General features: G+C 71.4%; 87 protein-coding genes, 9 tRNA genes, 3 rRNA genes, 2 pseudogenes and 1 riboswitch (2 of these 102 cut by a window edge). Of the genes and pseudogenes, 49 read left to right on the top strand and 52 right to left on the bottom strand.

Features of this window, described 5'->3' with window-relative positions; all coding sequences use genetic code 11:
• From AB6L24_RS23745 to AB6L24_RS23735, 3 genes are all read left to right on the top strand, one after another.
• Positions 1–1,236, top strand: partial view of a hypothetical protein gene (locus AB6L24_RS23745; RefSeq protein WP_405663284.1) — the 3' portion only. 720 nt of this gene lie to the left of the window's left edge; 1,236 of the gene's 1,956 nt are visible here — the last part of the coding sequence; its start codon lies off the left edge, out of view; the stop codon is at positions 1,234–1,236.
• Between the two features lie 758 nt (positions 1,237–1,994).
• The gene (locus tag AB6L24_RS23740; RefSeq protein WP_405658181.1) at positions 1,995–3,503 is read left to right on the top strand and encodes a N,N-dimethylformamidase beta subunit family domain-containing protein; all 1,509 of its coding nucleotides are present in this window, start codon (positions 1,995–1,997) and stop codon (positions 3,501–3,503) included.
• 155 nt (positions 3,504–3,658) lie between these two features.
• On the top strand, positions 3,659–4,573 hold the full coding sequence (locus tag AB6L24_RS23735) for a phosphoribosylaminoimidazolesuccinocarboxamide synthase (RefSeq protein ID WP_405658178.1): 915 nt from the start codon (positions 3,659–3,661) through the stop codon (positions 4,571–4,573).
• A gap of 45 nt (positions 4,574–4,618) precedes the next feature.
• Here AB6L24_RS23735 and AB6L24_RS23730 read toward each other — a convergent pair.
• The 8 genes from AB6L24_RS23730 to AB6L24_RS23695 form a co-directional block, all read right to left on the bottom strand.
• Positions 4,619–4,691, bottom strand: a tRNA-Gly gene (locus tag AB6L24_RS23730).
• A 23-nt stretch (positions 4,692–4,714) separates the two neighbouring features.
• The gene (locus AB6L24_RS23725) at positions 4,715–5,326 is read right to left on the bottom strand and encodes a response regulator transcription factor (RefSeq protein ID WP_030362778.1); all 612 of its coding nucleotides are present in this window, start codon (positions 5,324–5,326) and stop codon (positions 4,715–4,717) included.
• Complete coding sequence (locus tag AB6L24_RS23720; RefSeq protein ID WP_405658174.1) at positions 5,323–6,618, bottom strand: sensor histidine kinase; 1,296 nt, start codon at positions 6,616–6,618, stop codon at positions 5,323–5,325. The genes AB6L24_RS23725 and AB6L24_RS23720 overlap by 4 nt, the downstream gene beginning before the upstream one ends.
• Before the next feature lie 46 nt (positions 6,619–6,664).
• A complete protein-coding gene (locus AB6L24_RS23715) occupies positions 6,665–7,486 on the bottom strand; it encodes an ABC transporter permease (RefSeq protein ID WP_405658172.1) in 822 nt (273 codons plus the stop codon).
• Positions 7,483–8,478: an ABC transporter ATP-binding protein gene (locus tag AB6L24_RS23710; protein ID WP_405658169.1), complete on the bottom strand. Its 996-nt coding sequence runs from the start codon at positions 8,476–8,478 to the stop codon at positions 7,483–7,485. The genes AB6L24_RS23715 and AB6L24_RS23710 overlap by 4 nt, the downstream gene beginning before the upstream one ends.
• Before the next feature lie 153 nt (positions 8,479–8,631).
• Positions 8,632–8,707: transfer RNA gene (locus AB6L24_RS23705), tRNA-Gly, on the bottom strand.
• 79 nt (positions 8,708–8,786) lie between these two features.
• Positions 8,787–8,858 (bottom strand) — tRNA-Gly (locus tag AB6L24_RS23700).
• Positions 8,859–9,002: 144 nt separating this feature from the next.
• Positions 9,003–9,320, bottom strand: coding sequence for an Lsr2 family protein (locus AB6L24_RS23695; RefSeq protein WP_289948810.1), 318 nt, complete (start codon positions 9,318–9,320; stop codon positions 9,003–9,005).
• A gap of 457 nt (positions 9,321–9,777) precedes the next feature.
• Here AB6L24_RS23695 and purS point away from each other — a divergent pair, with 457 nt between their 5' ends.
• The 8 genes from purS to AB6L24_RS23655 all read left to right on the top strand — a co-directional run bounded on the left by purS (position 9,778) and on the right by AB6L24_RS23655 (position 17,109).
• Positions 9,778–10,041 (top strand): phosphoribosylformylglycinamidine synthase subunit PurS, encoded by a 264-nt coding sequence (purS, locus tag AB6L24_RS23690; protein WP_030362773.1) that lies wholly within the window; start codon positions 9,778–9,780, stop codon positions 10,039–10,041.
• The gene (purQ, locus tag AB6L24_RS23685; RefSeq protein ID WP_030362772.1) at positions 10,038–10,721 is read left to right on the top strand and encodes a phosphoribosylformylglycinamidine synthase subunit PurQ; all 684 of its coding nucleotides are present in this window, start codon (positions 10,038–10,040) and stop codon (positions 10,719–10,721) included. Before purS ends, purQ begins: the two co-directional genes overlap by 4 nt.
• Positions 10,718–12,967: a phosphoribosylformylglycinamidine synthase subunit PurL gene (gene purL / locus AB6L24_RS23680; RefSeq protein WP_405658166.1), complete on the top strand. Its 2,250-nt coding sequence runs from the start codon at positions 10,718–10,720 to the stop codon at positions 12,965–12,967. The genes purQ and purL overlap by 4 nt, the downstream gene beginning before the upstream one ends.
• A 106-nt stretch (positions 12,968–13,073) precedes the next feature.
• Positions 13,074–13,574: an ArsR/SmtB family transcription factor gene (locus AB6L24_RS23675; RefSeq protein WP_405658163.1), complete on the top strand. Its 501-nt coding sequence runs from the start codon at positions 13,074–13,076 to the stop codon at positions 13,572–13,574.
• A 41-nt stretch (positions 13,575–13,615) separates the two neighbouring features.
• Positions 13,616–14,539 carry a M23 family metallopeptidase gene (locus AB6L24_RS23670; RefSeq protein WP_405658160.1) on the top strand — a complete coding sequence of 308 codons (924 nt, stop codon included), beginning with the start codon at positions 13,616–13,618 and terminating at the stop codon, positions 14,537–14,539.
• Positions 14,540–14,580: 41 nt separating this feature from the next.
• Positions 14,581–15,270 (top strand): TetR/AcrR family transcriptional regulator, encoded by a 690-nt coding sequence (locus AB6L24_RS23665; RefSeq protein ID WP_405658157.1) that lies wholly within the window; start codon positions 14,581–14,583, stop codon positions 15,268–15,270.
• A gap of 9 nt (positions 15,271–15,279) precedes the next feature.
• Entirely contained in the window at positions 15,280–16,077 is a 798-nt protein-coding gene (locus AB6L24_RS23660) for a sterol carrier family protein (protein WP_405658154.1), read from the top strand.
• 210 nt (positions 16,078–16,287) lie between these two features.
• Complete coding sequence (locus AB6L24_RS23655; RefSeq protein WP_405658152.1) at positions 16,288–17,109, top strand: META domain-containing protein; 822 nt, start codon at positions 16,288–16,290, stop codon at positions 17,107–17,109.
• 43 nt (positions 17,110–17,152) lie between these two features.
• Here the strand turns inward: AB6L24_RS23655 and AB6L24_RS23650 are convergent, their stop codons facing one another.
• Entirely contained in the window at positions 17,153–18,613 is a 1,461-nt protein-coding gene (locus AB6L24_RS23650; RefSeq protein WP_405658150.1) for a sulfatase, read from the bottom strand.
• Positions 18,614–18,660: 47 nt separating this feature from the next.
• On the bottom strand, positions 18,661–18,735 hold the full coding sequence (locus AB6L24_RS23645) for a putative leader peptide (protein WP_380843595.1): 75 nt from the start codon (positions 18,733–18,735) through the stop codon (positions 18,661–18,663).
• 186 nt (positions 18,736–18,921) lie between these two features.
• Between AB6L24_RS23645 and purF the strand changes: the two genes are divergently transcribed.
• Positions 18,922–20,448 carry an amidophosphoribosyltransferase gene (purF, locus tag AB6L24_RS23640; protein WP_405658148.1) on the top strand — a complete coding sequence of 509 codons (1,527 nt, stop codon included), beginning with the start codon at positions 18,922–18,924 and terminating at the stop codon, positions 20,446–20,448.
• 31 nt (positions 20,449–20,479) lie between these two features.
• Positions 20,480–21,553, top strand: a complete 1,074-nt coding sequence (gene purM, locus AB6L24_RS23635) for a phosphoribosylformylglycinamidine cyclo-ligase (protein WP_405658145.1) — start codon at positions 20,480–20,482, stop codon at positions 21,551–21,553.
• A gap of 171 nt (positions 21,554–21,724) precedes the next feature.
• Here purM and AB6L24_RS23630 read toward each other — a convergent pair whose 3' ends face one another.
• Both AB6L24_RS23630 and AB6L24_RS23625 read right to left on the bottom strand, forming a co-directional pair.
• Positions 21,725–21,979: a DUF3073 domain-containing protein gene (locus AB6L24_RS23630; protein WP_190120242.1), complete on the bottom strand. Its 255-nt coding sequence runs from the start codon at positions 21,977–21,979 to the stop codon at positions 21,725–21,727.
• A gap of 330 nt (positions 21,980–22,309) precedes the next feature.
• Positions 22,310–23,392 (bottom strand): Leu/Phe/Val dehydrogenase, encoded by a 1,083-nt coding sequence (locus AB6L24_RS23625; RefSeq protein WP_380843448.1) that lies wholly within the window; start codon positions 23,390–23,392, stop codon positions 22,310–22,312.
• Between the two features lie 236 nt (positions 23,393–23,628).
• Between AB6L24_RS23625 and AB6L24_RS23620 the strand changes: the two genes are divergently transcribed.
• Both AB6L24_RS23620 and bldC read left to right on the top strand, forming a co-directional pair.
• Entirely contained in the window at positions 23,629–24,531 is a 903-nt protein-coding gene (locus AB6L24_RS23620; RefSeq protein ID WP_405658142.1) for a hypothetical protein, read from the top strand.
• Positions 24,532–25,089: 558 nt separating this feature from the next.
• Positions 25,090–25,296: a developmental transcriptional regulator BldC gene (gene bldC / locus AB6L24_RS23615; protein WP_003949541.1), complete on the top strand. Its 207-nt coding sequence runs from the start codon at positions 25,090–25,092 to the stop codon at positions 25,294–25,296.
• A gap of 527 nt (positions 25,297–25,823) precedes the next feature.
• Here bldC and AB6L24_RS23610 read toward each other — a convergent pair.
• The 3 genes from AB6L24_RS23610 to hrpA form a co-directional block, all read right to left on the bottom strand.
• Entirely contained in the window at positions 25,824–26,060 is a 237-nt protein-coding gene (locus tag AB6L24_RS23610; protein ID WP_405658138.1) for a DUF6274 family protein, read from the bottom strand.
• A 136-nt stretch (positions 26,061–26,196) separates the two neighbouring features.
• Positions 26,197–26,271, bottom strand: a tRNA-Asp gene (locus tag AB6L24_RS23605).
• Positions 26,272–26,379: 108 nt separating this feature from the next.
• A complete protein-coding gene (gene hrpA / locus AB6L24_RS23600; protein ID WP_405658136.1) occupies positions 26,380–30,345 on the bottom strand; it encodes an ATP-dependent RNA helicase HrpA in 3,966 nt (1,321 codons plus the stop codon).
• Between the two features lie 287 nt (positions 30,346–30,632).
• Between hrpA and AB6L24_RS23595 the strand changes: the two genes are divergently transcribed.
• From AB6L24_RS23595 to AB6L24_RS23585, 3 genes are all read left to right on the top strand, one after another.
• Positions 30,633–30,878, top strand: coding sequence for a hypothetical protein (locus AB6L24_RS23595; protein WP_405658133.1), 246 nt, complete (start codon positions 30,633–30,635; stop codon positions 30,876–30,878).
• A gap of 78 nt (positions 30,879–30,956) precedes the next feature.
• Positions 30,957–31,790 carry a DsbA family protein gene (locus AB6L24_RS23590; RefSeq protein WP_405658131.1) on the top strand — a complete coding sequence of 278 codons (834 nt, stop codon included), beginning with the start codon at positions 30,957–30,959 and terminating at the stop codon, positions 31,788–31,790.
• A complete protein-coding gene (locus tag AB6L24_RS23585; protein WP_405658128.1) occupies positions 31,787–32,614 on the top strand; it encodes a cytochrome c biogenesis CcdA family protein in 828 nt (275 codons plus the stop codon). Before AB6L24_RS23590 ends, AB6L24_RS23585 begins: the two co-directional genes overlap by 4 nt.
• Positions 32,615–33,009: 395 nt before the next feature.
• On the opposite strand, the gene AB6L24_RS23580 is transcribed toward AB6L24_RS23585, so the two are convergent.
• From AB6L24_RS23580 to AB6L24_RS23565, 4 genes are all read right to left on the bottom strand, one after another.
• Positions 33,010–33,083, bottom strand: a tRNA-Phe gene (locus AB6L24_RS23580).
• A 27-nt stretch (positions 33,084–33,110) separates the two neighbouring features.
• Positions 33,111–33,185: transfer RNA gene (locus AB6L24_RS23575), tRNA-Asp, on the bottom strand.
• Positions 33,186–33,223: 38 nt separating this feature from the next.
• Positions 33,224–33,296, bottom strand: a tRNA-Glu gene (locus tag AB6L24_RS23570).
• A gap of 82 nt (positions 33,297–33,378) precedes the next feature.
• Entirely contained in the window at positions 33,379–34,938 is a 1,560-nt protein-coding gene (locus tag AB6L24_RS23565; protein ID WP_405658126.1) for a metallophosphoesterase, read from the bottom strand.
• Between the two features lie 82 nt (positions 34,939–35,020).
• On the opposite strand from AB6L24_RS23565, the gene AB6L24_RS23560 reads away from it, so the two are divergent.
• The 4 genes from AB6L24_RS23560 (at position 35,021) to AB6L24_RS23545 (ending at position 38,987) form a co-directional block, all read left to right on the top strand.
• Entirely contained in the window at positions 35,021–35,371 is a 351-nt protein-coding gene (locus tag AB6L24_RS23560) for a metallopeptidase family protein (protein WP_189177750.1), read from the top strand.
• A 219-nt stretch (positions 35,372–35,590) separates the two neighbouring features.
• Positions 35,591–36,091: a hypothetical protein gene (locus AB6L24_RS23555; RefSeq protein WP_405658124.1), complete on the top strand. Its 501-nt coding sequence runs from the start codon at positions 35,591–35,593 to the stop codon at positions 36,089–36,091.
• Positions 36,092–36,429: 338 nt separating this feature from the next.
• The gene (locus AB6L24_RS23550) at positions 36,430–38,742 is read left to right on the top strand and encodes a DEAD/DEAH box helicase (protein ID WP_405658122.1); all 2,313 of its coding nucleotides are present in this window, start codon (positions 36,430–36,432) and stop codon (positions 38,740–38,742) included.
• A 172-nt stretch (positions 38,743–38,914) separates the two neighbouring features.
• A tRNA-Lys gene (locus AB6L24_RS23545) sits at positions 38,915–38,987 on the top strand.
• Between the two features lie 89 nt (positions 38,988–39,076).
• Here the strand turns inward: AB6L24_RS23545 and AB6L24_RS23540 are convergent.
• Positions 39,077–40,369 carry an NAD(P)-binding domain-containing protein gene (locus tag AB6L24_RS23540; RefSeq protein WP_405658120.1) on the bottom strand — a complete coding sequence of 431 codons (1,293 nt, stop codon included), beginning with the start codon at positions 40,367–40,369 and terminating at the stop codon, positions 39,077–39,079.
• 112 nt (positions 40,370–40,481) lie between these two features.
• Here AB6L24_RS23540 and AB6L24_RS23535 point away from each other — a divergent pair, with 112 nt between their 5' ends.
• Positions 40,482–40,841 (top strand): ArsR/SmtB family transcription factor, encoded by a 360-nt coding sequence (locus AB6L24_RS23535; RefSeq protein WP_405658118.1) that lies wholly within the window; start codon positions 40,482–40,484, stop codon positions 40,839–40,841.
• A 98-nt stretch (positions 40,842–40,939) separates the two neighbouring features.
• Here the strand turns inward: AB6L24_RS23535 and arsB are convergent, their stop codons facing one another.
• Both arsB and AB6L24_RS23525 read right to left on the bottom strand, forming a co-directional pair.
• The gene (gene arsB, locus AB6L24_RS23530) at positions 40,940–42,046 is read right to left on the bottom strand and encodes an ACR3 family arsenite efflux transporter (protein ID WP_405658115.1); all 1,107 of its coding nucleotides are present in this window, start codon (positions 42,044–42,046) and stop codon (positions 40,940–40,942) included.
• Positions 42,046–42,357 (bottom strand): ArsR/SmtB family transcription factor, encoded by a 312-nt coding sequence (locus AB6L24_RS23525; protein WP_405658113.1) that lies wholly within the window; start codon positions 42,355–42,357, stop codon positions 42,046–42,048. The genes arsB and AB6L24_RS23525 overlap by 1 nt, the downstream gene beginning before the upstream one ends.
• 74 nt (positions 42,358–42,431) lie before the next feature.
• On the opposite strand from AB6L24_RS23525, the gene AB6L24_RS23520 reads away from it, so the two are divergent.
• Both AB6L24_RS23520 and AB6L24_RS23515 read left to right on the top strand, forming a co-directional pair.
• Complete coding sequence (locus AB6L24_RS23520) at positions 42,432–43,067, top strand: three-helix bundle dimerization domain-containing protein (protein WP_405663282.1); 636 nt, start codon at positions 42,432–42,434, stop codon at positions 43,065–43,067.
• A 55-nt stretch (positions 43,068–43,122) separates the two neighbouring features.
• Positions 43,123–43,533 carry an arsenate reductase ArsC gene (locus tag AB6L24_RS23515; protein ID WP_405658111.1) on the top strand — a complete coding sequence of 137 codons (411 nt, stop codon included), beginning with the start codon at positions 43,123–43,125 and terminating at the stop codon, positions 43,531–43,533.
• Between the two features lie 69 nt (positions 43,534–43,602).
• On the opposite strand, the gene AB6L24_RS23510 is transcribed toward AB6L24_RS23515, so the two are convergent.
• The gene (locus AB6L24_RS23510) at positions 43,603–43,788 is read right to left on the bottom strand and encodes an RICIN domain-containing protein (RefSeq protein WP_405658109.1); all 186 of its coding nucleotides are present in this window, start codon (positions 43,786–43,788) and stop codon (positions 43,603–43,605) included.
• A gap of 223 nt (positions 43,789–44,011) precedes the next feature.
• On the opposite strand from AB6L24_RS23510, the gene AB6L24_RS23505 reads away from it, so the two are divergent.
• The gene (locus tag AB6L24_RS23505; RefSeq protein WP_405658107.1) at positions 44,012–47,446 is read left to right on the top strand and encodes an AfsR/SARP family transcriptional regulator; all 3,435 of its coding nucleotides are present in this window, start codon (positions 44,012–44,014) and stop codon (positions 47,444–47,446) included.
• Here the strand turns inward: AB6L24_RS23505 and AB6L24_RS23500 are convergent.
• Both AB6L24_RS23500 and AB6L24_RS23495 read right to left on the bottom strand, forming a co-directional pair.
• Positions 47,430–48,170: an ABC transporter permease gene (locus tag AB6L24_RS23500; RefSeq protein WP_405663280.1), complete on the bottom strand. Its 741-nt coding sequence runs from the start codon at positions 48,168–48,170 to the stop codon at positions 47,430–47,432. The genes AB6L24_RS23505 and AB6L24_RS23500 overlap by 17 nt on opposite strands.
• 17 nt (positions 48,171–48,187) lie before the next feature.
• Positions 48,188–49,162 (bottom strand): ATP-binding cassette domain-containing protein, encoded by a 975-nt coding sequence (locus tag AB6L24_RS23495; RefSeq protein ID WP_405658105.1) that lies wholly within the window; start codon positions 49,160–49,162, stop codon positions 48,188–48,190.
• 218 nt (positions 49,163–49,380) lie between these two features.
• On the opposite strand from AB6L24_RS23495, the gene AB6L24_RS23490 reads away from it, so the two are divergent.
• The 8 genes from AB6L24_RS23490 (at position 49,381) to AB6L24_RS23455 (ending at position 57,803) form a co-directional block, all read left to right on the top strand.
• Positions 49,381–50,610 (top strand): alginate lyase family protein, encoded by a 1,230-nt coding sequence (locus tag AB6L24_RS23490; RefSeq protein ID WP_405658102.1) that lies wholly within the window; start codon positions 49,381–49,383, stop codon positions 50,608–50,610.
• A gap of 98 nt (positions 50,611–50,708) precedes the next feature.
• A tRNA-Met gene (locus AB6L24_RS23485) sits at positions 50,709–50,782 on the top strand.
• A 166-nt stretch (positions 50,783–50,948) separates the two neighbouring features.
• On the top strand, positions 50,949–51,335 hold the full coding sequence (locus AB6L24_RS23480) for a hypothetical protein (protein ID WP_405658100.1): 387 nt from the start codon (positions 50,949–50,951) through the stop codon (positions 51,333–51,335).
• Positions 51,336–51,411: 76 nt separating this feature from the next.
• On the top strand, positions 51,412–52,566 hold the full coding sequence (locus AB6L24_RS23475; protein ID WP_405658097.1) for a PLP-dependent cysteine synthase family protein: 1,155 nt from the start codon (positions 51,412–51,414) through the stop codon (positions 52,564–52,566).
• Positions 52,563–53,828, top strand: a complete 1,266-nt coding sequence (locus AB6L24_RS23470; RefSeq protein WP_405658094.1) for an MFS transporter — start codon at positions 52,563–52,565, stop codon at positions 53,826–53,828. The genes AB6L24_RS23475 and AB6L24_RS23470 overlap by 4 nt, the downstream gene beginning before the upstream one ends.
• Before the next feature lie 182 nt (positions 53,829–54,010).
• Positions 54,011–55,216 (top strand): PP2C family protein-serine/threonine phosphatase, encoded by a 1,206-nt coding sequence (locus AB6L24_RS23465; RefSeq protein ID WP_405663278.1) that lies wholly within the window; start codon positions 54,011–54,013, stop codon positions 55,214–55,216.
• A gap of 230 nt (positions 55,217–55,446) precedes the next feature.
• Positions 55,447–55,582: riboswitch (cyclic di-AMP (ydaO/yuaA leader) on the top strand.
• An 11-nt stretch (positions 55,583–55,593) separates the two neighbouring features.
• Entirely contained in the window at positions 55,594–56,706 is a 1,113-nt protein-coding gene (locus AB6L24_RS23460) for a M23 family metallopeptidase (protein ID WP_405658091.1), read from the top strand.
• 152 nt (positions 56,707–56,858) lie between these two features.
• Complete coding sequence (locus AB6L24_RS23455; RefSeq protein WP_405658088.1) at positions 56,859–57,803, top strand: aldo/keto reductase; 945 nt, start codon at positions 56,859–56,861, stop codon at positions 57,801–57,803.
• A 28-nt stretch (positions 57,804–57,831) separates the two neighbouring features.
• Here AB6L24_RS23455 and AB6L24_RS23450 read toward each other — a convergent pair whose 3' ends face one another.
• From AB6L24_RS23450 to AB6L24_RS23435, 4 genes are all read right to left on the bottom strand, one after another.
• Positions 57,832–59,199: a PrsW family intramembrane metalloprotease gene (locus AB6L24_RS23450; protein WP_405658085.1), complete on the bottom strand. Its 1,368-nt coding sequence runs from the start codon at positions 59,197–59,199 to the stop codon at positions 57,832–57,834.
• A 59-nt stretch (positions 59,200–59,258) separates the two neighbouring features.
• A complete protein-coding gene (trmB, locus tag AB6L24_RS23445) occupies positions 59,259–60,203 on the bottom strand; it encodes a tRNA (guanosine(46)-N7)-methyltransferase TrmB (protein WP_405663276.1) in 945 nt (314 codons plus the stop codon).
• 285 nt (positions 60,204–60,488) lie between these two features.
• Positions 60,489–61,694: an L-2-hydroxyglutarate oxidase gene (gene lhgO, locus AB6L24_RS23440; protein WP_405658082.1), complete on the bottom strand. Its 1,206-nt coding sequence runs from the start codon at positions 61,692–61,694 to the stop codon at positions 60,489–60,491.
• A 121-nt stretch (positions 61,695–61,815) separates the two neighbouring features.
• Positions 61,816–63,270: an MFS transporter gene (locus tag AB6L24_RS23435; RefSeq protein WP_405658079.1), complete on the bottom strand. Its 1,455-nt coding sequence runs from the start codon at positions 63,268–63,270 to the stop codon at positions 61,816–61,818.
• 836 nt (positions 63,271–64,106) lie between these two features.
• Between AB6L24_RS23435 and AB6L24_RS23430 the strand changes: the two genes are divergently transcribed.
• Together AB6L24_RS23430 and AB6L24_RS23425 are read left to right on the top strand one after the other, a co-directional pair.
• A complete protein-coding gene (locus tag AB6L24_RS23430) occupies positions 64,107–66,206 on the top strand; it encodes an asparagine synthase-related protein (RefSeq protein WP_405658076.1) in 2,100 nt (699 codons plus the stop codon).
• 492 nt (positions 66,207–66,698) lie between these two features.
• Entirely contained in the window at positions 66,699–70,109 is a 3,411-nt protein-coding gene (locus AB6L24_RS23425) for an AfsR/SARP family transcriptional regulator (protein WP_405658073.1), read from the top strand.
• Positions 70,110–70,267: 158 nt separating this feature from the next.
• On the opposite strand, the pseudogene AB6L24_RS23420 reads toward AB6L24_RS23425, so the two are convergent.
• Both AB6L24_RS23420 and AB6L24_RS23415 read right to left on the bottom strand, forming a co-directional pair.
• Positions 70,268–72,345 (bottom strand): annotated as a pseudogene (locus AB6L24_RS23420) (sigma-70 family RNA polymerase sigma factor).
• Between the two features lie 220 nt (positions 72,346–72,565).
• A complete protein-coding gene (locus AB6L24_RS23415; protein WP_405658070.1) occupies positions 72,566–73,375 on the bottom strand; it encodes a TetR/AcrR family transcriptional regulator in 810 nt (269 codons plus the stop codon).
• Between the two features lie 372 nt (positions 73,376–73,747).
• Here AB6L24_RS23415 and AB6L24_RS23410 point away from each other — a divergent pair, with 372 nt between their 5' ends.
• Positions 73,748–75,106 carry an NAD(P)/FAD-dependent oxidoreductase gene (locus tag AB6L24_RS23410; RefSeq protein WP_405658067.1) on the top strand — a complete coding sequence of 453 codons (1,359 nt, stop codon included), beginning with the start codon at positions 73,748–73,750 and terminating at the stop codon, positions 75,104–75,106.
• A gap of 251 nt (positions 75,107–75,357) precedes the next feature.
• Positions 75,358–77,028, top strand: a complete 1,671-nt coding sequence (locus AB6L24_RS23405; protein WP_405658064.1) for a SpoIIE family protein phosphatase — start codon at positions 75,358–75,360, stop codon at positions 77,026–77,028.
• 48 nt (positions 77,029–77,076) lie between these two features.
• Here AB6L24_RS23405 and AB6L24_RS23400 read toward each other — a convergent pair whose 3' ends face one another.
• A complete protein-coding gene (locus AB6L24_RS23400) occupies positions 77,077–78,351 on the bottom strand; it encodes an MFS transporter (RefSeq protein ID WP_405658061.1) in 1,275 nt (424 codons plus the stop codon).
• 115 nt (positions 78,352–78,466) lie between these two features.
• Here AB6L24_RS23400 and AB6L24_RS23395 point away from each other — a divergent pair, with 115 nt between their 5' ends.
• From AB6L24_RS23395 to rrf, 4 genes are all read left to right on the top strand, one after another.
• Entirely contained in the window at positions 78,467–79,015 is a 549-nt protein-coding gene (locus tag AB6L24_RS23395) for a MarR family winged helix-turn-helix transcriptional regulator (RefSeq protein ID WP_030362703.1), read from the top strand.
• Between the two features lie 697 nt (positions 79,016–79,712).
• Positions 79,713–81,238, top strand: a 16S ribosomal RNA gene (locus AB6L24_RS23390).
• Between the two features lie 312 nt (positions 81,239–81,550).
• Positions 81,551–84,673: ribosomal RNA gene (locus AB6L24_RS23385) — 23S ribosomal RNA — on the top strand.
• Between the two features lie 89 nt (positions 84,674–84,762).
• Positions 84,763–84,879, top strand: a 5S ribosomal RNA gene (gene rrf, locus AB6L24_RS23380).
• Together the 16S, 23S and 5S rRNA genes form the textbook arrangement of a ribosomal RNA operon.
• 67 nt (positions 84,880–84,946) lie before the next feature.
• On the opposite strand, the gene AB6L24_RS23375 is transcribed toward rrf, so the two are convergent.
• From AB6L24_RS23375 to AB6L24_RS23360, 4 genes are read right to left on the bottom strand one after another with little or no spacing between them, the layout of a single operon-like run.
• Positions 84,947–85,633, bottom strand: a complete 687-nt coding sequence (locus AB6L24_RS23375) for a response regulator (protein WP_405658058.1) — start codon at positions 85,631–85,633, stop codon at positions 84,947–84,949.
• Positions 85,630–86,916: a sensor histidine kinase gene (locus AB6L24_RS23370; protein WP_405658055.1), complete on the bottom strand. Its 1,287-nt coding sequence runs from the start codon at positions 86,914–86,916 to the stop codon at positions 85,630–85,632. The genes AB6L24_RS23375 and AB6L24_RS23370 overlap by 4 nt, the downstream gene beginning before the upstream one ends.
• Positions 86,917–86,927: 11 nt before the next feature.
• Positions 86,928–87,734: an ABC transporter permease gene (locus AB6L24_RS23365; RefSeq protein WP_405658052.1), complete on the bottom strand. Its 807-nt coding sequence runs from the start codon at positions 87,732–87,734 to the stop codon at positions 86,928–86,930.
• Entirely contained in the window at positions 87,731–88,660 is a 930-nt protein-coding gene (locus tag AB6L24_RS23360; protein ID WP_405658049.1) for an ATP-binding cassette domain-containing protein, read from the bottom strand. The genes AB6L24_RS23365 and AB6L24_RS23360 overlap by 4 nt, the downstream gene beginning before the upstream one ends.
• 157 nt (positions 88,661–88,817) lie before the next feature.
• On the opposite strand from AB6L24_RS23360, the gene AB6L24_RS23355 reads away from it, so the two are divergent.
• The gene (locus AB6L24_RS23355) at positions 88,818–89,384 is read left to right on the top strand and encodes a GNAT family N-acetyltransferase (RefSeq protein ID WP_405658046.1); all 567 of its coding nucleotides are present in this window, start codon (positions 88,818–88,820) and stop codon (positions 89,382–89,384) included.
• A 90-nt stretch (positions 89,385–89,474) separates the two neighbouring features.
• On the opposite strand, the gene AB6L24_RS23350 is transcribed toward AB6L24_RS23355, so the two are convergent.
• The 7 genes from AB6L24_RS23350 to AB6L24_RS23320 form a co-directional block, all read right to left on the bottom strand.
• Positions 89,475–91,076 (bottom strand): type IV secretory system conjugative DNA transfer family protein, encoded by a 1,602-nt coding sequence (locus tag AB6L24_RS23350; protein WP_405658043.1) that lies wholly within the window; start codon positions 91,074–91,076, stop codon positions 89,475–89,477.
• Between the two features lies 1 nt (position 91,077).
• On the bottom strand, positions 91,078–92,508 hold the full coding sequence (locus AB6L24_RS23345) for an ATP-binding protein (protein WP_030363591.1): 1,431 nt from the start codon (positions 92,506–92,508) through the stop codon (positions 91,078–91,080).
• A 28-nt stretch (positions 92,509–92,536) separates the two neighbouring features.
• Complete coding sequence (locus tag AB6L24_RS23340) at positions 92,537–94,096, bottom strand: SCO6880 family protein (protein WP_405658040.1); 1,560 nt, start codon at positions 94,094–94,096, stop codon at positions 92,537–92,539.
• Positions 94,093–95,421 (bottom strand): hypothetical protein, encoded by a 1,329-nt coding sequence (locus AB6L24_RS23335; RefSeq protein WP_405658037.1) that lies wholly within the window; start codon positions 95,419–95,421, stop codon positions 94,093–94,095. Before AB6L24_RS23335 ends, AB6L24_RS23340 begins: the two co-directional genes overlap by 4 nt.
• Complete coding sequence (locus AB6L24_RS23330) at positions 95,411–96,253, bottom strand: hypothetical protein (RefSeq protein ID WP_405658034.1); 843 nt, start codon at positions 96,251–96,253, stop codon at positions 95,411–95,413. Before AB6L24_RS23330 ends, AB6L24_RS23335 begins: the two co-directional genes overlap by 11 nt.
• A gap of 181 nt (positions 96,254–96,434) precedes the next feature.
• The gene (locus AB6L24_RS23325; RefSeq protein WP_030363595.1) at positions 96,435–96,743 is read right to left on the bottom strand and encodes a hypothetical protein; all 309 of its coding nucleotides are present in this window, start codon (positions 96,741–96,743) and stop codon (positions 96,435–96,437) included.
• A gap of 310 nt (positions 96,744–97,053) precedes the next feature.
• Positions 97,054–99,240 carry a hypothetical protein gene (locus tag AB6L24_RS23320; RefSeq protein WP_405658031.1) on the bottom strand — a complete coding sequence of 729 codons (2,187 nt, stop codon included), beginning with the start codon at positions 99,238–99,240 and terminating at the stop codon, positions 97,054–97,056.
• A gap of 276 nt (positions 99,241–99,516) precedes the next feature.
• Here AB6L24_RS23320 and AB6L24_RS23315 point away from each other — a divergent pair.
• A pseudogene (locus AB6L24_RS23315) lies at positions 99,517–100,518 on the top strand (NlpC/P60 family protein); the annotation flags it as partial.
• A gap of 571 nt (positions 100,519–101,089) precedes the next feature.
• The gene (locus AB6L24_RS23310) at positions 101,090–101,794 is read left to right on the top strand and encodes a phosphatase PAP2 family protein (RefSeq protein ID WP_405658028.1); all 705 of its coding nucleotides are present in this window, start codon (positions 101,090–101,092) and stop codon (positions 101,792–101,794) included.
• Positions 101,795–101,873: 79 nt separating this feature from the next.
• On the opposite strand, the gene AB6L24_RS23305 is transcribed toward AB6L24_RS23310, so the two are convergent.
• Positions 101,874–103,451 carry an FAD-binding oxidoreductase gene (locus tag AB6L24_RS23305; protein WP_405658025.1) on the bottom strand — a complete coding sequence of 526 codons (1,578 nt, stop codon included), beginning with the start codon at positions 103,449–103,451 and terminating at the stop codon, positions 101,874–101,876.
• Between the two features lie 432 nt (positions 103,452–103,883).
• Between AB6L24_RS23305 and AB6L24_RS23300 the strand changes: the two genes are divergently transcribed.
• A complete protein-coding gene (locus tag AB6L24_RS23300) occupies positions 103,884–104,708 on the top strand; it encodes a hypothetical protein (protein WP_405658022.1) in 825 nt (274 codons plus the stop codon).
• Positions 104,709–104,820: 112 nt separating this feature from the next.
• Positions 104,821–105,012, top strand: coding sequence for a hypothetical protein (locus AB6L24_RS23295; protein WP_405658019.1), 192 nt, complete (start codon positions 104,821–104,823; stop codon positions 105,010–105,012).
• Positions 105,013–105,104: 92 nt separating this feature from the next.
• Here AB6L24_RS23295 and AB6L24_RS23290 read toward each other — a convergent pair whose 3' ends face one another.
• A complete protein-coding gene (locus AB6L24_RS23290; RefSeq protein ID WP_289948997.1) occupies positions 105,105–105,473 on the bottom strand; it encodes a metal-sensitive transcriptional regulator in 369 nt (122 codons plus the stop codon).
• A 167-nt stretch (positions 105,474–105,640) separates the two neighbouring features.
• Between AB6L24_RS23290 and AB6L24_RS23285 the strand changes: the two genes are divergently transcribed.
• Entirely contained in the window at positions 105,641–106,261 is a 621-nt protein-coding gene (locus AB6L24_RS23285; protein WP_016644813.1) for a DUF47 domain-containing protein, read from the top strand.
• A gap of 9 nt (positions 106,262–106,270) precedes the next feature.
• Positions 106,271–107,269, top strand: a complete 999-nt coding sequence (locus AB6L24_RS23280; protein WP_380846628.1) for an anion permease — start codon at positions 106,271–106,273, stop codon at positions 107,267–107,269.
• 91 nt (positions 107,270–107,360) lie between these two features.
• Here AB6L24_RS23280 and AB6L24_RS23275 read toward each other — a convergent pair whose 3' ends face one another.
• The 7 genes from AB6L24_RS23275 to AB6L24_RS23245 all read right to left on the bottom strand — a co-directional run.
• A complete protein-coding gene (locus tag AB6L24_RS23275) occupies positions 107,361–108,797 on the bottom strand; it encodes an integrin alpha pat-2 (RefSeq protein ID WP_405658014.1) in 1,437 nt (478 codons plus the stop codon).
• Positions 108,798–109,061: 264 nt separating this feature from the next.
• Positions 109,062–109,838, bottom strand: a complete 777-nt coding sequence (gene pstB / locus AB6L24_RS23270) for a phosphate ABC transporter ATP-binding protein PstB (protein WP_030362251.1) — start codon at positions 109,836–109,838, stop codon at positions 109,062–109,064.
• A 98-nt stretch (positions 109,839–109,936) separates the two neighbouring features.
• A complete protein-coding gene (gene pstA, locus AB6L24_RS23265) occupies positions 109,937–111,016 on the bottom strand; it encodes a phosphate ABC transporter permease PstA (RefSeq protein ID WP_405658010.1) in 1,080 nt (359 codons plus the stop codon).
• The gene (pstC, locus tag AB6L24_RS23260; RefSeq protein ID WP_030362249.1) at positions 111,013–112,038 is read right to left on the bottom strand and encodes a phosphate ABC transporter permease subunit PstC; all 1,026 of its coding nucleotides are present in this window, start codon (positions 112,036–112,038) and stop codon (positions 111,013–111,015) included. The genes pstA and pstC overlap by 4 nt, the downstream gene beginning before the upstream one ends.
• 105 nt (positions 112,039–112,143) lie before the next feature.
• Complete coding sequence (gene pstS / locus AB6L24_RS23255; RefSeq protein WP_405658006.1) at positions 112,144–113,265, bottom strand: phosphate ABC transporter substrate-binding protein PstS; 1,122 nt, start codon at positions 113,263–113,265, stop codon at positions 112,144–112,146.
• Positions 113,266–113,615: 350 nt separating this feature from the next.
• On the bottom strand, positions 113,616–114,044 hold the full coding sequence (locus AB6L24_RS23250; protein WP_380846616.1) for an NUDIX hydrolase: 429 nt from the start codon (positions 114,042–114,044) through the stop codon (positions 113,616–113,618).
• Positions 114,041–115,343, bottom strand: the 3' portion of a protein-coding gene (locus tag AB6L24_RS23245) for a CHAD domain-containing protein (protein WP_405658003.1). 65 nt of this gene lie beyond the right edge of the window; 1,303 of the gene's 1,368 nt are visible here — the last part of the coding sequence; its start codon lies beyond the right edge, outside the window; its stop codon occupies positions 114,041–114,043. The genes AB6L24_RS23250 and AB6L24_RS23245 overlap by 4 nt, the downstream gene beginning before the upstream one ends.

Genomic DNA, 115,343 nt, shown 5'->3' with positions numbered 1-115,343 from the left:
CTCGCGCGCACCGTCCTCGGCGGTGTCGGGAAGGTGGCGCGGCTGCTCCTGCGCAGCTGCCGGGTGCACGCCGCGGAGATGGAGCGCGGCGTCGCGGCGGCCGCGGCCGAGCGGGCCCAGAGCGTGGACTACGGCGTGCGGATCGTCGCCCAGGAGCAGGTCGGCCTCGCGTACGCCGGGTGGGACCGGCTCCTGACCCGGGTCGCGCTGCCCGCCTGGCGCATGGGGCGGTGGCCCTCGCGGCTCGACGCGGGCGTCGTCTCCGCCCTCACCGAACTCTCCCGGCGTGACCGCCTCGCCGAAGGGTTCGCCTCCCGGCTCGGCGAGCGGCCCGCGTGCGACCTCCTGGAGGAGCCCGGCGCGGTGGACGAGGCCGCCTCGCTGCTCGCCGCCCGGCTGTTCCACGGCGGGCCCGCCGAGCCCGGGCCCGGCTGGGCGCCGGTGGCCTGGCAGGAGTATCCGGACGAGGTCGTCGACCGGAAGTGGCGGATGGACGCGGCGCGGCTCCATCGGGTCCTGGACGCGCTCGGCGTCAGCCGCTCCAGCGATCCGACGGTGGGTGATCCCAAGGGGCCGACGCTCGGGCGGGTGCTTGAGCATCTGACGGATCCGGAGGCGATGGCGCGGCGGGCTGCGGCCGAGGTCGGGGCGGGTTCTGCCGGGGGCGGCCGCACCCGGTCCGGCCTCACCGAGTCCGATGCCGACGGGGCCGACGGGGCCGCCGGTGCCGACGAGGCCGCCGGTGCCGACGGGGCCGAAGCGGGGCTCACGGACGCCGAGTTGGCACAGGCCGGATTTGCCGCCGCCGTCGATCCGGCCGACGTCGTCGACGTCCCGGAGGGGCCGGGCGGGGAGTTGGCCGCGCGGCTCAGCGCCGAGGTGGCCCGGGAGGAGGCCGCGGCGCCGCCTCGGCCCGCGCCGGCGGGGCAGGGGCCGGACGAGGCCCTGTGGGACGACGGGGTGCTGCCGTTGTTCCCGCTGCAACCGCCGCGGTCCGGGCGGGAGTTGCTGGCCGATCACGTCACGGCGATGGTGTGTTGTGCGGCTGTGGACACGGCGGGGGCGTCGCCGGGGCTCGACTGGTTGGACGGGCCGTCGCTCCTGATGCGGGGTGAGCGGGCCGCCGACCTCACGCCGCGGGTCCGCACCCTCGTCGAGGACGGCGACCCCGAACCTCTCCGCCGCTGGCTCACCGAGCTGGGCGTCCGCCCCGAAAAACCAGTCCGCCTGGTCTGACCCCACGCCCGCGCCGGGGGCACCCCCGAATCGGCGCTCCGCGCCTCGTCCTCAAACGCCGGACGGGCTCTCTCCCACCCACCCGCCCCAACTCGCACCGTCCTGCTCACCAGCCCGGCACCCCCAGCCCCACCGGCGTCACCCCCGCCATCGGCGCTCCGCGCCTCGTCCTCAAACGCCGGACAGGCTCTCTCCCACCCACCCGCCCCAACTCGCACCGGCCCACCCGACAGCCCGGCACCCCCAGCCCCGGACCGGCTTTCTCCCACCCGCCCGCCCCCACCATTGCTTCGGCCGAGCAGCAGCCCGGCACCCTCAGCCCCGAAACGGCCCACGCCGCAGCACCTCCCCGGCCCACCCCGCAGCACCTCTCCAGCCCACCCCGCGCCACTTTTCAGACCCGCCCCGGCTGTATTTCAGCCCGTCCGGCGTTTGAGGACGAGGCGCGGAGCGCCGATCGGGGGCGTGCTGTCTCACGGCAAGGGGACACCCACCCCCGGGGTCCGGGGCGGAGCCACGGTTTCGGGAAGGGGCGGGACTGGGGAGCCCCCGGCAAGGCACCCCACCCCCACCAATTCACGACGAACGGTAACGACACACGTGCGTAATGTGATGTGCTGGGTCCGGCAGCCGACACGGCCACGTGGGACAGTGCAGAGCCGGAACAGCACAGAGCCGGAACAGCGCAGAGCCAAGGGCGTACCCCCGCCGCACCACCCGTGTCGCCCAGGCCGGGGGAGCGAGGGAGGGGACAACGCATGGGACCGGAGCCGATCCGCCGCTGGGAGTCGGGCGCCCTCGCCCACGCCGTGACCGACCCGTTCGGCCAGGGCCCCCTGCCCTGGCTCCGCGGCGCCGAGCACTACTTCGACGACACGGGCCAGGTCGTCCCCTGGTACGTGGACCACACCCCCGGCGCCACAGGCCCGGTCCCCTCCCCCCGCACCGGCAGCCCCCGCACAGCCGACGACATACACCGCCAGATCAAGGGTTTCACCAGCACCGGAGCCGCCGCCCCCGGCGAGGCGATCGACTTCCACATCACCGTGGACCCGCCCCAGCAGTTCAGCGTGGACATCTACCGCATCGGCCACTACAGCGGCGACGGCGCCCGCAAGATCACGACGAGCCCCCGCCTCTCCGGCATCGTCCAGCCCGCCCCCCTGGCAGCCGACCGCACGGTCTCCTGCCACCACTGGTGGCTGTCCTGGCGCCTGCAGATCCCGTCGTACTGGAACATCGGGGCGTACGTGGCGGTCCTCACCACCACCGACGGCTACCGCTCGCACGTCCCCTTCACGGTCCGCGACAGCGTCCTCCCGGGCCCCGGCGAGCCGGTCGCCCCCTCGGCCGACCTGCTCGTCCTGCTGCCCGACATCACCTGGCAGGCGTACAACCTCTACCCGGAGGACGGCCACACCGGCGCCAGCCTCTACCACGCCTGGGACGACTACGGCCGGCTCCTCGGCGAGAGCGAGGCCGCGACGACGGTCTCCTTCGACCGGCCGTACGCAGGCGCGGGCCTGCCCCTGCACGTGGGCCACGCCTACGACTTCATCCGCTGGGCCGAGCGCTACGGCTACGACCTCGCGTACGCAGACACCCGCGACCTGCACGCGGGCCGCATCGACCCGACGCGCTACCGGGGCCTGGTCTTCCCCGGCCACGACGAGTACTGGTCGGCGGCGATGCGCCGTACCACGGAGCTGGCCCGCGAGGCGGGCACGTCCCTGGTCTTCCTCTCCGCCAACACCATGTACTGGCAGGTGGAGTTGGGTCCTTCGCCGTCCGGCGTTCCGGACCGCCTGCTGACCTGCCGAAAACGTCGCGGCCCCGGCAAGGCCGCGCTGTGGCGCGAAGTCGACGTCCCCGAGCAGCAGTTGATGGGCATCCAGTACGCGGGCCGGGTCCCCGAACCGCACCCGCTCGTCGTCCGCAACGCCGACCACTGGCTGTGGGAGGCGACCGGCGCGCACGAGAGCGACGAGATCGACGGCCTGGTCGCGGGCGAGGCCGACCGCTACTTCCCGCGCACCGCGCTCCCCGAGCACCAGGGCCGCATCCTGCTCGCCCACTCCCCGTACGAGGACAGCGAGGGCGCCGTGCGCCACCAGGAGACCTCGCTGTACCGCGCCCCCTCCGGCGCCCTCGTCTTCGCGTCGGGCACCTTCGCCTGGTCCCCGGCCCTGGACCGCCCCGGCCATGTGGACCCACGCGTCCAGCGCGCCACGGCCAACCTCCTGGACCGCATCTGCAAACGCGACTGAGGCACGGCGCTCGCGGACACCGCCGGCGCCCGCTCCCAAGGACACCGCCGAGGCCCGTTCGCGTTCACCACGCCCCATCCGGGCAACCCGTGGCCAAGACCAGTTCCCCGATACGGGAGAATCGAGCCACTTAGACAGAACCACGGGGAGGAACCGTGTCCGGATTCGTCGAAAAGCCCGAGCCGATTCAGGTTCCGGGTCTGGTGCATCTGCACACCGGCAAGGTGCGCGAGCTGTACCAGAACGAGGCGGGCGACCTCGTGATGGTCGCCAGCGACCGCTTGTCCGCCTACGACTGGGTGCTGCCCACCGAGATCCCCGACAAGGGGCGGGTCCTGACCCGGCTCTCCCTGTGGTGGTTCGACCAGCTCGCCGACCTGGCCCCCAACCACGTCATCTCCACCGACGTGCCGCCCGGCGCCCCCGCCGACTGGGAGGGCCGCACGCTCATCTGCAAGTCCCTGACGATGGTCCCGGTCGAGTGCGTGGCCCGCGGCTATCTGGCGGGCTCGGGGCTCGTCGAGTACGAGGAGTCCCGCACCGTCTGCGGCCTGGCCCTGCCCGAGGGCCTGGAGAACGGCTCCGAGCTGCCCGCGCCGATCTTCACGCCCGCCACGAAGGCCGCGGTCGGCGAGCACGACGAGAACGTGTCGTACGAGGAAGTGGCCCGCCAGGTCGGCGCCGACACCGCGGCCCAGCTGCGGCAGGCGACCCTCGCCGTGTACAGCCGCGCCCGCGACATCGCCCGTGAGCGCGGTCTGATCCTCGCGGACACGAAGTTCGAGTTCGGCTTCGAGTCCCGCGACGGCGAGCCCGGGACGCTCGTCCTCGCCGACGAGGTCCTCACCCCCGACTCGTCCCGCTTCTGGCCCGCCGACGAGTGGCAGCCGGGCCGCGCCCAGCCGTCCTTCGACAAGCAGTACGTGCGCGACTGGCTCACCTCGGCCGCGTCCGGCTGGGACCGCAAGAGCGAGCAGCCGCCCCCGCCGCTGCCCGAGGATGTGGTGGCGGCGACCCGCGCCAAGTACATCGAGGCGTACGAGCGGCTCACGGGAACGTCCTGGGCGTAGCCACGACAAAGCCCCCCGGTTCCGGGAACCGGGGGGCTTTCGCTGAGCGGACGACCAGGTTCGAACTGGCGACCTCAACCTTGGCAAGGTTGCGCTCTACCAACTGAGCTACGTCCGCGCTGCGCCGAAGCGCGAGAGCCACTATACCCAACCTCGCTCCCGCGCGAGACGCACCGCCGCGTGCCGGTTCTCCGCACCGATCTTGGTGACGGCCGAGGAGAGGTAGTTGCGGACCGTTCCCGGCGAGAGCGCGGCCCGCTCGGCGATCTCCGACACGGGCGCGCCGTCGGCGGCGAGTTCGAGCACCTCGGCCTCGCGGACGGTCAGCGGGGAGTCCCCGGCGGAGATCGCGTCGGCGGCCAACTCCTGGTCCACGTAGCGGTTTCCCGCGTGCACGGAACGGATGATCTCCGCAAGCCGTTGCGCACTGACCGTCTTCGGGACGAACCCGCGCACACCGGCTTCGAGCGCCCGCTTGAGGTGCCCCGGGCGGCCGTGGCTGGTGACGATCATGGTGCGGCAGTCGGGGAGTTCCTCCCGCAGCGTTGTGGCGACACTCACACCGTCGGCGCCCGGCATCTGCAGATCGAGCACGGCGACGTCCGGCCGGTGCGCCCGCGCCATGGCGAGCGCCTCGGGCCCGGTCGCGGCCTCGGCGACGACGACGAGGTCGTCCTCCAGGGCGAGCAGGGCGGCGAGCGCGCCGCGGATCAGATGCTCGTCGTCGGCGAGCAGCACGCGTACGGCGGTCATGAGGCCTTGGCCTCCGGGGCGAGCGGGACGGCGTCCGCCGGGTCCGGTGTCCGGTCCGGGCGGCCGGGCCCCGGCAGCGGCACCCGTGCCGTGAGCCGGAAGGTTCCGCCGGCCGCCGTGTGCTCCAGCGTGCCGCCCACGGTGGCGAGCCGTTCCCCGAGTCCCCTGAGCCCGGACCCGCCGCTGCCGACGGGGGCCTCGGGCGCCCCGTCGTTCTCGATGGTCAACTCCGTACGTCCTTCCGTCACCGACACCGTGATGGTGCACGTCTCCGCGTCGCCGTGCCGCAGCACGTTGGTGGTGCCCTCGCGCACGACCCACCCGAGCGCCGCTTGCACGGCCGGGGGCAGTCGGCGCTCGGACGGGTCGGGCGCCCCGCTCACCCGGCAGACGATCCCGGCGGCCTCCAGGACGCCCTGCGCCCCGGCGAGTTCGGCACCCAGCTCGGCCTCGCGGTAGCCGCGGACGACGTCCCGTATCTCCCGCTGGGTCTCCTGCGCGATCCGCTGCACCTCGACCATCTGGTCCACCGCCTCCGGCCGTCCGCGCCGGGCGAGCTGGACGGCGAGCTCGCTCTTGAGGGCGATGACGGCGAGGTTGCGGCCCATGACGTCGTGCAGGTCGCGGCCGAAGCGCAGGCGTTCCTCGGCGACGGCGAGGCGGCCCTCGGTCTCGCGGGCCCGCTCGGCCTCCCACATCACCGCGAGCGTCCAGGCCCCGCAGCGCGAGGTGAGCAGCGAGACCAGGCCGCCGACGGTGATGAGCACGGCCAGGGCGGCCAGCAGTCCGCCGCGCGTCCCCACGGCGGCGAAGGCGGCCAGCAGGACGACGAGGATGCCCGCGAGATGGCGGAAGAAGCTCCGGATCGACAGGGCGAAGCCCAGCGCCTCCGCGTACGGGGTGATCAGGAACAGCATGCCGAGGCCGATCACGCCGCCCTTGACGCCGTCGACGTGCTGGAGCGCGAGGGCGAGGCCGAAGCCGGCGACGGTGAGGCCGAACATGACGGCCAGGTCGCGGCGCGGGAACGGGGCGCGGCCCAGGTAGTGGTCGAGTGCGCGGCGCAGCGTGCGGTTGACCTGCACGCACTGGAGCGCGGCCACCACGATCAGCGACCAGCCGAGGAGCTGCGCGGTGGTCTCGTGCCGCAGGTTCAGGCCCACCGGCACCGCGCACCAACTGAGGAAGAAGATCCACGGCACGGTGTGCCACATGACCATGCTCTGCAGCTCGACCTGTTCGATCTTCCTCAGACCGCGCCAGCGTCGTTGCCAACCCCGGATCCTGCCCACAGCTCCCTGTCCCTTCACCCGCCCGACAGCCCCCTGACCGGCGCCGCTAGCGCCGCGGCTCCCAGCGGAACCACCTGCGTACAGCAAACACGCCGACCACGATCCAGGCCACCGCGATGACGAGGGCGCGCAGCGCCTCACCGGCGTCGAGCTCACCGGTCCAGCCGCCGCGGATCAGCGCGATCACGGGGGACAGCGGAAGCAGCTCGCAGATCCTGGCCAGCTTGTCCGGCATGACTTCGAGGGGCACGGTCGCGCCGGAGCCGATCAGGGAGGCGATCAGCAGCGGCATGACCATGACCTGGGCGCTCTCCACGCTCTGGCTGACGATCGAGGTGACCGCGGCGAGCAGCGGGAACATCACGAGTCCGAGGACAAGGCCGAGGGCCACGTAGTGCACGGCACCGGGGGCGCCCACGTCGAGCAGGGCGGCGCACATGCCCATGAGCACCAGGGACTGGACGAGCCCGATGGCGACGGACGGCAGCGCCGCGCCCGCGAGGATCTCGGTGTCCCGCACCTCGCCGGTGCGCAGCCGCTTGAGCACGAGTTCCTCGCGCCGGGCCGCGTACACGCTGACCAGCGCCGAGTACACGGCGAAGAGCAGGGAGAAGGCGATCGCGGACGGCAGCAGGACCGAGCCGACGGAGAGGCCGGTGCCCTTGAGGTCCATCTCCTGGGCCGCGGACTTCATGGTGAAGGGCACGACCAGGGGCACGAAGAGCGCCGCGAACAGCGTGCCCTTGGCGCGGCCGAGCAGGGTGAGTTCGGCTCGGGCCAGGGCCAGGAGGCGGCCGGCCGGGGTGGTCGTGGTGGCGCCGCGGGCGGGCCGGGCGGCCGGTGGGGCGACGGTGTGGGTGGGGCTCATCGGACGGTCTCCTTCTGCTGGTTCGTCCGGCGGGAGCCGCCGACCTGGCGGATGTCGCCGGTCTCCTCGGCGGTCCGGGTCGCCTCCTGCGCGATCTGCAGGAACGCCTCTTCCAGGGAGGCGGCGCGCACGTCGAGCCTGCCGAGCTCGACCCGGGTCGCCTGGGCCCAGGTGAGCAGGGCCGTGGCGACCCGCTGGAGCTGGTCGGTGCGGAGCCGGACGGTGCGGCCCTCCACTTCGTGTCCGGTGACGCCGATCTCGGCGAGCGGCGGCAGGTCGCCGGGGAAGTACCCCTCGGGCAGTTGGAAGGAGATGCGGGCGGGCTGGGAGGCGACGACCTCGGCGACGGTGCCCGTGGCGGCGATCCGGCCCTCGTGCAGGATCGCGAGGCGGTCGGCGAGGTTCTCGGCCTCTTCCAGGTAGTGGGTGGTGAGGAGCACGGTGGTGCCCCGTTCGCGCAGTGCGCGCACCAACTTCCAGGTCTCGCGGCGGCCTTCGGCGTCGAGTCCGGTGGTGGGTTCGTCGAGGAACAGCACTTCGGGGTCGCCGAGCAGCGCGGTCGCGAGGTCGAGGCGTCGCTTCTCGCCGCCGGAGAGCTGCTTGACGCGGACCTTGCCGCGGCCGCTGAGGCCGACGGATTCGAGGACCTCGGCGGCGGGGCGGGCGCCGCTGGTGCAGCCGGCCCACATGCGCAGCGTCTCGTCGACGGTCAGCTCGGAGGGGAAGCCGCCTTCCTGGAGCATCACGCCGATCCGGGGGCGGACCGTGTCCCGCTCGCGGTACGGGTCGTGCCCGAGGACCCGGACGGTCCCGGAGGCGGGTGCGGCGAGGCCTTCGAGGACTTCGACGGTGGAGGTCTTGCCCGCGCCGTTGGTGCCGAGCAGAGCGAACAGCTCCCCGCGACCGGCGGTGAACGAGATCCCCCGGACCGCTTCGAAGCCTCCCGTGTAGCGGCGCCGCAGGTCGGTCACTTCGATCACTTGGTCTGTCATGACTCAAGGCTCGCCCGCCGTCGAAGCCGCAGGCAGTGCGCGTTGTCATCGACTCGCATGACAAATGTCAGACGCGGCGGAGCGGGTGCGCACGGGCGGCCCGGCCTCGAACACGACGAAGGCCCGGTGTCTGGGACACCGGGCCTTCGTGACTGGAGCGAACGACGAGGTTCGAACTCGCGACCTCAACCTTGGCAAGGTTGCGCTCTACCAACTGAGCTACGTTCGCATTGCCTCCGACCAGCTCTCACTGATCGGCGCGAGCACCAGCTTACCGCACCCGAATGGGTGGTCGGTGAGCGGTGCGGAGCGGGTGACAGGAATTGCACACTGCGCCTTCCCCCTGGAAGGGGGATGTTCTACTACTGAACTACACCCGCACGACTCCTCGGGGTTCGGCCTTTTCGGCCTTGCCCTTCGGCGTGCTCCAGACTCTAGCTGACCAGCGGGGGTGCTGCGCAAGTCGGTTGCGCGAGCACCCCCGTCGCGAGGTCCCCGTGGGGTCCCGACGCCGGCGGCCGGAGTCAGTTGGCGGCCTCGAACGCCTCGTACACCTTCTTCGGGATCCGGCCGCGCGGCGGTACGTCGAGTCGGTGCGAGCGGGCCCAGGCGCGCACGGCGGCCGGGTCGGGGGTCACCGCCGTGTGCCGGTAGACCTTGCCGGACTTCGACTGCTTGCGGGCCGCGTCCAGGTAGGGGGCGAGGACCTTGCGGAGTTTCTCGGCATTGGTTTGGTTGAGGTCGATCTCGTACGACTTCCCGTCCAGACCGAAGGCGACCGTTTCCGCCGCTTCTGAGCCGTCGATGTCGTCAAAGAGAGTGACCACGACACGCTGCGCCACGAATATCGGTCCTTTCGTGCGGCGCCACCGCATTGACGTGCAACGATGTGCGGTGATGCCGACTGTCCGGCAGTTTTGGGACAAAGTATCGGCTATTGCCAATTCCTTTGTACAGTGCCTGGCATTGAATAGTGAAGCCAAGGAAAACCAACCGCGTGTTCCGGCGGCGTGTCCGGGAGAATACGGGCAGGCCGGGCGCTTCCCCAGCAGGGTGGGTGCGGTGGGGCGGTGGACGCAATGGCGAACTGTGATCTTTTCCAGGATTTTTCGCGGACGTGTCCTGCTCGACGCCGTGCCGACCCCTGTGAAGTGACTGCGGTCACGTATGTTGCTACGAATCTACGCGGGTAGAAATTTTGTGCGGGTAGTCTGAAGGAACCTGCTCGGCGGCCCGCTCGGCGCCAGGTGAGCAGTACCCCGCAAGCAGCAGCGCAAGCACCACACACCGGGAGTGCCAGTGGCACGCGTCGTAGTCGACGTCATGCTCAAGCCGGAGATCCTCGACCCTCAGGGACAGGCGGTGCAGCGTGCACTGCCGCGCCTCGGTTTCCAGGGGATCTCCGACGTACGTCAAGGAAAGCGCTTCGAACTCGAGGTGGACGGGCCCGTCGACGACGCGGCCCTCGCCCGTATCCACGAGATGGCGGAAACCTTCCTCGCCAACACCGTGATCGAGGACTTCGTCGTAAAGGTCGAAGAGCCGGCGGTGGAGGCGAAGTGACTGCTCGAATCGGAGTCGTCACTTTTCCTGGAACGCTCGACGACCGCGACACCCAGCGCGCCGTGCGCGTCGCCGGTGCCGAGGCCGTGCCGCTGTGGCACCGCGACAAGGACCTGAAGCAGGTCGACGCCGTGGTCCTTCCGGGCGGTTTCAGTTACGGCGACTATCTGCGGGCCGGCGCCATCTCGCGTTTCTCGCCCGTCATGGAGTCGGTCATCGAGCAGGCGAAGGCCGGAATGCCGGTCCTCGGGATCTGCAACGGCTTCCAGGTCCTCACCGAGACCCACCTGCTGCCCGGCGCGATGCTGCGCAACAACCACCTGCACTTCATCTGCCGCGACCAGAAGCTGCGCGTGGAGACCAACTCGACTGCCTGGACCGCCGATTACGAGGTCGGCCAGGAGATCTCGATCCCGCTGAAGAACATCGACGGACGCTACGTCGCCGACGAGCGCACCCTCGACATGCTGGAGGCCGAGGGCCGCGTCGCCTTCCGGTACCTGGACATGAACCCGAACGGCTCGCTGCGCGACATCGCGGGCATCACGAACGAGGCGGGCAACGTCGTCGGCCTCATGCCGCACCCCGAGCACGCGGTCGAGCCGCTGATCGGGACCGGCCGCACGGACGGCCTGGGATTCTTCACCTCGATCCTGAAGAAGCTGGTGGACGCCCGATGACCCTGGACACCGTCAAGCACGCGGCGGAGACCCCCGAGTCCGCGCAGCCCTGGAAGGAGCTCGGCCTCAAGGAGGACGAGTACACCCGGATCCGGGAGATCCTCGGCCGCCGCCCGACCGGCGCCGAGCTCGCCATGTACTCGGTCATGTGGTCCGAGCACTGCTCGTACAAGAGCAGCAAGGTGCACCTGAAGCAGTTCGGCGAGAAGGTCCCCGAGAACGACGCCATGCTCGTCGGCATCGGCGAGAACGCGGGCGTCGTCGACGTCGGCCAGGGCTACGCGGTCACCTTCAAGGTCGAGTCGCACAACCACCCGTCGTACATCGAGCCCTACCAGGGCGCGGCCACCGGCGTCGGCGGCATCGTGCGCGACATCCTCGCGATGGGCGCGCGCCCGGTCGCCGTCGTGGACCCGCTGCGCTTCGGCGCCGCCGACCACCCCGACACCAAGCGCGTCCTGCCGGGCGTCGTCGCGGGCATCGGCGGCTACGGCAACTGCCTGGGCCTGCCCAACATCGGCGGCGAGGTCGTCTTCGACTCCTGCTACCAGGGCAACCCGCTGGTCAACGCGGGCTGCATCGGCGTCATGAAGCACGAGGACATCCACCTCGCGAAGGCGTCGGGCACCGGCAACAAGGTCATCCTGTACGGGGCCCGCACGGGCGGCGACGGCATCGGCGGCGTGTCCGTCCTGGCGTCGGAGACCTTCGAGTCGACCGGCCCCGCGAAGCGTCCCGCCGTCCAGGTCGGCGACCCCTTCCAGGAGAAGCTCCTCATCGAGTGCACCCTGGAGATCTTCGGCGAGAAGCTGGTCGCGGGCATCCAGGACCTCGGCGGCGCGGGCCTGTCCTGCGCCACCAGCGAGCTGGCCTCGGCCGGTTCGGGCGGTATGCGCGTGGAGCTGGACACGGTTCCGCTGCGCGACTCCTCGCTCTCGCCCGAGGAGATCCTCATGAGCGAGTCGCAGGAGCGCATGTGCGCGGTCGTCGAGCCGGACAAGGTCGACCGCTTCATGGAGATCTGCGAGAAGTGGGACGTCATCGCGACGGTCATCGGTGAGGTGACCGAGGGCGAGCGCCTGGAGATCTTCTGGCACGGCGAGCAGATCGTCGACGTACCGCCGCGCACGGTCGCGCACGAGGGCCCGGTCTACCACCGGCCGTTCGCGCGCCCCTCCTGGCAGGACGCCCTGCAGGCCGACGACGCCAACAAGCTGGCGCGGCCCGCGAACGCGGCCGAGCTGAAGGACCAGATCCTCAAGCTGGTCGCCTCCCCGAACCAGGCCTCCAAGGCGTGGATCACCGACCAGTACGACCGCTTCGTCCAGGGCAACACGATCCTCGCGCAGCCCGAGGACGCGGGCATGGTCCGCGTCGACGAGGAGTCCAACCTGGGCGTCGCGATGGCGACGGACGGCAACGGCCGGTACGCGAAGCTCGACCCGTACGCGGGCGCCCAGCTCGCGCTCGCCGAGTCGTACCGCAACGTCGCCGCCTCCGGCGCCAAGCCGCTCGCCATCTCCAACTGCCTGAACTTCGGCTCCCCCGAGGACCCGGACGTGATGTGGCAGTTCGCGGAGGCCACGCGCGGTCTGGCGGACGGCTGCCTGGAGTTGGGCACGCCCGTCACCGGCGGCAACGTCTCCCTCTACAACCAGACCGGCGAGAGCGCGATCCACCCGACGCCCGTCGTGGCCGTGCTCGGCGTCATCGACGACGTCACGCGCCGCACGCCGATCGCCTTCAAGGAAGAGGGCCAGCTCCTCTACCTGCTCGGCGAGACCCACGAGGAGTTCGGCGGCTCGGCCTGGTCCCAGGTCGTGCACGACCACCTCGGCGGTCTGCCGCCCAAGGTCGACCTGGAGCGGGAGCGGCTGCTCGGCGAGATCCTGATCTCCGCCTCGCGCGACGGCATGATCGACGCCGCGCACGACCTGTCCGACGGCGGCCTGGTCCAGGCGGTCGTGGAGTCCTGCCTGCGCGGCGGGGTCGGCGCGCGCCTGGTGGTGCCGGACGGGCTCGACGCGTTCACGTTCCTGCTGAGCGAGTCCGCGGGGCGTGCCGTGGTGTCCGTGCCGCGGAGCGAGGAGCTGCGGTTCACCGACATGTGCGGGGCGCGCGGTCTGCCCGTCACGCGGATCGGTGTGGTCGACGGGGACGCCGTCGAGGTGCAGGGCGAGTTCACGCTGCCGCTGGACGAGCTGCGCACGGCGCACGCGGAGACGATTCCGGGGTTGTTCGCCTGACACGGAGGCAGCGAGAGCTGCGGGAGCCCCCGTTCGGACCTGGTCCGGGCGGGGGCTTCGGCGTTCCGGGGTTGATTGAGATTACGTAATTACGTAACTTAGTAGCGTGGATCTTGAAGAGCGCGTCGCCGCACTGGAGCGACGCATGGCCGCCCTCGAGGGCGAGGACCGGCCGGCGCCCGCCGTCGGCCGCGATGACTTCTGGGCGCTCGAAGGCCTGAAGGCGCAGCTCGCCGAGCTCGGCGCGGCGGACGGCGGGGTGCTGTACACCGGCGCCGTGCGGCTGCCGACCGGCCAGCGGTACGAGTGGCAGACCGGGAGCCTCACCGACCAGCTGCTCGACGAGGACTGGACGGCGGCCGCCGACTCGTTCGCCGCGCTCGGGCATCCCGTGCGCCTGCGGCTGCTCCGCGAGGTCCTCGGCGGCCGCCGCACCGCCGCCGACCTCGCCGCGCTCGACGACATCGGCACGACCGGCCAGATCTACCACCACCTGCGCCAACTCACCGCCGCCGGCTGGCTGGAGACGACCGGGCGCGGGCGGCACGAGGTGCCCGCGGGGCGGGTGGTGCCGCTGCTCGTGGCGCTGTCCGTCGCCCGGCCGTGACACCGGCACGTACGCAACCGCACACACCAGGGGGAACGACCATGTCCATACGTCAGCGCAAACTCCTCTTCGTCCTCAGCCGCGTCCTGTGGCTGGCCTTCTTCGTCCAGGCGATCGCGGGCACCTTCGTCGACCTGCCCTACAACTACTGGCTCGGCTGGCTGCCCGCGCTCGGCGCGATCGCGCTCGACGTCCTGCGCCGCCGCACCGCCGCGAGCCAGATCCAGGCGGAGGCCCGGCCGCCCGTCGAGGTCGAGCCCCCCGTCACCGGCCGCTGGTCCGCCCTCAACAGCCCCGCCGACAAGGTCCCGAGCCACGGCACGCACAACCTCGGCCAGACCTACGCCATCGACATCACGGCCGAGCCCGACGACCCGGACCGCGCCCGCCCCGGCTTTGCCTGGCTCTGGCCGGTCGCCCGCCGCAACCGGGCCTTCCCCGCCTTCGGGGCGCCGCTGCACGCGGTCGCCGACGCCACCGTCGTGCACGCCGAGGACGACCAGCGCGACCACCTCAGCCGCAACTCGCTGCCCGCCCTGGCGTACTTCCTGCTGATCGAGGGCGTCGGCCGGATCCTCGGCGGCACCCGCCGCATCGTCGGCAACCACGTCGTCCTCGACCTCGGCGAGGGGACGTACGCCATGTACGCGCACGTCCAGCAGGGCTCACTCGTGGTCCGCGCCGGGGACAAGGTCGTCGCCGGACAGCGGCTCGGCAACTGCGGGAACTCCGGCAACTCCACCGAGCCGCACGTCCACTTCCAGCTGATGGACGGCCCGGACCTGCACACGGCCAGGGGCGTGCCCTTCCGCTGGCGGGGCATCGGGGTGCCCGCGAACCGGGAGGTGTTCACGGCGGAACAGGCACCGGAGCAGGCACTGGAGCAGGCACTGGAACAGGCACCGGAGCAGGCACTGGAACAGGCCCCGGAACAGGCACTCGCCAAGAATTTGATCCAGGGCTAAATTTAGCCTGATCGCAAAATTCATCCTGGTATCGTCCGGCCATGGCAGCACGAGAAGCCGCACCAGCCGGCCAGCCCGCAGCCTCTGACCAGGGCAGACGCGCGCCCGGTCTGCGGGAGCGCAAGAAGCAGCAGACCGCCGCGCGCATCTGGCAGGCCGCGGTGGAGCTGTTCGTCGAGCGCGGCTTCGACAAGGTGTCCGTCGCCGAGATCGCGGCCGCCGCCGACGTCTCGAAGATGACCGTCTTCAACTACTTCGGTACGAAGGAGGACGTGCTCCTCGGCCCCATGGAGGAGCACGTCGGGGACGCCGCCGACGCCGTGCGCGCCCGCGCCCCCGGCGAGTCCGCCGCCGAGGCCCTGCGCCGTCAGCTGCTCGACCTGATCGAGGCCAGGGACCCGTCCGTCGGCCTGAGCGACAGCGCCCGCACGCTCCAGGTGCTTCGCCTGATCACCGAGACCCCCGTCCTGCTGCACCGCGCGCACGCCTTCCACCTGCGCCGCCAGGAGCTCCTCGCCGAGGTCCTCGCGGCCGAGACCGGTGACGCGGTCCTCGCGGAGGTCGCCGCGGCCCAACTGATCGGCGTGCGCAACGCGGTGTTCGCCGAGGTGCACCGCCGCCGCGTCGCCGACGTCCCCCTCGACCAGGTCGCCGCCGACGCCGCGCGCCTGGCGCGGGACGCCTTCGCCCTGGTGGAAAAAGGACTCAGCGGCTACGCGGTCAAGGCTTAGGCTCCCCCCATGCCACCGGCCAAGAAGCGCACCCGCAGCTACGACCCGACCAAGATCCGCACCGCTGTGCTCGCCCAGTTCGCCGCGGTGCGCACGGCCGTCGCGGGCCTGACCCCGGAGCAACTGGCCGCGCCGACCCGGCTCGGCGACTGGACCGTGCGCGAACTGGCCGCCCATCTGACGATGGTGCTCGGCTCCGTCGCCCGCTATCTGGACGCGCCCGAGCCGGACAAGCACGAAGTGCCGCTCCAGGACTGGCCGTTCCGCACGTCGTCGGCGTCCGCCCAGGTCGACGAGGATGTGCACGGCATCGTCGACGCGGGCACCGACCTCGACGCACTCTTCGCGCACGCCTCCGACCGGCTCGCGGAGACCCTCCCCGGCGCCGCCGACACCCGCCTCGTGCCCTCCCGCTTCGGCGGCATGACCCTCGCCGACTTCATGGTCACCCGCACCGTCGAACTGATCGTCCACACCGACGACTTGAACGACGCGCTGCCCGGCCTCGACGTGCCGTACGACCGCCAGGCCCTGGCCGCCTGCACCCGCCTCCTCACCGACGCCCTGGCCACCAAGGCCCCCGGCGGCTCGGTCGAGGTCCGCGTCCCGCCGTTCGCCGTGGTCCAGTGCGTCGAGGGCCCCCGGCACACCCGCGGCACCCCGCCGAACGTCGTCGAGACCGACCCGCTGACCTGGATCAGGCTCGCCACGGGGCGGACGACCTGGGCGGCGGCCCGCGAGGCGGCACAGGTCAGCGCGAGCGGCGAACGGGCCGATCTGGGCGGGCTGCTGCCGATCATGTCGTGACGGGTGGGACCCGCAGGCCGTGACGGGTGGGACCCGCAGGTCGTGACGGGTGGGGGACCCACAGGTCGTGACGGGTGGGGGACCCACAGGTCGTGACGGGTGGGGCCGGAGTGCCGTGACCTCCGGCGGGACCCTGGTGCCGGCCGCCGGCGCGCGCGGAGGGAACCGGACCCGGAGCCGCCCCGTCACAATGACATGTACAAGCAGCGTGTGACCCAGACCCTCACCGTCCTCGCCGCCGCCGGGCTGCTCGCGGCCTGCGGCTCTGAGTCCGGCTCCGGCGACGGCGGCTCCGACAAGGCCGGACCGGGCAACTCCGGCTCCGGCAAGGGCGGCTCGGACTCGTCCCTGACCGGAGTCCGCTGGAACGTCGACAGCCTCACGGTCGACGGCAAGAAGAAGGCCGCCCCGGACGGCGCCTATGTGAAGTTCGGCGGCAAGGGCACCGCCGCGGGCAACTTCGGCTGCAACGGCTACGGCGCCAAGGCGTCCGTCAAGGGCGACACCGTCCACTTCGAACCGGGCCCGCACACCGAGATCGCCTGCGACGCGCTCGACTTCGAGAAGAGCCTCGCCCGCGCCATGGACGGCAAGCTCAAGGCCCAGGTCGACGACGAGAACCTGACGCTCACCACCGCCGGGGGCGACCGCATCGCCCTCAGTGCCGAGGCCGGGGCGCCGCTGAAGGGCACCGAGTGGACGGTGACCTCCGTCGGCACCGGCGACACCACGACCTCCCTGCCCAAGGGCCTCGACGACAAGATCAAGCTGACCTTCACCAAGGACGGCGCGGTCCGCGGCAACCTCGGCTGCAACGACGTCACCGCGAACGCGGCCGCCGCCGACGGCAAGATCACCCTGGGTGCGCCCCGGGCCACCCGCAAGATGTGCCCCGGCGACGTCATGCCCACCGAACGCGCCCTCCTGAAGCTCTTCGGCGGCAAGGCCTCCTACAAGCTGGACCACCGCACCCTCACCCTCACCGCACCCGACGGCAAGACGACGGCGAAGGCCCAGGCCCCGGCGGCCTGACCGGGCGGCGTCCCCGGGGCCCCGCGGCGGGGCCCCGGCCGCGTCAGACGGCCGGATAGGGCAGCAGCTCCGCCTCCGTCCGCTCCCACGCCGCCCGCAGCTCCTTCAGGAGCGCCGGCTCCCGCCCACTGAGATCGGCCTGTTCGCGCTGGTCACGGCCCAGGTGGAAGAGCTGGTCGCGGCCGCTCTTGCCGCGGTGGTACTTCCAGTCGCCGCGCCGCAGCGCCCGCTCGCCGCGCACCCGCCAGAACAGGTCGCGCTCGGGCACCTCGCGCCCGCGCAGGAGGTGCCCGGCGAGGCTCGTGCCGTCGAGCGGGTACGCCGGATCGGGCCGGGCCCCGGCCAGTTCGAGGAGCGTCGCGGTCCAGTCCGGCGTGTACACCGGCTCGTCACTGACCTGCCCGCCGTCCAGGCGTGCGGGCCAGCGCAGAATCGTCGGCACCCGGATGCCGCCCTCGAGGAGCGACCCCTTGTTGCCCGACAGCGGCCAGTTGTACGAGAAGCGCTCACCGCCGTTGTCGGAGGCGAAGAACACCAGTGTGTCCCGCTCCTGCCCGGACCTCCGCAGCGCCCGCAGCACCTCGCCGACCGACCGGTCCAGGTCCTGCACCATCTCGGTGTACTTGGCGATCGACCCGCCGTCCTGGTGCCACAGCGCGCCCTTCTCCCCGGCCTTGATCCGCCGCACGATCTCGGCGCTCGCCGCCACGTCCCCGTCGGCGATCCAGGGCCAGTGCGGGGTGGTGAAGTTCAGATTGAGCAGCCACGGCCGGTCGTGCTCCCGCGCCACGTAGGCGCTCGCGCGCTCGGTCAGGATCCGCGTGTAGTAGCGCAGGTCCTTGTACGTGGCGTCGCCCTCCCGCACCGCGCCCTCGTACAGGTCGTACTCGCCCCCGCCGCCGAGCTTCGAGTAGTACTCCAGGGCCCCGCCGAAGTTGCCGAAGAACTCGTCCCAGCCCGACTTGGTGGGGGAGTAGTCCGGCAGGAAGCCGCAGTGCCACTTGCCGATGAGGGCGGTCGCGTACCCGGCGTCGCGCAGGAGCGAGGCCAGCGTGGGGTGGGTCGGCTCCAGACCGGCCGACTTGTCGGCTATGGGCTCGGCGAGGCCGCCCTTCGTGCGGCCGGGGAAGCGCCCGGTGTAGAGGCTGAAGCGGGTCGGGGAGCAGGTCGCGGAGCCGGAGTAGGCGTTGGTGAAGCGGACGCCCTGGCGGGCGAGGCGGTCCAGGTGCGGGGTCTTGATGTGCGGCGACCCGTAGGACGACAGGTCGGCCCAGCCGAGGTCGTCGCCGAGGACGAAGAGGATGTTGGGCCGCTTGGCGTGCCGCCCGGGGGTGGCGGCGAAGGGTCGCTCGGCCGTCGCGGGGGCGTCGGCGCGGGCCGGACCGGCGCCGACGCCGACGGCGGCCGCGGCCCCCGCGACGCCACCGGCGAAGGCCCGCCGGGACAGCCGCGAAGCCGCGGCGGAACCCGACGAAGGGGATGATTCGGACTCGTACGAAGACACGAAGCGCTCCTGAACAGGACAGGCGGAGAAGACAGGGGGAAGGGCGTTCAGGCGGTGCGCGGACAGAGGGCGCTTGCTACCCGGACCAGGTCGACGTGGCGGCGCTCCACAAGGAACTGCATGGATCAGGAGCCTCGGGCAGGGGGCGAAATCCCGTCAATGCCTTGTCGTCGCTGTTCACGAGGCCTTCGTACGATCGCAGCAATGGGCACTCCGGAGACCGTCCGCGCCAGGAGCGCGCTTACGTTCCGTACAGGCTCCGTATCCCCAATTCGGACCAGTGGTCGATCTCGCCTACACTCGGTGGCGTGCCACGTGGTGACGGTCGACTCAATCACGATCTGCTCCCCGGCGAGAAAGGCCCCCAGGACGCTTGTGGCGTCTTCGGTGTCTGGGCTCCGGGTGAAGAGGTCGCAAAGCTCACGTACTTCGGGCTCTACGCCCTCCAGCATCGGGGCCAGGAATCCGCGGGAATCGCGGTCAGCAACGGCTCCCAGATCCTCGTCTTCAAGGACATGGGGCTCGTTTCCCAGGTCTTCGACGAGACCTCTCTCAGTTCTCTCCAGGGACACATCGCGGTCGGTCACGCCCGCTACTCCACTACGGGAGCGTCCGTCTGGGAGAACGCCCAGCCCACCTTCCGCGCCACGGCCCACGGCTCCATCGCCCTCGGCCACAACGGCAACCTGGTCAACACGGCGCAGCTCGCCGAGATGGTCGCCGACCTGCCCAAGCAGGAGGGCCGCACCACGCGCGTGGCGGCTACCAACGACACCGACCTGCTCACGGCCCTGCTCGCCGCCCAGACGGACGCCGACGGCAAGCCGCTGACCATAGAGGAAGCCGCCGCCGTGGTGCTTCCCCAGGTCCAGGGCGCCTTCAGCCTCGTCTTCATGGACGAGCACACGCTGTACGCGGGCCGCGACCCGCAGGGCATCCGCCCGCTCGTCCTCGGCCGCCTGGAGCGCGGCTGGGTGGTCGCATCCGAGAGCGCCGCCCTCGACATCTGCGGCGCCGCCTACGTCCGCGAGATCGAGCCGGGCGAGTTCATCGCCATCGACGAGAACGGCCTGCGAACGTCCCGATTCGCTGAAGCGAAGCCCAAGGGCTGTGTCTTCGAGTACGTCTATCTGGCGCGCCCCGACACCGACATCGCGGGCCGCAACGTCTATCTCTCGCGCGTCGAGATGGGCCGCAAGCTAGCCGAGGAAGCCCCGGTCGACGCCGACCTGGTGATAGCGACCCCGGAGTCCGGCACGCCCGCCGCCATCGGCTACGCGGAAGCCTCGGGGATCCCCTTCGGCGCCGGACTCGTCAAGAACGCCTACGTCGGCCGGACGTTCATCCAGCCCTCGCAGACCATCCGCCAGCTCGGCATCCGCCTGAAGCTGAACCCCCTCAAGGAAGTCATCAAGGGCAAGAAGCTGGTGGTCGTCGACGACTCGATCGTCCGCGGCAACACCCAGCGCGCCCTGGTCAAGATGCTCCGCGAGGCCGGCGCCGCCGAGGTCCACATCCGGATCTCCTCGCCGCCCGTGAAGTGGCCGTGCTTCTTCGGCATCGACTTCGCCACCCGCGCCGAGCTGATCGCCAACGGCATGAGCATCGAGGAGATCGGGACGTCGCTCGGCGCCGACTCGCTCTCCTACATCTCCATCGACGGCATGATCGAGGCCACCACCATCGACAAGCCGAACCTCTGCCGCGCCTGCTTCGACGGCGAGTACCCGATGGACCTGCCCGACCCGGAACTCCTCGGCAAGCAGCTCCTGGAGACGGAGCTCGCCGCGGGCCCTGCGGCCACGGCCGCGGCCGACGCGATCCGTCGCCCCTGAGCCCATTCATCAACCCGAAAGATCCCAGGCAATGTCTGAGACAACTGGTGCCTCCTACGCCTCGGCCGGCGTCGACATCGAAGCGGGCGACCGCGCCGTCGAGCTGATGAAGGAGTGGGTGAAGAAGACGCAGCGCCCCGAGGTCGCGGGCCTCGGCGGACTCGGCGGCTTCGCCGGCCTCTTCGACGCCTCCGCGCTGAAGCGCTTCGACCGCCCGCTGCTCGCCTCCGCCACGGACGGCGTGGGCACCAAGGTCGACCTCGCGCGCAAGCTCGGTGTGTACGACACGATCGGCCACGACCTCGTCGGCATGGTCGTCGACGACCTCGTCGTGTGCGGCGCCGAGCCGCTGTTCATGACCGACTACATCTGCGTCGGCAAGGTCCACCCGGAGCGCGTCGCCGCGATCGTCAAGGGCATCGCCGAGGGCTGTGTCCTCGCCGGCTGCTCCCTCGTCGGCGGCGAGACCGCGGAGCACCCGGGCCTGCTCGGGGCGGACGACTTCGACGTGGCGGGCGCGGGCACGGGCGTCGTGGAGGCGGACCAGGTGCTCGGCGCCGATCGCATCCGTAAGGGTGACGCGGTCATCGCCATGGAGTCGTCGGGTCTTCACTCCAACGGGTACTCGCTGGTGCGGCACGTGCTCCTGGACCGCGCCAAGATGAGCCTGGACGCGCAGGTCGAGGAGTTCGGCCGCACGCTCGGCGAGGAGCTCCTGGAGCCCACGAAGATCTACTCCCTGGACTGCCTCGCGCTGATCCGCACCGCCGAGGTGCACGCCTTCAGCCACGTCACCGGCGGCGGCCTCGCGGCGAACCTGGCCCGGGTGATCCCGGACGGCCTGCACGCCACCGTGGACCGCTCCACGTGGACGCCGGGCGCGGTCTTCGACCTGGTCGGCAAGGCGGGTCAGGTCGAGCGCCTGGAGCTGGAGAAGACCCTGAACATGGGCGTCGGCATGATCGCCGTCGTGCCCGAGGAGTCGGTCGACGTGGCCCTCACGACCCTCGCCGACCGCGGCGTGGACGCCTGGGTCGCGGGCGAGATCACCGACCGCTGCGACCACACGTCGGGCGCCGAACTCACCGGCGACTACGCGAAGTAGCCCCAGACCGGCCCAGGCAGGCCCGGGACCGGTCCAGGACCGGTCCCGGACAGCCCCGTGGACAGCACAAAACCCGGTCCGGCGGTGTTACCACCCCGGGCCGGGTGAAGTGCGGTCGCTGTCAGAACGGCGCGATGGGCGCGAACTCAGCGATGTGCGGCTGCCGCGAGGTCAAGCGCCGCGGCGCTGCGACGAGGGACCGGACTGGTCGTCCTCGTCGTCCTCGTCGTCGTTGTACAGATCCGCGTACTGCGCGTACGGGTCGTCTTCCTCGTCCTCGTCCTCGAACGGCTCGCCATTCGGCGGCTGCTGCGAAGTCGAAGCGCCCAGCTCATTGGCCAGACGCGACAGGTCAGTCCCGCCGCTGTTGTACTTCAGCTGGCGGGCGACCTTTGTCTGCTTGGCCTTGGCCCGGCCGCGCCCCATGGCTCGACCCCCTCGGTATCGGGGCTTCATGGCCCCAGAGTCTTGACACGCGTTCATGATCTGGAACGGACTCTCCATGGAGAGACCGGTCCGTAGGGCTTCCACGGTACCTGCTCCTGCGGCCATACGGTACGTCGCCCGCAGGACGCGCCTAGGCGCACGACTGGCAAGGCGCCCTTTCCTCGCTGGTCAGCTGCGATTTTAACCTCTTCTTGGCAGGCGACCCGCCGACGGGGGTGAGTCTTGTCTCCCGAGGGCGTCGGCGGGCCGTGATCCGGCGTCGAATCGGGCTTCCGCGCACACGTTCCGTCGGTGCGCGTCAGCGGTGCGTCACGGGCGGCGGGCCTCCGCGATGCGCTGCTCGGCGATCCTGTCGGCCGCCGCGGCGGGCGGAATCCCGTCCTGCTTCGCACGTGCGAATATGGCGAGCGTGGTGTCGAAGATCTTCGAGGCCTTCGCCTTGCACCGGTCGAAGTCGAAGCCGTGCAGCTCGTCGGCGACCTGGATGACACCGCCCGCGTTCACCACGTAGTCGGGCGCGTAGAGGATCCCGCGGTCGGCGAGGTCCTTCTCGACGCCGGGGTGTTCGAGCTGGTTGTTGGCCGCGCCGCACACCACCTTCGCGGTGAGCTGCGGCACGGACGCGTCGTTCAGGGCGCCGCCGAGGGCGCACGGGGCGTACACGTCCAGGCCCTCGGTGCGGATCAGGGTCTCGGTGTCGGCGACCGCGGTGACCCCGGGGTGCTTGCTGGTGATGCGCAGCAGCGAGTCCTCGCGCACATCGGTGATCACGACCTCGGCGCCGTCCGCGACGAGGTGCTCCACGAGGATGTGGCCGACCTTGCCGACGCCCGCGACGCCGACCTTGCGGCCGCGCAGCGAGGGGTCGCCCCACAGGTGCTGCGCGGAGGCCCGCATGCCCTGGAAGACACCGAAGGCGGTGAGGACCGAGGAGTCGCCGGCGCCGCCGTGCTCCGGGGAGCGCCCGGTGGTCCAGCGGCACTCGCGCGCGACGACGTCCATGTCCGCGACGTACGTGCCGACGTCGCAGGCCGTCACGTAGCGGCCGCCGAGCGAGGCCACGAAGCGGCCGTAGGCGAGGAGCAGTTCCTCGCTCTTGATCCGGTCCGGGTCACCGATGATGACCGCCTTGCCGCCGCCGTGGTCGAGCCCGGCCATGGCGTTCTTGTACGACATCCCGCGCGCGAGGTTCAGGGCGTCGGCGACGGCCGCTTCCTCGGTGGCGTAGGGGTAGAAGCGCGTGCCGCCGAGGGCGGGGCCCAGGGCGGTGGAGTGGATGGCGATGACGGCCTTGAGACCGCTTGCGCGGTCCTGGCAGAGCACGACCTGCTCGTGGCCCCCCTGTTCCGAGTGGAACAGGGTGTGCAGGACGCCGTCGGTTACATCGGTCACGGTGGTGACTCCCGGTTGCGTAGCGGCGGTTGGGCGGGGTTCCCGTGCGGGTGGCGGGCCCCGTTTGCCAAGAGAGTAGAGCCTCGTGGTGCCCGGCCGCCGCACGGTGGTCGGCATGACTCTGTCCGGTCCCCGCGCGGGTCACTCTCCCGGGCCGCAGGACGGAGAACGGCACTGTTCGGCCATGGCACGATTTGCAGTGTTTTCCAGTCGCCCGGCGGGGGAGGGGAGGAGCCGTGCCCAAGGTGTCCTCGGTGATCGTCCCGTACGCGTCGTACTTGCGTGTGTATGAGCCCCTGGCGGCCTTCCCCGAGCCCGAACGGGGCCACTGGGCGCGCTACGCCCGCCGCCGGGAGCGCCCCTCGTACCAGGACGAACTCCGTCGTTCCCTGGCCGATCTGGTGCCCACGCCGCCCGTTCCGGTGCCGGTGCACGAGAGCGGCGAGGCGTTCGTGGTGGAGACGGACGGCGTGGTGTGCGTCTGCCCCTGGCGGACCCGGCTGCGCGGCTGGCAGGCCCTCGGCGATCTCGGCGGGCAGCTGCCCGCGCCGGTCCTCGACGCCGTCCTGCCACCGGTGGTGCGCCGCCAGGCCGCCGCGGACTACGAGCAGTGGCTGGCCCGCAACCCCGACGCACGCCCCTGGATCCGCACGGCGACCTGGCACGTGCCGCTGAACTGGTTCGTGCTCGTCGCGGACGAGGAGCGGCTGTACGAGCCCGGATACGAGACCGGGGGCGCCGGGAGCGCGGCCGAGGCGGGTGCCGATGCCGAGGAGTCGTCCGCGGCGGCCGGGGTGCCGGTGCTGCGGTACCGCACGCCCATGGTGCAGGCGCGGCGCCGGGTGGCGCGGGGCCTGAAGGCGCTGCGGGACGCGATGGACGAGGGGGCGCTCATCGACGGCCTGGTGGACGTCGGGCGGTGGCTGGAGGAGTTCCACCCGCGCTCCCTGGTGGAGCTGGACTACGGCGGCCTGGTGCACGCGCTGCCGGACGAGCTGCTCGACGAGGACCACTCGGCGGCGGACGTGGCGGCCGGGATCGAGGCGCTGCGGGCCGGTGACGGGGTGGGGGCCGGCGAGGCGTATGCGAGGCTCGTGGAGCGCTGGCGGGCGGTGCGGGAGCGGCAGTTCTCGAACTGACCGCCGCCGGGTTCTCGAACTGACCGCTGTTTGGTTCTCGAACTGGTCGACGCTCGGTTCTCGGGCCGGGCGGCGCTCGGGCCTGCTCTCATGGAGAGCGCTTGTCCCGGTGGCGGGACGTAGGTCCCGATCCGGGCCTTTGCCTCAAGCGTGATGGACCGCACTTAACTGACCCTTGCGCCGATCGGCCTTCCTCATGCCAAAATAGGACAAGGAGTCCGGAGAGGGCTCCTTCCGTTCAACTATGGGCGGAATGCTCTGCATTGCACGCTATGGGGGGTCTGTTGACTCCTGATCGCTCTGTGACTGATCGTCACTGTGGCGTGACTGTCCGCTATGGCATGGTCCATCGGCTTCCGTCGCTGATGGACACCTGGGAGGGCAATTCCATCGGTTTGGCCGACGCGGCTGGACGGATGGTGTAGTTGTAGTGCCGAGGACAAGCCGTTCGTCCTATAACCGACTCGACTCGCGTCCGCCATTTCGGGCAACGCGGGTCAAGGTGCAGAATTTAGAGGAATGAACCGAGAAGGTTCGGTTCTCCCGAGGAGGCCGCTCATGACCGCTCGCACCCCTGATGCCGAGCCGCTGCTGACCCCGGCTGAGGTCGCCACGATGTTCCGCGTCGACCCCAAGACGGTCACGCGCTGGGCCAAGGCTGGCAAGCTCACGTCGATTCGCACGCTCGGCGGGCACCGCCGTTACCGCGAGGCTGAGGTCCGCGCTCTGCTGGCGGGTATCCCCCAGCAGCGCAGCGAGGCCTGAGCACGGCGTTTGTGAACTAAACAGCAGTTAGCAGTACACATCGGACGATGAGCACGACCGCTGCCGGGTCCCCCAACCTGGCCGTAACGTCCGACATATAGCTACACACGACACGGGACCCGCCCCAACGGGCCCCACGCCTGATCGTTCTGGGTGCGTCGTAGATCGCGCTGGACTCCGCCGGGTCCAGCGCGATTTTTCATGCCCCGGTGAGCCGTCTTGTTGATCCCTGGGGGAGCCTGTCGGGGCCTGTCGGATGGGCTGTGCGCGGGCTGTGCGGGCCCGGGGCGCGCGGAGTCAAGGCGGCGCGTCAGGTGGTGCAATTGCACATATTAGATTGACCCGTTGTAGGGCAGGGGTAAGTTCCGGGGTTCTTGAAACTTGTTCGGTGACTACCGTCACATGAGCCGCAGCTTGTTGCCCCGATGCCCGTGCGCTAGAGGAGACGAAGCGCTTCGGTGCCGGGAGAACGCTCCCGCTCACCGTTCAGCTTCCCACCGGGTGGGTGCCTCGCGCCTCGGCTTTGGTCATGCCTTGGGGGGACTTTCGTCCTCGCGTTGCTCTGGGGCCGCGTCGGCCGCCTCGGCCGCCTCCTGGCCCTCTGTGTCCTCACGGGTGTCGCCGGAGGGCTCCATGGCGAGGCGCAGGAGTTGGTGACAGATGGGACAGTGCCGGGTCAGGTGGCGGTAGCTGGTGGCCGCGGCGAGATGGGCGCGCAGCAGCGCGCGGGTCTCGTGCCGTGCGGACGCGGGGTATGCGGGCATGCGCCACCTCCTCGGGAGCGTGCGGCTCGCTCCCTTTTCTGGGGTACCGGCGGAATGTGACGCCGTCAACCCCGCTGCGCACGGGCACAACGCAGTGAGGCCCGCACCCTGACGGGTGCGGGCCTCACATCTACTGCGGTCCTGACGGGATTTGAACCCGCGGCCTCCACCTTGACAGGGTGGCGAGCACTCCAAACTGCTCCACAGGACCAGGTTTCGCAGCTCCGATTGTTGCTCTGGGCTGCGAGAAAAGACTGTACAGGAGGTCGGCTCCCTGGTCGAACTCGCTCTGTGTGAGCGGTCGGTCACAGCCGTACGGCTAGGGGGCCGCGGCGTCGATGGCCTTCACGATGCGCTTGTCCGAGACGGGGTACGCCGTGCCCAGGGCGTGCGCGAAGTAGCTGACGCGCAGCTCCTCGATCATCCAGCGGATGTCCAGGACCTCGCGCGGCACGGGCCGCCCCTGCGGCAACTGCTCCAGGAGCCACGCGTACTCGTCGCGCATCTCGCGGACCTTCTCCATGCGCGTGGTGTCCCGCTGGACGCTCGTCGGCATCTGCTGGAGCCGGCGGTCGGCGGCGACCATGTACCGCATCAGGTCGGGCAGCCTGCGCAGCCCCGTCTCCGTGACGAAGCCGGGCTTGATGAGGGCGTCGAGCTGCTCCCGCACGTCCGCGAGGTTCGCGAGCAGCGCCGGGCTCCTGGTGGACTTCAGGCGCCGCTCACAGGCCTGCCAGGCCGCGAGGACCTGCTGGACCTGCGCGACGGCGTGCACGGTCGTGTCGACGATCTCGGCGCGCACCTTCTCGTACAGCTTGCGGTACGACTCCTCGTCCCACGCCGGCCCGCCGAAGTCCGCGATGAGCTTGTCCGCGGCGGCCCGCGCGCAGTCGTCGAAGAGGGCCTGCATGGAGCCGTGCGGGTTCGCCGACAGGGCGAGCTTCTGGGCGTTGGTGAGCTTGTCCTGGGCGAACTTGGCCGGATTGACCGGGATGTTGCGCAGGATCAGGCGGCGGGTGCCGCGCCACATCGCGCCGGTCTGCTCTGCCTCGGTGTCGTAGAGGCGTACGGAGACGGTGTCGCCGTCGTCGACGAGGGCGGGGTAGGCCTTCACGGGCTGGCCCGCGCGGCGGGTCTCGAAGACGCGGGAGAGCGAGCCGATCGTCCAGTCCGCGAGCCCGGTCCGCTCCACGGACTCGCCGCCGGAGCGCTCGGCCGTCGCCGCGGCGGCCTGCGACAGGGCCTTGCGGGCCTTCGGCTTGAGCCGGAGCTTCAGGGCCTGGAGGTCCTTGTCCTCGGCCAGCTTGCGGCGCCGCTCGTCGGTCACGCGGAACGTGATCTTCAAGTGGTCCGGTACGCGGGTCAGGTCGAAGTCGTCGCCGTGCAGGGGCACGCCGACCATCTTCTGCAGCTCGCGCCCGAGCGTGACGTGCAGCGGCTCCTGGAGGGGCGTGGCCCGCTTCAGGAACTCCTTGGCGTAGTTGGGCGCGGGGACGTAGTGGCGGCGGATCGGCTTCGGCAGGGAGCGGATCAGCTCGGTCACGACCTCTTCGCGCAGGCCCGGGATCTGCCAGTCGAAGCCGTCGGGCGAGACCTGGTTGAGCACCTGGAGCGGGATGTGGACGGTCACGCCGTCCGCGTCCGCGCCCGGCTCGAACTGGTACGTCACCTTGAACTTCAGCGGGCCCTGGCGCCAGCTGTCCGGGTAGTCGTTCTTCGACACGTCGCCCGCGCGCTCGTTGATGAGCATCGACCGCTCGAAGTCGAGCAGCTCGGGCTCCTCATGGCGCTTCTTCTTCCACCAGGAGTCGAAGTGCGCCCCCGACACCACGTCCTCGGGCACCCGCTGGTCGTAGAAGTCGAACAGCGTCTCGTCGTCGACGAGGATGTCGCGGCGCCGGGCGCGGTGCTCCAGCTCCTCGACCTCGGTGAGCAGCCGGCGGTTGTCGGCGAAGAACTTGTGGTGGGTGCGCCAGTCACCCTCCACCAGGGCGTTGCGAATGAAAAGGTCCCGGGAGACCTCGGGGTCGATCCGGCCGTAGTTCACCTTGCGGTCGGTGACGATCGGGACGCCGTACAGCGTCACCTTCTCGTACGCCATGACGGCCGCCTGGTCCTTCTCCCAGTGCGGCTCGCTGTACGTGCGCTTGATCAGGTGCTGGGCCAGCGGCTCGATCCACTCGGGCTCGATCCGCGCGTTGACGCGGGCCCAGAGGCGGGACGTCTCGACCAGCTCGGCCGACATGATGAAGCGCGGGGGCTTCTTGAAGAGGGCCGAGCCGGGGAAGACCGCGAACTTGGCGCTCCGCGCGCCCAGGTACTCGTTCTTCCCTGTGTTCCTCCCGCCCTCACCCCCTGCGTCCTTCACGTCCTTCATGCCGATGTGGGAGAGAAGCCCGGCGAGCAGCGAGAGGTGGACCTGCTTGTCGCCCGCGTCGTCCTCGTTCAGATGGACGTCGAGCTGCTTGGCCACCGTGCGCAGCTGGGTGTAGATGTCCTGCCACTCGCGGATCCGCAGGAAGTTCAGATACTCGCGTTTGCACATGCGGCGGAACGCGGAGGAGCCGAGCTCCTTCTGCTGCTCGCGCACGTACCGCCACAGGTTCAGATACGCGAGGAAGTCGGACGTCTCGTCCTTGAAGCGGGCGTGCTGCTGGTCGGCCTGCGTCTGCTTGTCGGCGGGGCGCTCGCGCGGGTCCTGGATGGAGAGCGCGGCCGCGATCACCATGACCTCGCGCACACAGCCGTTCTTGTCGGCCTCCAGGACCATCCGGGCGAGCCGCGGGTCCACGGGGAGCTGGGCGAGCTTGCGGCCCTGCTGCGTGAGGCGCTTCTTCGGGTCCTTCTGGGTGGGGTCGAGGGCGCCGAGCTCCTGGAGGAGCTGCACGCCGTCCCGGATGTTGCGGTGGTCCGGCGGGTCGATGAAGGGGAACTTCTCGATGTCGCCGAGCCCGGCCGCGGTCATCTGGAGGATGACGGAGGCGAGGTTCGTACGGAGGATCTCCGCGTCCGTGAACTCGGGGCGGGCGAGGAAGTCGTCCTCGCTGTACAGCCGGATGCAGACGCCGTCCGACGTACGGCCGCAGCGGCCCTTGCGCTGGTTGGCGCTGGCCTGGCTGACCGCCTCGATCGGCAGGCGCTGCACCTTCGTGCGGTGGCTGTAGCGGGAGATGCGGGCGGTGCCCGGGTCGATCACGTACTTGATGCCCGGGACCGTCAGGGACGTCTCGGCGACGTTGGTCGCCAGGACGATTCTTCGTCCCGTGTGCGGCTGGAACACGCGGTGCTGCTCGGCGTGCGAAAGGCGGGCGTAGAGGGGCAGGACCTCCGTGAACCGGTAGTTCTTCTTGTTCAGCGCGTCCGCCGTGTCCCGGATCTCGCGCTCGCCCGACAGGAAGACAAGGATGTCGCCCTTGCCCTCGCCCTGGAGCTCCTCGACGGCGTCCGTGATCGCGGTGATCTGGTCGCGGTCGGGGTCGTCGTTGTCCTCCTCCAGGAGCGGGCGGTACCGCACCTCCACCGGATACGTCCGGCCGCTGACCTCGACGATCGGGGCGTCCCCGAAGTGCCGCGAGAAGCGCTCCGGGTCGATGGTCGCGGAGGTGATGACCACCTTCAGGTCCGGGCGCTTCGGAAGGAGCTGGGCCAGGTAGCCGAGCAGGAAGTCGATGTTCAGGGACCGCTCGTGGGCCTCGTCGATGATGATCGTGTCGTACGCGCGCAGCTCGCGGTCCGTCTGGATCTCGGCGAGCAGGATGCCGTCCGTCATCAGCTTCACATACGTGCCGCCGCTCACCTGGTCCGTGAACCGGACCTTCCAGCCGACCGCCTCGCCGAGCGGCGTGTTCAGCTCGTCCGCCACCCGCTCCGCGACCGTGCGGGCCGCGATCCGGCGCGGCTGCGTGTGCCCGATCAGGCCGCGCACGCCCCGGCCGAGCTCCAGACAGATCTTCGGGATCTGGGTCGTCTTGCCCGAGCCCGTCTCACCCGCGACGATCACGACCTGGTGGTCGCGGATCGCCGCCAGGATGTCGTCCTTCTTCTGGCTGACCGGCAGTTGCTCCGGATACGTGATCGCGGGCACGCCGGTGGCGCGGCCCGCCATGCGGGCCGCCGCCTTCTCGACGTCGTCCGCGATCTCCGCGAGAACGGCGGCGCGGGCCTCGGGCTTGCGGATCCGGCGCGCACCTTCGAGCCGCCTGCCGATGCGGTGCTCGTCGCGCAGCGAGAGCTCCGTCAGGCGGGGGGCGAGGGCGTCGAGGGTGAGGGCTGGCTGCGTAGACATACGCGGTCCAGGATCTCACCCGGTGCTCGGGAACGGCCAACCGATTTCCCGTGGGGCACGGGGGAACACGTACGATTCCGGGCATGTGGTCCCGGGCCCGGCTTGCGTGGTGCCCCCTGGTGGGGGTGCTGGTCGTCGTGCTCGGGCTCGGGGTGCTCTGTGGCTCCGCGGGGGCTGCCGGGGATGCCGGGGGTGTCGGGGTGGCTGTGTCGTCCGGGGGGCCTGTGCCGTCCGGGGGGCCTGTGTCGTCCGGGGTGGCTGTGTCGTCCGGGGTCACCGAAGCGCCGGTGTTCGTCGCCGAAGGCCAGGGTGTGCCCGGGTGCGGGCAGGGTGGCGACAAGGGTGACGTGCAGCGGCCCGCCGCGCCGCCGCGTTCCCCCAGCTCCTACGAGCTGCTTCCCGCCCTCTACGACACCCGGCCCGCCGCCGGGTCGTGGATCGCCGACCAGGCCGTCCGCACCGTCTCGCCGGGCCGCGCGCCGCCCCCTCTCGTGCCGCCCTCGCCGATAGACCTCTCCGTCCTGCGCGTGTAGGAGCCCCCTGTCCCAGGGGTCCCTCAGCTACGTACGCGTACACGTACGCACCACACGCATCAGGAGCAGTGCATCACCATGTCGTCACCCACCGGCAAGTCCTCCTCGTCCACCAGCAAGGCCGCCGCCCGCGCTCAGCAGGCCGCCCGCGAGAAGGCCGCCGCCCGCAAGAAGAAGAACATCGCCGTCGTCGCGGGTGTCGTCGCCGTCGCCGCGATCCTCGGTGTCGCCTCGTACACCGCCTCCAAGCCCGGGAAGCCCTCCACCGCCACCGCCGAGAAGTCCTCCGGCTCCGGATCCGGCTCCGGTGACTCCGCCGGATCGCCGCGCGAGGGCGTCTACCCCGAGCTCGCCGCCCTCGCCCGCCGCGACGCCAAGGACCCGCTCGCCCAGGGCAAGGCCGACGCGCCCGTCGTCATGATCGAGTACGCCGACTTCAAGTGCGGGTTCTGCGGGAAGTTCGCCCGGGACACCGAGCCCGACCTCGTCAAGAAGTACGTCGAGGACGGCACCCTGCGCATCGAGTGGCGCAACTTCCCGATCTTCGGCGAGGACTCCGAGCGGGCAGCCCGCGGGGCCTGGGCGGCCGGCCGGCAGGGGAAGTTCTGGCAGTTCCACGAGGCCGCGTACGCGGACGGGGCCAAGGAGAAGGGCTTCGGGGACGGGCGGCTCAAGGAGCTGGCCCGGGAGGCCGGGGTCGGGGACGTCGAGCGGTTCGCCAGGGACGCCGGGAGCGATGCCGCTCGGGCCGCCGTGAAGAAGGACCAGGAGGAGGGGTACAAGCTCGGCGCCACCTCCACGCCGTCCTTCATCGTCAACGGGCAGCCGATCGCCGGGGCGCAGCCTGACGCCGTGTTCGAGCAGGCCATCGACGCGGCGAAGGCCGAGGCCGGCAAGGGCAAGAAGAAGTGAGCGCCGACGTCGGGTACTTCGCTGCTTTTCTGGCGGGGTTGCTGGCTCTGGTCAGTCCGTGCAGCGCCTTGTTGCTTCCCGCCTTCTTCGCCTACTCCATCGACTCCACCTCGCGGCTCCTCGCGCGTACCGGGATCTTCTACGCCGGGCTCGCCACGACGTTGGTGCCGCTCGGGGCCGCCGGGTCCGTGGCCGGGCGGTTCTTCTTCGGGCACCGGGAGCAGTTGGTCTTCTGGGCCGGGTGGCTGATCATCGCGCTCGGTGTCGCGCAGGTGGTGGGCCTGGGGTTCGCCTCGCGGCGCATGGCCGAGCTGTCCGGGCGGATCCGGCCCACCACGGCTGTGTCGGTGTACGCGCTGGGGGCTGTCTACGGGCTCGCCGGGTTCTGCGCCGGGCCGATCCTCGGGAGTGTGCTGACCGTGGCTGCCGTGAGCGGGAGTCCCGTGTACGGGGGCGCTCTGCTTGCCGTGTACGCCCTGGGGATGGCTGTGCCGCTGTTCGTTCTCGCCGTGTTGTGGGAGCGGTTCGAGTTGGGGCGGCGGCGGTGGCTGCGGGGGCGGGTGTTCCGGGTGGGGCGCTTCGAGCTGCATACGACGTCGGTGCTGTCCGGGTTGTTCTTCGTGCTGCTCGGGGGGTTGTTCCTGGCGTACGACGGGGCTGCGGCGCTGCCCGGGCTGCTGGATGTGGACGACTCGTTCGCCGTGCAGGAGTGGGCGGGGCGGCTCGGGGACGCCGTGCCGGACTGGGTGATGCTGGTGGGGGTCGTGGTGGTGGCGGGCGCGGTGTTCCTCTTCCGTCGCCTCAGGTCCACCGCTTCGGATTAGCCGGGGTCCGTCCGTGGGGGTTGCGGTCCCTCGCCCTCGCTCCGGTGCGTGGGTGCGGGGCCGCGCCGGTATGTCCGTGCTCGCGTGTGCGTCATCCCCTACGTCCCGTGGATGCTCGTCGTGGTGAGCCGAGCTGCGCGCGGACATACCGGCACGTCCCCTCCGGTTCGGATGGCGGCGATCGGTCCGGTGGGGGTTCCTCGTCCGGCTGCCGTTCTGCCCTGTGGGCAGCTGGGCCGCCCAGAGGGCGGAACGGGTGGGCACAGCCCGGTTCGGCGGTCACTTTGATGTGGAGGGAGGGGCACGGCCCCAGGCCGACGGTGACTGTGATCTGGGGGAGGGGGAGGGGGAGGGGAACGGCGAAGGCCCCGTCCGGGGACGGGGCCTTCTGGAGGTGGCTGGGGCCGGGATCGAACCGGCGACCTATCGCTTTTCAGGCGATCGCTCGTACCAACTGAGCTACCCAGCCACGCAGCTCACCGAGGTGATCTGCAAGCGGTCCTGACGGGATTTGAACCCGCGGCCTCCACCTTGACAGGGTGGCGAGCACTCCAAACTGCTCCACAGGACCAAGCGTTGTGCGAGCACAAGTCTCGCACAGGTGTTGCGTGCCCCCAACGGGATTCGAACCCGTGCTACCGCCTTGAAAGGGCGGCGTCCTGGGCCACTAGACGATGAGGGCTAAGAGGCCCGCCGTGGGCGCTTCGCAGCGCGTCGGGGACGTGAGAAGCATATGGGATGGGGGGAGGGATCGCCAAAACGGTTTACTGGGGCGGGACCGGGGGCGGCGTCGAGGGGTCGGCCCCGGGCTGGTTCTCCTTGGGCAGATGGCGGCTGACCTCGGCCTTCGTGAGGCCGAGCCCGCCCAGTTTGATCTCGTCCCAGGCCTGCAGGCGCTTGGTGTCGCGGTCCAGGTAGAGCACGGACGTCTCCACCGGGTCGGGGTGGTCCCCCTCGACCGCGCGCAGCCCGCTGCCGCCGGTGGAGCCCTCGATGCGCAGCCGCGTGCCCTCGTCCATGACCTCCATCTCCTGGCGGTGCACATGTCCCGCGAGGACCAGCGGCACCGTGCCGTCCGTTCGGCGTGCGGCCGTGGGGTTGTGCGCGACCGCGATGTCGACCGGCGTGCCCCTGGCGGCCTGCTCGCGCAGCGAGGCGGCGAGCGTGACGCCCGCCATCTCCTCCACCGCGTCGCCCTCCTGTTTGACCGAGCGGTCCGGCGTGAACTGGGGGTCCCCGATGCCCGCGAAGCGCAGGCCCGCGACGTCGGCCGGTTTGCCGCCGTCGAGGACGTGGGTGTTCTTGAGCTTCTTCAGGTAGCGCTGCGTCGCGAACGAGTCGTGGTTGCCGCGCACCCACACATAGGGCGCGCCAAGGTCCTCGATCGGGTCCAGGAAGGCGTTCTCGGCGGCGGTGCCGTGGTCCATGGTGTCGCCGGAGTCGACGATGACGTCGATCTCGTACTGCTCCACGAGGGAAGAGATGATCTTCCAGCTGGCCGGGTTCAGGTGGATGTCCGACACGTGCAGGAGCCGGATCGTGGACGGGTCCGGTTCGTACGCGGGGAGGGTCGACGTCACGTCGTACAGCTTCGTCACATTGGTGACCAGGCGGGCCAACTCCCTTTGGTACACGTCGAATTCGCTGACGATGTTGCGGGCGTTGCCGACGACCGAGGGGGCGCTGCTCAGCAGGCCCGAGAACTTCGGCTCCAGGACCGATTTGGGGTTCCAGGTCGCGTACGCCGCCGTGCCGGAGGCTGCCAGGAGCGCGAGTGCGAGGCCGCCTGCCGCGAGTGCCCTGCGCGGTCTGCGGTACACCGCGAGCCCCAGCGCCGTGGCGCCCGCGACCACGGCCGCGCAGGAGCGCACCGCCAGGTTGAACGTGCCCGTCACGACGTCCTCCGCCACCTCCTCCTGCATCCCCGAGATCCGCTCCGGATGGTCCACGAGGGCCTCCGAGCGCACCGGGTCCAGGCGGTCCACCTCCACGTCCAGGCGGATCGGCGCCACGTGCGAGTTCAGCTCCAGGGCGCCCAGCGGCGACACGTCGATCTTCGTGCCGCCGGTCAGGGACGGGCGCAGCTGCATGCGCGTGTCCATCGGCCCCACGGACGTACGTACGCTCCCGACGATCAGCAGCCCCAGCCACGCCCCGAGCAGCACCACCGCCACCATGCCCACCGCACGGCCGAACGGGTGCGGGGTGCTGGTGAGGTTCGTGGTGGGGGGCCGGTGTGCCGCGCGGTAGCGGCGGACGAGAGCCGTCGTCGCCCCGCGCAGGCCGCGCAGGTTGCGCAGAACGACCGTCACGTCGCGCCCCATTGGGCCCGTATGCCCATGCGCGGTGGTGGCTATGCCCGTGCCGGGCGGGCGGCCGGTGCGGGGCGTGGCGGACAATGGGCGTGTGCTGGAGATGACGCGCGAGGAGTTCGAGGAACTGGTGGCCGAGGCGCTCGACCGGATCCCTCCCGAGCTGACGCGGCTCATGGACAACGTCGCGGTGTTCGTCGAGGACGAGCCGGCGAGCGATGACCCCGAGCTGCTCGGGCTCTACGAAGGGACCCCGCTCACCGATCGCGGTGAGTGGTACGCGGGTGTGCTGCCCGACCGCATCACCATCTACCGGGGTCCCACCCTGCGGATGTGCGAGTCGCGCGAGGACGTCGTCGCCGAGACCGAGATCACCGTGGTGCACGAGGTCGCGCATCACTTCGGGATCGACGACGAGCGGTTGCACGCCCTGGGGTACGGCTGAGGTTCCGGGGCCTCGCACCCCGGTCCGGTGCGGTCGCGTCGAGGCTTCGGTCACAGGTCGGGTGCGGGCGCGGGGTTTCCGTGTCCTCTTGCGGGGCGCGGGAGTTGGGCAGGTCGTTCCTTCCCCCAGCGCCTTCGGAGGTGCTCGGCCGTGCGCCATGTGTACGTTTCCGTTCGGTGGGCCGCGGCCGTGATGGCCGTCGCGGCCACCGCGGGCTGTATGAGCATCGGCGACGACGGGAGCGGCGCGCCCGCCCCCGCACGGTCCGCCGGTGAGCGGAGCGGGGCCGCCGCCCCCGACGGGGGGAGCGTCACACCCGGCGGCTCCCGCGGCGACGGGCGCGCCGAGGGCGGCCGGGGCGGGGAGAAGGACGGCAAGGGCGGCAAGGACGCCGGGGGCGGCGAGAAGGACGGCGGCAAGGACGGCAAGAAGCCGGCCGCCGGGCGCGGCAAGGACGCCGCACCGGACGACAAGCCCTCGAAGGGCGGCTCCGGCGGCGGCTCGACCGTCGAACCCACCAGCGACGGCGGCAAGCCCTCGCCGACCCGTACGCGGCCGGGGCCCCGGCCGACCCGCAGCACCCCCGCCCCCGACCCGACGTCCGCGACCCCCACGCCCACGCAGGAGCCGACGTCCCCGGAGCCGTCGTCGTCCGCCCACGGAGGGGTGGGGGAGCCCGCCGGGCGGGGAGAGCCTTCGCCTCAGGCGGGGCCTGCGTAGGGGGAGGCGGGTGGCGGGAGGCGGGTAGGAGGCCGCGTCCGGGAGCCCGGGGCCGGGGTGGGGCGCCGCGTACGGGAGCGCCGGCGGGCCGTACGTACGGGGGTGTCGAGCCGTCGCCGACGCCCCGGGAAAGCCCCGATATGGTGGGCGTTTGCCAATTGGGGTGGGGGGTGCGTATGGTGGTAGATCGTTTGATCCCATTTGCCCGGCGCCGACACAGAAGAGCGCCGCGTGGCGCGTACTCTCCCTTGCCGTGGCTGACCGCATAGAGGCGGTCCATTGCGAAATCACGGAGTTGACGGGCGCGTGCCGAGACTCCGGAAGGTTTCGCATTTCGCATGTCCATTTTCAGTTCTGACCACGCCGTCCTGCCCGAGAACGAGTCGGTCGAGGCCGTCGAGAGCGACGCCGTAGTGGCTGTTGCCGAGGCCGCCGAGACCGTCGAGGCCGCGGACGTCACCGAGGTCGCCACCGACGCCGTCGCCGAGGCCGTCGAGGCCGACGCCGACGCCGAGCCCGAGATCACCTTCGGTGACCTGGGCCTGCCCGACGGCGTCGTCCGCAAGCTCGCCCGCAACGGCGTGCACACCCCGTTCCCGATCCAGGCCGCGACCATCCCGGACGCCCTGGCCGGCAAGGACATCCTCGGCCGCGGCCGCACCGGCTCCGGCAAGACCCTCTCCTTCGGTCTGCCGACCCTGGCGCGCCTCGCCGACGGCTACACCGAGAAGAAGAAGCCCCGCGCGGTCATCCTGACCCCGACCCGCGAGCTGGCGATGCAGGTCGCCGACGCCCTCCAGCCCTACGGCGACGTCCTCGGCCTGAAGATGAAGGTCGTCTGCGGCGGTACGTCCATGGGCAACCAGATCTACGCCCTGGAGCGCGGCGTCGACATCCTCGTCGCCACCCCGGGCCGCCTGCGCGACATCATCAACCGCGGCGCCTGCTCCCTGGAGAACGTCGAGGTCGCCGTCCTCGACGAGGCCGACCAGATGTCCGACCTGGGCTTCCTGCCCGAGGTCACCGAGCTGCTCGACCAGGTCCCGGCCGGCGGCCAGCGCATGCTGTTCTCCGCCACGATGGAGAACGAGATCTCCACGCTGGTCAAGCGCTACCTGACCAACCCGGTGACGCACGAGGTCGACAGCGCCCAGGGGAACGTCACGACCATGACGCACCACATCCTGATCGTGAAGCCCCGCGACAAGGCGCCGGTCACCGCCGCCATCGCCGCGCGCAAGGGCCGCACCATCATCTTCGTCCGCACCCAGCTGGGCGCCGACCGCATCGCCGAGCAGCTGCGCGACGCCGGTGTGAAGGCCGACGCACTGCACGGCGGCATGACGCAGGGCGCCCGTACGCGCACCCTCGCGGACTTCAAGGACGGCTACGTCAACGCGCTCGTCGCCACCGACGTCGCCGCCCGCGGCATCCACGTCGACGGCATCGACCTGGTCCTGAACGTGGACCCGGCCGGTGACCACAAGGACTACCTGCACCGCTCCGGCCGTACCGCCCGCGCGGGCCGCAGCGGCACCGTCGTCTCGCTCTCCCTCCCGCACCAGCGCCGCCAGATCTTCCGCCTGATGGAGGACGCGGGCGTCGACGCCTCGCGCCACATCATCAACGGCGGCGGCGCCTTCGACCCGGAGGTCGCCGAGATCACCGGCGCCCGCTCCATGACCGAGGTCCAGGCCGAGTCCGCGGGCAACGCGGCCACCCAGGCCGAGCGCGAGGTCCGCGACCTCACCAAGGACCTGGAGCGCGCCCAGCGCCGCGCCGCCGAGCTGCGCGACGAGGCCGACCGCCTCACCGCCCGCGCCGCCCGCGAGCGCGGCGAGGACCCGACGGCCGCGGTCGCCGCCGTCGCCGAGGCCGCCGACGCCCCCGCCGAGACCGAGGGCGGGACCGCCGCGGTGTCCGTGCCGGAGCAGCCGGTCGCCGAGCGCGACGCCGAGCGTCCCGTCCGCGAGGACCGTCCCTCGTACGAGCAGCGTCGTCCGGCCCGTGACGAGCGCGGCAACTACGAGAAGGAGCGCCGTTCCTTCGACCGCCGTGACGACCGTGGCGGCGACCGCGGTGGCTTCAACCGTGACCGTGGCGGCGACCGCCGTGACGACCGCGGTGGCCGTTCCTTCGAGCGCCGTGACGACCGTGGCGGCTTCAACCGCGACCGTCGTGACGACCGCGGCGGCTTCAACCGCGACGACCGTGGCGGCTTCCGCCGCGACTTCAACCGCGATGACCGCGGCGGCCGTTCCTTCGACCGCCGTGACGACCGCGGCGGCGACCGTGGCGGCTTCAACCGTGACCGTCGTGACGACCGTGGCGGCGACCGCGGTGGCCGTTCCTTCGAGCGCCGTGACGACCGCGGTGGCTTCAACCGTGACCGTCGTGACGACCGCGGCGGCGACCGTGGCGGCCGTCCCTTCGAGCGCCGTGACGAGCGGGGCGGCTTCCGCCGCGACGACCGCCCGTCCGGCCACCGGGGCAGCGACCGCCCGTTCAACCGCGACCGCCGCGACGACCGCCCCTCCGGCGGCCACCGCGCCGGCGGCCACGACCGCCCGTCGTACAACCGCGGCTCCGGCTCCGGCACCGGCTCCTTCGGCCGTCGCGACGACAAGCCGCGCTGGAAGCGCAACGGCTGACGCCTGAGCGCCCACCCGCACCACGGCAACGGGCCCGCCCCCACTCGGGGGCGGGCCCGTTCCGCTCCCCCCTCACCTCGACCTCACCCCGACGCCCCTCAAGAGCGATACCCGATCGGAAGCCGGGGCCGGGCGGGCTATGCTCATGGGTGCGCCGACACCTTGTCGGCGAGGACCGTTAGCTCAATTGGCAGAGCAGTGGACTTTTAATCCATTGGTTGTGGGTTCGAGTCCCACACGGTCTACGAGGAGCGGGAGAGGGCAACCCCCTCTGACCTGCTGAGCGGCGTCCGGGTCGGCCATGGCCGACCCGGACGCCGCTTTTTCGTGTGGTTCAGCAGCAGCCCGCCTGGGCCGTGGGCTCGTCGAAGAGGCCGGCGCCGCCGCACACGCCGGTCTCGGGGAGGGTCAGTTCGACGCGTTCGGCCGCCTTCCGGTCGCCGGCGAGAGCTGCGGCGATGGAGCGGACCTGCTCGTATCCGGTCATGGCGAGGAAGGTCGGGGCGCGGCCGTAGCTCTTCATGCCGACCAGGTAGGCGCCCTGCTCGGGGTGGGAGAGCTCGCGTACGCCGTGGGGGTAGACGGTGCCGCAGGAGTGGACGTTGGGGTCGATCAGGGGGGCGAGCGCGGTCGGGGCCTGGAGGCGTTCGTCCAGGCCGAGGCGGAGTTCGTCGAGGAAGGACAGGTCGGGGCGGAAGCCGGTGAGGCCGATGACCTCGTCCACCGGGTCGAGGCGGCGGCCGTCCTCGCCGAGCAGGACCAGTCGGTCGCCGGACTTCTCGACGGCGGTGGTGCGGAAGCCCGTCACGACGTCCGCGTGGCCCTCGTCCACGGCGGCCTTGGCGGCGAGGCCCAGTGCGCCGCGGGCGGGGAGCTGGTCGGATGCTCCGCCGCCGAAGGTGGAGCCGGTGATGCCGCGTCGCAGGAACCACACGGCGTGCGTGCCCGGTGCTTCCTTCGCGAGGTCGGCAAGGAGGGCGAGGGCGGTGAAGGCGGAGGCGCCGGAGCCGATGATCGCGGTGCGCCTGCCCGCGTGACGCGCGCGGACGGTGGGGTCCTTGAGGTCCGGGACGCGGTACGAGACGCGGTCGGCCGCCGCGCGTTCGCCGAGTGCGGGCAGGCCGTCGCCGCCGAGCGGGCCGGGGGTGGCCCAGGTGCCGGAGGCGTCGATGACGGCGCGGGCGAGGACGCGCTCCTCTCGGCCGTCCGCGTACCGGATGTGGAGGGTGAAGGGCTGCTGGTCGCGGTCGGCGTCGACGACGCGGTCGCGGCCGGTGCGGGAGACGCCGGTGACGCGGGCGCCGAAGCGGACCCGCTCGCCGAGGACGTCGGCGAGCGGCTGGAGGTACCGCTCGGCCCAGTCGCCGCCGGTGGGGTACGCGGCGCCGTCGGGCCTGACCCAGCCGGTGGGGGCCAGGAGCTTCTCGGCGGCCGGGTCGGTGACCTCGGCCCAGGGGGAGAAGAGGCGGACGTGCGCCCACTCCCGTACGGCGGCGCCTGCCGTCTCGCCGGCCTCCAGGACCAGCGGTTCGAGGCCGCGGTCGAGCAGTTGGGCGGCGGCGGCGAGGCCGACGGGGCCGGCGCCGACGACCGCGATCGGCAGGGCGGCGGAGGTGTTCTCGCTCATGACGTGCTCCAGGAGGAGGGTGACGCCGATCTTCTTTTTGATTCGACGTTCGTCGATATGGCTGATGTCCCGGAGCTTGCCCCATCAGTTCGATGGATGTCAATATTGATGCATGTCGAAGTCGAGCGTGGTGGAGCCGCAGGTCGTGGACGAGGCGATGGCGCCGTGCTGCCCGCCGCTGACGGAGCGGCCGCTGACGGCCGAGGAGTCCGAGCGCACCGCGAAGATGTTCAAGGCGCTCGGAGATCCGGTCAGGCTGCGGCTCTTCTCGCTGGTCGCCTCGCACGAGGGCGGCGAGGCGTGCGTGTGCGACATCTCCGACGTCGGGGTGTCCCAGCCGACCGTCTCCCACCACCTGAAGAAGCTGAAGGAGGCCGGGCTGCTCGCCTCGGAGCGGCGCGGGACGTGGGTGTACTACCGGGTCGAGCCGAGCGTGCTCGCCGCGATGGGCAAGCTGTTGACGGCCTTCTGAGCGGGACGCTCGCGGCGCGTGCGGACTCCGCCCGGGCCTGGACGTGCTGCCCGGCGGCGTTCGGCCCGCCTCCACCGGCGGGCCGACGCTTGCGCGGCTCAGGTGACGGGCGTGAACTTCCGGCGCCACGCCAGGGATACGTACACGAGCGCGACCAGGACCGGCACCTCGATCAGTGGGCCGACGACGCCGGAGAGCGCCTGGCCGCTGGTGACGCCGAAGGTGCCGATGGCGACCGCGATGGCCAGCTCGAAGTTGTTGCCGGCGGCCGTGAAGGCGAGGGTCGCGGTGCGGTCGTAGGCCAGGCCGATCGCCTTGCCGAGGGCGAAGGTGCCGAAGAACATGAGCGCGAAGTACACAAGGAGCGGCAGCGCGATCCGGACCACGTCCAGCGGCTGCGAGGTGATCGTCTTTCCTTGCAGGGCGAAGAGGATGACGATCGTGAAGAGCAGGCCGTACAGGGCCCACGGGCCGATCTTCGGCAGGAAGTCGGCCTCGTACTTCTCACGGCCCAGCTTCTGCTCGCCGAGGCGGCGGGTCAGGAAGCCGGCCAGGAGTGGGACGCCGAGGAAGACGACGACGTTCAGGGCGATCTTCCACAGGGAGATGTCGAGGTGCTCGCCGTCGCCCAGGCCGAGCCAGCCGGGCAGCAGGTCGAGGTAGAACCAGCCGAGCAGGCCGAACGCCAGGACCTGGAAGACGGAGTTGAGGGCGACCAGGACGGCGGCGGCCTCGCGGTCGCCGCAGGCGAGGTCGTTCCAGATGATGACCATCGCGATGCAGCGGGCCAGGCCGACGATGATCAGGCCCGTGCGGTACTCGGGGAGGTCGGCCAGGAAGGTCCAGGCGAGAGCGAACATCACGGCCGGACCGACGATCCAGTTGATGACCAGTGAGGAGGTCATCAGCTTGCGGTCGCCGGTGACGGCGTCGAGCTTGTCGTAGCGGACCTTGGCCAGGACCGGGTACATCATGACCAGCAGGCCGAGCGCGATCGGCAGGGAGATCCCGCCGAGTTCGACCTTGGCGAGCGCGTCGTCCAGGCCGGGGATCATCCGGCCCAGACCCAGACCGACGGCCATCGCGGCCAGGATCCACACTGCCAGGTAGCGGTCGAGCGTGGAGAGTTCGGCTACGACACCGGGATCGGCCGCCGGGGCCGGCGTCGCGGGCGCCCCTGCGCCCGTCTGTTCCGTGCTGGTCATCAGCAGGCCCGCTTCCGGCCGCTCTCGATCGTCTCGCGCGCGGTGGTCGCCAGGCCCGCGAAGGAGGTGGCCAGGGCGTCGAGGACTTCGGGCTTCAGCTTGTAGTAGACGAACCGCCCACACGGTTCGGTGTCCACGACTCCCGCCTCGCGCAGCACCTTCATGTGGTTGGAGAGATTGGTCTGCTTCGCGCCGGTCTCGGCGACCAGGTGCGTGGTGCACAGGGTCTCGTGGGCGAGCAGGGTCACGATCTTCAGCCTGAGCGGGTCGGCGAGCACCCGCAACAGTTCAGTGTCGACTGACGTCAGCATGGGCTGATACTGTCACATCATTCAATACTGATACCAGTCCAGGATGAATCGTGGAGCCCGCCGGAGGGGTCCTGATGACCGCGCCCACACCACCCGTCCTGCCCGACGCCCGCCTCGCCGCCGGTGCCGCACGCCTGGCCGCCCAGCACACCGGCCGCTTCTCCACCGAGACCGTCCAGGCCCTGATCGTCGACTCCTACATGCAGCTCGCCGCCACCGCGCGCATCTCCACCCACTTGGTCGTGCTGGCCGAGCGCTGGACGGCCGAGCGCCTCGACTCTTTGGAGCACCTGCGCAAGAGGCCGGGTGGCCGGAAGCCGCGGGTGCTGTTCGTGTGCAGCCACAACGCCGGACGCTCCCAGCTCGCCGCAGCCCTGCTCGCCCACCGCGCCGCGGGCCGAGTGCGGGTCTCCTCCGCGGGAACGACGCCGGCCGTCGCTGTCGAGCCCTTCGTGGCCCAGGTATTGACCGAGGCCGGAGTCGACCCCAGCGGCGCGTTCCCCAAACCGCTGACCGACGAAGCCGTCCGGGCCGCCGACATCGTCGTCACCATGGGCTGCGGCGACGCCTGCCCCGTCGTGCCCGGCCCCCGCTATTTGGATTGGCCCGTCCCCGACCCGAGGGACGCCCCGATCGCCGTCGTCCGACAGATCCGCGACGAGATCGACGCCCACATCACCGAGTTGCTCGACTCCCTGCCGACCACCTGAACTCCCAGGCCCGGCACCCATCCGGGCCCCGCTCCGCACCGCTAAGGAAGAACCGATGGCCTCCACCCCGCTCACCTCCGTCCTGTTCGTCTGCGTCCACAACGCCGGGCGCTCCCAGATGGCCGCCGGCTTCCTCACCCACCTCGCGGGCGACCGCGTCGAGGTCCGCTCCGCCGGGTCCGTCCCCGGAGACCGGGTCAACGCCGCTGCCGTAGAGGCGATGAAGGAAGTCGGCGTCGACATCTCCGCCGCCCGCCCCAAGGTCCTCACCACCGAAGCGGTCCAGGCATCCGACTACGTCATCACCATGGGCTGCGGCGACGCGTGCCCGGTCTTCCCCGGCAAGACCTACCTCGACTGGGCCCTGGAGGACCCGGCGGGCAAGGGAGTCGAGGCGGTACGTCCGATCCGCGACGAGATCAAGAGCCGCGTCGAGGGGCTGATCGCCGAGATCGACGGCCGCTGAGGATTCCCGCGAGCCGTTCGGGGAGCCGACGGAAAAGGCCTGCGGCGAGGACCAGCCCGGTGGTCCGGGCTACCAGTCGGCGTCGGGGACGGCCTCGATCCGGAAGAGCTGGTTGTCGACGTCCTTGCGGGGCCACTGGACGATGCGGGCGCCGTTGCCCTCGGAGCCGCTCGCCACGTCCAGGTACTGGCCGCTGTGTTTGGCGATGATCCGGGCCCGGGACGGGATCTCGACGGACTGTGCATCACTGGACATGCGAACGCACTCTCCTTCACGACGAAGCACGACGAAGCACGACGAAGCACGACGAAGCACGACGAAGCACGACGACTCACGACGAGTCGCGGCACTCGACGGCGAAGCGCTCACCGAAGCGCGCCGCCCCTCACTCCGCCCAGGACGCTAGGACCCCCCGGCCGCACCGGCCAGAGCATCCCTTCGCCCATGGCCGATTCCGCGCGCATGGCAAACTCGGCTGGTGCAGATCCGGATGCTGGGGCCGTTCGAAGTGCGTACCGACGGCGGTGGGTTGGTCGACGTGCCGGGGGTGCGGCTGCGGGGGCTGTTGGCCGCGCTCGCGCTTCGGCCGGGGCAGGACGTGTCGAAGGCCGCGCTGGTCGACTGGATCTGGGGGGAGTCCCCGCCCGCCGACGCCACGAACGCCTTGCAGCGGCTGGTGTCGCGGTTGCGGAAGCTGCTGCCGTACGGGGTGATCGAGGCCCGGACCGATGGATATCGCCTCGCCGTCCCGGCCGACGCCGACGCCGTCGACGTTCCGCGGTTCGAGCGCCTTGTCGCCGCCGGGCAGGCGGTCACCGGGGACCGCGCTGAGCGGGTGCGGCTGCTCCGCGCAGGCCTCGACCTGTGGCGCGGTGCGGCCCTGCAGGACGTGGGCGTACGCGACAGCGCCGCCTTCGACGCCGCCGTCGCCCGGCTCGACGCGCTGTGGCTGACCGCCACGGAGGACCGCGTCGAGGCGGAGGTCGCCCTCGGGCGCGGTGCGGAGATCGTCACCGAGCTGACCGGTCTGGTCGCCGCGCATCCGGTACGGGAACGGCTCGTCGCCGCCCTGATGCGCGCCCTCGCCGCCGGCGGGCGCAGCGGTGAGGCGCTGGCGGTGTACGAGGGTGCTCGGGTAGCCCTCGCCGACGCGCTGGGCATCGATCCCTCGGCCGAGTTGGCCGCGTTGCATGTGGCGTTGTTGCGGGGGGAGTTGGGTGGGGAGGGGCAGGCTGGTGCGGTCGAGGGGGCTATAGGGGGCTCTGGGGCTGATGGGGTCGCCGGGACCCATGTAGCCGACAGGGGCAACGGGACCCACAGGGCCGGGCGTGACGGGGCCGGCCCCGGGGAAGCCCGGCGGCGGACCAATCTGCGCGCCGAGCTCACCAGCTTCGTCGGCAAGGACACCGACATCGCCGCCGTCCGCGAACGCGTCCGCGCGCACCGCCTCACCACCCTCGTCGGGCCCGGCGGCTCCGGCAAGACCAGGCTGGCCACAGAGACCGCGCGCACGCTCCTCGGTGAACTGCCCGACGGGGCCTGGCTGGTGGAGCTCGCCGCCATCGGCCCCGACGGCGACGTGGCGCAGGCGGCGCTCGCCGGGCTCGACCTGCGGGACGCCCTGTTCGGCGGCGCCCCGAACGCCGACCCGACGGACCGGCTCGTCGCCGCCTGCCGGGACCGGGACACGCTGCTTGTCCTGGACAACTGCGAGCACGTGATCGAGTCCGCGGCCGTGTTCGCCCACCGGCTGCTCGGCGAGTGCAGGCGGCTGCGGATCCTCGCGACCAGCCGGGAGCCGCTCGGCATCACCGGCGAGGCGCTGTGGCAGGTCGAGCCGCTGGCCCTGCCGGACGGCGGCGCGGGCCCGGCCGCCATCGGGTCCTCGCCCGCCGTCCAGCTCCTGCGCGACCGGGCGGGGGCGGTGCGCCGGGGCCTCGCGGCCGACCCGGGCACCCTGGCGACGATGGCGCGGGTGTGCCGCGCCCTCGACGGGATGCCGCTGGCGATCGAGCTGGCCGCGGCCCGGCTGCGCACGATGTCCGTCGACCAGCTCGCCCACCGGCTCGACGACCGGTTCCGCCTGCTGACCAGCGGGAGCCGGACCGCCCTGCCGCGCCACAGGACGCTGCGCGCGGTGGTCGACTGGAGCTGGGAGCTGCTCACCGACGCCGAGCGGGCGGTGTTGCGCAGGCTCTCGGTGTTCTCCGGCGGGGCGAGTCTGGAGGGGGCGGAGCGGGTCTGTGCGGGGTACGCCGATGACGTGGCTCCCGGGGACGACGGCGACGCAGCCCACGCGAACGCCGCCGCCCTCGCCCCTGAGCACGTGCTCGAACTCCTCACCACCCTCACCGAGAAGTCCCTGCTCCGCGCCGAGGGCGGCAGCGCGCCCCGCTACCGGATGCTCGGCACCATCAAGGAGTACGCCGGGCAGCGCCTCGCGGAGGCGGGCGAGGCGGACCTGGCGCGGCGCGCTCACCTCGCGTACGTCTCCGAGCTCGCCGAGACCGCCGAGCCGCACCTGCGCCGGGCCGAGCAACTGGAGTGGCTCGCCGTGCTCGGCGCCGAGCACGACAACATCGGCGCGGCCATGCGCGGCGCGCTCGCCGCGGGCGAGGCGCAGGCGGCGATGCGGCTCGCGGCGGGCGCGGGCTGGTACTGGTGGCTCAGCGGGCACAGGACCGAGGGCTACGAGCTGATCACCGCGGCCGTCCGGACGCCCGGCGAGGTGACGGACGACGTACGGGCCACGGTGTACGCGCTGGTCGTGCTGTTCGTGACGTCCGGGCCCGGGGACGAGCACCAGGCCGCGGAGTGGATCCACAAGGCGTACGAGTTCGGCCGGCGCGGTCGGCGAAGTCTGCGCAACCACCCGCTGATCGGCCTCGTCGGCCCGCTGGAACGCATGCTGCGGGATCCGGGCGCGGGGGTGCCGGCGTTCGAGGAGCTGCTCGCCCACGAGGATCCGTGGGCGCGGGCGCTGGCGCGGCTGCACATGGGGAAGATGCGGATCATGCTCGGGCCGGACAGGGCGGACGGGCCGGACAGGGCGGACAGGGCGGACGGACCGGGTGGGCCGGACGGTCAGGGCGGCCACAGCGGCCAGGACGGCCAAGACGGCCAAGACGGCAAAGAAGTGGACGCCCACCTCGCCCAGGCCGTCGCCGAATTCCAGTCCCTGGGCGAGCGCTTCGGCATCTCCTTCGCGCAGACCGAGCTAGCGGCCCGCATCGCCGTGCGCGGTGAGTTCGCCGCCGCGTGCGAGCACTACGAGCAGGCGATCGCGGCCATCGCGGAGGTCGGCGCCACCGAGGACGTCATCCCGATCCGGTCGGCGCAGGCGCAGTTGTACTGGCTCCTCGGCGACAAGGCCGCGAGCGCGGCCGCGCTGGCCGATGCCGAACGGTGCGCGGAGCGGGTCACCTGGCCGGGCTCCCTGGCCGTCCTGGCCTTCGCGAAGGCGGGACTCGCCCGGTGGGACGGCGACGTCCAGGAGGCGCGGGCGCAACTCGACGTGGCGAGGGGCCTGTTGGGCGCGGAGGCGGAGCGGGCCAACATCCGCTCCATGACGTACGACCTGCTCGGATATCTCGCCGACGACCTCGACGAGGCCCGCGCGCACCGGGCGGCGGCCTGCGCGGCGGCGGCCGAGGCGGGGCACGCGCCGGTGATCGCGCGGGTGCTCGTCGGGGTCGCGGACCTGGCGCTGCGCCGGGGTGAGGACGAGCAGGCCGTACGGCTGCTCGCGGCGGGCGAGGGCGTGCTCGGGCTCACGGACCGCTCGCACCCGGACGCGGCCCGGATCGAGCGGACGGCGCGGAGCCGCCTCGGCGACACGCGGTTCGCCGAGGCGGCTCTGGAGGGGAGGCGGACCGGCTGGTCCGAGCTGGCCGGGGTCACGCTCGCTTCTTGAACGAGGAGACCGCCCACAGGTACCCGATGACGGCGAAGCCGACGCTCCAGGAGACCGCCGCGATGGTGTCGCCGCTCGACGGGTCGCCCGCGAGGAGGCCGCGCAGGGTCTCGATGATCGGGGTGAAGGGCTGGTACTCCACGAACTGCCTGATGCCTGTGCCCATGGTGTCCGAGGGGACGAACGCGCTGCTCAGGAAGGGCAGCATGATCAGCGGAACGGTGGCCATGCCCGCCGACTCCGGCGACTTGGCGGCGAGGCCGAGGGCGACGGTGAGCCAGCTGGCGGCGAAGCTGACCAGGACGATCAGACCGAACACGCCGAGCCACTGGGCGGCGCTCGCGCCCGGGTCGAAGCCCATCAGGAAGGCCACCCCGATGATCGCGGAGCAGGCCACCAGGCAGCGGACCGTCGTGACGACGACGTGGCCCGTGAGCATGGCGCCGCGGGAGACGTCCATGGTCTTGAACCGGTTGATGATGCCCTTGGTCATGTCGTCGTTCACGGCCGTGGAGGTGGCTCCGAGGCCGTAGCTGATGGTCATCACGAGCAGGCCGGGGGTCGCGTAGTCGATGTAGTCGACGCCGACGTCGAAGCCGCCGCCGAGGACCTTCACGAACAGCAGCATCATGACGATGGGGAACAGGATCGCGTTGAACACCGTGACGGGGTTCCGCATGGTGTGCTTCAGATTGCGGCGAAGCATGATCGCCGAGTCGGCCATGGCCGTGGAGACAGTGCTCACTGGGAGATCGCCGCCTTGTTCGTGTAGTCGGTGCCGGTGGTGAGGCCCGTGTCGGTGCGCTCGGTCAGGGCGAGGAAGACGTCGTCGAGGTCGGGCGTGTGCACGGTCAGCTCGTCGGCCTCGATGTCGACCGAGTCCAGCCAGTCGAGGATGGAGCGGAGCTCGCGCTGGGTGCCGTCGCTGGGGATCTGCAGGGACTGCGCCTCGTCGTCCTTGGTGGCCTCCTCGCGCAGGGCGGAGGCGGCGTGCCGGTACGCGGCCGGGTCGGTGAAGCGGAGGAGGACGTGGCCGCCGGGGATGAGGCGCTTCAGCTCGTCGGCGGTGCCCTCGGCGGCGATCTTCCCGCCGCTGAGCACCGCGATGCGGTCGGCGAGCTCGTCGGCCTCTTCCAGGTACTGGGTGGTGAGGAAGATGGTGGTGCCGTCGGCGACCAGCTCCCGGACGATCTGCCACATCGTGCGCCTGCTGCGCGGGTCGAGGCCGGTCGTCGGCTCGTCCAGGAAGATGATCTCCGGGCTGCCCACGAGGGTCATCGCCAGGTCCAGCTTCCTGCGCATGCCGCCGGAGTACGTCGACACGAGCTTCTGCGCCGACTCCACGAGGTCGAACCGCTCGAGAAGCCCCGAGACGAGCTTCTCCTTGTTGCGCACCCGCTTCAGCTCGGCCATCAGGAGCAGGTTCTCCCGCCCCGACAGCAACTCGTCCACGGCCGCGAACTGCCCCGTCACACCGATGGCCGCCCGCACCCCCTTGGTCCCGCTCACCACGTCGTGCCCGGCCACCTGCACGACCCCGGCGTCCGCCGTCATCAACGTCGTCAGGATGTTGACCGTCGTCGTCTTGCCCGCCCCGTTCGGCCCGAGCAGCGAGTAGACCGACCCCGCCGGCACCTCGAACCCGATGCCGTCGAGCACGACCTTGTCCCCGAATGTCTTGCGCAGTCCCGAAACCGCGATCGCTGAAGTTCTCATGTCCCCAAGCTCACGGCCCCACCTGTCATGGGGCTGTCACGCCCCTGACACGGGTCCTGACAGCGGAGACGCCGACCGTGACAGGGGCCGGCCCTCGCCCCGGGCAAGCCCTGAACGACCGATCGGGTGACCCGTCCCTCACATGGCCCACCACCCCCTGCGCCCCCACCCGCCCCACGGCACGCTGCCAGGGGCGCGACCCGATACGGAGGTGCGGGATGGCGGCAGCGGAGCGGAAGGGCCGTGGCGGGCGGGTGGGGCTTGTGGTGGTGCTGGTCCTGGCCCTGGGGATCGGTGCCGCGGGGTGTGGCGGTGATGGCGGCGAGGACGAGGGTGTGCGGCGGGCGCGGGCCGCTGATCTGCCGTTCGCTCACCCCGGGGTCCTCGTCAGCAAGAAGCAGTTGGACCGGGTGCGCGCGCATGTCGCCGCGCGGCAGGAGCCCTGGTTCACGGCGTACGAGCAGATGCGGGCCAGCAAGTACGCGGCGGACGACTACACCGCCAAGCCGTACGCGGTGGTGGCCTGTCCGCCCGACCTGCGCCCCGGGCAGGGGTGCGTCGAGGAGCGGGAGGACGCGCTCGCCGCGTACACGCACGCGCTGCTCTACAACATCACCGGTGACCGCGCCCACGCCGCGAAGGCCGTGCAGATCATGGACGCCTGGTCGCGGGTCCTCACCCGGCACACGGAGGCGAACGCCGGGCTCCAGACCGCCTGGGCCGCCACCTCCTGGGCGCGCGCCGCCGAGGCCGTGCGCTACACCTACGACGGCTGGACCGACGGCGAGCTGCTCCGCTTCGAGCGGATGCTCCGCAACGCCTACCTGCCCCAAGTCCGCGACGGCTCCGCCGAGTCCAACGGCAACTGGGACCTCGTCATGGCCGACGCCACCATCGGCATGGCCGTCTTCCTCGACGACCACGAGTCGTTCGAGCGGGCCGTCCAGCACTTCCGCACCCGCGTGCCCGCCTACTTCTACCTGGAGTCCGACGGGCCGCTGCCCGTCTCGCCGGAGGGCAGCGGCATCACCACGAAGGCGCAGCTCCAGAAGTACTGGTTCGGGCAGAAGACCTTCGCCGACGGGCTCTCCCAGGAGACCTGCCGCAACTTCAAGCACGCCAGCTATTCGCTCGCCGCCACCGCGCACATCGCCGAGACCGCCTGGCATCAAGGGGTCGACCTGTACGACGAGACCAAGGACCGGCTCAAGGCCGCCCTGGAGTTCCACTCCCGCTACCAGCGCGGCGCCGCCGTCCCCGGCTGGCTGTGCGGCGGCCGGGTCCAGCGCGACATGGGGCCCGACACCGAGGTCGCCCTCAACCACCTGCACGGCCGCCTCGGCTTCGACCTGCCGCAGACCCAGCGGCTCACCGCCGAGCAGCGGCCCGAGGGGACGGACGACCTGTTCGTGGCCTGGGAGACGCTGACGCACGCCGAGAACACGTGAGGCCCGGGCACGGACCGCCCCGGAGGGCCCCGTCGAGGGGGTCGTTCTTCACCGGTTCGCTTTCCGCACGTCGCATGGCGTACTGTTGGGTTCACCGACGCGGGGTGGAGCAGCTCGGTAGCTCGCTGGGCTCATAACCCAGAGGTCGCAGGTTCAAATCCTGTCCCCGCTACTGAAACCGAAGGCCCGGAATCGTTCCTCGATTCCGGGCCTTCGGCATGTGCGGCCCCCACCCGTGCCGAGCGGATGCGTTTCGGCTGTACGTGGCGTGGTTTCACGCCGTTGTCGGCGTCGGGCTTTGCGTTGACTCGTGTGCCGTGCGTAGCTTTGTGGTCACTATGAGTCGGGTGCGGTACGTGGTCTCGGTGGTGCTCCTCACCGCCTGCGCGCTGTTCGCCGGTGTGTGCCACGGGCCGCACGGGCTCACCGCCGCGACCGCGGTCACCGCCGCCCCGCCCGTCCACCACGCCTGCCCGGGCCCCGGCCACGGCGAGCACGCCGGATCGGCGCACCCCGCCGCGCTCGCCGCACAGCCCGCCGACCGGGAGCGGCAGGACGGTGCGGGCGGCAAGGGCGGCAAGACCGGCAAGGACGCCCTCGGGGGCGCACCCGCGACGGACACGGCGGCGGCTCGGCTCGCCCGGTGCGCGCCGCCCCGCGCCGGACCCTGTTGTCCGGATTCGGGCCAGCAGATCCTTCTCGCCATCGGAGTGGACCGGAACTGAGGGTGCCCCGGAGTCCCCGCGCGGACTCCCACGCCACCCCCCATCCACGTACCGAAGCACCGAAGGAAACCCCCGCATGATCGGCAACCTTCAGCCCGCGGCGGCCGCCGTGGGCAACACGCCCGTGCTCTGGATCGACGAGCCCACGCCCGACGGCGGCCGCGGCTACTGGGCCAAGCTCGAAGGCTTCAACTTCGGCGGCATCAAGGACCGGGCCGCCCTCCACATGGTCGAACGGGCCCGCGCCCGCGGCGAGTTGCGGCCCGGCGCGCCCATCGTCGAGTCCACGTCCGGCACCCTCGGCCTCGGCCTCGCCCTCGCGGGCGTGCACTACGGCCACCCCGTCCACATCGTCACCGACCCCGGCCTCGAACCCATCGTCGAGCGGATGCTGACCGCGCACGGCGCCCGCGTCCACCTCGTCCGCGAACCCGGGCCCGTGGGCGGCTGGCAGCAGGCCCGGGTCGAGCGGGTCGCCGCCCTGATGGAGCGGCCCGAGTTCGCCGGGGCCTGGTGCCCGAACCAGTACCACAACCCCGAGAACCAGGCCGCCTACCGGCCCCTCGCCGACGAACTCGTCCGGCAGATCGGCCAGTTCGACGTCCTCGTGTGCGCCGTCGGCACCGGCGGGCACTCCGCCGGGATCGCCCGCACCCTGCGCGCCGCCGCCCTGCCCGGCCTCGAACTGGTCGGCGTGGACAGCGTCGCCTCGACCATCTTCGGGCTCGCCGCCGGGCCCCGTCTGATGCGCGGGCTCGGCTCGTCGATCCACCCGCGCAACGTCGACCACGCCGCCTTCGACGAGGTCCACTGGGTGGGCCCCGCCGAGGCCGTGCGCAGCGCGCGGCGGCTCGCCGGGCGGCAGTTCGCCTCCGGCGGCTGGAGCGTGGGCGCGGTCGCGCTCGTGGCGGCGTGGCTCGCCCGCACCCGGCCGCGCGGCACGCGGATCGCTGCGGTGTTCCCGGACGGGCCGCAGCGCTACTTCGACACGGTGTTCAACGACGAGTACTGCGAGGCGCACGGGCTGCTCGGCCGCCCCGGCACGATCCCGGACGAGCCCTTGGAGGTGCCCGGCCCCGGGGACGGGGTGGTGGCGTGGAGCCGGTGGCGGGCCGGACGGTGCGCGACCGCTCCCCGGTGGGACGTGCGGTGTGGTGACGTGCTCGATGACGTACGGAGTGACGTACGGAGTGACGTACGGCGTGACGTACCGGAAGGCGTCGTCCAGTGACCCAGGTCTGGGCCCGCGCGCGCACCTTCGAGCCCGCCGTGCAGCTCCTCTTCGTCAACCAGTTCAGCATCAACCTCGGCTTCTACATGCTGATGCCGTACCTCGCGGCCCACCTCTCCGGTCAACTCGGGCTCGCCGCCTGGGCGGTGGGCCTGGTGCTCGGCGTGCGGAACCTCTCCCAGCAGGGGATGTTCCTGGTCGGCGGCGCGCTCGCCGACCGGCTCGGGTACAAGCCGATGATCGTCGCCGGGTGCGCCCTGCGCACCGGAGGCTTCGCGGCGCTCGCGTTCGCGCAGACCCTCCCGGTGCTCATCGCCGCGTCGGCGGCGACCGGGCTCGCGGGGGCGCTGTTCAACCCGGCGGTACGCGCGTACGTCGCCGCGGAGGCGGGCACACCGGAGCGCCGCGTGGAGGCGTTCGCGCTGTTCAACGTCTTCTACCAGACCGGCATCCTGCTCGGCCCGCTCGTCGGACTCGCCCTGACCGGCGTGGACTTCAAGCTCACGTGCGCGGTGGCGGCGGTCCTCTTCGCCCTGCTCTCGGTGGTGCAGTTGCTGCGCCTCCCGGTGCGCAAGGGCGATGCGGCCGGTGACGGCTCCGCGGGTCCGGCGCGGGGACAGTGGCGGGCGGTGTTCGGGAACCGGCCGTTCTGGCTGTTCTCGCTCGCCATGACCGGCTCGTACGTCCTGTCGTTCCAGGTGTACCTCGCGCTGCCCCTCGAAGTGGAGCGGCTGCTGGGCGGGGGCACGGCCACGACGGTCGCGACCAGCGGGCTGTTCGTGGTGTCGGGGCTCGTCGCGCTCGTCGGGCAGCTGCGGATCACCGACTGGTGCAAGCGCACGTGGACGCGGGAGCAGTGTCTGGCCGCCGGGCTCGCCCTGATGGGCGCCGCGTTCCTGCCGCCCGCCCTCGGCGGACCCGGGTACGCGGGCGTCACGGCGCTGCTGCTGTGCGCGGCGGCCCTGGCGGCCGCGAACGCCGTGCTCTACCCCTTCGAGATGGACACCGTCGTCTCGCTCGCGGGGGAGAGGTGGGTGGCCACGCACTACGGCCTCTACAACACGGTCTGCGGCGTCGGCATCACCGCGGGGAACCTCGCGATGGGCGCCCTGCTCGACGTGGCGGACGACCGGGGGCTGCCCGCGGTGCCGTGGCTCGCGCTCGCCGCGCTCGGCGCCGGCTGCGCGCTGGCGCTGCGCTCCCTCGGCAGGTCCGGTCGGCTCGCGGCGCCGGTGCCGGTGCTCGGGGGTGACGCCGCCTGACCCTCGCGCGCCCGGGGCGTGCGGTGCCGGTTCTGCTCGGCCGCACGCCTCCGGGCGCGTCCCCGCCCCACCACACGGCTCACCCACTCGGCCCACATCAGGTCGCCCCGGGCTCCCGCTGCGGGAAGCCTGGATGGGCCGACGCGGCGCTGATGCGGTGGAGTGGAGTGGTGGTGGTTGCTGTGCGTGGTGGGGGGCCGGACGGTGCGCAGGGCGGCCCGGCCCACCCCCGCCCCCGTAAGAAGGCCCGCCTCTCCCAGCCAACCATCGCCCCCGGCGGCACCACCCGCACCCTCCCCCGCGAGCGGGCCCTCGTCCGCGCGCTGCCCCCGCTCCTCCTCGTCGCCGGGATCTGCTTCGACATGCTCACGCCGCCCGAGTTCACCGCGTCCCCGCTGTTCGCCGCGGCGCCCCTGATCACCGCCCCGTTCTTCCGGCTTCGGACCACCGTCGCGACCGCCGCCGTGTCCTGCGCCGCCGTGCTCGTGCTGCGCCTGAGCCACCGCGTGGACGGCGCCGACGTCCAGGTCATCACCGAGTTCCTGACGATGCTGACCGTCGGCGCCCTCGCCGTCGTCATCAACCGGGTCGTCCGCCGCGGCGACGCCCGCCTCGCCTCCGCCCGGTCCATCGCCGAGGCCACCCAGCGCGCGGTCCTGCCGCAGCCCGACCCGCGGATCGGCGGCCTGGACATCGCCGCGCGGTACGAGGCGGCGGAGGCCGACGCGTTCATCGGCGGGGACCTGTACGCCGTGCAGGACACCCCGCACGGGGTGCGGCTCGTCGTCGGTGACGTACGGGGCAAGGGGATGGGGGCGGTGGCCGCCGTCGCCGTCGTCATCGGGGCCTTCCGGGAGGCCGCCGAGCAGGAGGCCACGCTGGAGGCGGTGGCGCAGCGCCTGGAGCGGGCGCTGGCCAGGGAGGGGATGCGGCGGGACGGGCTCGACGCCTTCGAGGGGTTCACCACGGCGGTCCTCGTGGAGATCCCGCGCGGCGACGAGGGCACCGTACGCATCATCAACCGCGGCCACCCCGAACCACTGATGCTGCGCGCCGACGGACGTCTGTGCGTGCTCTCGCCGTCCGAGCCCGCGCTGCCGCTCGGCATGGGCGACCTCGGCACCTGGCCGGACCGCGCCGACCAGACCCCGTTCCCGCCGGGGGCCACGCTGCTGCTCTACACCGACGGGCTCTCCGAGGCCCGGGACGAGGACGGCGAGTTCTACGTCCCCGCCACCCGGCTCGGCGGCCGGATCTTCCCCGGGCCCGCCGGACCCGACTCACTGCTCGCGACCCTCGTCGACGAGGTCCGCCGGCACACCGGGGGCGGTGCCACGGACGACCTGGCGATGCTCGCCGTACGCCGTCCGATCACGGTCGGTGACTGAAGGGCACCCCTCCGCAGCCTGATTGGCGCGGTGTCAGCAAGCCGTGGAGATCCAGAACGCTGCGGTGCGTCATGGGCTCCGCTCAACTCGCCCTACTCCAGCCGCTGATGTCCCTTGTGTTCGTAGCGTAAGCGTTAACGATCAGACGGAACAGCTTGGAATACGGCACCGCTGTCTATTAACGTTCGATAACGCAGCGCGGTCGTCCCAGCCGGCACTCAAGTCGGCTCCGTGCGCACGCGCCTAATCCCGCAAGGGAGCCGGGGAACCACCACATTGGGGTGAATCGGGCACGCACCACGCCCGTAGGAGACCTTCCTGCTCCGAACCCGTCAGCTAACCCGGTAGGCGAGAAGGAAGGAAAGGAGTGCGCCCCAGTGGCGTCCAACCGGCCTGCCCCCGAAGCGCTCTACGTACCGAACGACGAATCCGCCGAAGGACCCGAGGGTCCCACCGGATTCGGCGGGTACGCCCCCCAGGAGCCGTGGGAGGAGTGGAACCCCACCGCGGAGTCCATCCGCCCCGTGCGCGGCAGGCACCGGGTCCACAAGAAGGGCGGCGGCGGCCTCGCGCGCAGCTCCACCGTCCTCGGCGTCGGCGTCATCGCGGCCGTGGGCGCGGGCGGCATCGCCACCGCGCAGGGCGGCAAGCCCCCGGTCTCCATCGCCATGCCGGACATGTCGGCGGTCACCGACCAGCTCCCCGAGGCCAAGTCCCTGCCGGGCGTGGGCTCCCTGATATCCGACGACGACGGAGGTGCCGGCGGCGCCGACACCGCCACCGTCGCGGCCGCCGCGCCGCTCAGCTCCGCGGGCGTCACCACCGCCGACGCCGAGCGCGGCACCACCGGCGCGGGCGAGGCCCTGCGCGCCCGCATCATGCAGCAGGCCGAGAACCAGCAGCACCAGGCGGAGGACGCCCAGCGCATCGCCGCCGAGGACGCCGCCGTGAAGAAGGCCGCCGAGCAGGCCAAGGCCCAGCAGGGCAAGGCGGAGGCCGCCGCGAAGGCCAAGGCCGCCGAGGAGAAGCGCAAGAAGGAGGAGGCCGCGCGCAAGAAGGCGGAGGCGGAGCGCCTCGCCAAGCTCGCCAAGAGCTTCTCGCTGCCCACCTCCTCGTACACCCTCACCTCGCACTTCGGCGACTCCGGTTCCATGTGGTCCTCCGGCCAGCACACCGGCCTCGACTTCGCCGCCCCCACCGGCACGCCCCTCAAGGCCGTGCACACGGGCACCATCAAGTCGGCGGGCTGGTCCGGTTCGTACGGCTACCGCACGGTCCTGGAGCTGAAGGACGGCACCGAGATCTGGTACTGCCACCAGTCCTCGATGAGCGTCAGCGTCGGCCAGAAGGTCACCACGGGCGAGGTCATCGGCCGCGTCGGCGCGACCGGCAACGTCACCGGACCGCACCTCCACATGGAGGTCCACACCAGCGGCGGCGCCAACATCGACCCGCTGGCCTGGCTGCAGGGCAAGGGCCTCAACCCGTAACACCCAAGGCTCCGGCGGTCCTGGCGACGACCCCCCGACGCCAGGGCCGCCGGTCGGAACCCGCGACGGCGGAGCCGCATCCGGGAGCGGGGCCGCAGATTTCCGTGGGCCACACACGGAATTCGTTCCCCGCTGCGGATGTTGAGCCCCTTATGACCACACTCCGCCCGCTGGGCTCCTCCGACCTCGAAGTATTCCCCCTCGCCCTCGGCGGCAACGTCTTCGGCTGGACCGCGGACGAGACACAGTCCTTCGCCGTCCTCGACGCCTACACCGCCGCGGGCGGCAACTTCGTGGACACCGCCGACGTGTACTCGGCCTGGGCGCCGGGCAACAAGGGCGGCGAGTCCGAGACCGTGCTCGGCCGCTGGCTCGCCGCCCGCGGCAACCGCTCCGACGTCGTCATCGCCACGAAGGTCGGCGCCCACCCCGACTACAAGGGCCTCGCGGCGAACACCATCAAGTCCGGTGTCGAGGAGTCGCTGCGCCGCCTCGGCACCGACTACATCGACCTCTACTACACGCACTACGACGACCCGTCCGTGCCGGTCGAGGAGTTCGTCACCGCCCTCGACGAGCTGGTGCGCTCCGGCAAGGTCCGCGCGATCGCCGCGTCCAACATCACCGCCGAACGCCTCCAGGAGTCCCTGGACTTCTCCGACCGCGAGGGCCTCGTGCGCTACGTCGCCCTCCAGCCGCACTTCAACCTGGTCTCCCGTGACACCTACGAGGGCCCCCTCCAGGAGGTCGCGTCCCGCTCGGGCCTCGCGGCCATTCCGTACTACTCGCTCGCGTCCGGCTTCCTGACCGGCAAGTACCGTCCCGGCGCCGAGGTCGACAGCGCGCGGGCGGGCAGCGCGGGCGCCCACCTGGAGACCGAGCGCGGCCGGCGCGTCCTCGCCGCCCTCGACGCGATAGCCGAGGAGCGCGGCGCCCAGCACGCCACGGTCGCCCTCGCCTGGCTCGCCGCCCAGCCGACGGTGGCGGCGCCGCTCGCCTCCGCGCGCACGGTCGAGCAGCTCCCTGCGCTCCTGGAGGTGGCCGACCTCGACCTGACCGAGGACGAGGTGGCCCGCCTCACCGCCGCTTCGGCGTGAGCGGACCGGGCGCGCGGCGGGTCGTGCGTCAGGTGCGGTAGGGGTTGTACGAGGGGTAGGCGGGGCCGGGCGTTCCGTACGGTGCGGCGCAGACGCCGGGCGGCTGGCCGTACACGGCGTACGGCATGTGCGGCGGCCCGTACGCGGTGTACGGCAGCGGCACCACGACCGGCGCCGTCACCCGCGCCGCGTACGCGAGCGCAGGGCGGACCACCTCGCGGCGCTCCCACAGCGCGTCGAGCAGCTCCCGCTCCCGGACGGCGAAGTCGGCGCGGGCCCGGCCCCGGCCCGCCCGGTGCCGAAGCAGCGCCAGCGTCGTCGCGTACGTCTCGTACGCGACGACGGTCCGCCCGCCCGGTCGGCCCAGGTGGTGCGCGGCGTAGTCGCGGGCGAGGTTCCGCGCGGACATCGAGCCGAGTGCGAACGGCTCGGCCGCGGTCAGCCAGCCCGCCGCCACATAGGCGGGCAGTTCGGCGCGCACCAGCCGCAGTTCGCGCTGGCGCAGCCAGACGGCGAGCCAGCAGAGCAGCCCGAACAGGGGCAGCATGAACGTGGCGTACACGACGAAGAAGCCGTACTCGCCGAAGCTGGCCGAGCCGTTCCAGAAGGCGTGCAGGCCCATGGCGAGCAGCAGCCCGGCGATGGGCAGGAGTATCCGCCGCACCGTGTGCCGCTCGCCGCTGAGGGCGGCGATCCCGAAGCCGATGCCGGTGAGCACGGTGAACAGGGGATGCGCGAACGGCGACATCACGACCCGGACGAAGAACGTCGCGGCCGTCACCGACGCGAGGCCGGTCTCGCCGCTGAGCTGGTCGGTGCCGAAGGCGTTGCCGAGATAGAGGATGTTCTCGGTGAAGGCGAAACCGGTCGCGGTGACGCCCGCTATGACGAAGCCGTCGACGACCCCGGTGAAGTCGGCTCTGCGGAAGAGGAAGACGAGCAGCACGGCCGCCGCCTTCGCGGTCTCCTCGACGATCGGGGCGATCACGGTCGCGCCGAGGGTGTCGGCGCTCGTCGGGTCGGCGGTCGCGGTGGCTATCCAGCGGGTCGCGAAACTGTTCGCGACGATCGCTATCAGCGCGGCCGCGCAGGCGCCCCAGGCGAAGGCGAACAACAGGTTCCGCCACGGCCCCGGCGCCACCCGGTCCAGCCACCGGAACGCGGCGACGAGCAGCGGCACCGGCAGCGTGGCGAGGCCGAGGCCCACCAGGAACCCCTCGGTGCCGGTCTGCTGACGCACCAGCGCGAGGATCACCAGACCGGACAGCGCAAGCAGTGTGACCGGTGCGGCCGCCCGGATGGCCCGCCGCTGCCACCAGCGCGGATGCCGCGATCCGGGTGCTCCGGCGGGCCCGGCGGCTGCCGGGTTCGTCGGGTGCGCGGGACTGGTGGCCACGGCTTTGACAGTAACGAGGGTTGCGGCGGACCGCGATGGTGCCTCGGGGCCCGGGGGCCTCAGGAGCGGGGCGGGTCCTCGGGGGCGGGCGGTTCCGCCGGGTCCCGGGGGGTCGGCTGCGGCTGCTCCGCCGGGGCGGCCCCCGGCTGCTCCGCGAGGGTGGCGGCGCGGCGGAACAGGAGGTCGTGGACGACGTGGCCCTTGCGCAGGCCCTGGCCCTCGAAGCGGGTCTGCGGCCGGAAGTCGGGCCGCGGCGCGTACCCGCCGTCCTCCTGCACGTTCTCGAAGTCCGGATGCGCGGTGAGCACCTCCAGCATGTGCTCCGCGTACGGCTCCCAGTCCGTCGCGCAGTGCAGCAGGCCGCCCGGCTTCAGGCGGGGGGCGAGCAGGCTGAGGAACTCCGGCTGGATCAGGCGGCGCTTGTTGTGCCGGGCCTTCGGCCACGGGTCCGGGAAGTACACGCGGACGCCGTCCAGGGCCTCCGGGGCGAGCATCTCCGTCAGGAGGATCACGGCGTCGCCGTTCGCCACCCGGATGTTGGACAGGCCGTTCCGCTCAGCGAGATTCAGCAGGTTGCCCTGGCCCGGGGTGTGCACGTCCACGGCGAGGATGCGGGTGCCGGGGTCGGCGGCGGCCATCTGGGCGGTGGCCTCGCCCATGCCGAAGCCGATCTCCAGGACGACGGGGGCGGGGGAGCTGTCGGACGCGGGGGCGCTCTGGTCGGCCGGCGCCGCACCGCCTTGTGCGTCCGCCGCGAAGAGCGCGTCCAGGTCCAGGACTTCCTTGCCGTCGATGTCCAGGCCCCACTGGGGCCAGAGCCTGCGCAGGGCGTCGCCCTGGGCGGTGGTGACGCGGCTGCGGCGCGGCGTGAAGCTGCGGATCCGCCGCTCGAACCTCGACCCGGTCGGGTCGGGCGCGGGTCCGTCGGGGAAGCGGGGGGTGCCCTTCGGGCGGGGATTCTCAGACACAGTGGGGGCGATTTTACCGGGGGTGGGGCCTCGCAGGGCGCCCCAGTCCCGCCCCTTCCCGAACTGGGGCTCCGCCCCAGACCCCGCTCCTCAAACGCCGGAGGGGCTGAGAATTACCCGCCGCAGGGCCTGAAACGCACCCGCACGGTTTCAGCCCGCCCCGGCAACGTCTTAGCCCGTCCGGCGATTGAGGACGAGGCGCGGAGCGCCGATCCGGCGGAGGTCTGTCCCACCCGCCCGGGACCCTCACCCCCAGGGGTCCAGGGGCGCAGCCCCGGTTTCGGAGGAGGGGCGGGCCTGGGGCGCCCCGCGAGGGCACCCCTACAGCGCGGCGAGCACCCGCCGCGCCACCTCCCGCCCGATGGGCAACGACGCCGTCGCCGCAGGCGAGGGGGCGTTGAGGATGTGGACGGCACGGGGCCCCTCCCGGATGAGGAAGTCGTCGGCGAGCGACCCGTCCCGCAGCACGGCCTGCGCCCGCACCCCCGCCGCAGCGGGCAACAGGTCCTCGGCCCGCACAGCGGGAAGAAGCCGCCGCACGGCGTCGGTGAAGGCCGCCTTGGACAGCGACCGCCGCAGCTCCCCGGCCCCGTACCGCCAGTGCTCCCGGGCCATCCGCCAGGCCCCCGGCCAGGCGAGCGTCCCGGCGACCTCCCGGGGCCGCACGACCGACCAGCCGTACCCCTCGCGGGCGAGCGCGGGCACCGCGTTGGGCCCGACGTGCACCCCGCCGTCGACGCCGCGCGTGAGGTGGACGCCGAGGAAGGGGAAGGCGGGGTCGGGCACGGGGTAGACCAGGCCGCGCACGAGCCCGGGCCGCGCCAGCGTGAAGTACTCCCCCCGGAAGGGCACGATGCGCATGTCGGGCTCGTCGCCGGTGAGCCGGGCGATCCGGTCGCAGTGGAGCCCGGCGCAGTTCACGAGGACCTTGCCGCGCACGACGTCCCCGGCGGCGGTGCGCACGGCGACGCCGAGGTCGGCGCGCCGGTCGATCCGCACGACCTCCGCGCCGTAGCGCACCTCGACGCCGGAGGCGCGGGCGAGCTGCGCGGCGACGGCGCCGTAGTCGCATATCCCGGTGGTGCCGACGTGGATGGCGGCGAGGCCCTCCACACACGGCTCGTACTCGGCGATCTGGGCGGGCCCCAGCTCGCGGACCGGAATGCCGTTCTCCCGGCCGCGCTGGACGAGGGCGTGCAGCCGGGGCAGCTCGGCGCGGTCGGTGGCGACGATGAGCTTGCCGGTGACCTCGTGCGGGATGCCGTACTCCGCGCAGAACTTGACCATCTCGGCTGCGCCCCGCACCGCGTACCGCGCCTTGAGGGAGCCGGGGCGGTAGTAGATCCCGCTGTGGATCACGCCGCTGTTGCGCCCGGTCTGGTGGCGGGCGGGGCCGCGCTCCTTCTCCAGGACGGTGACCCGCGTGCCGGGCGCCGCCCGGGTCAGGGCATACGCCGCCGCGAGCCCGACGATCCCGCCCCCGACCACGAGCACGTCACAGTCGTACGCCACAGCACCTCGCCCCATCGCCCTTCACCTCCCACCCCCGATACTGCCTTGCGCCACTGACATCCCCGCCAAACCTGCGAACGGGGAGAGCCGGAGCACGTCCGTGCCCGCGGCGGGCGACCCTGCCGCGGGCCACGGGCTACGCGGGGGCGACCAGGAGCGGCCGCGCCCGTTCCCGCAGCTCCACCACCCGGGGCTCGTCGCCGTACGGCTCCAGGCGGTGCAGCAGGTCCTTCACGTACTCCGTCGTCCGCGCGGACGAGATCCTTCCGGCGACCTCCACGGCCCGCACCCCCTGCTCGCAGGCGGCGTCGAGGTTGCCCGACTCCAGCTCGGCGACGGCCGACACCACGAGCCGCAATCCGTGCGAGCGCACGAACTCCTCGGTGGGCCGGGACAGTGCCTGCTCGGTGAAGCGGCGCACCTGGCGGGGCGCCTTCAGGTCGCGGTAGCACTCGGCGGCGTCCGCGGCGAAGCGGTCGTAGCCGTAGAAGCCGAGCCAGGAGGGGTCGTTGTCGCCGTCCCTGGCGCGCTCCAGCCAGCCCTCGGCGGCCCGCAGGGCGGCCCCGGCGGCGGGCGCGTCATTGGCGCGCGCGTGCGCGCGTGCCTCCACGAGCCGGAAGAAGCTCATGGTGCGCGCGGTCGCGAGTCCCCTGTTGCGTTCGAGCGCGGCCTGCGCCAGGTCCACTCCCTCGTCCCCGAAGCCCCGGTACGTCGCCTGGAGGGACATGGACGCGAGGACGTATCCCCCGAGCGGCACGTCGGCGGCCGCGCGGGCGAGCCGCAGGGCCTGGATGTAGTACCGCTGGGCGGCCTCCTGCTGGCCGGTGTCGAAGGCCATCCAGCCGGCGAGCCGGGTCAGTTCGGCGCTGGCTCCGAAGAGGGCGCGTCCCACCTCGTCGGAGTACGAACCGAGGAGCAGCGGCGCCGCCTCGACGCGCAGGCACTCGGGGACCATGGAGGAACGCCAGTCCCCGCCGCCGTACTTGGAGTCCCAGCGGCGCGCGTCCTCGGCCGCCTCGCGCAGTTTCAGGACGTCGCTGTGGCCGACCTTCATCGGCGGTCCGCCGTCGTCCTGGTGGGCCGCGTCGGGCGGTCCGTCGAGGGAGGCGTGCGAGGCGTCCCGCGCCACGGAGCTGTCGGCCGGGGTTATCAGCCAGCGGGAGGCGGGCGTGGCGTACGCGCTGACCGCGAAGGAGCCGGCCAGGGACTGCCAGATGCCGCCGCCGGTCCTGCGTCCCGCCAGGTCCAGGCGGTACAGCTCGGTGGCCGACTTCACCGCGGCGCCCACGTCGCGCGGGAAGGCGAGGCCCACCTCGGGGGCCGGGTCCGCGTCGGCGAGGCCGATCTCGTGCAGGGGCACGGGGCGGCCGAGCTTCTGCCCGATGGCGGCGGCGATGAGGTGCGGGGCGGCGCCCTGCGGCACCATGCCCTTGGACACCCAGCGCGCCACCGAGGTCTTGTCGTAACGAAGCGTCAAACCCCGTTGCGCGCCGAGGTCGTTGACTCTGCGGGCGAGTCCCGCGTTGCTGATTCCCGCGAGGGCGAGAACGGTGCCGAGCTTCTCATTCGGCCCGCGTTGCTCCCTGGACATGGCCACCCCTCGACACAGACGGCTGCCGGGCAGTGGCTTGACCGCACGGCATTCGTGCTGCGTTCCCCCGGGGGACAGCGACTGGGTGCCCGGCCCGTCGGCGTGTCGTGCGCCGCGGCCCCGATCCCCGGCCGCAAGAGCACTTGGCCGAGCCCCCAGGTATATGCCTCCGCGAAAACATCAGCACACCCAGCGTAGTTCCACGGATCCCAAGCGTTAAGAGGCGCAGTTCCGTATGGCGAGATTGTTGTCCGTACGGGAGTGCGGGGGTGTCGCCGCGCGCTCCGGGTGTGTGGCCGTGCGCCTATGTGTGCGCTCTTCTCCGGCCATGTGGGGAGCGCTTCCATGGTTGGTGCGTGGGTCGGCCCGCTGCGCTGGAGTCAGTGGGCTGGGGGACACCGCCGCCTCCATCCCCGCGGGCGGCGGACCGGTCCGGGAGGCGCACACCGCCTCCCGGGCTGTGCGTGGGTGTCGCGGGGCGCCAAGGGGCGTCCGCGCGTGTTCGGCCATGGCTGAATTGGCCGAAAATCGACCCCTCGAAAGTGTGCTCAAGCCGCCCCACGTCCCCTTGTCGGTGCCGTTGCCGCCTCAACGACCGATCGCCCAGGGCGCGTTCGCGCCGGTGTGAGCGCCGCCGTAGGCACTCCCGCGCGCCTCCTTCGTGGCAGCATGGGACCCCGGTCCCTCGGTTCCCGGGCGCGCTGGTGCCGTCCTCGGCCCCCCGTCCCCGGTTTCCGTACTCGGGCGGACCAGTCGCGGATCGGTTCCGGATGCGTGTCACGCGTGCCGGAGCGGTTCCTGGGCGCACTGGCCGTCCACAGCCTGTGGAGGCGGCGATGCGGTGGTTGGTGGGGTGGAGCAGTACCACCACTGGACCCCCCGTGGGCGCTGCCGCCGTCGGCACGGCGGGTGCCACCGGTGCCGACGGCGAGACGCTGCACCCCGTGGGGTCCCAGCTGCTCTGGGGCGACCCGGACCCGCTGTGGGCGGTGGGTGACTGGCGTGCCGACGAGGTGCGCACGGTGAAGGCCGACGACCGGACCCGCATCGCGGTGCTCGGCACCTGCGGCGCCAGCGACGAGGAGCTGCGGGTCAGCCTGTTCGCCGCGCGCGGCGGCGCCCTGCGCCATCTGACGGCCTGGCCCGGCAGCTACACCGCCGTCGTCCAGGTCGGCCGCCGCGTGATGATCGCCGGTGACCTCGCGGGCGCGCGGCCCGTGTTCTTCACCCCCTGGGCGGGCGGCACGGCCTACGCCACGGCCGCGCTGCCGCTCGCCGACCTCATCGAGGCCAACCTGGACATCGGGCACCTCGCGGCGCTGCTCGCGGCCCCCGACGTCCCGGAGGCGCTGCAGGACTCCACCCCGTACCAGGACGTGCGCCGCGTGCCCCCCGGGCATGCGCTCATCCTCCGCGCGGGCGCACGGGAGATCGCCGGGTACGAACCCGTCGCCTCGCTCGCCGTCGCGGCGCCCGCGGCCGACGAGGCGGGTGCGCTCGACGGGGTCAGGGACGCCCTCGTCGAGGCGGTACGCGCGCGTCTGCGCGCCCCACGGCACGTACCCGGCACGGACATCGACCCCGGGCCCGTGCCCGGCATGGGGCCCGCCGAGCGGCGGGCCGCGCGCGGCATGCCCGTGCCCGGCATCGGATCCGACCTCTCCGGAGGGCCCGCTTCGGGAACCCTCGCCCTCCTTGCCGCCGGTCTCCCCGGGATGCCCGGCACGGTCCTCGGACACGGCACCGGCGCCGGGGAGCGGCTCCTCGCCGTCACCTTCAACGACCTCGTGTCCGGCGGCCGCGAGGCCGAGCTGGAGCGCGCGGGCGCCATCGCCGCCAACCCCCGGCTGCACCACGTCGTCGTCGCGGCGGGCGAGGAGGCGCTGCCGTACGCCGACCTGGACGGGCCGCTCACCGACGAGCCGAGCGCCGTCATCGTCAGCTCCCAGCGCCACCGCGCGCGGCTCGCCGCGGGCAGCGCCGACCACTTCACGGGCTATGGCGCGCGGCAGGTACTCGACGCCCATCCGGCGCGCCTGGCCGACCTGTTGATGGACCGCAAACGACGGCACCTGGTACGGCCCGTGACGGCCCTCGCCAAGGCCGAGGGCTCCGTCATGGTCCCCGCGCGCGTGTACGGCGCCGCCCGCAAGCTCGCCCGTACGACGCACCGCGCGGGCGTGCAGTCGCTCGCCGACCGCCTCCTCCACCGCCACTTCGAGGAGCCCGGCGGTGCCGTGGGCGCCTCGCTCGCCGCGCTGGCCTGGGCCAGACCGGGGCCGGCCGCGCGCTGGCTGACCGGTGAGGCCCTCGCAGAAGTATCGGTTCGCCTCCAGGAGACGGCGATGCGGCCAGGACCGGGGCCCGGGCAGCGGCCCGGTGAGTTCCGCGCGCGTGCGGCGCTGTTCCGGCACGCGGCGGATCTGCGCGTCCTTGAGCAGGCCGCCGAGGTCCGCTTCCAGCGGCTGCACGCGCCGTTCCTCGACAACCAGGTCGTACGCGCGTGTCGGGCGCTGCCGGAGTCCCTGCGGGTGCGGCCCGGGGCGCGGGCCGCGATCCTGCGCAGCGTCCTGGAGGGCGCCGGGGTCACCGAGCTCCCGCCCGGCTGGGGCGCACCCTCGCACGCCTCCGCGGCCGCCGCCGCCCGCACCGGCCTGCGGGTCGCCGTGCACGACCTCGTCGCCCTCTTCGACACGCCGCTGCTCGCCCAGGCCGGGCTCGTCGAGGCCCGCGTCGTCCGCAAGGCCCTGCGGGCGGCGGCCGACGGCGAACCCCTCCCGCTCGACGGCCTCGCCGACCTCGTCTCCACCGAGATCTGGCTCCGCCGCCTCCTCTCCCGCCGCGGCACCTGCTGGACCGGCACCCCGGCCCGCCAGCGCGCCGTCCCGACGGGGTCGGTGGTGCCGGAACGGGGGGCGCTCGGCGCTGGACGCTGACCGCTGTGGTGCAGTGGCCCCGGGGTGGGCTGCCTGCACCGCCGCTTCGCGGCGGATCTCTCCCACCCGCCCACCCGTTCACCGGAACAACCCCCCTCGGGCCGGCACCTGCCCCACCCTCCGGCCGACCCGCCACCCAAGCCGTCGTCACCGGTGCCACAACGGTTGGTCCGGCGTCGCGGGGCTGAGTGGGTGGCATACGGCCCCGTCGCCTGCCGTCCCCCTCCCCGCCGCTGTGGGCGGCTGGGCCGCCCAGAGGGCGATGGGGGGCCCTGCTCGAGCGAAGCCGAGAGCTTGGGTGGGGTGGGATGGGTACAGCCCAGGCCGACAGGGCCGTGACGTCGGGGGTGGGGCACGCCCCCAGGCCAACGGCGCCACGACGGCAAAGGAAGCGCCCCCCAACCCCCGCCGCCCCCGGCGAACCCCACCCCCGAAGGCGCCCCCGCCAGCAATTTCCGCGACGCAGTCGCCCCCACCGTCCACAATGACCAAGTGCGGTACCAGATCCTGGGCGCCACGCAGGCGCACGACGACCAAGGGGCACCCCTGCCCGTAGGGGGCGCACGCCTGCGCTCGCTGCTCGCGGCCCTGGCCCTGAGGGCCGACCGCACGACCCCCGTCGAGACCCTCATCGACGACATCTGGGCGGACACCCCACCGGCGGACGCCCCCGCCGCCCTCCAGGCCCTCGTGGGCCGCCTCCGCAGGGCCCTCGGCCACGACGCCATCGCCTCCGGCCCCGGCGGCTACCGCCTCATCACCCCGCCCGACGCAGTCGACCTGCACCGCTTCGAGCGCCTGACCCGCGAGGGCACCACCGCCCTGGCCCGCGACGACCCGGCGACAGCCGCCCGCGTCCTGCGCGAGGCCCTCGCCCTGTGGCACGGCCCGGCCCTCGCCGACCTCCCCGACCGCACGGCGGCCACCCGCCCGGAGGCCCGCCGCCAGGAGGCCACCCGCGCCCGGGTCGAGGCGGACCTGCTGCTCGGCCACGCCCCGGACGTCGTACCGGAGCTGAAGGCGCTGACCGCCGACCAGCCGTACGACGAGGCCCTGCGCGCCCTCCTCATCCGCGCCCTGCGCGACGCGGGCCGCGGCGCCGACGCCCTCGCCGCGTACGAGGACGCCCGCCGGACCCTCGCCGAGGGCCTCGGCACGGACCCGGGCCCGGAACTGCGCGCCCTGCACGCACAGTTGCTGGCCGAGCCGTCGAAGCCGTCAAAGCCGTCGCAGCCGGGGGAGGCGCGGGAGGCGCAGGGCGAGGCGCGGGCCGACGCGTCGAACGAAGCCGCTCCCCGGCCGACGCGTCCCACGGACAGCAAGCACCCCACCGGCACCACACCCCCCTCAACTCCTCGTCCCCCCACCGAACGTCAGGGAAATCTCCGGCCCCGGCTGACTTCCTTCGTGGGGCGGGAACCGGAGCTCGGGGCCATCCGTTCGGACATGCAGAGGGCACGTCTGGTCACGCTCACGGGACCGGGCGGCTCCGGGAAGACCCGCCTCGCCGAGGAAGCCGCCGCCGGGCATCCGAGCGCGTGGCTGGCCGAGCTGGCCCCGCTCGACCGGCCGGAGGCGGTGCCCGGGGCGGTCGTCAGCGCGCTCGGCCTGCGCGAGACCGTGCTGATGACCAGTGAGCTGACGATCCCGCAGGGCGACCCGCTCGCCCTGCTCGTCGAGTACTGCGCCCCGCGCAGCCTGCTCCTGATCCTTGACAACTGCGAGCATGTGATCGGCGCCGCCGCCGAGTTGGCGGAGACCCTGCTCACCCGCTGCCCGGGGCTCACCATCGTCGCGACCAGCCGCGAACCCCTGGGTGTGCCGGGCGAGTGCGTGCGCCCGGTCGAGCCGCTCCCGCCCGACCCGGCGCACCGCCTGTTCGCCGAGCGGGCGGAGGCCGTGCGCCCCGGCTTCGACGCCGCCGGGGACGCGGACGCGGTGGCGGAGATCTGCCGCCGCCTCGACGGCCTGCCGCTGGCGATCGAGCTGGCCGCCGCCCGCCTGCGGCTGCTCACGCCCCGCCAGATCGCCGACCGGCTCGACGACCGCTTCCGCCTGCTCACGAGCGGCGCCCGCACGGTCCTGCCCCGCCAGCAGACCCTGCGGGCGGTCGTCGACTGGTCCTGGGACCTGCTCGACGCCGCCGAGCGCACGGTCCTGCGCGAGGTGTCCGTCTTCGCCGGCGGCTGGGACCTGGAGGCCGCCGAGGCGGTCTGCTCCGGATCGGCCGCGGACCTCGTCGGCGCGCTCGTCGACAAGTCCCTGGTCGTCGCGGACGCGTACGACGCGGCGGGCGAGGGCGGACGAGCCGACGGCGCCCGCCCGGGGATGCGCTATCGCCTCCTGGAGACGATCCACGAGTACGCGACGGAGCGCGCCGCCGAGACCCCCGAGCTGCGCGCCGAGGCCGAGCGGCGGCACAGCGCGTACGTCCGCGCGCTGATCGACACCGCCGAGCCGCAGCTCCGCTCCGCCGGTCAACTGCCGTGGATCCACCGCCTGGGGACCGAGCTGGACAACATCCGCGCGGCCCTGCACCGCTCGGTGGAGTCCCGCGACGAGGAGCTGGCCACGGCTCTCGTCCTGGGCCTCGGCTGGTTCTGGTGGCTGCGGAACTACCGCACGGAGGGCGCCGAGTGGGTCGGCCGCGCCCTGGCCCTGACACTGCCGCCGGGCACCGTCGACCCGTCCGGGGCGGGCGTCTCGTCCCTCACCGCGGGCGCCGCGGGCCTGGACGCGGACCTCGCGGACGAGGACGCCCCGGCGTTCTGGCCCCGCATGAGCCTGCGCATGCTGCACCTGTTCCTGACGGTGGAGTCGAGGCCTTCGGAGATGCTCGACGGCGGCCTGGAGCCGGACTACATCCGGCGGGTGCGGGAGGTCTTCACGCGACCGGTGCCCGAGAGCGGCCGGTTCCCCGGCCTGGTGTGGCCCTTCACGCTCTACTTCGGCGACTCCCTCGGCTGGGGCGCGGACGTCCTGCGGTATCTGGACATGGCGGTCGCCAACTGCCGCCGCTTCGGCGGCGACTGGGAGGTCGCGATCACGCTGATGTTCCGGGTGCACACGAGCGTCGACCGGCAGGGCAACCTGGACGGTGTCGACGTCGACCTGGCGGAGCTGCGTGAGCTGAGCAGACGGGTGGGCGACCGGTGGCTGCGCGCGCAGGTGTGCAGCGCTGCGGGCGAGGCGGCGATGGCCCGCAGCCGCCTTGAGGACGCCCGGCAGGAGTACGACGAGGCGCTGCGGCTCGCCTACGAGGTCGGCGCGCACGCCGAGGCCCCCTTCCTGCTCGCCCGCCTCGCGGAGATCGCCTACCGCTCGGGCGACCCCGACCTCGCCGCGAAGGGCCTGGAGGAGGCCAACACCGCCGGTGATCAGTACGGGGTCATGGACTCCCGTGCCTTCGTCCGCCTCATGAGCGCCGAGATGGCGCTGCACGCCGGCGACGTGACGCGGGCCCGCGCCCTGTGGGAGGAGTCCCGTGACGCGTCCGAGCGCGGCACGCTGCCGCCCCAGTTCGCCGCGGGCCTCGGCGGTGTGGACGCCAGGATCAGGGCGGCCGAGTCCGGTCCCCGCGCCGGGCTCGCCGTCCTCGCCGATGTGCTGCCGGAGGCCCTGCGCAGCCGCTGCTCGGAGATGGTCGTCGCGGGCCTCGTGGACGCCGCCGCCGTGCTCAGGTCCCAGGCCGGCGACCACACCCGCGCGGCCCGCCTTCTGGCCTTCGCCGCCCACTGGCGCGGCGGGTACGAACGCCCCATGCCGGACCGGGTCGAGGCCGAGCGCGCGGCCGCGTCGGCCCGCGCGGCGCTGGGGGACGCGGCCTACGAGCGGGAGAGCACCGCGGGCCGCGAGATGACGATGACGGAGGCGCAGGAGAACCTGGCGGCCACCTCCGACTGACCCGAGCCGTCGCTCCGCTGTCGGCTCGCCCACTGCGCACCCCGCTGTCGGCTCACCGACCGCGTCGCCGCACTGACCGCACTGACCGCACTGACCGCACCGCCGTCCGGCACCTCGGGTGCGAGCGCCCCCTCAGCCAGCCAGCTGCTGCCGTCGGCTCAGATGCAGGACAGCCGTGACTGCGCCCAGTCCGCCAGGGCCGTCGACGAGAACGGTGTGTGGGGCTCGACGACCAGGCGGATCGTCTTGCGCCCGGTCAGGCCGACCCGCACGGGCACGGCCGCGTCGCCGCCCTTGATCATCGGTGAGCGCCACAGCGGCACCCCGTCGCCGTACACGGAGAAGCGCACCTTGCCGAGGCCCATCGTCATGTCGTCCACGCCGACGAGCGCCTCGTAGGCGGAGCACGTGCGGTTCAGGTCGATGGTGACCGAGGAGCGGCCGTGGACGGTGACGCCGTGGCCGTAGCGCTTGTCGGCGATGGACATGCCCCAGCGCTGCCACACCCAACTGCTCTCGCCGAGCCGCATCTCGGGCTTGGTGCCGTCGCCGTTGAGGCCGTACTCCAGCTGGTTCCACTGGAACACCCGCGGTGCGGGCGGCGGTGGTGGCGGGGGCGGCGGCTTCGGCGTCGGCTTGGGCGGTGTGGGCGTCGGCTTCGGCGGCGGGGGCGGCTTGGGCTTGGGCTTCTCCGGGGGCGGCTTCGGTTTCGGGGTCGGCTTCGGTGTCGGCTTGGGGGTGGGTTTCGGCGTCGGCTTCGGCGGGGGCGGCGGCTTGGGCTTCGGAGCGGGGGGCTCCGGCTTGGGCGCGGGCTTGGGGGGCGGCGGATCGCGCGGTACGACGGGCGCGGAGACCGGCGCCTTCGCCTTCGGCGGGTCCTCCTTGGGCTTGGGGTCACCGGCGAGCGCGATCGCCACGGCGACCCCGGCCGCGACCACGACACCCGCCGCGATCCCGGCCTTCGCGGGCGCGCCGAGCCCCTCGGACGCGGCCGCGCCCCGGCCCCGGCCGAGCCGGCCCCGCCCGCCGCGGCCCCGGCGGCCCCCGCCGCACCCGCGCCCGCGACGCCGCCGCCGACGAGGGCGGCGACCTTCGCGTACCCGGCGGCACCGAACCAGCCGATGACGGCGATCGGCACGACGGCGGGGATGCTGCTCGCGACTTCCTTGATCTGCCCGGCGGCGACCCGGCAGTCCGCGCACTCCTCCAGATGCTTGCGCAGTCCGCGCTCGGCACGGGTGCGCAGGCCGCCGCGGGCGTAGGCGCCGAGCCGGTCGGCGTAGCGCGCGCACTCCTCGCTCTCGGTGCGCGTGGCGCTCACATGGGCCTGGAGGTAGGCCTGCTTGAGGCCTTCGCGGGCCCGGCTCGCGAGCACACGGGTGCCGTTGGCGTCCAGGCCGAAGAGGGTGGCGACCTCGCTCGGGGACTCTTCCTCGACCTCCGTGTGCCACAGGACGGCCTGCCAGCGCTCGGGCAGGCTGCGGAACGCCTGCATGGCCAGGGACTGCTCGGCCTCGTGCATGGCGCGCACGTCCGCGCCGAGGTCCAGCGTGTCGTCGTCGGAGACTTCGGAGCCCCGGGCGGCCTGCGCGGCGAAGACCGCGAAGTCGTCGACCAGTTGCTCCCGTTTCGCGGACTTCGTCCACCCGGCCGCGACGCGCCGCACCGTGGTCAGGAGATAGGCGCGCACCGCGTGCTCGGGGCCGGACCCGGAGCGCACGGCTCCCAGCATCCGGGCGAACACCTCGGCGGTGAGGTCGTCGGCGGTGTGGGCGTCGCGGCAGCAGGTGCGGGCGTAGCGGCGTACCGATTCGGCATGTCTGCGGTACAGCTCGGCGTAGGCGGAGTCGTCGCCCGCGCGCATGCGCTCGATGAGGTCGGCGTCGGACGGCGGGACGTCGGGACCGATGCGGGGAGGGGGCAGCACGGACTCCGTGCCCCCGGCGGAACCGCCCGCGGAGCCACCGGCAGGACCGGTGGGACCACCGGCCGCGGGACCTGCTCCCGCAGCCTCCGACCCGCGCTCCCGCTGCGTCGGCACACTGGGGTCGGGCCCGGCCGCCCCGGACCCGCCGGAGCCACCGCCTGTCGAACCGCCCGCCGGATCACCCGCGGCGCCGGAGCCCGCGGTCCCACCACTGCCACCGGGACCGCCTTGGTTCGGCACCTGCCGGGGAGGAAGCCCGCTCGACTCACCCCCACCGGGGGTGGGCTCGTCCCGCCCGTCAACACTCATCGCGGAAAGCCTCCGCATGCACACTCGGACCCGAACACCGGGCAAGAGTGCCACACGGTCGCGCTCCATCGAATAGCGAAGACGAGCAACCACCCGTCCGGGGCGCGTTCCCGCAATGGAGCACTAGCGTTCACTCATTCGGGGAATGCTCAACTCCCGTGAAAAGTACGGGAGTTGAGCGTTCAGAGCCCGTCGGGGCCCGAATGTCCCACGTGAACGGCTATGCGGGCCGGGACCGAAGCCCCTCGAGCAGGATGTCGAGCAGCCGCGACGAGGCCGCCGCCTGCTGCGCGGCGTCCGGCAGCGAGGGCGCCGCCGTGGCTATCACGAGCAGCACGTCCGACACGGTCACGTCCGCGCGCAGCTCACCGGCCGCCCGCGCCCGCTCCACGAGCCGGCCGACGACCTCGAGCAGCGCCGCCGCTCCGGCGTCGTCGCTCTCCACCACCGGCGCCGGCCGCTGCTCCACGAGCCGCAGATCGGGCGCGGACAGCGACGTCACCTGCCGCTGCTGCGGCACCCGGGCCTCCGCCGAGCCGACCGTCCCGGCGAGGCTCGCCGCTCCCGTCGCACCCGCGGTGGCCTCGGCGCCCTCGGCGTCCGTCTGCACCCGCAGCACCTGCGGCGGCAGCAGCCGCCCCGCGCCCGACGCCACCGACGTCCGCAGGAAGCGCGAGAGCGCCGACCACGGCTCGTCCTCCTGGCCGAGCGCCGCCCGGGCCTGTTCCGTCAGCCGGGAGGTCTCCTCCTCGGCTATCCGTCGCACCAGTACGTCCTTGCTGGGGAAGCGGCGATAGACCGTGCCCACACCGACGCGGGCGCGGCGAGCCACGTCCTCCATCGGTGCGCCGTACCCCAGCTCTCCGAATACCTCACGCGCCGCGCGCAGCACGTGTTCGAGATTCCGCTGCGCGTCCACGCGCAGCGGTGTCGAACGCGCTCCGTCTGCCAGATCGCGGCCGTTTCCGCTGGTGGCGACGGCAGCTGCCGACGCGGTCGCGGAAGTCCAGTGAGAGTCCTGAATGTGCATATACGTTCCCCCGGTAATGACGTCTCCCCCCGGAGACACTCCCCGCCATCGATGACCGGCGTGCGGGCGAAGCTCCTCCACGAGTCCGGCAAACCGGACCCGACGAGCGCATCCCCCGACACCCCGACGTCACACGAACATAGTTGAGCCAGAGTCAATTCAGAAGAGGTGGGTTCCGCACAGAGAGCCCCCCGATCGGAGTACGCACCGTTTCCCACCCGATTGCCCCCCGCGGCGCCACCCGGTCAGCACCCTCTGACCTGCGCACATTCCATCAGCCTCGGCAGCCGGGCGGCGCGGCGCCGACGGCGACTTCCTGTCATACAAATTGTCGAGCCTGTGGACAAACACGAAGTGCGGGTGCGTCATGGGATGGTGACGGAACCTGTGCGCATTCTCGTTGTCGGTGGTGGCTACGTCGGGATGTACACCGCGCTGCACCTCCAGCGGAAACTGAAGCCGGAGCTCAAGCGGGGCGCGGTGGAGATCGTCGTGATCTCGCCGGATCCTTATATGACGTATCAGCCGTTCCTGCCCGAGGCGGCAGCCGGTTCGATCTCACCGCGCCATGTCGTCGTACCGCTGCGCCGTGTTCTCGACAAATGCCGGGTGGTCGTCGGCGAGGTGCGCTCCGTCGACCACGCCAAGCGCACCGCGTCGTTCACCACGCTCGCCACCGTGGAGGAGGGCGCGGGACCCCTCGACATCACGTACGACGAACTGGTCCTCGCGCCCGGATCGATCTCCCGGACCCTGCCGGTCCCCGGCCTCGCCGACTACGGCATCGGCTTCAAGACCGTCGAGGAGGCCATCGGGCTGCGCAACCACGTCATCGAGCAGATGGACATCGCCTCCTCCACCCGCGACCCAGCCGTCCGCGACGCCGCCCTGACCTTCGTCTTCGTGGGCGGCGGGTACGCGGGCGTGGAGGCACTCGGCGAGCTGGAGGACATGGCCCGCTACGCCGCGCGGTACTACCACAACGTCAAGGCCGAGGACATGAAGTGGATCCTCGTCGAGGCGTCCGGGCGGATCCTGCCCGAGGTCGGCGCGGAGATGGGCAAGTACGCGGTCAGCCAGCTGCGCAAACGCAACATCGACGTACGCCTGGAGACCCGCCTGGAGTCCTGCGAGGACCGCGTCGCCGTGCTCGACGACGGCGCGCGCTTCCCCACCCGCACCGTCGTGTGGACCGCCGGCGTCAAACCGCACCCCCTGCTCGCCGCCACCGACCTGCCCCTGAACGAACGCGGCCGCCTGAAGTGCACCGCCGAGCTGGCCGTCGACGGCGCGCCGCACGCGTGGGGCGCGGGCGACGCCGCCGCCGTCCCCGACGTCACCGCCGACGAGCCCGGCAAGGAGTGCGCGCCCAACGCCCAGCACGCCGTGCGCCAGGCCAAGGTCCTCGGCGACAACATCGCCGCGAGCGTGCGCGAGCAGCCCCTCCACGAGTACGCGCACAAGTACGTCGGCTCGGTGGCGTCCCTGGGGCTGCACAAAGGCGTCGCACACGTCTACGGACGCAAGCTGAAGGGCTACCCTGCCTGGTTCATGCACCGCGTCTACCACCTCAGCCGGGTGCCCACCCTCAACCGCAAGTCCCGTGTGCTCGCCGAATGGATCCTGTCCGGCCTGTTCAAACGCGAGATCGTCTCCCTGGGGTCGCTCGAGCACCCGCGTGCGGAGTTCGAACTCGCAGCCGGGGGCGAGCGCCCGAAGGAGTCCCGATGACTCCCGAGACCTCCGACAGGAACTCCCCGGGCGGGTCCGGCGTCTGACGGATGTCAGTCCCGTCGGCCAGACTGGACGTGTGACCATGATGGGCGGGCACACCCACGACGGGCACACCCAAGAGAAATCGTCCGCTCCACGCCATGCTGTGTCTTCCCGGGAGGCGGCGCCGACAGCCGCCGCGCCACCGGCCGGACCCCCGGCCGCTCACCCCCGCCCGATCCAGAAGCGACACCACGAGGCCTACCGCAGTGAACTTCACGCGCTGGAGCGCCCGGCTCCCCGGAACACAGCGCCGCGCAGCGGCGCGCACCAAAGCCGGCGGTTCCCCGGCACAGCTGGGCGAGAGCTCCGTCCCCGCGGCCCGGGCCGAGCGCCTCGCGGACACGCGGAGCTTCGCGGACACGCCCGCCGGGGTCGACGAACTCCCGGCCCGTGAGGTCCTCGACCGCATCCCGGCCCTCGTCGCCCTCGTGCACGGCGCGGACCACCGCATCGCGTACGTCAACGACGCGTACACCACGGCGTTCGGCGCCCGCCCCGTGGGCGCCCCCGCGCGCGAGGCGCTGCCCGAGCTGGACGAGGTCGGCCTGCTTCCGCTCCTGGACCAGGTCCTGCGCAGCGCCAAGCCGCGCACGGTCAAGTCCCGCAAGGCGCCCGGCGGCCGGTCCTACACCTTCACGTGCACGCCGGTGTCGCTGTCGCTCGGCGGCTCCGCGGGCGACGGCTCCGGCGGTGTGCTCGTCTTCGCCGCCGACGTCACCGACCACGCCGAGGCCGCCGAACGCCTGCGCGCCAGCGAGCGCACCCAGCGCGAGACGGCCGTGACGCTGCAACGCTCACTGCTGCCCCAGGAGTTGGAGCAGCCCGACGACCTGCGCATCGCCGCCACGTACCAACCGGGCGGAACGGACGCGGCGGTCGGCGGCGACTGGTACGACGTGATCACCCTCGGCGGCGGCCGCACCGCCCTGGTCATCGGCGACGTCATGGGCCGCGGGGTGCGCGCGGCGGCCGTCATGGGCCAGCTGCGCACCGCCGTGCGCGCGTACGCCCGCCTCGACCTGCCGCCGCACGAGGTCCTTCAGCTCCTCGACGGCCTCGCGTCGGAGATCGACGCCAGCCAGATCGCGACGTGCGTGTACGCGGTGCACGACCCGAACGAGGGCAGCCTCGCGTACGCCTCGGCGGGCCATCTGCCGATCCTCGTGCGCGACGAGAACGGCACGATCCACCGCGCGGACGAGCCCACGGGCCCGCCGCTGGGCACCGGCGGCTGGCTGCACGCCTCCGGCTCCCTGCCGCTCGGCCCCGGCTCCACGGCCGTGCTCTACACCGACGGCCTGGTCGAGCGCCGGAGCGAGGACATCGACGAGGGCGTCGCCGCCCTGGAGCGCGCCCTGGCCGGGGCGACCGGCACGCCCCAGGTGGTGTGCGACCGCCTGATCCGTGCCCTGGGCGTGACCGCCGATCACGACGACGACGTCGCGGTCCTCGTCCTGCAGCAGCCCGCCCGCACGGGTGTGCACGCGGACCTGTTCCGCAACGCCGCCCTGGAGCTCCTCGGCGGTGTGGAGGCCGCGCCCCGCGCGCGGGCCTTCGCCACCGGCGTCCTCGCCAGCTGGCGCTTCCCGCCCGAGCTGCACGACCTGGGCGTCCTCGCGGCCAGCGAGCTCGTCGCCAACTCCTTGCAGCACGGCACCCCGCCGATGCGGCTTCGGCTGCGCCGCACCGACCGCCGCCTGATCATCGAGGTCACCGACGGCGACGACCACCTGCCGCGCCGCCGCCGCGCCGAGCCCGCCGACGAGGCGGGCCGGGGCATCGCCATCGTCGCCACGATCGCCTCGAACTGGGGCTCACGGCGCACGCCCGGGGGAGGCAAGGCGGTCTGGTGCGAGTTCGCGCTCCCGCGCGCGTAGCCGGCGGTTCCGCGGACCCCACTCCTAGCGGTTCCGCGGCCCCCACTCCTAGGAGTGCGCGGTCACGGTCTCCGGGGCGTCCGGCGCGCCCTGCGCCACCACGCGGCTCTTCTGCAGGTGCGGGTGGTTCTGCGCCGGGCTGAGGTGTCGGCCGAGGCGCAGCCCGAGCACCGTGATGCCGAGCGAGAAGAGCAGGAACGTCACGATGTACGGAGCGTGCAGCGTGGCGCCCATGGGCCCGCCCACGGCCGGACCGACCGCGAGCGCGAGCTGCTTGACCAGGGCGAAGGCGGAGTTGTACCGCCCGACCATGGACTCCGGCGCGAGGTCGGCGACCAGCGGCGCGACGGTCGGCGCGAGCATCGTCTCGCCGATCCCGAAGAGCGCGTACGTCGAGATGAACGCGGCGGTCGCCATGGCCTGGCTGCCGTGCCCGAGCCCTGCGTACCCGGCGGCTATCCAGGCCACGGCCCAGATGAGGCCGACGGCGGCGATCACCTGCGAGCGCTTGCGGCGCTCGACGAACCGCAGCACCGCGAACTGCGCGATCACGATGGCGCCGGTGTTGGCGGCCAGGGCGATGCCGAGCGTGGACGGGGATATCCCCGCGGCCTCGACGCCGTACGCCGAGAGGCCCGACTCGAACTGGCCGTAGCAGGCGAAGAACAGCACGAAGCCGAGGACGCACAGCTGCAGCATCACGCGGTTGCGGAATACGTCCCTGATGGTGCCGCCGGCCTGGGGCGTGGCGTCGGCGATGCGCGCCGAGCGGGGTATCCGGGCCGTCAGCATGATGCCGATGAGCACCAGGAAGATCACGGTCTCGATGGCGAAGAGCAGCGTGAAGTCACTGGGCCGCTCGTGCTTCACGATCTGGCCGCCGATGAGGCCGCCGATGCCGAGGCCCAGGTTCTGCAGGAAGAACTGGGTGGCGAAGGCGCGCGAGCGGGTGCCCGGCGTGGAGCACTCCACGATCATCGTGGCGAGCGCCGGCTGCATCACGGCCTGACCGGCGCCGAGCGCACCGGCCGAGAGCAGCACGAACGGCGCGCTGGAGGACAGGCCCAGGCTGAGCGCGCCGACGGCGGCGGTGGACAGGGCGACGACGAGCACGGGCAGGGGCCCGCGCCGGTCGATCGCGCGGCCCGAGAAGGGCAGCACGATCAGCGCGGCCACGGCGAACGCGGCGAGCACGAGGCCCGCGGTCACCGCGCCCAGGTCCCGGACCTGCGCCACGTACACGTACAAGAAGGGGACGGTAAAACCCAGACCGAACGCACTCAGCGCGTTGCCCACGTGGATCCGGCCCATCGCAGCGCCCATCGCCTTGTTCACTTTCACCTGCCTTAGGACTGAAGACTTCGAAGCTAAAGTTAGGATCTAAACAATACACATCGAAGGACTTCGACGGCAAGCGGGCCCGTGCCATACTGCGGCCATGGGCGATACCCCCGGCCCCACAGAGCCGACACTCGAAGAGCAGATCGCCGCCTACCAGCGGGAGTTCCAGGGCCTCGACCCCCAGGTCGAGAAGATCGTCTCGGCCCTCGGCCGCCTCAACCGCCGCATGAACGTCGCCTACGGCCGCCAGACCGCGACGCTCGGCATCAGCAACGCCGAGTGGGAGGTCCTCAAGGCCCTGGTCCTGTCCGGTGCCCCGTATCAAATGGGACCCGGCGACCTCGCCAAGCGCCTCGGCCTCACGCCCGCCGCGATGACCCACCGGATCGACCGCATGGTCAGCGAAGGTCTCGTCACGCGCGAGCGCGACGAGAACAACCGGGTGCGCGTCATCGTCGAGCTGACCGCGGAGGGCAGGGAGAAGTGGCTGGAGGCGATGCGCCTCGCCACGGTCTTCGAGGACGACCTCCTCCAGGACCTCACCCCCGTGGAGCGCGGCGTCCTCGGCGAGGTCCTCACGCGACTCCTGCGCCGGGTAGAGCACGCCCAGCCGGACGCGGGCGGCCGCCTCACCGACCTCGACTGACTCTCGGCTCCCTCTCTACAGAGGGGTGTCGAGCCTCCGACCGGCGAGGGTTGACAGTCGCCTGCCCGATCCGTAAGGTTCTTCGGGTTGCCGCCGAGCCGTAACGGTTCTGCGACAGCAACTCCCGCCGCTCACGCGGCCACTCAAACCACCTGCACGATCTCCCCCGGGGATGATTTCGGCACGCCCGAATTCATTTCCCTGATCTTGTCGCGACCGGAAACGGCCCGATTAGGAACTGCCGGGAGAATCCGCTAAAGTTTGAGACGTCGGAACGGCCCAACGGCCGGGAAGGCAAACCCGGTTGACTGGGAATCAGGCCCGAAAGGATCTGATAGAGTCAACACCGCCGGAAGGCCGAAAGGCCGGAAAGCGCCGAGGAAATCGGATCGGAACGGGAAGCCGGAAAGATCTGATAAAGTCGGAAACGCAAGAACAAAAGAAACACCGAAGGGAAGCGCCCGGAGGAAAGCCCGAGAGGGTGAGTACAAAGGAAGCGTCCGTTCCTTGAGAACTCAACAGCGTGCCAAAAGTCAACGCCAGATATGTTGATACCCCGACTCACTCCGGTGAGTTGAGGTTCCTTTGAAAAAGTCCTGCCCCTTGGGGTAGGCGCACAGCGAGGACGCTGTGAACCGGGGGATTATTCCTCTCCTGGTTCCGCTCTCGTGTGTGTCACCGGGATTACCCGGAAACATTCACGGAGAGTTTGATCCTGGCTCAGGACGAACGCTGGCGGCGTGCTTAACACATGCAAGTCGAACGATGAAGCCCTTCGGGGTGGATTAGTGGCGAACGGGTGAGTAACACGTGGGCAATCTGCCCTGCACTCTGGGACAAGCCCTGGAAACGGGGTCTAATACCGGATAACACCCCCTCTCGCATGGGAGGGGGTTGAAAGCTCCGGCGGTGCAGGATGAGCCCGCGGCCTATCAGCTTGTTGGTGAGGTAGTGGCTCACCAAGGCGACGACGGGTAGCCGGCCTGAGAGGGCGACCGGCCACACTGGGACTGAGACACGGCCCAGACTCCTACGGGAGGCAGCAGTGGGGAATATTGCACAATGGGCGAAAGCCTGATGCAGCGACGCCGCGTGAGGGATGACGGCCTTCGGGTTGTAAACCTCTTTCAGCAGGGAAGAAGCGAAAGTGACGGTACCTGCAGAAGAAGCGCCGGCTAACTACGTGCCAGCAGCCGCGGTAATACGTAGGGCGCAAGCGTTGTCCGGAATTATTGGGCGTAAAGAGCTCGTAGGCGGCTTGTCACGTCGGTTGTGAAAGCCCGGGGCTTAACCCCGGGTCTGCAGTCGATACGGGCAGGCTAGAGTTCGGTAGGGGAGATCGGAATTCCTGGTGTAGCGGTGAAATGCGCAGATATCAGGAGGAACACCGGTGGCGAAGGCGGATCTCTGGGCCGATACTGACGCTGAGGAGCGAAAGCGTGGGGAGCGAACAGGATTAGATACCCTGGTAGTCCACGCCGTAAACGGTGGGCACTAGGTGTGGGCAACATTCCACGTTGTCCGTGCCGCAGCTAACGCATTAAGTGCCCCGCCTGGGGAGTACGGCCGCAAGGCTAAAACTCAAAGGAATTGACGGGGGCCCGCACAAGCGGCGGAGCATGTGGCTTAATTCGACGCAACGCGAAGAACCTTACCAAGGCTTGACATACACCGGAAACGGCCAGAGATGGTCGCCCCCTTGTGGTCGGTGTACAGGTGGTGCATGGCTGTCGTCAGCTCGTGTCGTGAGATGTTGGGTTAAGTCCCGCAACGAGCGCAACCCTTGTCCCGTGTTGCCAGCAAGCCCTTCGGGGTGTTGGGGACTCACGGGAGACCGCCGGGGTCAACTCGGAGGAAGGTGGGGACGACGTCAAGTCATCATGCCCCTTATGTCTTGGGCTGCACACGTGCTACAATGGCCGGTACAATGAGCTGCGATACCGCGAGGTGGAGCGAATCTCAAAAAGCCGGTCTCAGTTCGGATTGGGGTCTGCAACTCGACCCCATGAAGTCGGAGTCGCTAGTAATCGCAGATCAGCATTGCTGCGGTGAATACGTTCCCGGGCCTTGTACACACCGCCCGTCACGTCACGAAAGTCGGTAACACCCGAAGCCGGTGGCCCAACCCCTTGTGGGAGGGAGCTGTCGAAGGTGGGACTGGCGATTGGGACGAAGTCGTAACAAGGTAGCCGTACCGGAAGGTGCGGCTGGATCACCTCCTTTCTAAGGAGCACTTCTTACCGAGTTCGCTCGGTCAGAGGCCAGTACATCAGCGAACGTCTGATGCTGGTTGCTCATGGGTGGAACGTTGACTACTCGGCCTGGTTCACGGGTCGGAGGCTGTAAGTACTGCTCCTCGGAGCGTGGAAAGCATGATCTCCGGACGGGACCGGGTCGGGCACGCTGTTGGGTATCTGAGGGTACGGACTTGTTCCTGACCTCAATGCCGACCCCGGTGCACTCAGGCCGTACTGGTCTGGGGTGATGGGTGGTTGGTCGTTGTTTGAGAACTGCACAGTGGACGCGAGCATCTGTGGCCAAGTTTTTAAGGGCGCACGGTGGATGCCTTGGCACCAGGAACCGATGAAGGACGTGGGAGGCCACGATAGTCCCCGGGGAGTCGTCAACCAGGCTTTGATCCGGGGGTTTCCGAATGGGGAAACCCGGCAGTCGTCATGGGCTGTCACCCGCTGCTGAACACATAGGCAGTGTGGAGGGAACGCGGGGAAGTGAAACATCTCAGTACCCGCAGGAAGAGAAAACAACCGTGATTCCGGGAGTAGTGGCGAGCGAAACTGGATGAGGCCAAACCGTATGCGTGTGAGACCCGGCAGGGGTTGCGTATACGGGGTTGTGGGATCTCACTTGACCGGTCTGCCGGCCGGTCGGCGAGTCAGAAACCGTTGATGTAGGCGAAGGACATGCGAAAGGTCCGGCGTAGAGGGTAAGACCCCCGTAGTCGAAACGTCAGCGGCTTGCTTGTGAGACACCCAAGTAGCACGGGGCCCGAGAAATCCCGTGTGAATCTGGCGGGACCACCCGTTAAGCCTAAATATTCCCTGGTGACCGATAGCGGATAGTACCGTGAGGGAATGGTGAAAAGTACCGCGGGAGCGGAGTGAAATAGTACCTGAAACCGTGTGCCTACAAGCCGTGGGAGCGTCGCTATGCAGCTTGCTGTGTAGTCGTGACTGCGTGCCTTTTGAAGAATGAGCCTGCGAGTTTGCGGTGTGTTGCGAGGTTAACCCGTGTGGGGAAGCCGTAGCGAAAGCGAGTCCGAATAGGGCGTTTTAGTAGCGCGCTCAAGACCCGAAGCGGAGTGATCTAGCCATGGGCAGGCTGAAGCGGAGGTAAGACTTCGTGGAGGGCCGAACCCACCAGGGTTGAAAACCTGGGGGATGACCTGTGGTTAGGGGTGAAAGGCCAATCAAACTCCGTGATAGCTGGTTCTCCCCGAAATGCATTTAGGTGCAGCGTCGTGTGTTTCTTGCCGGAGGTAGAGCACTGGATAGGCGATGGGCCCTACCGGGTTACTGACCTTAGCCAAACTCCGAATGCCGGTAAGTGAGAGCGCGGCAGTGAGACTGTGGGGGATAAGCTCCATGGTCGAGAGGGAAACAGCCCAGAGCATCGACTAAGGCCCCTAAGCGTACGCTAAGTGGGAAAGGATGTGGAGTCGCAGAGACAACCAGGAGGTTGGCTTAGAAGCAGCCACCCTTGAAAGAGTGCGTAATAGCTCACTGGTCTAGTGATTCCGCGCCGACAATGTAGCGGGGCTCAAGCGTACCGCCGAAGTCGTGTCATTCCAGCATATACGCCCAACGGCGGCTGGGATGGGTAGGGGAGCGTCGTGTGCCGGGTGAAGCTGCGCCGGAAGGCAGTGGTGGACGGTTCACGAGTGAGAATGCAGGCATGAGTAGCGATACATACGTGAGAAACGTGTGCGCCGATTGACTAAGGGTTCCTGGGTCAAGCTGATCTGCCCAGGGTAAGTCGGGACCTAAGGCGAGGCCGACAGGCGTAGTCGATGGATAACCGGTTGATATTCCGGTACCCGCTGTGAAGCGTCAAACATCGAATCCAGTGATGCTAAGGCCGTGAAGCCGCCCTGATCTCTTCGGAGTTGAGGGGAGTGGTGGAGCCGCCGGCCCGATCTGGTAGTAGGTGAGTGATGGGGTGACGCAGGAAGGTAGTCCAGCCCGGGCGGTGGTTGTCCCGGGGTAAGGGTGTAGCCCGAACGATAGGCAAATCCGTCGTTCATGAGGGTGAGACCTGATGCCGAGCCGATTGTGGTGAAGTGGATGATCCTATGCTGTCGAGAAAAGCCTCTAGCGAGTTTCATGGCGGCCCGTACCCTAAACCGACTCAGGTGGTCAGGTAGAGAATACCGAGGCGTTCGGGTGAACTATGGTTAAGGAACTCGGCAAAATGCCCCCGTAACTTCGGGAGAAGGGGGGCCACACCTGGTGATGATCTTTACGGTCTGAGCTGGGGGTGGCCGCAGAGACCAGCGAGAAGCGACTGTTTACTAAAAACACAGGTCCGTGCGAAGCCGTAAGGCGATGTATACGGACTGACGCCTGCCCGGTGCTGGAACGTTAAGGGGACCGGTTAGTCACTCTTCGGGGTGGCGAAGCTGAGAACTTAAGCGCCAGTAAACGGCGGTGGTAACTATAACCATCCTAAGGTAGCGAAATTCCTTGTCGGGTAAGTTCCGACCTGCACGAATGGCGTAACGACTTCTCGACTGTCTCAACCATAGGCCCGGTGAAATTGCACTACGAGTAAAGATGCTCGTTTCGCGCAGCAGGACGGAAAGACCCCGGGACCTTTACTACAGTTTGATATTGGTGTTCGGTTCGGCTTGTGTAGGATAGGTGGGAGACTGTGAAGCGGGCACGCCAGTGTTCGTGGAGTCGTCGTTGAAATACCACTCTGGTCGTGCTGGATGTCTAACCTGGGTCCGTGATCCGGATCAGGGACAGTGTCTGATGGGTAGTTTAACTGGGGCGGTTGCCTCCCAAAGGGTAACGGAGGCGCCCAAAGGTTCCCTCAGCCTGGTTGGTAATCAGGTGTTGAGTGTAAGTGCACAAGGGAGCTTGACTGTGAGACTGACGGGTCGAGCAGGGACGAAAGTCGGGACTAGTGATCCGGCGGTGGCTTGTGGAAGCGCCGTCGCTCAACGGATAAAAGGTACCCCGGGGATAACAGGCTGATCTTCCCCAAGAGTCCATATCGACGGGATGGTTTGGCACCTCGATGTCGGCTCGTCGCATCCTGGGGCTGGAGTCGGTCCCAAGGGTTGGGCTGTTCGCCCATTAAAGCGGTACGCGAGCTGGGTTTAGAACGTCGTGAGACAGTTCGGTCCCTATCCGCTGTGCGCGTAGGAGTCTTGAGAAGGGCTGTCCCTAGTACGAGAGGACCGGGACGGACGAACCTCTGGTGTGCCAGTTGTCCTGCCAAGGGCATGGCTGGTTGGCTACGTTCGGAAAGGATAACCGCTGAAAGCATCTAAGCGGGAAGCCTGCTTCGAGATGAGGACTCCCACCCCCTTTGAGGGGTTAAGGCTCCCAGTAGACGACTGGGTTGATAGGCCAGATATGGAAGCCCTGTAAGGGGTGGAGTTGACTGGTACTAATAGGCCGAGGGCTTGTCCTCAGTTGCTCGCGTCCACTGTGTTGGTTCTGAAACCACGAACAACCCCATGCCATGGTCACGGCATGGTGCGGTTGACAGTTTCATAGTGTTTCGGTGGTCATAGCGTGAGGGAAACGCCCGGTTACATTCCGAACCCGGAAGCTAAGCCTTACAGCGCCGATGGTACTGCAGGGGGGACCCTGTGGGAGAGTAGGACGCCGCCGAACTAATTGTAGAGAAAGCCCCCGTGCCATTCGGCACGGGGGTTTTCTGCGTTTAGGGACGTTTCCCGTCCTACGACGGCCGCACCAGCTTCGTGTCGTACGCCAGAATCACCGCCTGCACCCGGTCCCGTGCGCCCGTCTTCGCCAGGATCCGGCCCACATGCGTCTTCACCGTCGACTCCGCGAGATGCAGCCGGCCCGCGATCTCCGTGTTCGTCCAGCCTTGGCCGATCACCGTGAGGATCTGCAGCTCGCGGTCCGTCAAGGACGACAGGAGCGGATGCTTCGCCGGATCGGCGGAAGTGGGATCGCCCTCGTCGCCCGTCCCTGACGGCAGCTGGTGCGCGAACGTGTCCAGGAGGCGGCGCGTCAGGCGAGGCGCCACCACCGCGTCGCCCGTAGCCACCGCACGTATCCCCGAAAGCAGCTCCTCCGGCAGGGCGTCCTTGATGAGGAACCCCGACGCCCCCGCCCGCAGCCCCGCATACGCGTACTCGTCCAGGTCGAACGTCGTCAGGATCAGGACCCGAGTGCTCGACCCGGACGCGACGATGCGACGCGTCGCCTCGATACCGTCCATGTCCGGCATGCGCACATCCATCAGGACCACATCCGGACGCAGGCCGGACGTCATGCGGACCGCGTCCGCGCCATGGCCGCCCTCCCCGACCACCGTCATGTCGTCCTGGCTCTCCAGGAGCATGCGGAAGCCGAAACGCTGCAAAGGCTGGTCGTCGACTATGAGGACGGTCGTCACTGAGCGGATTCCTTAAGTGGGAGGGGAGCGGAAGCGCGCGGGAGATGGAGCCGGACCTGCCAGCCCCGCTCCGGGTGCGGGCGCGGGCCGGCCTCAAGCGTGCCCGCGTACAAGGCGGTTCGTTCCCGCATGCCGGTCAGGCCGCGGCCGCCGTCCGACGGCGCACCGCCCTGCCCGTTGTCCGTGACCGACACCGACACACCGTCCGCCGCGTACGAGACGTCGACTGTCGCCGTCGCCCCCGCACCCGCGTGCTTCATCGTGTTCGTCAGGGCCTCCTGCACCACGCGGTACACGGTGAGTTGCTGGCCCTGCGGAAGGGAGTCGGCGCGGCCGTGGAAGGTGCTGCGGACCGGCAGGCCCGCCGAGCGGACGCCTTCGATGAGGCGGTCCAGGTCGGTGAGGGCGGGCTGCGGGGCCAACTCGGCGGTCACCGGGGCCTCGTCGCGCAGGACGTCCAGGAGGCGGCGCAGCTCCGCGAGGGCCTGACGGCTCGTGGAGCCGATGGCGTCCAGGGCCTGCGCGGCGCGCTCGGGGGACTTCGAGGCCGCGTACTTGCCGCCGTCGGCGAGGCCGGTGATGACGGACAGGTTGTGGCCGATGATGTCGTGCATCTCGCGGGCGATGCGGGTGCGTTCGGCGGCCGCGGCGAGCCGCGCCTGCTGGTCGCGCTCCACCTCCAGCTGGCGGGCGCGCTCGACCAGGGCGCGGGTGTGGTCCTGCCGGGAGCGCACCGCGATGCCGAGGAGCGCGACCAGGGTGTACGCCCACACCTGCGGGACGATCTGCTGGTCCCAACTGCCCTTCGGATAGCGCACCGTGCCCACCACCAGGGGCGCCAGCATCAGCACCCCCGCCCACCCCAGCGTCTTCAGGGGCAGCCGCAGCGCGATGTTGAACAGGACGATGAGCTGGACCAGGGCGATCTGGAGCATCGCGCCGGACGCGCTGTTGACCATGCCGAACCCCACCATGACGGCGAGGACCGCCATCGGACGGGTGCGGCGCGACAGCAGCGGCAGCGACATGCCGAGGGTCAGGGCGGCGACGAGCCAGCTGGGGAGGTCCGTGTTGTGCGCGATGTTGCGCCAGCCGCCGCCCCAGTAGTCGATGCCGGCCGCCACGACGAAGAACCCCGTCACGAGCAGGTCCCAGACCAGCGGGCGGCGCCCGTCGAAGGCGCGCGCCCGCTGTGTCAGCCGCTGCACGTGCCGGGTGAGCGGGTGCTGGTCCACGTCTTGGGTCACCGGCTCATCCTCGTACACGTACTGGATCTCGTACATGCGCGGGAGACTCACACGTCCCGGCGCCTGAGCAGGGCCGACGCCGCCACGAGGAGGGCCGCCGCCCACAGGGTGAGGGTGAGGAGGCCCGTGCCCGCGGACACGCCGTTCTCGACGGGGGTGATCGAGCCGAGGGACTCGGAGGCCTGCGCGGGGAAGTACTTGACGGCCGTGTCGATCGCGTCGAGGGGGAGCGTGCCGAGGACCTCCGGCAGGACGAGGACGGCGCCGACGAACGCGCCGATGCCGCCGGGCACCGAGCGCAGGAGCGCGCCCAGGCCGAGGGCGATCAGGCTGAGCAGCGTGATGGCGGCGGCGCTGCCCGCGAGGGCGCCGAGGACGCCGGAGTCGGTGAGCGACAGCTCCTTGTCGGTGCCGGCGAGCCAGATCTGGGCGACGAGGAACGTGCCGACGTTCGTGACGAAGGACAGCGTGAAGGCGACCGTCGCGAAGACCGCGGCCTTGGACCACAGGACGGGTCCGCGGCGCGGGACGGCGGTCAGGGAGGCGCGGATCATGCCGTTCGCGTACTCGCCCGCGGTGACGAGGATGCCGAGGACGGCGAGGCAGATCTGGGAGAGCTGGGTGCCGAAGAGGACGAAGACGACCGTGTCGATCTCGGAGTCGTCGCCGTCGTAGGTGGAGCCCATGGTGATGCCGACGGCGAGGACCAGGGCGACCGCGGTGATCAGCGTGATCCAGGTGGTGCGCAGGGTCCACAGCTTGTGCCACTCCGAGCGCAGGACGCGGGTCGGGGTGACGCGGTACGGGCTCCTGGTGGGCGCGGGGGTGGGCGGGGTGAGGGTGTCCGTGGTCATGCCGCGGCTCCTTCCAGGGGCGTGCCGTACTCGACGGAGTCGTGGGTGAGGTCCATGAAGGCCTGCTCCAGGGACACGCTCTGCGGGGTGAGTTCGAACAGGGGGACGGCGTGGGCGGCGGCGGTGCGGCCGATGTGCTCGGCGTCGGTGCCGCGGACGTCGAGGGTGCCGGGGGCGTCGCTGGTGATGGTCACGGCGGGGCCCGCGAGGAGCTCGGCGAGGCGGGCGGCGGCGGGCGAGACGACCTTCACGGAGCCGGAGCCGGAGTCCCGTACGAAGCGTTCGACCGTGGTGTCGGCGAGCAGCCTGCCGCGGCCGATGATGATGAGGTGGTCGGCGGTCACGGCCATCTCGCTCATCAGGTGCGAGGAGACGAGGACGGTGCGGCCCTCGGCCGCCTGGGCCTTGAGGAGGTTGCGGATCCACAGGACGCCCTCCGGGTCCAGGCCGTTGACCGGCTCGTCCAGGATGAGGGTCGAGGGGTCGCCGAGCAGGGCGGCCGCGATGCCGAGGCGTTGGCCCATGCCGAGGGAGAAGCCCTTCACGCGGCGGCCCGCGACATCTCTGAGGCCGGTCGTGGCGAGGACGTCCTCGACGCGGGAGCGCGGGATGCCGTGGGTGTGCGCGAGCGCCATGAGGTGGTGGTACGCGGAGCGGCCCGGGTGGATCGAACGGGCCTCCAGGAGCGCGCCGACCTCCGTCAGGGGAGCGTCGTGCGTCGCGTACGCCCGGCCGCTGATCGTGCAGCGCCCGGCCGTCGGCGCGTCCAGGCCGAGGAGCATGCGCATGGTCGTGGACTTGCCGGCGCCGTTGGGGCCGAGGAAGCCGGTGACGGTGCCGGGGCGGACCTCGAAGGAGAGGTCGTCGACGGCGGTCTTGGGGTTCTTGCCGCCGTAGCGTTTGGTGAGTCCGTGTGCCCGAATCATGGCTCGATGGTCGCGTCGGGGCGGGTGCGGGCGCGTCGGACCGGGGTCTCCTCGTCGGGCGGTGCGTAGTACCGGGGTACGACGGCGGGGGCGGTGGCCGCCGAGGCGGCGGACGAATTGCGTTGCGCGCGGCGGGCCGTCCGCTCAAGATCGGTGTATGGAACACCTCATACGCCCCGTGCGCGCCGACGAATGGCGACAGGTCCGTGAGCTGCGGCTCCTCGCCCTGCGGGACCCGGCCGCGCCGGTCGCCTTCCTGGAGACGTACGAGAACGCCGTCGCGCGGCCCGACGACTTCTGGCAGGACCGTGCCGCGGGCTCCGCCGCGCCGGGCGGCGCGGTGCGGCAGTTCATCGCGGAGGGGCCCGACGGCGTCTGGGCGGGTTCGGTGACGGTCCTGATCGAGGAGCCGGGTACGCAGGGGTTGCTCGGCTCGGGCCCCTCGGTGCGGCAGGCGCATCTCGTGGGCGTCTTCGTGCGGGCCGAGCACCGGGGCACGGGGGTGACGGAGGCGCTGTTCTCGGCCGCCGTGGGCTGGGCCCGGGCCGTGGACGGCGAGGGGGCCGGGGTGGAGCGGGTGCGGTTGTTCGTGCACGAGGACAATCCGCGCGCGGAGGCGTTCTACCGGAGGTTCGGGTTCGTGCCGAGCGGGGAGGTCGCGCCGGTGCCGGGGGATCCGGGGGCGCGGGAGCGGGAGATGGTGTTGGAGCGGGCGGTGGTGTAGCCCGGCCCGGGCGGTGGTTCGGTCCGACTCGGTCTGGTCCGGACCGGTCCGGTCCGGCTCGGTCCCGGCTCGGCCCAGCTCGGGTGTGGGCTAGCCCGTCAGTTCGTCGTGGGGCCAGCGGGCGCGGCCCTGTTCGCGGGAGCGGAGCAGCGCCAGCGTCGGCATGCCCCGCTCCGGTCCGGTGGCGAGCAGCTCCGGCAGTTCCGGGAGCGGGGCGACCGCGGCGACGTCGTCCAGGACGAGCGTGATTGGTGGGTCGAGCCGACCGGAGGATGACCGTTCGGCCATGCGCCGGCCGTGCTCGACCACGCTGGAGGCGAGTGCCGTCAGGAGCGGCATCGTGCCGGGGTTCGTCTTGGGGTCCTCGATGGCCTCACCCACCACAAAAAGCGTGCCCCCTTCATCGATGAAGGAATCCAGGGTGAGGGCGTCAGTTCGGTTCGGCGTGCAGGATTCCCGTACGTTGACCGTGAACAGGGCGGAGAGGGCGCGGGCCGTCAACTCCTGCGCGATGTCCCGGCGTTCGGGGTGCGCGGTGAGGGCCGACTCCAGTTCGCCCGCCGCGCCGGAGGCCGCCTTGGGGTGGGTGCGCAGGACGCGGACGGCGTCCTGGACCTGGGTGCCCTGGGCCCAGCGGTGGACGTGCTTGATGTTCCGGCCGTCGATGGCCGCGGCGTGCAGGAAGCTGCGGAGCAGGGTGTCCGCGGTGTCGGCCACTGCGGTGTCCAGCTTGGCGCTCGGCCTTATCGGGGCGAGGAGGGATCGTGCCCGGTGGGCGGCTGTCTGGTTGTCCTCGCAGCCGGTGGTGGGGGGCCAGTGGAGGCGGGCCGGGGTGTCGCAGAGGTGGGAGGGGTCGTAGACCAGGACGGGGCCGAGCTTGGCTCTGGCGTCCTTGGTCTCCTCCCAGAGGGTGGGGTCCGAGGTGATGATCAGGGCTGCGGATTCCGCGTCCGCGATGGCTTGGGCCGCCAGGGGGCGGCGGGTTTCTGGGGTTCCCAGTACCAGGGGGGTACGGGGGGTGGGGACCGTGGGGGTCTTGGTGAGGTCGGTGGTGGGCGCCGCCGAGGCCGCCGGGGCGGGGGGTGTCGTCGGGGCGACGTCGGCCTGGGTGCCCTGCGTGGGCGGGGCGGGAGTCGGTGTCGGGGCGCCCTCGGCGTGGGCTGTGCCCACCCGTTCCGCCCTCTGGGCGGACCAGCTGCCCACAGAGGGGGCAGTTGGAGTGGGAGCCGGGGCCTCCTGGAGTGGGACGTCCCGCGCCGTCGGTTTGGTGGCATCCAGCCGTCGGGCTCTGCGTACCGCTCTGAAGCGGGTCACCGTTCCCATCACGAAGACCGTCAGGACGATGAGGATCATGACCTGGCCGATGAGGAAGCCCCAGAAGAGGCCGTAGCCGGAGAGTTGGGTGGCGGGGGTGTCGGGCCAGGCGCCGGAGACGTCGTGGGGTTCCTGGGCGAGGTGGCGTACCGCCGGTGGGGTCTTGCCGAAGGTGACGCCGTCCGGCCAGGAGCCGTGGGCCCACAAGGCGGCGATGCCCGTGGAGGACCAGGCGAGGACGACCATGCCGAGCACGAAGGCGAGGCCGCCCACGAGCAGGCCGTCCGGCACGCCGCCGCGTCCGCCGGTGCCCTGCCCGGCGGGGCCGTGCCCGGAGCCGTGGCCGCCCGGGCCCTGCCCGTGCCGTTCCTGCGCCATGTCACGCCACCGTCGAGCGGGAGCCGGAGGACCCGGCGGGTCCGTCGCCCATCTGCTGTTCCATGTACGCGGCCCTTTCCTCCGCCTCCCGTTCGGCCGCCGCGAGGGCGTCGTCGGCGAGCAGGTCGCTCGCGGACTCCGTCATGGCGCGGTCGGTGAAGACGAGGGGGCGTTCCGTGTCCGTGATGAGGTGCTTGACGACCTGGACGTTGCCGTTGACGTCCCAGACCGCGATGCCGGGGGTCAGGGTGGGGATGATCTCGACGGCCCAGCGGGGCAGGCCGAGGACGCGCCCGGTGGCGCGGGCCTCGTCGGCCTTCTGGGCGTAGATGGTGCGGGTGGACGCCATCTTGAGGATGGCGGCGGCTTCCTTGGCGGCGGCGCCGTCGACGACGTCGGAGAGGTGGTGGACGACCGCGACGAAGGACAGGCCGAGGCGGCGGCCGAACTTCAGCAGGCGCTGGAAGAGCTGCGCCACGAAGGGCGAGTTGATGATGTGCCAGGCCTCCTCGACGAGGAAGATGCGCTTCTTCCGGTCGGGGCGGATCCAGGTGTGCTCCAGCCACACGCCGACGATCGCCATGAGGATGGGCATGGCGATGGAGTTGCGGTCGATGTGGGAGAGGTCGAAGACGATGAGGGGGGCGTCGAGGTCGATGCCGACGGTCGTGGGGCCGTCGAACATGCCGCGCAGGTCGCCGTCCACGAGGCGGTCGAGGACGAGGGCGACGTCCAGGCCCCAGGCCCGGACGTCGTCTATGGCGACGTTCATGGCCTCGGCGGACTCCGGTTCGGGGTGGCGGAGCTGCTCGACGATGTCGGTGAGGACGGGCTGGCGGTCGACGATGGTCTCGTTGACGTAGGCGTGCGCGACCTTCAGGGCGAAGCCGGAGCGTTCGTCGAGGCCGTGGCCCATGGCGACTTCGATGATGGTGCGCAGCAGCGCGAGCTGGCCCGTGGTCGTGATCGCCGGGTCCAGGGGGTTGAGGCGGATGCCCATGTCGAGGGCGGCCGTCGGGTCGAGCCGGATGGGGGTTATGCCCAGCTCCTGCGCGATGAGGTTCCACTCGCCGACGCCGTCCTCGCCCTGGGCGTCGAGGACGACGACCTGGCGGTCCTTGAACCGGAGCTGGCGCAGGACGTACGTCTTCTCCAGGGCGGACTTGCCGTTGCCGGACTCGCCGAGCACCAGCCAGTGCGGTGCCGGGAGCTGCTGGCCGTACAGCTGGAACGGGTCGTAGATGTAGCCCTTGCCGGAGTAGACCTCGCGGCCGATGATCACGCCGGAGTCGCCGAGGCCGGGCGCGGCCGTCGGCAGGTAGACCGCCTGGGCCTGGCCCGTCGACGTGCGCACCGGCAGGCGGGTGGTCTCGACCTTCCCGAACAGGAAGGACGTGAACGCGTCCGTGAGGACGGTCAGCGGGTCCCGCATCGCACCTTCACACCCCTACCGTTGAGGTTCATCGCCGGATGCCGGTCGCGAACGGCAGCGTGTTCACAAATGCCCGGTGGTGCTCGCGGTCGCACCACTCCAGCTTCAGATACGACTTTCCGGCCGATGCCCTTATCGTCCGCTTGTCGCGGGCGAGGGCTTCGGGGGAGCGGGACGACACCGTGATGTAGCCGACCAGGTTGACGCCCGCGGCGCCGCTGGCCAGGTCCTCGCCGCGCTGGTCGAGGCGGGAGTGCGAGGCGATGTCGCGGGGGTCGACGGTGCGGTTCATCTTGGCCTGGCGGCTGGCCTCGGCCTCGTCGTTGGTCTTCTCCGTGAGCATCCGCTCGATGGCGACCTCGGTGGGTTCCAGGTCCATGGTGACGGCGACGGTGCGGATGACGTCGGGCGTGTGGACGAGCAGCGGGGCGAGGAAGTTGACGCCGACGGGGGTCATCGGCCACTCCTTCACCCAGGCCGTGGCGTGGCACCAGGGGGCGCGGGTGGTCGACTCGCGGGTCTTCGCCTGGAGGTACGTCGGCTCCATCGCGTCCAGCTCGGCGGGCCAGGCGTTGCGCTTGGTCATGGCCTGGAGGTGGTCGATGGGGTGGTCGGGGTCGTACATGGAGTGCACGAGGGAGGCGAGGCGGCCCTGGCCGAGGGGCTGGCGGACGCGGATGTCGGCTTCCTGGAGGCGGGAGCAGATGTCGGTGAGCTCGCGGGCCATGACGACGGCGAGCCCGGCGTCCTTGTCGAGCTTCTTGCCGCCTTGCGGCCGGGAGGCGCGGGCCATGGCCTGGGCCTCGGCGGCGAGGTCGCGGGAGTAGTGCATGCAGGCGACGAGGTAGGCGCGGTGCTGCTCGCTGCTGGTGGAGACCATCGACTGGAGCTGTTCGTAGCTGTGCTGGAGCCAGGGCAGCGCGCGGTCGTCGCCGCGCGCGGTGACGTCCTTGGCGTGTGCGTCGGGGTCGGCGGGCAGCGTACGGGCGAGCATCTGGATGCGGGTCACGAAGCCGTCGCCGTTGGCGACGTGCTTGAGGAGCGTGCCGAAGCGGTCGACGAGGGCTTCCTGGTCCTCGCTGTCGCGCAGGCCGACGCCGGGGCCCTCGATCTCGATGGCGGCGGTGACGGTGCGCCGGTCGGCGTGCAGGAGCACGGCGATCTCGTCCGGGCCGAAGGGCGCGGCGAGCCAGTTGATGCGGCCGATGCCGGGCGGCGGGCCGATCTCGACCTCGCGGCCGTCGAGGCGCACGCCGGCCTCGGCGACGCCGGAGCGGTAGGCGGTGCCGCGCCGCAGGGAGCGCTTGAAGCTGCGGTTGATCTCGAACCACTTGTAGAAGGTGCGGCCCTTGAAGGGCAGGTACACCGCCGCGATCGCGATCAGGGGGAAGCCCATGAGCAGCAGGATGCGCGGGAAGAGGAAGGGGATGAGGATGCCGCACATCATGCCGAGGAAGGCGCCGCCGATGATCAGGGCGATCTCGCCGGTCTCGCGGTTGCGGCCGATGATGGCGTTCGGCCGGGCGCGGCCGATCAGATAGGTGCGGCGGGGCGTGACCGGTGGGGACACATGGGACTGGGTCGTCAACGCCCTTCACCTCCAGTGCTGTTCGTACCGCCGCGGTTGCCCGCGTGCGGGGTGTTCGAGGGGCTTGTACGGGGCGGGGGTGCGGCGGAGGGGACAGTTCCGCCGCCGTTGGGGGAGCCCGAGCGGTGGCCGTGGGTGGACACGCCGCTGCCGACGGCGTTGGCCGTGGCGGGCTGGGGCGGGGCGTCGCCGCCGCCCGCCTTGCCGCCGCCGGCCTTGCCGCCCGAGCGGGCGCTGTGGGTGCGGATGCCCTGGGCGACCCAGGCGGCGGGCGAGTTGAGGGCGGTGGCGGCGCGGTTCTCGGCGCCGCGCATGAGGCGGTTGTTGCGGGTGGCCATGATGTCGTCGCCGAAGCCGGGGACGAAGCGGTAGATGGAGGCGCTGGCGAAGATGGCGAGGAGGATGACGGAGAGCCCGGACACGACGGCCGACAGCGAGTCGGGTCCGTCCTCGCCCTGGAGGGCGCCCGCGATGCCGAGCACGATGACGATGATCGGCTTCACCAGGATGATCGCGACCATCAGGCCCGCCCAGCGGCGGATGCGGCCCCAGGTGTTCTTGTCGACGAGGCCCGAGTAGACGACGGTGCCGAGCAGCGCGCCGACGTACAGCATGGCGGCGCGGATCACCAGCTCCAGGCAGAGGATGCCCGCGGCGGCGATGGACACGGCGGACACCACGATCAGCATGATCGGGCCGCCGCCGATGTCGGTGCCCTTGTCCAGGGCCTGCGAGAACGTGCCGAAGAACTTGTCGGTCTCGCCGCCCACGGACTTGGCGAGCACCTCGGAGATGCCGTCGGTCGCGGACACGACGGTGGCGAGGATCAGCGGGGTGAACGCCGAGGCGAGCACCGTCAGCCACAGGAATCCGATGGCCTCGGACAGCGCGGTGAGCATGGGGACGCCGCGGATCGCGCGTTTGGCGACCGCGAGCAGCCACACGATCAGCGTCAGGACGGTCGACGCGGCGAACACCACGGCGTACTGCTGCAGGAACTTCTCGTTGGTGAAGTCCACCGCGGCGGTGTCGTTCACGTACTCCGTGAGCTTGTTGACGATCCAGGACGCGGCGTCGCCGAAGCCGCGGGCGAGGGAGGAGAGCGGGTCGAGCTTGGAGAAGGCGCCGTCCTCGGCGGGGGACTTGGGGGTGCCGCTGTCGCCGCCTTCGCCTTGTTCGCAGTACTTCTTGGCGGGGCCGTGGATCAGCGCGCAGGGGTCGTCGGGCTCGGCCGCGGCGCGCGTGGCGAAGAGGAGCACGGCGGTCTGCACGGCCGCGACGGCGGCGGTGACGGTGAGGACGGGACGGCGGCGGCTACCGGGCATACGTGAACCCTCCGTACCCTTCGACCGCCTTGGCGATCTCGTCGGAGTTGGACGCGCGGTCGTCGCCCGGGACGGGGGCGGGACCTTCCTTCTGGGAGTGCGTGGTGATCTTCCAGTCGCCGTCGACCCACTCCAGCTTCATGGTGATGGTGAACCAGCTGCTGGTGACCGGCTTGGTGGACTGCTCCCCGGCGAGGCCGAGCAGACCGCCGCACCAGGCGGAGACGGTGGCCTTGCCGTCGGCGAACTCGGTGACCTTGGTGCCGATCGGGCTGGTCCTCGAGACGAACTGGAAGCCGCTCGGTGTGCTGCCGTCGGCCTTCAGGCCCACGTTCTTGAAGAAGTCCGGGGTGTACGCCTTGTCGAGGTCCGCCTGGAATCTGCCCACGCTGGCCGGGGCCATGATGGCGTTGAGGATGCCGTCCCGCTTGGACTTGTCGAACATCTCGGCGGAGCCGAGCGCCACGGCGTAGTTGGCGGCAGCACTCTGGGCCCCCTGCTGGGTCTTGGCGTACCCCGAAGCGATGCCGGCCGCACCCTGCCCCTGCACCGGCTTCTCCCCCGTAGGCGCCGTAGGAGCCGCCTCCGTCCCCTTCCCGCCCCCGCGCCCTGCGTCCCCGCCCCCGTCGGACGACGAGTCGTCGCGGTTGGCGAAGGCGATGGCGGCGATGAGGAGGACGACGACGCCGATGACGGTGACGACGCTGCGGGAGGGGGAGCGGCCCGCGGAGCGGGCTGGTCTGCGGGAGCCGTACCCGTCGGCGCCGTCGCCCTCCGGGAGCCGCGTCCGGGTCTCGCCCGTGCCGCCGAAGAGGTCATCGTCATCGCTCATGCCGCGTACGTCCCCTCAACCTCTTGCTTGACCGCGCTATCCGCCAGGTGCACCCGGTACGACGGTAGCCGGGCCGGCTCCCGCGCGGGCGCGGTGTGGTGACTGGACATCAGGGAGTTGCAACCTCAGCCGGTGGGCGCGTCGGACGGGGGAGAACCCGGTGGCAGCCGGGGAACGGGTGTCAGACCGCCATGCCGTACACGATGGTGAACAGCGTGCCCAGCGAGCCGATGATGAAGACGCCGGTGAGACCGGCGATGATCAGGCCTTTGCCCTGTTCCGCGCTGAAGGTGTCGCGCAGGGCCGTCGCGCCGATGCGTTGTTTGGCGGCGCCCCAGATCGCGATGCCGAGGCACAGCAGGATGGCGACGGCCATCACCACCTCGATCATCACCCGCGCCTCGTTGCCCAGGCTCCCGAAGGGGCCCCAGTCGGGGGCGATCCCACCGATGATGGTGTTGATGTCGCCCTTCTCGGCTGCCATAAGCATGTGTAACTCACCGCCCCTAGTGGGTTGTTCTCGCGCCTCTGCCCGCCTCTGCCTACCCAGTGCAGAGGACGAGGCTCATTCTCGCTGACAATCGGTCCGGCGCGTGCCGCCTTGACGTCATTTGTTGGCCGACTTCGCACGTTTCGTCGTACGCAACCCGCGTAGGCGTTCGGCGGCGGCCGCAGAACGCTCTACGCAGTAACGTATGGTCACTCTGTGTATCACGCGGGGTGACGCCGGGCAATGAATGTCCGGCGTGGCCGCTGACGTCAACTCAGGCGGGCCCGGGGCGGGGCTTCCAGACGGGGCGTCAGGTCCGGGGCGAGAAGTCGCCGAAGCCGCCGCGGACGACGTAGGCGCAGTCCGTGTAGCGGTAGCCGCCCTGCACCTTGGCGCCGTCGCTGTGGTCGCGGACCAGGTTTCCGGCGCCGGTGCCGCGCTTGTAGAGGAAGTGGTACTCACCGGCGGGCAGCCGCAGGGTCTTCTGCGGGTAGCTGCGGCCGCTCGCCTTGCAGGCCTTGGCGCGCCCTTCGGACCTGCTGCTGTACGTGGTGCAGCCGAGGCAGGGGCCGAGCTTGACGCTGCCGGTGGCGGGTCCTGTGAAGAGGACCTCGACGGCGCTCGGGCCGTCGTTCTTGATGACGAACTCCTGGCCGGAGCCGGGCCCGCGCTGCGCGGGCAGCCTGCCGCCCGCCTGCGGGCGTGCGGCGGCGACCTCGGCGGCGATGGCGATGGTGCGGGCGCGCTTGCTCCTGGAGCCGTCCTTGTACGTGTCGGCGTAGCCGGAGAGGGTCTTGGCGGCCTCGGTGTAGCGGCCGTCCTTGAAGTCGTCGACGCCGCAGGCGTAGCTGCCGGACCGGATGGTGCCCGCGGTCTTCGCGCGGAGCGAGGAGGCGGTCTCGCCGGGCAGGGTCTCGGCGGTGGTGCGGATGGCGCGCAGCTCGGTGGTGGCCGAGCAGGGGTCGGGGCCCGTCAGCTCGTCGGCGCGCTCGTCGATCGCGGCGCGGATGCCGGGGACGACCTTGGCGGCGGCGTCGGATTCGGGGAAGGTGCTCATCAGCTCCCGCAGGTCGGAGCCGCCGCCGGTCTTGCCGAGCGAGGTCATGCCGCAGGCGTAGAAGGAGTCGGCGAGGCGGTTGTCGGGCCAGGTGGCGAGGCGGCCGAGGCGGTCCTTGCCGAGGCTGTCGGGCAGGGTGCGCAGATACTTCAGGGGCTCGATGGCCTCGCAGTACTGGCGGTCGGCGTAGGGCGCGGCGACGGACTTGTAGTACGTGTCGAGGCGGTCGGGGACGCGGTCGGCGGCGCGTGAGCCGGCGTGGTCGCGGACGAGGCCGCGGTAGGTGCGGAGGGCGTCGCGGTACTCGCTCTCGGTGGCCGTGAACGGGCGGCCCTCCTGGGCCTTGACGAGCCGGTCGGCCTTGTCGAGGCGGTCGAGCAGCATCTGTTCGACGGCCTCGTCCTGCGCGGAGTCGTAGGCGAGCGCGCCGGACGCGGGCACGGCGAGCAGGACGACGCCGAGTCCGGCGGCGAGGGGTGCGCGCAGCCGCCAGCCGATGGGCGCGCGGCGGGCGCGGCGGGCGGCGTCGGCGGCGGCGAGCACCAGCACGACGACGTAACCGAGGAGGGCGCCGCCGGGGACGCCGTCGACGTCGGCGGGCAGGGCGACCAGGAGCAGCGCGGCGGTGGCCGCCCAGCACAGGGCGGCGGGTATCCAGGCGCGGATCAGTACGTACCCGAGGCCGAGCCCGGTCAGGTTGAGCAGCGCGGCGGCGACGGGCCGCAGCGGCTCGGGCGGGCCGGGGTCGGGCGCGGGCGCCCGAGGCGTGACCGGGGGTTCGAGGAGTTCGGGGGAGCCGTAGGGCGAGGCGGGCGGGGCGGGCGTGCCGGGCGGGGGCTGCTGGGGCGGGCCGTAGGCGGGCGGCGGTCCGTAGGCGGCCGGGGCGGCGGGTGGGGCGGGTTGAGCAGGCTGGGCGGATGGGGCGGGCGGGGTGATCGGGGCGTATGCGGGCGGTGGGGGAGGTGCGGCGGGCTGGGCGGATGCGGCGGGCGGTGCGGGCTGGCCGGGCTGCGTGGGTGTGGCGGGCGGCGCAGGTGTGACGGGTGTGGCGGGCGGCGCAGGTGTGACGGGTGTGGCAGGCGGCGCAGGCTGGGCGGACTGCGCGGAGGCGAAGGGCGGTGCCGGTGCGGTGGGCTGCGCGGGCGGGTGCGGTGCGGCGGGCGGAGCCGATGGCTCGGGTGCGGAGGGCGGGGTCTGCGCGGCCGAGGGCTCGGGTGCGGCGGGTGCCGCAGGCGTGGCGGGTGCGGAGGGTGCCGCAGGCGTGGCGGGCGTGGCCGATGGTGCGGGCCGCGCGGGCGTGGCCGGGGGCGGGCCGGAGCTGCCCTCGGTCTCGTCGGGACGACGGTCCTGAGGCTCGTCGGGACGACGGTCCTGAGGCTCGCCGGGACGGTGGTCCTGGGGCTCGTCTCTGGGCTCGTCGCGCGGTCCATCGGTTGCCAACGTCGGCTCCCCCCAGCCGTAGGACGCACACCTCGATCACGGATGTGCGTACGGGCCGGCTCTCCCCATCCCCATGGGCCGACCCAACTCCCCTACCATTCCGCCTAAGTTGGCGCTGCGTCAATCGCCCGTCACGGGTGGTTTCCACTCCGGCGCGCGCCGGAGCGGGCCGGGTGCGGGCGTCGGCCACGCCGTGCGTCGGCCGACCCCTCCGGCGGGGCCCCCGCCCCTACACTGAGGCCGGGCGGACTCCCGGTGGTAGAAGGGCGGTTGACGGTGCGTAAGGCATGGCTGCTCGCGGGCGTCGCGTTCAGCGGGTCCATGGGATTCATGATGCTGCTCGTCGTCGGGACCTTCGTCGCGGCGGGGAGCCTCGCCGAGCAGTCGGGAGGCGGCGGCAACGTCGGCCTCGCCAAGGGCGCCGTACCCGCCTCGTACCAGCCGCTGGTGCAGAAGTGGGGCAACCTCTGCAAGGCCATCAACCCGGCCCTGCTGGCCGCCCAGCTGTACCAGGAGAGCGGGTTCAACCCGCGCGCGCAGAGCCCGGCGGCGGCGCAGGGGATAGCGCAGTTCATCCCCGGAACCTGGGCCTCGCACGGGCTCGACGGCGACGGCGACGGCGACCGGGACGTGTGGGACCCCAAGGACGCCATCCCGTCCGCGGCCTCCTACGACTGCAAGCTCGCCAAGTACGTGAAGGACGCGCCGGGCGACCCGACGAAGAACATGCTGGCCGCGTACAACGCGGGTGCCTACGCCGTGATCAAGTACGGCGGTGTGCCCCCGTACCGCGAGACGCAGAACTACGTCAAGATCATCACGACCCTGGAGAAGAGTTTCGCCCGGCCCATCGACCGCGTGAACCCCTCCCAGCAGGCGGCGGGCGCCATCTACTACGCGCAGAAGAAGCTCGGCACCGAGTACCTGTGGGGCGGCAACGGCACCGCCGACCAGGGCGGCAAGTTCGACTGCTCCGGCCTCACCCTGGCCGCGTACCGCAGTGTCGGCATCACCCTGCCGCGCGTGGCCAACGACCAGTACAACGCCGGGCCGCACCCCAAGCGCGAGGAGCTGCTCCCCGGTGACCTGGTGTTCTTCTCGGACGACCTGACCGACTCGCGCGCCATCCGGCACGTGGGGATCTACGTCGGCGGCGGGTACATGATCGACGCCCCCCGGCCCGGCGCGGTGATCCGCTTCGACCCGGTCGATACGCCGGACTACTTCGGAGCCACGCGAGTCACCAAAGATGGCGCAAAAGCGCTCCCCGAGAAGCCGGTGGAGAAGCTCGTGGAGCGGCCAGGAGGGAAGCCCGGGAAGTCCGAGAGCTCTGAGAAGCCCGGGAAGACGGAGGAGAGCCCGGCGGAGGAATCGGAGCGGCCCGGGGGCTCGGAAGTGGATCCCGAAGGCCCTCCCGCCGAGGAACCTTCCGGTTCGCCCTCGGGAGGGCCCGCGGCCCGTCCCTCCGGGCGGCCGTCGGACGGGGGCGTCGAGGTCTGACGGAGACCCGCGGCACCGCTCGATCCGGTGCTCGCGGGAGGGCGCTCCGGAGCGGAGCGGAGGGCGCGCGCACGGCGCGCGCGGCGCCCGAGCTGGCTTGAACCCTCCGTTGAAGCAGCCCCCTGAGCTGCGGCGATGAATCTCTCTTCGATAACGTCTGAGTGATCATTCGGTGGAGAGTGGAACGTATGGAAGGGGACCAGGCGTTCCCTTGTCTGGTACGGCACGTACGCGAAGAACAGCGCGGGGAGCACTGAACCAGCGGCACGACTGCACTGACCACGGGGGTTGATGGAAGGGCGCACGACCACGTGCGCTCGCGAGTGAGAAGACAAGGGGCCGCAGCATCATGGCTGGACTCGATGATTCCGGGTCGAACCCCGACGTCAGCCTGCTCTACGACATCAACGGCCTGGCCGAGGACGCCCCCGGCTGGCTCGCGCGGACCATGGAGTTCGTCGGTGAGTACGGACTCCTGCTCGCCCTGGTCCTGCTCGTCGTGTGGTGCTGGTGGGGTGCCCGCCGCCGCCCGGTCCTCGACGACGCGGCCTCGTCCGTCGCCGCCGTCGTGTGGGCGCCGCTCGCCGCCGGCATCGCCGTCCTGGTGAACGTGCCGATAAGGGGCTTCGTGGAACGCCCGCGCCCCTTCGTGGACCACCAGGGCCTCGAGGTCCTGGTCGACGGCAAGACCGACTACTCCTTCGTGAGCGACCACGCGACGCTCGCCATGGCCATCGGCGTCGGCCTCTTCGTCGCCCACCGCAAGTTCGGCGTCGCCGGGATCGCGCTCGCCGTCGCCGAGGGCTTCTGCCGGGTCTTCATGGGCGTGCACTACCCCACCGACGTGGTCGGCGGGTTCGCGCTCGGCACGGCGGTCGCGCTGCTGCTCTCGCCGCTCGCCATGGCCCTGCTCACCCCCGTCGCCAAGGCCGTCGCCCGCTCCGGGAAGGCCTCCCGCCTGGTGTGGCGCGGCTCCGGCGAGGTCGAGCCGGTCGCCGCCCTGGCCGAGCAGGAGACGGCGCCGGGGTCCGACGAGCGGGACTTGGCGGCCTAGCCCGGGGGACGGCGACGAGGGCCTGCGGGAACGAGCTACAGCGCCTGCGGGAAGGAGCTACAGCGCCTGCGGGAACGAGCTACAGCGCCTGCGGGAACGAGAAGAACCGCGTCGGGTCGTACTGCTTCTTCAGCTTCTTCAGGCGCGGCGCCGCCTGCCCGTAGTACGCCTCCCGCCAGTTGGTGAGCGTCGGGTCCGCGTAGTTCTGGTACGCCGCCCCGGACGCGTACCGCCGCATCCCGGTGTGGGCCGTGTTCAGCCAGGACTGCGCGGTGCTCCCCGAGGTGCCCGCGCGCCAGGACACGATGTACTGGGCGAGCATCCGCGAGCGGCGGTGGACGAACGCCGTGGCCGTCGGGTCGACGCGGTTGATGGCGCCGCCGAGCGCGGTCAGGGCGATGCTGCCCGCGGTGCCGCGCTCGCCCCGCACGCCCTCGATCTGGTGGAGCAGCGCCCGGATGCCCGCGGCGGACAGGGAGCGGTCGAAGAAGTCCGAGCGGGCCGCGTACGTCTCCCGGCCGAGCGCGCCGCTCGGCGTGCGGCCCGGCGTCGAGCCCGGCAGATGGCACTGGGCGTCCGAGGCGAACGACGAGCAGCCCGCGTACACCTCCATCGCCTGCTCGTAGGTGCGCCGCTTCAGCGAGACGCTGCGCGCGGGCGAGCCCACCTTGTCGGCCAGGCGGTCGACGGCGTTCTGCAGCGAGCCGTACGTGCCGAGGGAGAACGCGGCCACGGAGATGGTGGGCGTGCCGCCCGGCACCGCCGCGAGGTGCGCCGACGACCAGATCTCGTCCGGCTGCGAGGGCCCCCACTCCTGCCAGGCCTTGAGGACGGCGGTTGCCTTCGACCAGGGCCAGGTCAGATACGCGGAGACGGCCTGCGGGGCGGGGTGGGTGCGGAAGGTCAGCTCGGTGACGATGCCGAACTGGCCGTTGCCCGCGCCGCGCAGCGCCCAGAAGAGGTCCTTGTTCTCGCTCTTGCTGGCCCGTATTTGCTTGCCGTCCGCCGTGACGAGGGTCGCGCCGGTGAGGCTGTCGCAGGTCAGGCCGTAGGCGCGGGAGACCACGCCGTGGCCGCCGCCGAGGGTGAGGCCGCTGATGCCGACGGTGGGGCAGGAGCCCGCGGGGATGGTGACGCCCTTCGCGGCGAGGGCGCGGTAGACGTCGATGAGCTTGGCGCCGCCGCCGATGGTGGCGGTGGTGCCGCTGGAGCGGACGCGGTTCAGCTTGGAGACGTCGATGACGAGGCGGCCGGTGCCGGAGGACCAACCGGCGTACGAGTGGCCGCCGTTGCGGATGGACACGGGGGTGTCGTGGGCGCGGGCGTAGGCCAGGGTGGTGCGGATGTCGTCGACGCCCGCGACATAGGCGACGGCGGTCGGCTTCAGGTTGTCGAAGCGGGTGTTGTAGAGCTGGCGGGCGGTGGCCCAGGCGGCCTCGTTCGGGCGGACCAGGGTGCCGTCCAGGTCCCGGGCGAGGGCGGCGAGGCTTGCCGGGGCGGAGGCGGCGGCCGTCCTGATCGGCGTGGTGCTGGTGCGCGTGGTGCGCGTGGTGGCGGTGCCGCTCGCCCCGCCGCCGGAGTCCGCGCCGCTGGTGCAGGCGGTGGTGGCCGCCGCGAGCGCGGCGGTCGTCGTTCCGAGGAACGTACGTCGTTGCATGAGGCCCTCCCGTTGCTTCCCGCACAACGAGACGGCGCGGGCGCTTCGGGGGTTCCCGTCACAGGGCCCCGTGAACGTTCGCGTCAGGTGCGAGGAGAACGTTTCTGCCGCGGGCGCCGCGAACCGCTCCGCCGGCGGGCGCCGCGAGCGGGCTACACCGGCTGCGCCAAGTGATCCGCCGCGTCCGTGCGGGCCCTGCTGCGCGCTCTTCGGGCCGGACCCCGCCAGCCGCAGGTGCACCGGGCGGCGCAGAACGGGCCGTTCTCGACGGTCGAGGTCCGGTGCGGTTCCGGAGGTCGCTGCTCAGCCACGCGACCACGGTACGCCCGCCGGGTGAACCCGCTCCCGCGTGACGACCCCTCGGACCGGTCGTTAAGCGAAACGGCAAGGGCCGGGCGGTCGAGGCGGGAAGGGCTGGGGGTCGACGGGGCGATGGGGCAGCGGCGCGGGCACAGGGGCGGAGCGGCCGTGGCGGGTGCGGCGGCGCTGATGGCGCTGGTCACGGCGTGCGCCGGCGGCGGGGCCGCGGCCAGCGACGACCCGGCGGCGGCCGACCCCGTCGGCACCGTGCGCGCGGCCCCCGACTCCCTGGTGCGCGCCGGGAGTTCGAAGGCGCGCACGGCCATGGAGATGGCCAGCGGCGGCACCCGCGTGACCGTCACGGGCCGGGGCGGGTACGACTTCCGGCGCCGCGTCGGCCGCCTCGACGTCGTCCTTCCGCAGGACCCCGCGGGCAGGCGGGCCGGGCGCAGGCCGCCCGTGACCGAGCTGCTCGCGGGCGGCGACCTGTACATGAAGAACCGGGGCGCGGGCGTGCCCGCCGACAAGTGGGTGCACATCGAGACGGCGTCCCTGTCCGACGGGAACCTCGTCACCGGCGGCGCCACCGACCCGTTCGCCGCGGCCGAACTCCTGCGCGGCGCGGGCGAGGTGACGTATGTGGAGCGGACCCGTCTCGGCGGCGTCGACGTGCGGCACTACCGCGGCGTGGTGGACCTGGCCCGGGCCGTGCGGACGGCCTCGAAGGAGCACAGGACCGCGCTGCGGACCGCGGTGGAGAAAGGGTTCAGCAAGGCCGGGGTGCCGTTCGACGCCTACCTCGACGGGCGGGGGCGGCTGCGTGAGGTGCGCCACCGCTTCCGGGTCGCGGACGCGACGGTGGTGTCGACGACCTCGCTCTACGGGTACGGGGCGCCGGTGCGGGTGCGGCTCCCCGCGGCCGGTGACATCTTCACCGGGAAGATCGCCGAGCGTTGAGCCGTTGCACGGGTGAGGGGTGGAATATGGTCCGTCCGTGCCATGCGCGGTGCGTAGGCCGCTCCCTACTCTAGGAAGCCGATACCGGCACGAGTGTGGTCAGGAAGAGGTGGTGAACGTGGCTCCGGTGGGCGGAACGGCAGTTCAGGACCACGTTGCCCTCGCCGAGATCGAGCTGTGCGGAGACCTGATCATCGCGGCGTCCGCCGCGCGCGGTGAGCGGCTCAGCGCCGACCGGATCGACGAGGTGCTCAGGGTCTTCGACGGGGACGGTGGGGTGGCCCGGGACGAATCCCGGCCCTAGGCCCTGGTCGCCGTGTCCGCCGCTTCGCGGCGGATCTCCCCACCCACCCACCCGCCTTCACTGCCTGCCGCGGGCGGTCGCGCCGCGTCACCTCAGGTGCGCAGCATCCTCGCGATCGCCTTCGTCGCCTCCTCGACCTTCGCGTCGATCTCGTCACCGCCCTTGACCGCCGCGTCCGCGACGCAGTGGCGCAGATGCTCCTCCAGGAGCTGCAGGGCGAAGGACTGCAGGGCCTTCGTGCCGGCGGAGACCTGCGTGAGTATGTCGATGCAGTAGACGTCCTCCTCGACCATCCGCTGCAGGCCCCTGATCTGGCCCTCGATGCGGCGCAGTCGCTTGAGGTGCTCGTCCTTCTGCTTGTGGTAGCCGTGTGTCTGATGGGCCGTGCCCGCCGCTGCCGCCTGGTCCTCGCCGGAGGGCGCTTCGGTCGTGGCCGCCGCGGCTGCCTCTGTGGTCGTCATCGCGTCCTCCTGTGCATACCCCTGGTGGGTATAGGGTAGCCGATTCCTCGGGTGGTGTGCTGATCACTGTGCCTGATGGGCGACACTGGGGTCCGGCCGGTTAGCCGTGGCCGGATGATGCGCCTAGCATCAGCCTGACCGCATCCAAAGCACCCCGAGGACCCCACGTGCGATTTCGTCTGACCCCCAGGGAGACGAGCTTCTACGACATGTTCGCCGCATCCGCGGACAACATCGTCACCGGCTCCAAGCTCCTGATGGAACTGCTCGGGGCCGACGCCTCGGCCCGAGCCGAGATCGCTGAGCGTATGCGGGCCGCGGAACACGCGGGGGACGACGCGACGCATGCGATCTTCCACCAGCTGAACTCCTCGTTCATCACGCCGTTCGACCGCGAGGACATCTACTCCCTCGCGTCCTCGCTCGACGACATCATGGACTTCATGGAGGAGGCCGTCGACCTGGTCGTTCTGTACCAGGTCGAGGAGCTCCCCAAGGGCGTCGAGCAGCAGATCGAGGTCCTCGCCCGCGCCGCCGAACTGACGGCCGAGGCCATGCCGCATCTGCGCACCATGGACAACCTCACCGAATACTGGATCGAGGTCAACCGCCTGGAGAACCAGGCCGACCAGATCCACCGCAAGCTGCTCGCCCACCTCTTCAACGGCAAGTACGACGCCATCGAGGTGCTGAAGCTCAAGCAGATCGTCGATGTGCTGGAAGAGGCGGCCGACGCGTTCGAGCACGTCGCCAACACCGTGGAGACCATCGCGGTCAAGGAGTCCTGAGGCACCTCCATGGACACCTTCGCGTTGGTCGTGACCATTGGCGTCGCGCTCGGTTTCACGTACACGAATGGCTTTCACGACTCCGCGAACGCCATCGCCACCTCCGTCTCCACGCGGGCGCTTACGCCACGCGCGGCGCTCGCCATGGCCGCGGTCATGAATCTCGCCGGTGCCTTCCTCGGCAGCGGCATCGCCAAGACGGTCAGCGAGGGTCTTATCGAGACGCCGCACGGCACCAAGGGGATGTGGATCCTCTTCGCCGGTCTGGTCGGCGCCATCGTCTGGAACCTCGTCACCTGGTACTTCGGCCTGCCCTCCTCCTCGTCGCACGCGCTCTTCGGCGGTTTGGTGGGCGCGGCGCTCGCGGGCGGCATCGGGGTGATCTGGTCCGGGGTCGTCGAGAAGATCGTCATCCCGATGTTCCTGTCGCCGCTGGTCGGTCTGCTGGTCGGCTATCTGGTGATGTGCGCGATCATGTGGATGTTCCGCAAGTCCAACCCGCACAAGGCCAAGCGCGGCTTCCGGATCGCGCAGACCGTCTCGGCGGCCGGCATGGCGCTCGGCCACGGCCTCCAGGACGCCCAGAAGACCATGGGCATCGTGGTGATGGCCCTGGTCATCGCCGATGTCGAGGACGCGGGCGACCCGATCCCGATCTGGGTCAAGATCTCCTGTGCGGTGATGCTGTCCCTCGGTACGTACGCCGGTGGCTGGCGCATCATGCGCACCCTCGGCCGCAAGATCATCGAGCTGGACCCGCCGCAGGGCTTCGCCGCGGAGACCACGGGCGCGGGGATCATGTTCACCACCGCGTTCATGTTCCACGCGCCGATCTCGACCACCCACGTCATCACGTCCGCGATCATGGGTGTCGGTGCGACCAAGCGGGTGAACGCGGTGCGCTGGGGCGTCGCCAAGAACATCATCCTCGGCTGGTTCATCACCATGCCGGCCGCGGCGCTGGTCGCGGCGCTGAGCTTCTGGATCGTGAATCTGGCGTTCCTGTAGCGGCGCGGGATGCGGGAGTGCCCCCGGTCCGGATCGTGGTGATCCGGGCCGGGGGCACTTGTGTGTACGGAGGCGCTCCGCGCGTACGCCGTTACTTCGCGAAGTACTCGCCGAAGTGGGCGGAGCCGTAGCCGCCGCCGAGGTTGAAGCTCTTGGCGCCGGTGCCGATCATGCCGCTCTTGTCGGTCTGGAGCTGCCAGGTGCGGCCGACCCAGGTGTCCTCGCCGGGGCCGCCGACGTAGACCTCGGGGGTGCCGTTCTTGTCGGCGTCGAGGACGGAGACGGCCTCACCGAAGTGGTCCGACTTCTCGGAGGTGCTGGGGATGCCCTTGGAGTTCTGCGTGAGGACCTTGGCGCCCTCGGTGGTGACGCCCGTCTTGCTGCCGCGCAGCATGGTGACCGAGCCGGACACGGCCGTGGCCGGGTCCGTCGCGGACTCCCAGGACGCGCCGACCAGGAGGTCGCCGTAGCCGTCCTTGTCCAGGTCGCCGACGGCCACGTCGGTGCCCCAGCGGTCGCCCTTCTCGTTGACGCCGGGGACGCCCGGGCTGTCCTGGTCGTAGACGCGGGCGGGCAGGGTCTTGCTCACGCCGTCCGGGCCGCCGTACGTGACGGAGATGCCGCCGTAGTTCTTGACGTCGGACGCCTGCGGGGTGCCGACGAAGTCCTGGTAGCCGTCGCCGTTCAGATCGCCGAAGGTGCCGGTGTAGCGGGAGTTGAGCGTGCCGCCGAAGACCAGGCCGTCTCGGGTGCCCTTCAGGACCCGGGCCTCGGACTCCCAGTAGGGCCTGCGGATGGAGCCCATGACCACCAGGTCGTCGATGCCGTCGCCGGTCATGTCGCCGATCTCGGCGCCGCTGACGGAGAACCCGTCCTCGGCCTGGGTGTCCTTGTAGTGGATGGCGGCCGGCTTGCCGGTGGTCCGGTTGATGGGGCCGTACAGCATGCCGAGGCCCCACTTGGACTCGCCCTCCCACGGGCCGACCTGGGCGCCGCCGACGATGTCGTCCTTGCCGTCGCCGTTGACGTCGCCGATGCCGTGCCAGCCGGAGCGGAAGGCGGGGGACTCCGCGGAGCTGCCGTCGCCGGCGGCGACCTGGGTGCCGCCGTTGATGCCGTCCTTGCCGCCCCACAGCACGAGCTGGTCGCCGCCCGCGCTGATCAGCACGTCGTCGTAGCCGTCGTCGTCGAGGTCGCCGTGGTCGGCCTTGTTGCCCCAGCCGTAGTCGGAGGCCTTGGGGTCGCCCGGGACGCCGGGCGTCGCCCGGCTGATCAGCTGCTGCTTGTCGTACTTCAGGCCCTCGGCGGAGCCGTAGACGATCGAGACGAGCCCGGCCCGCTTGATGCCGTCGATCTTGGCGCTGGGCGCGCCGATCGCCAGGTCCGGGTAGCCGTCGCCGTTGAAGTCGGCGGCGTCCTTCGCGGCGGCCGCCTCGGCGGGGGCCGCGGGCGCGGCCTGGGCCGGGGCGGTGATGCTCAGCAGGGCCGCGGCGCAGGCCGCGGCTGTGAGATAGGTGGTGCTGCGCAAGAGAGGGTCCCCCCAGGGTGTGTGCCGGGCCGGGAACGGATTCCGGCCAGGTCCTGATGCCGATGTTGACCAACGGGGGGCGCGGATAGTTGTGGTGACGCCGCATACGGGAGAGCCGCACACGGGAGAGGCGGGAAGGGCGGCCGGGGCGGGACGGGAAAGTGATGCGGGCCCGCCCCCCGGGAGCCAGGGGGCGGGCCCTTTTCGTCCCTGCGGTGGCACCGCCATGCAGCACCGCGGGGAGTTCTGTCCGGCCGGTGAGGTCTAGCCGAAGCGGCCGGAGATGTAGTCCTCGGTGGCCTGGACCGACGGGTTGGAGAAGATGCGCTCCGTCTCGTCGATCTCGATGAGCTTGCCGGGCTGGCCGACCGCCGCGAGGTTGAAGAAGGCCGTGCGGTCCGAGACGCGCGCCGCCTGCTGCATGTTGTGCGTCACGATGACGATCGTGAAGCGTTCCTTCAGCTCGCCGATCAGGTCCTCGATGGCGAGGGTGGAGATCGGGTCGAGCGCCGAGCACGGCTCGTCCATCAGGAGCACCTGCGGCTCCACGGCGATGGCGCGGGCGATGCACAGGCGTTGCTGCTGGCCGCCGGAGAGGCCGGAGCCGGGCTTGTTCAGGCGGTCCTTGACCTCGTTCCAGAGGTTGGCGCCCTTGAGGGACTTCTCGACGACGTCGTTCAGCTCGCTCTTCTTGTACGAGCCGTTGAGCTTCAGGCCCGCCGCGACGTTGTCGTAGATCGACATGGTCGGGAAGGGGTTGGGGCGCTGGAAGACCATGCCGATGGTGCGGCGCACGTTCACCGGGTCCACGCCGGAGCCGTACAGGTCGTCGCCGTCGAGGAGCACCTTGCCGTCGACGCGGCCGCCGGGGGTGACCTCGTGCATGCGGTTCAGGGTGCGCAGGAACGTGGACTTGCCGCAGCCGGACGGACCGATGAAGGCCGTCACGGAGCGCGGCTCCACGGTCATGGAGATGTCTTCGATCGCCTTGTGGGAACCGTAGTAGGCGTTGAGGCCCGATACGTCGATTCGCTTGGCCATGGAGATCACTGCTTCTTTCGGAAGTCTGCTGTCGGTCGCTGTCTGGCCCCACTCGGCGGAGCCGAATGCTCTCGCGCAGGCGGAGCCGGATGGTCGCGTCAGCGACCGGTCTTCGGGGCCTTCCAGCGGGCGATGCCGCGGGCCACGAGGTTGAGGATCATGATGAAGGCGATCAGCGCGAGCGCCGCTGCCCAGGCACGGTCGTAACCGGCGTTCGTGCCGGACGCGTACTGCTGGTAGATGTACAGCGGCAGCGAGCCCTGCGGTCCGTTGAACGGGTCCGTGTTGATGAACGGGTTCGTCCAGACCAGGAGCAGCACGGGCGCGGTCTCGCCCGCGATACGGGCGACGGCCAGCATGACGCCGGTCGTGATGCCGCCGATCGCGGTGGGCAGGACCACCTTCAGGATGGTGCGCCACTTCGGTACGCCGAGGGCGAGCGATGCCTCGCGCAGCTCGTTCGGGACGAGCTTCAGCATCTCCTCGGTGGAGCGGACGACCACCGGCATCATCAGGATCGACAGCGCCATGGCGCCGGCCCAGCCGGAGAAGTCGAAGCCCAGGATCAGGATCCAGAAGCTGAGGACGAACAGACCGGCGACGATCGACGGGATGCCCGTCATCACGTCGACGAAGAAGGTGACGGCCTTGGCGAGCTTGCCCCGTCCGTACTCGACGAGGTAGATCGCGGTGAGCAGGCCGATCGGCACGGCGATCAGGCAGGCGAGGCCGACCTGCTCCAGGGTGCCGATGATCGCGTGGTAGATGCCGCCGCCGGGCTCGTCGTCGGCGACGACGCCCATCGAGTGGCTCAGGAAGTACCCGTCGAAGACCTTCGTGCCGCGCTGGACGGTCTCGAGGATGAGCGAGGCCAGCGGCACGACGGCCAGCAGGAACATGACCCACACCAGCGAGGTGGCCAGGCGGTCCTTGGCCTGCCGGGTGCCTTCGACGGTCGCCGCGAGGAAGTACGAGACGCCGACGAACAGGATCGCCGAGATGAGGCCCCACTGGAGGCGGGAGCTGAGGTCGGCCGCGAGGCCGATGCCGCTGCCCACGGCGAGGGAGCCGACGGCGATGACGTAGGGCGCCCAGCGGGGCAGGCGCGCCCGCTGCAGCTCGGACGGGGCGGGCTTGCCGCCGGGGGTACCGGTGGGCTTGACGGTCGTGGTGCTCATGCGTTGGCCCCCGAGTACTCCTTGCGGCGGGCGATGATGAGCCGGGCCGCGCCGTTGACAAGGAGAGTGATGACGAAGAGGACGAGACCGGAGGCGATGAGGGCGTCCCGGCCGTACTCGCTGGCCTCACTGAACTTGCTGGCGATGTTCTGCGCGAACGTGCCGCCGCCGTAGTCGAGCACGGAGGCCTGGATCACGAAGGTCGGGGAGAGCACGGTGGCCACGGCGATCGTCTCGCCGAGCGCGCGGCCGAGGCCCAGCATCGAGGCGGAGATGATGCCGGAGCGGCCGAAGGGGAGCACCGACATGCGGATGACCTCCCAGCGCGTGGCGCCGAGGGCCAGCGCGGCCTCCTCGTGCATCTTCGGGACCTGGAGGAAGACCTCGCGGCTCACGTTGGTGATGATCGGCAGGATCATGATCGCGAGCAGGATGCCGACGGTCATGAGGGAGCGCGGGGCGCCGCCCTGGTACTCGAAGATGCCGGTCCAGCCGAAGTAGTCGTCGAGCCAGCTGTAGAGCCCGGTGAGGTTCGGGGCGACCACGAGGGCGCCCCACAGGCCGTACACGATCGAGGGCACGGCGGCCAGGAGGTCGATCACGAAGGCGATGGGGGCGGCGAGCCTGCGCGGCGCGTAGTGCGAGATGAACAGCGCGATGCCGATGGCCACGGGCACGGCGATCACGAGCGCGATGATCGAGCTCACGATGGTGCCGAAGACCAGGACGGCGATGCCGAAGTAGGGCTTGCCGTCGTGCAGGGCACCCGCGGGGTCCCACTCGAAGGTGGTGAGGAAGCTGCCCTCGTTGTCCGCGAGCGCGATCGACGCGCGGTAGGCGAGGAAGGCCGCGACGGCGGCCATGATCAGCAGCAGCGTGATGCCGGAGCCCCGGGAGAGCGCGAGGAAGATCCGGTCACCGGGTCGGGTGGCGCCGCGCGCGGCGCGCTTCTGCTCGGTGGTCGTCGGCTTGGCGTCCTCGACGTGCGAGGGCGGGGGAGGGGTGTCGGTAGGTATGTCCATGGGGTTCTCCGGTCTGCGGAGCCGGCCGTGCCTTCGGCGCGGGTGGCTCCTGGCGGCGGTGCACCGGACGGCGCGGCCCGCCGGGGAGGCGGGCCGCGCTCAGATTCAGCTCAGGCCCTTGACGGTCTCTCGGACCTTGGTGATGATCTCGGTCGGCATCGGGGCGTACGCCTCGTCCTTCAGGACGGACTGGCCGTCCTCGCTGGCGATGTAGTTCAGGAAGGACTTCGTGGTCTCGAGGGTGTCCTTCTTGTTGTTCTTCTCGCAGACGATCTCGTACGTGACGAGGATGATCGGGTACGCGCCCTCGGCCGTGGGCTTGTAGTTCAGCTCCATGGCGAGGTCCTTGCCCTTGCCGACGACCTTGGCCTCGGAGATGGCCTTGGAGGCGTTGTCGACGGTGGCCTTGACCGGCTCCTTGGCGCCCGTCTTGATGTCGACGGTCTTGATGCCCTCGGTGGCGTACGACAGCTCCATGTAGGAGATGGCGCCCTCGGTCTGCTTCACCTGCTGGGCGACGCCGGAGGAACCGCTCGCGGACTGGCCGCCCTTGGCCGCCCAGACCTTCGCGGGCTCGTGCGGCCACGCGGACGGCGCGGCGCCCTTCAGGTACTTGGTGAAGTTGTCCGTGGTGCCGGACTCGTCGGAGCGGTGGAAGGCCTGGATCTTGGTGCCGGGGAGCTTGGCGTCGGGGTTGAGCTTCTTGATCGCCTTGTCGTCCCAGGTCTTGATCTTGTCGTTGAAGATGTCGGCGACGGTCTTCGCGTCCAGGGTGAGGCTGTCGACGCCCGGGACGTTGTAGGCGATCGCGATCGGGCCGCCGACCATCGGCAGGTCGATGGCCTGGCTGCCCTTGCAGACCTTCTTGGACTCGGCGATCTCCTCGGGCTTCAGGGCCGAGTCGGAGCCCGCGAAGGCGGTCTGGCCCTGGAGGAAGGAGGTGATGCCGGCGCCGGAGCCGTCCGGCTTGTACTGCAGCTGCACGTCCTTGCAGGCCGCGCGGTACTGCTTGACCCAGGCGTCGATCGCGCCCTTCTGCGCGGACGAGCCGGAGGCCATGAGCTGACCCTTGGCGTTGTCGCAGTCGATGTTGCTGTTGGCGTTGGTCTTCTTGCCGCCGTTGCTGCTGCCGTCGTCGTCCGAGCCGCACGCCGTGAGGGCCAGGGCGCCGGAGACGGCGAGAGCACCGAGGGTGAGGGCCCGCCGGTTCATGCGCTGAAGCTTCACTGTCGGGAGTTCCTTCCGGGAGCCGCCGGGCGGCGGCGTGCGAAGTCTGTACGAGTGGCCGTGGGTGGCCGTGGGTTCTGGCACGGGCTGCCCGGCGGTCTGTGCGATCGCGCCACGCATCACGTAGGGCCGAAATTAGGCAGATCAGGTGAAGTGACCGATGGCCGTAAATGAACGCGCGGTGAACCTACGCGGACTTTGTGGTTAGGTCACGGTCGTATTACGTCGCCACAGGCGCGGCGAGGCGGCGGCATCCCGTGGGAGGGGTGCCGCCGACCAGCATGGTGTCACCGCACGCGTCCGACCGGGCACTCACAGTCTCCGGTGCCCGTCCGGCGCGCACACCTCGCTCAGGACTCGTCCACCGGGTGCAACGTGGTGAGCAGGGCGTCCAGGAGCTCGCGGTCGCGGATCTGGGTGAGGCGGTCGCGGGCCTCGGCAGGGGGGAGCCAGCGGAGGCGGTCGACCTCGCGGTTGGGGGTGAAGTGTCCTTCGGTGGCCTCGGCGGCCCAGTAGTGGACCACCTTCGGGCGGCCGCCGGTGCGGTAGTGGACCGTGGGCAGGGGCGGGCCGGGGACGCAGCCGTGGCCGGTTTCCTCCCCCACCTCGCGCACGGCGCCCGCCAGCGGGGACTCGCCCGGCTTCAGCTTGCCCTTGGGGTGCGACCAGTCGTCGTACTTCGGCCGGTGCACCACGCAGACCTCAAGGCCGCCCGGTACCGCCGCGCGGCGCCACAGCACGCAGCCCGCCGCGCGGATCAGGTCCGGCGGCCCCGTCATGGCGCCGTGACCGCCTCGCGGAGCCAGGCCTGCTGGAAGGCGAACCTCGCCGCCTCCACCTCGTGGCGCTGGTCGGCGTGCAGCACGCCGAGGGCGTACGCGGTGGCCGGGGCGATGCGGGGGGTGCGGGCCGCCGACGCGGCGGCCGCCGCCGCGTCCGAGGCCTCGCGGTGCAGGTCCAGGGCCTGGCCCGCCTGGAGGATGCGGGGGTCGACGGGGGCCTCGCCGAGGAGGACCTCCTGGGCGTAGCGGTGCAGGCGCAGCAGGGAGCGGACCTTCAGCCAGGGGGCGTCCTGGGCCTCCGGCGCGGTCTCCGCGGCGAGGCCGTGGACCAGGGCCTCCGCGTTGTACGGGTGGCCCGCCCTGAGCAGGGGGAGGTCGGCGACCGCCTCCGCCAGGTGCTGTTCGGCCGTCGCGGCCAGGGGTTTGAGGTCGGCGTCCGGGGTGGCGGACAGGGGGACCTCGCTGGCGAGGACGGCCACGTTGTCCGCCACCGCGTGGAAGCGGGAGGAGCCGAAGGCCTGGAGCGCGGCGGAGTGGGCCCGGGTGCGGGCCAGGGTGAGCTGCCGCTCCAGGAGCGCGGCGGCTTTGGCCGCGCCTATGGCGAGGGGGCCGGTGGGCTTCTTGGCGGGGCCCGAGGCGGGGGCCTGCGCGGGGAGGCCGGCCTGGCGGGACTGGGCCGTATCGGCGCCGTCGGCCGGGGGCTGTGCCCACCCGCCCCCACTCTCGGCTCCGCTCGACCGGGGGGACCCCCATCGCCCTGCGGGGCGCCTGCCCACAGCGGATACGGCATCACGAGCGGCTGCGGGTGGGGCCTGCCCTGCGGAGTGCCTGCCCACAGCGGTGGGGACGTCGGCTGTGGGTGCTGGGCCGGGGGTGGTCCTGGCCGCGGCTCCGGGCAGGGGTGCGCCCGGGCTGCCTCCGGGCCACCGGTCGGTTCCGGGTGCCGGGTGGGTGGGTGGGGCGTATCCACCGCGAAGCGGTGGTGCCGATGGGCTCGGCAGCGGGGCCGAGGGTGCGGGCGGCGGCGGGGAGGACAGGCGGTGGAGGGCGCCGAGGAGCCGCTCCAGGCGGGCGGCGTACGCGTGCTCGCGGGCCAGCGTGCCGGAGAGCCAGGCGAGCTCCGGCCGCAGCGACTCCGTCCACTCCGGGTCCAGGAGGGGCCGGAAGGTGTGCAGCGTGGCGCCGACCCTGCGGGACGCGCGCCGCAGGGCCCGCGCCGCCTCCAGGGACTCCTCGGCGCCGTGCGTGTCCGTAGAGGACTCGCGGTGCAGCCGCAGCGAGCGGAGGAAGTCGGTC

The organism is Streptomyces sp. RK9, assembly GCF_045070545.1.
GTDB lineage: Bacteria > Actinomycetota > Actinomycetes > Streptomycetales > Streptomycetaceae > Streptomyces > Streptomyces alboflavus.
This window is presented reverse-complemented; position numbering and strand designations above follow the sequence as displayed.

Bases quoted from the DNA above. Each gene is read 5' to 3' on its own strand.
- AB6L24_RS23740 (WP_405658181.1), top strand. From the start codon at position 1,995: ATGGGACCGGAGCCGATCCGCCGCTGGGAGTCGGGCGCCCTCGCCCAC.
- AB6L24_RS23725 (WP_030362778.1), bottom strand. From the start codon at position 5,326: ATGACCGCCGTACGCGTGCTGCTCGCCGACGACGAGCATCTGATCCGC.
- AB6L24_RS23715 (WP_405658172.1), bottom strand. From the start codon at position 7,486: ATGAGCCCCACCCACACCGTCGCCCCACCGGCCGCCCGGCCCGCCCGC.
- AB6L24_RS23710 (WP_405658169.1), bottom strand. From the start codon at position 8,478: ATGACAGACCAAGTGATCGAAGTGACCGACCTGCGGCGCCGCTACACG.
- purL (WP_405658166.1), top strand. From the start codon at position 10,718: ATGACCCTGGACACCGTCAAGCACGCGGCGGAGACCCCCGAGTCCGCG.
- AB6L24_RS23670 (WP_405658160.1), top strand. From the start codon at position 13,616: ATGTCCATACGTCAGCGCAAACTCCTCTTCGTCCTCAGCCGCGTCCTG.
- AB6L24_RS23665 (WP_405658157.1), top strand. From the start codon at position 14,581: ATGGCAGCACGAGAAGCCGCACCAGCCGGCCAGCCCGCAGCCTCTGAC.
- AB6L24_RS23660 (WP_405658154.1), top strand. From the start codon at position 15,280: ATGCCACCGGCCAAGAAGCGCACCCGCAGCTACGACCCGACCAAGATC.
- purM (WP_405658145.1), top strand. From the start codon at position 20,480: ATGTCTGAGACAACTGGTGCCTCCTACGCCTCGGCCGGCGTCGACATC.
- AB6L24_RS23630 (WP_190120242.1), bottom strand. From the start codon at position 21,979: ATGGGGCGCGGCCGGGCCAAGGCCAAGCAGACAAAGGTCGCCCGCCAG.
- bldC (WP_003949541.1), top strand. From the start codon at position 25,090: ATGACCGCTCGCACCCCTGATGCCGAGCCGCTGCTGACCCCGGCTGAG.
- AB6L24_RS23610 (WP_405658138.1), bottom strand. From the start codon at position 26,060: ATGCCCGCATACCCCGCGTCCGCACGGCACGAGACCCGCGCGCTGCTG.
- hrpA (WP_405658136.1), bottom strand. From the start codon at position 30,345: ATGTCTACGCAGCCAGCCCTCACCCTCGACGCCCTCGCCCCCCGCCTG.
- AB6L24_RS23590 (WP_405658131.1), top strand. From the start codon at position 30,957: ATGTCGTCACCCACCGGCAAGTCCTCCTCGTCCACCAGCAAGGCCGCC.
- AB6L24_RS23565 (WP_405658126.1), bottom strand. From the start codon at position 34,938: ATGGGGCGCGACGTGACGGTCGTTCTGCGCAACCTGCGCGGCCTGCGC.
- AB6L24_RS23555 (WP_405658124.1), top strand. From the start codon at position 35,591: ATGAGCATCGGCGACGACGGGAGCGGCGCGCCCGCCCCCGCACGGTCC.
- AB6L24_RS23550 (WP_405658122.1), top strand. From the start codon at position 36,430: ATGTCCATTTTCAGTTCTGACCACGCCGTCCTGCCCGAGAACGAGTCG.
- AB6L24_RS23540 (WP_405658120.1), bottom strand. From the start codon at position 40,369: ATGAGCGAGAACACCTCCGCCGCCCTGCCGATCGCGGTCGTCGGCGCC.
- AB6L24_RS23535 (WP_405658118.1), top strand. From the start codon at position 40,482: ATGTCGAAGTCGAGCGTGGTGGAGCCGCAGGTCGTGGACGAGGCGATG.
- arsB (WP_405658115.1), bottom strand. From the start codon at position 42,046: ATGACCAGCACGGAACAGACGGGCGCAGGGGCGCCCGCGACGCCGGCC.
- AB6L24_RS23525 (WP_405658113.1), bottom strand. From the start codon at position 42,357: ATGCTGACGTCAGTCGACACTGAACTGTTGCGGGTGCTCGCCGACCCG.
- AB6L24_RS23520 (WP_405663282.1), top strand. From the start codon at position 42,432: ATGACCGCGCCCACACCACCCGTCCTGCCCGACGCCCGCCTCGCCGCC.
- AB6L24_RS23515 (WP_405658111.1), top strand. From the start codon at position 43,123: ATGGCCTCCACCCCGCTCACCTCCGTCCTGTTCGTCTGCGTCCACAAC.
- AB6L24_RS23510 (WP_405658109.1), bottom strand. From the start codon at position 43,788: ATGTCCAGTGATGCACAGTCCGTCGAGATCCCGTCCCGGGCCCGGATC.
- AB6L24_RS23500 (WP_405663280.1), bottom strand. From the start codon at position 48,170: ATGGCCGACTCGGCGATCATGCTTCGCCGCAATCTGAAGCACACCATG.
- AB6L24_RS23495 (WP_405658105.1), bottom strand. From the start codon at position 49,162: ATGAGAACTTCAGCGATCGCGGTTTCGGGACTGCGCAAGACATTCGGG.
- AB6L24_RS23490 (WP_405658102.1), top strand. From the start codon at position 49,381: ATGGCGGCAGCGGAGCGGAAGGGCCGTGGCGGGCGGGTGGGGCTTGTG.
- AB6L24_RS23480 (WP_405658100.1), top strand. From the start codon at position 50,949: ATGAGTCGGGTGCGGTACGTGGTCTCGGTGGTGCTCCTCACCGCCTGC.
- AB6L24_RS23475 (WP_405658097.1), top strand. From the start codon at position 51,412: ATGATCGGCAACCTTCAGCCCGCGGCGGCCGCCGTGGGCAACACGCCC.
- AB6L24_RS23455 (WP_405658088.1), top strand. From the start codon at position 56,859: ATGACCACACTCCGCCCGCTGGGCTCCTCCGACCTCGAAGTATTCCCC.
- lhgO (WP_405658082.1), bottom strand. From the start codon at position 61,694: ATGGGGCGAGGTGCTGTGGCGTACGACTGTGACGTGCTCGTGGTCGGG.
- AB6L24_RS23435 (WP_405658079.1), bottom strand. From the start codon at position 63,270: ATGTCCAGGGAGCAACGCGGGCCGAATGAGAAGCTCGGCACCGTTCTC.
- AB6L24_RS23430 (WP_405658076.1), top strand. From the start codon at position 64,107: ATGCGGTGGTTGGTGGGGTGGAGCAGTACCACCACTGGACCCCCCGTG.
- AB6L24_RS23415 (WP_405658070.1), bottom strand. From the start codon at position 73,375: ATGCACATTCAGGACTCTCACTGGACTTCCGCGACCGCGTCGGCAGCT.
- AB6L24_RS23410 (WP_405658067.1), top strand. From the start codon at position 73,748: ATGGTGACGGAACCTGTGCGCATTCTCGTTGTCGGTGGTGGCTACGTC.
- AB6L24_RS23400 (WP_405658061.1), bottom strand. From the start codon at position 78,351: ATGGGCGCTGCGATGGGCCGGATCCACGTGGGCAACGCGCTGAGTGCG.
- AB6L24_RS23395 (WP_030362703.1), top strand. From the start codon at position 78,467: ATGGGCGATACCCCCGGCCCCACAGAGCCGACACTCGAAGAGCAGATC.
- AB6L24_RS23370 (WP_405658055.1), bottom strand. From the start codon at position 86,916: ATGTACGAGATCCAGTACGTGTACGAGGATGAGCCGGTGACCCAAGAC.
- AB6L24_RS23365 (WP_405658052.1), bottom strand. From the start codon at position 87,734: ATGACCACGGACACCCTCACCCCGCCCACCCCCGCGCCCACCAGGAGC.
- AB6L24_RS23360 (WP_405658049.1), bottom strand. From the start codon at position 88,660: ATGATTCGGGCACACGGACTCACCAAACGCTACGGCGGCAAGAACCCC.
- AB6L24_RS23355 (WP_405658046.1), top strand. From the start codon at position 88,818: ATGGAACACCTCATACGCCCCGTGCGCGCCGACGAATGGCGACAGGTC.
- AB6L24_RS23350 (WP_405658043.1), bottom strand. From the start codon at position 91,076: ATGGCGCAGGAACGGCACGGGCAGGGCCCGGGCGGCCACGGCTCCGGG.
- AB6L24_RS23345 (WP_030363591.1), bottom strand. From the start codon at position 92,508: ATGCGGGACCCGCTGACCGTCCTCACGGACGCGTTCACGTCCTTCCTG.
- AB6L24_RS23335 (WP_405658037.1), bottom strand. From the start codon at position 95,421: ATGCCCGGTAGCCGCCGCCGTCCCGTCCTCACCGTCACCGCCGCCGTC.
- AB6L24_RS23330 (WP_405658034.1), bottom strand. From the start codon at position 96,253: ATGAGCGATGACGATGACCTCTTCGGCGGCACGGGCGAGACCCGGACG.
- AB6L24_RS23325 (WP_030363595.1), bottom strand. From the start codon at position 96,743: ATGCTTATGGCAGCCGAGAAGGGCGACATCAACACCATCATCGGTGGG.
- AB6L24_RS23310 (WP_405658028.1), top strand. From the start codon at position 101,090: ATGGCTGGACTCGATGATTCCGGGTCGAACCCCGACGTCAGCCTGCTC.
- AB6L24_RS23305 (WP_405658025.1), bottom strand. From the start codon at position 103,451: ATGCAACGACGTACGTTCCTCGGAACGACGACCGCCGCGCTCGCGGCG.
- AB6L24_RS23300 (WP_405658022.1), top strand. From the start codon at position 103,884: ATGGGGCAGCGGCGCGGGCACAGGGGCGGAGCGGCCGTGGCGGGTGCG.
- AB6L24_RS23290 (WP_289948997.1), bottom strand. From the start codon at position 105,473: ATGACGACCACAGAGGCAGCCGCGGCGGCCACGACCGAAGCGCCCTCC.
- AB6L24_RS23280 (WP_380846628.1), top strand. From the start codon at position 106,271: ATGGACACCTTCGCGTTGGTCGTGACCATTGGCGTCGCGCTCGGTTTC.
- pstB (WP_030362251.1), bottom strand. From the start codon at position 109,838: ATGGCCAAGCGAATCGACGTATCGGGCCTCAACGCCTACTACGGTTCC.
- pstA (WP_405658010.1), bottom strand. From the start codon at position 111,016: ATGAGCACCACGACCGTCAAGCCCACCGGTACCCCCGGCGGCAAGCCC.
- pstC (WP_030362249.1), bottom strand. From the start codon at position 112,038: ATGGACATACCTACCGACACCCCTCCCCCGCCCTCGCACGTCGAGGAC.
- AB6L24_RS23250 (WP_380846616.1), bottom strand. From the start codon at position 114,044: ATGACGGGGCCGCCGGACCTGATCCGCGCGGCGGGCTGCGTGCTGTGG.